The 115,343-nt window shown below is 35.4% G+C and carries 104 protein-coding genes, 4 tRNA genes, 1 pseudogene and 2 riboswitches (1 of these 111 running past the window's edge); of the genes and pseudogenes, 51 read left to right on the forward strand and 58 right to left on the reverse strand.

What is annotated here, in order from left to right:
• Positions 1-185, forward strand: the 3' end of a protein-coding gene (locus tag CLU97_RS01110) for a hypothetical protein (protein WP_121486316.1). Its footprint begins 997 nt before the window's first position; the window shows 185 of its 1,182 coding nt (coding positions 998-1,182); the start codon falls outside the window, past its left edge; its stop codon occupies positions 183-185.
• The gene (locus CLU97_RS01115) at positions 169-750 is read left to right on the forward strand and encodes a hypothetical protein (RefSeq protein ID WP_121486317.1); all 582 of its coding nucleotides are present in this window, start codon (positions 169-171) and stop codon (positions 748-750) included. Before CLU97_RS01110 ends, CLU97_RS01115 begins: the two co-directional genes overlap by 17 nt.
• On the opposite strand, the gene CLU97_RS01120 is transcribed toward CLU97_RS01115, so the two are convergent.
• A complete protein-coding gene (locus CLU97_RS01120; RefSeq protein ID WP_228437445.1) occupies positions 699-1,277 on the reverse strand; it encodes a 5-formyltetrahydrofolate cyclo-ligase in 579 nt (192 codons plus the stop codon). The genes CLU97_RS01115 and CLU97_RS01120 overlap by 52 nt on opposite strands.
• A gap of 8 nt (positions 1,278-1,285) precedes the next feature.
• Positions 1,286-2,647 carry a rhodanese-related sulfurtransferase gene (locus CLU97_RS01125; protein WP_121486318.1) on the reverse strand — a complete coding sequence of 454 codons (1,362 nt, stop codon included), beginning with the start codon at positions 2,645-2,647 and terminating at the stop codon, positions 1,286-1,288.
• Between the two features lie 338 nt (positions 2,648-2,985).
• Here CLU97_RS01125 and CLU97_RS01130 point away from each other — a divergent pair, with 338 nt between their 5' ends.
• On the forward strand, positions 2,986-4,521 hold the full coding sequence (locus CLU97_RS01130) for a trypsin-like peptidase domain-containing protein (protein ID WP_121486319.1): 1,536 nt from the start codon (positions 2,986-2,988) through the stop codon (positions 4,519-4,521).
• 72 nt (positions 4,522-4,593) lie between these two features.
• Here the strand turns inward: CLU97_RS01130 and CLU97_RS01135 are convergent, their stop codons facing one another.
• The 3 genes from CLU97_RS01135 to CLU97_RS01145 all read right to left on the reverse strand — a co-directional run bounded on the left by CLU97_RS01135 (position 4,594) and on the right by CLU97_RS01145 (position 8,143).
• Positions 4,594-5,049, reverse strand: a complete 456-nt coding sequence (locus CLU97_RS01135) for a hypothetical protein (RefSeq protein WP_121486320.1) — start codon at positions 5,047-5,049, stop codon at positions 4,594-4,596.
• Positions 5,049-5,429 carry a RidA family protein gene (locus CLU97_RS01140; RefSeq protein ID WP_034694591.1) on the reverse strand — a complete coding sequence of 127 codons (381 nt, stop codon included), beginning with the start codon at positions 5,427-5,429 and terminating at the stop codon, positions 5,049-5,051. Before CLU97_RS01140 ends, CLU97_RS01135 begins: the two co-directional genes overlap by 1 nt.
• Positions 5,430-5,557: 128 nt before the next feature.
• The gene (locus CLU97_RS01145; RefSeq protein WP_121486321.1) at positions 5,558-8,143 is read right to left on the reverse strand and encodes a putative LPS assembly protein LptD; all 2,586 of its coding nucleotides are present in this window, start codon (positions 8,141-8,143) and stop codon (positions 5,558-5,560) included.
• A 53-nt stretch (positions 8,144-8,196) separates the two neighbouring features.
• Here CLU97_RS01145 and CLU97_RS01150 point away from each other — a divergent pair, with 53 nt between their 5' ends.
• The 3 genes from CLU97_RS01150 to CLU97_RS01160 all read left to right on the forward strand — a co-directional run bounded on the left by CLU97_RS01150 (position 8,197) and on the right by CLU97_RS01160 (position 11,039).
• Entirely contained in the window at positions 8,197-9,483 is a 1,287-nt protein-coding gene (locus tag CLU97_RS01150; protein ID WP_183084490.1) for an N-acetylmuramoyl-L-alanine amidase, read from the forward strand.
• Between the two features lie 59 nt (positions 9,484-9,542).
• A tRNA-Glu gene (locus CLU97_RS01155) sits at positions 9,543-9,614 on the forward strand.
• A gap of 195 nt (positions 9,615-9,809) precedes the next feature.
• Positions 9,810-11,039: a phage integrase SAM-like domain-containing protein gene (locus CLU97_RS01160; protein ID WP_121486322.1), complete on the forward strand. Its 1,230-nt coding sequence runs from the start codon at positions 9,810-9,812 to the stop codon at positions 11,037-11,039.
• Positions 11,040-11,432: 393 nt separating this feature from the next.
• On the opposite strand, the gene CLU97_RS01165 is transcribed toward CLU97_RS01160, so the two are convergent.
• Both CLU97_RS01165 and CLU97_RS01170 read right to left on the reverse strand, forming a co-directional pair.
• Positions 11,433-12,020: a recombinase family protein gene (locus CLU97_RS01165; protein ID WP_121486323.1), complete on the reverse strand. Its 588-nt coding sequence runs from the start codon at positions 12,018-12,020 to the stop codon at positions 11,433-11,435.
• A 59-nt stretch (positions 12,021-12,079) separates the two neighbouring features.
• Positions 12,080-12,622 (reverse strand): antirestriction protein ArdA, encoded by a 543-nt coding sequence (locus tag CLU97_RS01170; RefSeq protein ID WP_121486324.1) that lies wholly within the window; start codon positions 12,620-12,622, stop codon positions 12,080-12,082.
• Positions 12,623-12,987: 365 nt separating this feature from the next.
• On the opposite strand from CLU97_RS01170, the gene CLU97_RS01175 reads away from it, so the two are divergent.
• The 5 genes from CLU97_RS01175 to CLU97_RS01200 all read left to right on the forward strand — a co-directional run bounded on the left by CLU97_RS01175 (position 12,988) and on the right by CLU97_RS01200 (position 17,133).
• Positions 12,988-13,554, forward strand: coding sequence for a hypothetical protein (locus CLU97_RS01175; RefSeq protein ID WP_121486325.1), 567 nt, complete (start codon positions 12,988-12,990; stop codon positions 13,552-13,554).
• A gap of 311 nt (positions 13,555-13,865) precedes the next feature.
• Positions 13,866-14,429, forward strand: coding sequence for a hypothetical protein (locus CLU97_RS01180; protein ID WP_121486326.1), 564 nt, complete (start codon positions 13,866-13,868; stop codon positions 14,427-14,429).
• Positions 14,430-14,443: 14 nt separating this feature from the next.
• Entirely contained in the window at positions 14,444-14,764 is a 321-nt protein-coding gene (locus tag CLU97_RS01185) for a hypothetical protein (RefSeq protein WP_121486327.1), read from the forward strand.
• 436 nt (positions 14,765-15,200) lie between these two features.
• On the forward strand, positions 15,201-16,538 hold the full coding sequence (locus tag CLU97_RS01195) for a hypothetical protein (RefSeq protein ID WP_183084491.1): 1,338 nt from the start codon (positions 15,201-15,203) through the stop codon (positions 16,536-16,538).
• Between the two features lie 19 nt (positions 16,539-16,557).
• Positions 16,558-17,133 carry a DUF6705 family protein gene (locus tag CLU97_RS01200; RefSeq protein ID WP_121486330.1) on the forward strand — a complete coding sequence of 192 codons (576 nt, stop codon included), beginning with the start codon at positions 16,558-16,560 and terminating at the stop codon, positions 17,131-17,133.
• A gap of 132 nt (positions 17,134-17,265) precedes the next feature.
• Here CLU97_RS01200 and CLU97_RS01205 read toward each other — a convergent pair whose 3' ends face one another.
• The 13 genes from CLU97_RS01205 to CLU97_RS01270 all read right to left on the reverse strand — a co-directional run bounded on the left by CLU97_RS01205 (position 17,266) and on the right by CLU97_RS01270 (position 30,926).
• Positions 17,266-18,324 carry a hypothetical protein gene (locus CLU97_RS01205; protein WP_121486331.1) on the reverse strand — a complete coding sequence of 353 codons (1,059 nt, stop codon included), beginning with the start codon at positions 18,322-18,324 and terminating at the stop codon, positions 17,266-17,268.
• Between the two features lie 347 nt (positions 18,325-18,671).
• A complete protein-coding gene (locus tag CLU97_RS01210; protein WP_121486332.1) occupies positions 18,672-18,998 on the reverse strand; it encodes a helix-turn-helix domain-containing protein in 327 nt (108 codons plus the stop codon).
• Positions 18,999-20,026: 1,028 nt separating this feature from the next.
• Complete coding sequence (locus tag CLU97_RS01220; RefSeq protein ID WP_121486334.1) at positions 20,027-20,536, reverse strand: hypothetical protein; 510 nt, start codon at positions 20,534-20,536, stop codon at positions 20,027-20,029.
• A 6-nt stretch (positions 20,537-20,542) separates the two neighbouring features.
• Positions 20,543-21,808: a hypothetical protein gene (locus tag CLU97_RS01225; RefSeq protein WP_121486335.1), complete on the reverse strand. Its 1,266-nt coding sequence runs from the start codon at positions 21,806-21,808 to the stop codon at positions 20,543-20,545.
• Between the two features lie 3 nt (positions 21,809-21,811).
• Complete coding sequence (locus CLU97_RS01230; protein ID WP_228437447.1) at positions 21,812-22,930, reverse strand: hypothetical protein; 1,119 nt, start codon at positions 22,928-22,930, stop codon at positions 21,812-21,814.
• Complete coding sequence (locus CLU97_RS01235) at positions 22,927-24,408, reverse strand: hypothetical protein (protein WP_147436406.1); 1,482 nt, start codon at positions 24,406-24,408, stop codon at positions 22,927-22,929. Before CLU97_RS01235 ends, CLU97_RS01230 begins: the two co-directional genes overlap by 4 nt.
• Positions 24,409-24,546: 138 nt before the next feature.
• Positions 24,547-24,888 carry a hypothetical protein gene (locus tag CLU97_RS01240; RefSeq protein WP_121486337.1) on the reverse strand — a complete coding sequence of 114 codons (342 nt, stop codon included), beginning with the start codon at positions 24,886-24,888 and terminating at the stop codon, positions 24,547-24,549.
• An 11-nt stretch (positions 24,889-24,899) separates the two neighbouring features.
• A complete protein-coding gene (locus CLU97_RS01245) occupies positions 24,900-25,988 on the reverse strand; it encodes a hypothetical protein (protein ID WP_121486338.1) in 1,089 nt (362 codons plus the stop codon).
• A complete protein-coding gene (locus tag CLU97_RS01250; RefSeq protein ID WP_147436408.1) occupies positions 25,985-26,806 on the reverse strand; it encodes a hypothetical protein in 822 nt (273 codons plus the stop codon). The genes CLU97_RS01245 and CLU97_RS01250 overlap by 4 nt, the downstream gene beginning before the upstream one ends.
• Positions 26,807-27,346: 540 nt before the next feature.
• Positions 27,347-28,351 carry a phage/plasmid replication protein gene (locus CLU97_RS01255; protein ID WP_121486340.1) on the reverse strand — a complete coding sequence of 335 codons (1,005 nt, stop codon included), beginning with the start codon at positions 28,349-28,351 and terminating at the stop codon, positions 27,347-27,349.
• 309 nt (positions 28,352-28,660) lie between these two features.
• Positions 28,661-28,966, reverse strand: a complete 306-nt coding sequence (locus CLU97_RS01260) for a helix-turn-helix transcriptional regulator (protein ID WP_121486341.1) — start codon at positions 28,964-28,966, stop codon at positions 28,661-28,663.
• Positions 28,944-30,068 carry a site-specific integrase gene (locus CLU97_RS01265; protein WP_121486342.1) on the reverse strand — a complete coding sequence of 375 codons (1,125 nt, stop codon included), beginning with the start codon at positions 30,066-30,068 and terminating at the stop codon, positions 28,944-28,946. Before CLU97_RS01265 ends, CLU97_RS01260 begins: the two co-directional genes overlap by 23 nt.
• A 501-nt stretch (positions 30,069-30,569) precedes the next feature.
• The gene (locus CLU97_RS01270) at positions 30,570-30,926 is read right to left on the reverse strand and encodes a winged helix-turn-helix transcriptional regulator (RefSeq protein WP_121486343.1); all 357 of its coding nucleotides are present in this window, start codon (positions 30,924-30,926) and stop codon (positions 30,570-30,572) included.
• 80 nt (positions 30,927-31,006) lie between these two features.
• Here CLU97_RS01270 and CLU97_RS01275 point away from each other — a divergent pair, with 80 nt between their 5' ends.
• The 9 genes from CLU97_RS01275 to CLU97_RS01315 all read left to right on the forward strand — a co-directional run bounded on the left by CLU97_RS01275 (position 31,007) and on the right by CLU97_RS01315 (position 35,568).
• The gene (locus CLU97_RS01275) at positions 31,007-31,606 is read left to right on the forward strand and encodes an NADPH-dependent F420 reductase (RefSeq protein ID WP_121486344.1); all 600 of its coding nucleotides are present in this window, start codon (positions 31,007-31,009) and stop codon (positions 31,604-31,606) included.
• 188 nt (positions 31,607-31,794) lie between these two features.
• On the forward strand, positions 31,795-32,007 hold the full coding sequence (locus CLU97_RS01280; protein ID WP_121486345.1) for a hypothetical protein: 213 nt from the start codon (positions 31,795-31,797) through the stop codon (positions 32,005-32,007).
• A gap of 376 nt (positions 32,008-32,383) precedes the next feature.
• Entirely contained in the window at positions 32,384-32,704 is a 321-nt protein-coding gene (locus CLU97_RS01285) for a hypothetical protein (protein ID WP_121486346.1), read from the forward strand.
• Positions 32,705-32,770: 66 nt separating this feature from the next.
• Positions 32,771-33,025 (forward strand): 30S ribosomal protein S20, encoded by a 255-nt coding sequence (gene rpsT / locus CLU97_RS01290; protein WP_002983073.1) that lies wholly within the window; start codon positions 32,771-32,773, stop codon positions 33,023-33,025.
• A gap of 10 nt (positions 33,026-33,035) precedes the next feature.
• Positions 33,036-33,107: transfer RNA gene (locus CLU97_RS01295), tRNA-Glu, on the forward strand.
• Between the two features lie 82 nt (positions 33,108-33,189).
• Positions 33,190-33,261 (forward strand) — tRNA-Glu (locus CLU97_RS01300).
• Positions 33,262-33,324: 63 nt separating this feature from the next.
• Positions 33,325-33,396: transfer RNA gene (locus CLU97_RS01305), tRNA-Glu, on the forward strand.
• 383 nt (positions 33,397-33,779) lie between these two features.
• Positions 33,780-34,553 carry a T9SS type A sorting domain-containing protein gene (locus tag CLU97_RS01310; RefSeq protein ID WP_121486347.1) on the forward strand — a complete coding sequence of 258 codons (774 nt, stop codon included), beginning with the start codon at positions 33,780-33,782 and terminating at the stop codon, positions 34,551-34,553.
• Between the two features lie 226 nt (positions 34,554-34,779).
• Positions 34,780-35,568, forward strand: coding sequence for a T9SS type A sorting domain-containing protein (locus tag CLU97_RS01315; protein ID WP_121486348.1), 789 nt, complete (start codon positions 34,780-34,782; stop codon positions 35,566-35,568).
• A gap of 166 nt (positions 35,569-35,734) precedes the next feature.
• Here CLU97_RS01315 and CLU97_RS01320 read toward each other — a convergent pair whose 3' ends face one another.
• From CLU97_RS01320 to CLU97_RS01410, 19 genes are all read right to left on the reverse strand, one after another.
• A complete protein-coding gene (locus CLU97_RS01320) occupies positions 35,735-37,993 on the reverse strand; it encodes a DUF5074 domain-containing protein (RefSeq protein WP_121486349.1) in 2,259 nt (752 codons plus the stop codon).
• Between the two features lie 27 nt (positions 37,994-38,020).
• Entirely contained in the window at positions 38,021-39,214 is a 1,194-nt protein-coding gene (locus CLU97_RS01325; protein ID WP_121486350.1) for a cell surface protein, read from the reverse strand.
• 14 nt (positions 39,215-39,228) lie between these two features.
• Positions 39,229-40,362 carry a YncE family protein gene (locus CLU97_RS01330; protein WP_121486351.1) on the reverse strand — a complete coding sequence of 378 codons (1,134 nt, stop codon included), beginning with the start codon at positions 40,360-40,362 and terminating at the stop codon, positions 39,229-39,231.
• The gene (locus tag CLU97_RS01335; protein WP_121486352.1) at positions 40,359-42,392 is read right to left on the reverse strand and encodes a TonB-dependent receptor plug domain-containing protein; all 2,034 of its coding nucleotides are present in this window, start codon (positions 42,390-42,392) and stop codon (positions 40,359-40,361) included. Before CLU97_RS01335 ends, CLU97_RS01330 begins: the two co-directional genes overlap by 4 nt.
• A 108-nt stretch (positions 42,393-42,500) precedes the next feature.
• Positions 42,501-42,686: riboswitch (cobalamin riboswitch) on the reverse strand.
• 92 nt (positions 42,687-42,778) lie between these two features.
• Entirely contained in the window at positions 42,779-43,726 is a 948-nt protein-coding gene (locus CLU97_RS01340; protein WP_121486353.1) for a transporter, read from the reverse strand.
• 12 nt (positions 43,727-43,738) lie between these two features.
• Positions 43,739-44,785 (reverse strand): cytochrome-c peroxidase, encoded by a 1,047-nt coding sequence (locus CLU97_RS01345; protein WP_121486354.1) that lies wholly within the window; start codon positions 44,783-44,785, stop codon positions 43,739-43,741.
• A complete protein-coding gene (locus CLU97_RS01350) occupies positions 44,778-45,608 on the reverse strand; it encodes an MbnP family protein (RefSeq protein WP_121489619.1) in 831 nt (276 codons plus the stop codon). The genes CLU97_RS01345 and CLU97_RS01350 overlap by 8 nt, the downstream gene beginning before the upstream one ends.
• Positions 45,609-45,793: 185 nt before the next feature.
• On the reverse strand, positions 45,794-46,162 hold the full coding sequence (locus CLU97_RS01355) for a hypothetical protein (protein ID WP_228437449.1): 369 nt from the start codon (positions 46,160-46,162) through the stop codon (positions 45,794-45,796).
• Between the two features lie 4 nt (positions 46,163-46,166).
• Positions 46,167-46,841, reverse strand: a complete 675-nt coding sequence (locus CLU97_RS01360) for a superoxide dismutase (protein WP_121486356.1) — start codon at positions 46,839-46,841, stop codon at positions 46,167-46,169.
• A 189-nt stretch (positions 46,842-47,030) separates the two neighbouring features.
• Positions 47,031-47,708 (reverse strand): SCO family protein, encoded by a 678-nt coding sequence (locus CLU97_RS01365; RefSeq protein ID WP_183084492.1) that lies wholly within the window; start codon positions 47,706-47,708, stop codon positions 47,031-47,033.
• Positions 47,695-47,970 (reverse strand): YHS domain-containing protein, encoded by a 276-nt coding sequence (locus tag CLU97_RS23515; protein ID WP_183084493.1) that lies wholly within the window; start codon positions 47,968-47,970, stop codon positions 47,695-47,697. Before CLU97_RS23515 ends, CLU97_RS01365 begins: the two co-directional genes overlap by 14 nt.
• Positions 47,971-48,111: 141 nt before the next feature.
• A complete protein-coding gene (locus CLU97_RS01375; protein WP_121486357.1) occupies positions 48,112-48,486 on the reverse strand; it encodes a hypothetical protein in 375 nt (124 codons plus the stop codon).
• Between the two features lie 811 nt (positions 48,487-49,297).
• Positions 49,298-51,280, reverse strand: coding sequence for a heavy metal translocating P-type ATPase (locus tag CLU97_RS01380; RefSeq protein ID WP_121486358.1), 1,983 nt, complete (start codon positions 51,278-51,280; stop codon positions 49,298-49,300).
• A 45-nt stretch (positions 51,281-51,325) separates the two neighbouring features.
• Positions 51,326-51,745 carry a Fur family transcriptional regulator gene (locus CLU97_RS01385; protein ID WP_121486359.1) on the reverse strand — a complete coding sequence of 140 codons (420 nt, stop codon included), beginning with the start codon at positions 51,743-51,745 and terminating at the stop codon, positions 51,326-51,328.
• 18 nt (positions 51,746-51,763) lie between these two features.
• Positions 51,764-52,660: a cation diffusion facilitator family transporter gene (locus CLU97_RS01390; protein WP_121486360.1), complete on the reverse strand. Its 897-nt coding sequence runs from the start codon at positions 52,658-52,660 to the stop codon at positions 51,764-51,766.
• A gap of 16 nt (positions 52,661-52,676) precedes the next feature.
• Positions 52,677-53,558, reverse strand: coding sequence for a bestrophin family protein (locus CLU97_RS01395; protein ID WP_121486361.1), 882 nt, complete (start codon positions 53,556-53,558; stop codon positions 52,677-52,679).
• Between the two features lie 133 nt (positions 53,559-53,691).
• Complete coding sequence (locus tag CLU97_RS01400; protein WP_121489621.1) at positions 53,692-54,921, reverse strand: efflux RND transporter periplasmic adaptor subunit; 1,230 nt, start codon at positions 54,919-54,921, stop codon at positions 53,692-53,694.
• 82 nt (positions 54,922-55,003) lie between these two features.
• The gene (locus tag CLU97_RS01405; protein ID WP_121486362.1) at positions 55,004-59,365 is read right to left on the reverse strand and encodes a CusA/CzcA family heavy metal efflux RND transporter; all 4,362 of its coding nucleotides are present in this window, start codon (positions 59,363-59,365) and stop codon (positions 55,004-55,006) included.
• A 148-nt stretch (positions 59,366-59,513) separates the two neighbouring features.
• A complete protein-coding gene (locus CLU97_RS01410; RefSeq protein WP_121486363.1) occupies positions 59,514-59,837 on the reverse strand; it encodes a DUF6660 family protein in 324 nt (107 codons plus the stop codon).
• A gap of 165 nt (positions 59,838-60,002) precedes the next feature.
• Between CLU97_RS01410 and CLU97_RS01415 the strand changes: the two genes are divergently transcribed.
• On the forward strand, positions 60,003-60,473 hold the full coding sequence (locus tag CLU97_RS01415) for a hypothetical protein (protein ID WP_121486364.1): 471 nt from the start codon (positions 60,003-60,005) through the stop codon (positions 60,471-60,473).
• Positions 60,466-60,816 (forward strand): hypothetical protein, encoded by a 351-nt coding sequence (locus CLU97_RS01420; protein WP_147436410.1) that lies wholly within the window; start codon positions 60,466-60,468, stop codon positions 60,814-60,816. Before CLU97_RS01415 ends, CLU97_RS01420 begins: the two co-directional genes overlap by 8 nt.
• 328 nt (positions 60,817-61,144) lie before the next feature.
• Here CLU97_RS01420 and CLU97_RS01425 read toward each other — a convergent pair whose 3' ends face one another.
• Positions 61,145-61,468 carry a RagB/SusD family nutrient uptake outer membrane protein gene (locus CLU97_RS01425; RefSeq protein ID WP_228437451.1) on the reverse strand — a complete coding sequence of 108 codons (324 nt, stop codon included), beginning with the start codon at positions 61,466-61,468 and terminating at the stop codon, positions 61,145-61,147.
• A gap of 104 nt (positions 61,469-61,572) precedes the next feature.
• Between CLU97_RS01425 and CLU97_RS01430 the strand changes: the two genes are divergently transcribed.
• Positions 61,573-62,919, forward strand: coding sequence for an IS5 family transposase (locus tag CLU97_RS01430; protein WP_121486246.1), 1,347 nt, complete (start codon positions 61,573-61,575; stop codon positions 62,917-62,919).
• A 7-nt stretch (positions 62,920-62,926) separates the two neighbouring features.
• On the opposite strand, the gene CLU97_RS01435 is transcribed toward CLU97_RS01430, so the two are convergent.
• Together CLU97_RS01435 and CLU97_RS01440 are read right to left on the reverse strand one after the other, a co-directional pair.
• The gene (locus CLU97_RS01435) at positions 62,927-64,108 is read right to left on the reverse strand and encodes a RagB/SusD family nutrient uptake outer membrane protein (RefSeq protein ID WP_228437453.1); all 1,182 of its coding nucleotides are present in this window, start codon (positions 64,106-64,108) and stop codon (positions 62,927-62,929) included.
• A 17-nt stretch (positions 64,109-64,125) separates the two neighbouring features.
• Complete coding sequence (locus CLU97_RS01440) at positions 64,126-67,056, reverse strand: SusC/RagA family TonB-linked outer membrane protein (RefSeq protein ID WP_121486366.1); 2,931 nt, start codon at positions 67,054-67,056, stop codon at positions 64,126-64,128.
• 83 nt (positions 67,057-67,139) lie between these two features.
• A riboswitch (SAM riboswitch) is annotated at positions 67,140-67,238 on the reverse strand.
• A 244-nt stretch (positions 67,239-67,482) separates the two neighbouring features.
• Between CLU97_RS01440 and CLU97_RS01445 the strand changes: the two genes are divergently transcribed.
• Positions 67,483-67,890: a type II 3-dehydroquinate dehydratase gene (locus CLU97_RS01445; RefSeq protein WP_121486367.1), complete on the forward strand. Its 408-nt coding sequence runs from the start codon at positions 67,483-67,485 to the stop codon at positions 67,888-67,890.
• Positions 67,891-67,960: 70 nt separating this feature from the next.
• Positions 67,961-68,398 (forward strand): hypothetical protein, encoded by a 438-nt coding sequence (locus tag CLU97_RS01450; RefSeq protein ID WP_121486368.1) that lies wholly within the window; start codon positions 67,961-67,963, stop codon positions 68,396-68,398.
• Between the two features lie 52 nt (positions 68,399-68,450).
• On the opposite strand, the gene pckA is transcribed toward CLU97_RS01450, so the two are convergent.
• The 9 genes from pckA to CLU97_RS01490 form a co-directional block, all read right to left on the reverse strand.
• Entirely contained in the window at positions 68,451-70,067 is a 1,617-nt protein-coding gene (gene pckA, locus CLU97_RS01455) for a phosphoenolpyruvate carboxykinase (ATP) (protein WP_121486369.1), read from the reverse strand.
• Positions 70,068-70,193: 126 nt separating this feature from the next.
• The gene (locus tag CLU97_RS24280; protein WP_317125970.1) at positions 70,194-70,472 is read right to left on the reverse strand and encodes a hypothetical protein; all 279 of its coding nucleotides are present in this window, start codon (positions 70,470-70,472) and stop codon (positions 70,194-70,196) included.
• Complete coding sequence (locus tag CLU97_RS01460; RefSeq protein ID WP_317125971.1) at positions 70,469-71,098, reverse strand: GYDIA family GHMP kinase; 630 nt, start codon at positions 71,096-71,098, stop codon at positions 70,469-70,471. Before CLU97_RS01460 ends, CLU97_RS24280 begins: the two co-directional genes overlap by 4 nt.
• 9 nt (positions 71,099-71,107) lie before the next feature.
• Entirely contained in the window at positions 71,108-71,983 is an 876-nt protein-coding gene (gene fabD / locus CLU97_RS01465; RefSeq protein WP_121486370.1) for an ACP S-malonyltransferase, read from the reverse strand.
• Positions 71,984-72,053: 70 nt separating this feature from the next.
• Positions 72,054-74,024: a LysM peptidoglycan-binding domain-containing protein gene (locus CLU97_RS01470; RefSeq protein ID WP_228437455.1), complete on the reverse strand. Its 1,971-nt coding sequence runs from the start codon at positions 74,022-74,024 to the stop codon at positions 72,054-72,056.
• A 38-nt stretch (positions 74,025-74,062) separates the two neighbouring features.
• Positions 74,063-75,649 carry a bacillithiol biosynthesis cysteine-adding enzyme BshC gene (bshC, locus tag CLU97_RS01475; RefSeq protein ID WP_121486372.1) on the reverse strand — a complete coding sequence of 529 codons (1,587 nt, stop codon included), beginning with the start codon at positions 75,647-75,649 and terminating at the stop codon, positions 74,063-74,065.
• A 12-nt stretch (positions 75,650-75,661) separates the two neighbouring features.
• Complete coding sequence (locus CLU97_RS01480; protein WP_121486373.1) at positions 75,662-77,605, reverse strand: putative porin; 1,944 nt, start codon at positions 77,603-77,605, stop codon at positions 75,662-75,664.
• A gap of 91 nt (positions 77,606-77,696) precedes the next feature.
• Positions 77,697-79,268, reverse strand: a complete 1,572-nt coding sequence (locus CLU97_RS01485) for a RagB/SusD family nutrient uptake outer membrane protein (RefSeq protein ID WP_183084494.1) — start codon at positions 79,266-79,268, stop codon at positions 77,697-77,699.
• 67 nt (positions 79,269-79,335) lie between these two features.
• Positions 79,336-82,200 (reverse strand): SusC/RagA family TonB-linked outer membrane protein, encoded by a 2,865-nt coding sequence (locus CLU97_RS01490; RefSeq protein WP_121486375.1) that lies wholly within the window; start codon positions 82,198-82,200, stop codon positions 79,336-79,338.
• Positions 82,201-82,633: 433 nt separating this feature from the next.
• Here CLU97_RS01490 and CLU97_RS01495 point away from each other — a divergent pair, with 433 nt between their 5' ends.
• On the forward strand, positions 82,634-83,314 hold the full coding sequence (locus CLU97_RS01495) for a hypothetical protein (RefSeq protein WP_121486376.1): 681 nt from the start codon (positions 82,634-82,636) through the stop codon (positions 83,312-83,314).
• Between the two features lie 71 nt (positions 83,315-83,385).
• Here the strand turns inward: CLU97_RS01495 and infB are convergent, their stop codons facing one another.
• The 3 genes from infB to rimP all read right to left on the reverse strand — a co-directional run bounded on the left by infB (position 83,386) and on the right by rimP (position 88,175).
• Positions 83,386-86,379 carry a translation initiation factor IF-2 gene (gene infB, locus CLU97_RS01500; RefSeq protein ID WP_121486377.1) on the reverse strand — a complete coding sequence of 998 codons (2,994 nt, stop codon included), beginning with the start codon at positions 86,377-86,379 and terminating at the stop codon, positions 83,386-83,388.
• Positions 86,380-86,455: 76 nt separating this feature from the next.
• On the reverse strand, positions 86,456-87,691 hold the full coding sequence (gene nusA, locus CLU97_RS01505; RefSeq protein ID WP_047097519.1) for a transcription termination factor NusA: 1,236 nt from the start codon (positions 87,689-87,691) through the stop codon (positions 86,456-86,458).
• Between the two features lie 16 nt (positions 87,692-87,707).
• Positions 87,708-88,175 (reverse strand): ribosome assembly cofactor RimP, encoded by a 468-nt coding sequence (gene rimP / locus CLU97_RS01510; RefSeq protein WP_089692763.1) that lies wholly within the window; start codon positions 88,173-88,175, stop codon positions 87,708-87,710.
• A 213-nt stretch (positions 88,176-88,388) separates the two neighbouring features.
• Here rimP and CLU97_RS01515 point away from each other — a divergent pair.
• The 19 genes and pseudogenes from CLU97_RS01515 to CLU97_RS01605 all read left to right on the forward strand — a co-directional run bounded on the left by CLU97_RS01515 (position 88,389) and on the right by CLU97_RS01605 (position 107,510).
• A pseudogene (locus tag CLU97_RS01515) lies at positions 88,389-89,701 on the forward strand (UDP-glucose dehydrogenase family protein).
• Positions 89,702-89,712: 11 nt separating this feature from the next.
• Positions 89,713-90,792, forward strand: coding sequence for a dTDP-glucose 4,6-dehydratase (gene rfbB, locus CLU97_RS01520; protein WP_121486378.1), 1,080 nt, complete (start codon positions 89,713-89,715; stop codon positions 90,790-90,792).
• A gap of 99 nt (positions 90,793-90,891) precedes the next feature.
• Positions 90,892-91,755 carry a glucose-1-phosphate thymidylyltransferase RfbA gene (gene rfbA, locus CLU97_RS01525; protein WP_121486379.1) on the forward strand — a complete coding sequence of 288 codons (864 nt, stop codon included), beginning with the start codon at positions 90,892-90,894 and terminating at the stop codon, positions 91,753-91,755.
• A gap of 174 nt (positions 91,756-91,929) precedes the next feature.
• Positions 91,930-92,778: an ABC transporter permease gene (locus CLU97_RS01530; RefSeq protein ID WP_121486380.1), complete on the forward strand. Its 849-nt coding sequence runs from the start codon at positions 91,930-91,932 to the stop codon at positions 92,776-92,778.
• A gap of 31 nt (positions 92,779-92,809) precedes the next feature.
• Positions 92,810-94,045 (forward strand): polysaccharide ABC transporter ATP-binding protein, encoded by a 1,236-nt coding sequence (locus CLU97_RS23520; protein WP_183084495.1) that lies wholly within the window; start codon positions 92,810-92,812, stop codon positions 94,043-94,045.
• Positions 94,046-94,049: 4 nt separating this feature from the next.
• Entirely contained in the window at positions 94,050-95,375 is a 1,326-nt protein-coding gene (locus tag CLU97_RS01540) for a glycosyltransferase (protein ID WP_121486381.1), read from the forward strand.
• Positions 95,356-97,212, forward strand: coding sequence for a DCC1-like thiol-disulfide oxidoreductase family protein (locus tag CLU97_RS01545; protein WP_183084496.1), 1,857 nt, complete (start codon positions 95,356-95,358; stop codon positions 97,210-97,212). The genes CLU97_RS01540 and CLU97_RS01545 overlap by 20 nt, the downstream gene beginning before the upstream one ends.
• A 3-nt stretch (positions 97,213-97,215) precedes the next feature.
• Entirely contained in the window at positions 97,216-98,037 is an 822-nt protein-coding gene (locus CLU97_RS01550) for an NAD-dependent epimerase/dehydratase family protein (RefSeq protein ID WP_121486383.1), read from the forward strand.
• Positions 98,016-98,996 (forward strand): ATP-grasp domain-containing protein, encoded by a 981-nt coding sequence (locus CLU97_RS01555; RefSeq protein WP_121486384.1) that lies wholly within the window; start codon positions 98,016-98,018, stop codon positions 98,994-98,996. The genes CLU97_RS01550 and CLU97_RS01555 overlap by 22 nt, the downstream gene beginning before the upstream one ends.
• A 3-nt stretch (positions 98,997-98,999) precedes the next feature.
• Positions 99,000-99,635 carry an HAD family hydrolase gene (locus CLU97_RS01560; protein ID WP_121486385.1) on the forward strand — a complete coding sequence of 212 codons (636 nt, stop codon included), beginning with the start codon at positions 99,000-99,002 and terminating at the stop codon, positions 99,633-99,635.
• Positions 99,632-100,264, forward strand: coding sequence for an acetyltransferase (locus CLU97_RS01565; RefSeq protein ID WP_121486386.1), 633 nt, complete (start codon positions 99,632-99,634; stop codon positions 100,262-100,264). The genes CLU97_RS01560 and CLU97_RS01565 overlap by 4 nt, the downstream gene beginning before the upstream one ends.
• A 148-nt stretch (positions 100,265-100,412) precedes the next feature.
• Complete coding sequence (rffA, locus tag CLU97_RS01570) at positions 100,413-101,555, forward strand: dTDP-4-amino-4,6-dideoxygalactose transaminase (RefSeq protein ID WP_121486387.1); 1,143 nt, start codon at positions 100,413-100,415, stop codon at positions 101,553-101,555.
• 33 nt (positions 101,556-101,588) lie between these two features.
• Complete coding sequence (locus tag CLU97_RS01575; RefSeq protein ID WP_105700606.1) at positions 101,589-102,203, forward strand: DapH/DapD/GlmU-related protein; 615 nt, start codon at positions 101,589-101,591, stop codon at positions 102,201-102,203.
• Positions 102,204-102,205: 2 nt separating this feature from the next.
• Positions 102,206-103,330: a glycoside hydrolase family 99-like domain-containing protein gene (locus CLU97_RS01580; protein ID WP_121486388.1), complete on the forward strand. Its 1,125-nt coding sequence runs from the start codon at positions 102,206-102,208 to the stop codon at positions 103,328-103,330.
• Complete coding sequence (locus CLU97_RS01585; protein WP_121486389.1) at positions 103,323-104,168, forward strand: glycosyltransferase family 2 protein; 846 nt, start codon at positions 103,323-103,325, stop codon at positions 104,166-104,168. Before CLU97_RS01580 ends, CLU97_RS01585 begins: the two co-directional genes overlap by 8 nt.
• A gap of 30 nt (positions 104,169-104,198) precedes the next feature.
• A complete protein-coding gene (locus CLU97_RS01590; protein ID WP_121486390.1) occupies positions 104,199-104,867 on the forward strand; it encodes an NAD-dependent epimerase/dehydratase family protein in 669 nt (222 codons plus the stop codon).
• A 17-nt stretch (positions 104,868-104,884) separates the two neighbouring features.
• Positions 104,885-105,706, forward strand: coding sequence for a glycosyltransferase family 2 protein (locus CLU97_RS01595; protein ID WP_121486391.1), 822 nt, complete (start codon positions 104,885-104,887; stop codon positions 105,704-105,706).
• Entirely contained in the window at positions 105,703-106,527 is an 825-nt protein-coding gene (locus tag CLU97_RS01600) for a glycosyltransferase (protein WP_105700601.1), read from the forward strand. Before CLU97_RS01595 ends, CLU97_RS01600 begins: the two co-directional genes overlap by 4 nt.
• A gap of 41 nt (positions 106,528-106,568) precedes the next feature.
• Positions 106,569-107,510, forward strand: a complete 942-nt coding sequence (locus CLU97_RS01605) for a glycosyltransferase family 2 protein (RefSeq protein ID WP_121486392.1) — start codon at positions 106,569-106,571, stop codon at positions 107,508-107,510.
• A gap of 72 nt (positions 107,511-107,582) precedes the next feature.
• On the opposite strand, the gene CLU97_RS01610 is transcribed toward CLU97_RS01605, so the two are convergent.
• Entirely contained in the window at positions 107,583-108,617 is a 1,035-nt protein-coding gene (locus CLU97_RS01610) for an acyltransferase family protein (RefSeq protein WP_121486393.1), read from the reverse strand.
• Between the two features lie 169 nt (positions 108,618-108,786).
• Between CLU97_RS01610 and CLU97_RS01615 the strand changes: the two genes are divergently transcribed.
• Genes CLU97_RS01615 through CLU97_RS01625 form a run of 3 tightly spaced genes read left to right on the forward strand, consistent with a single transcriptional unit; the run spans position 108,787 to position 111,322 of the window.
• Positions 108,787-109,329: an acyltransferase gene (locus tag CLU97_RS01615; protein WP_121486394.1), complete on the forward strand. Its 543-nt coding sequence runs from the start codon at positions 108,787-108,789 to the stop codon at positions 109,327-109,329.
• Positions 109,329-110,168 (forward strand): glycosyltransferase family 2 protein, encoded by an 840-nt coding sequence (locus tag CLU97_RS01620; protein WP_121486395.1) that lies wholly within the window; start codon positions 109,329-109,331, stop codon positions 110,166-110,168. The genes CLU97_RS01615 and CLU97_RS01620 overlap by 1 nt, the downstream gene beginning before the upstream one ends.
• Positions 110,168-111,322, forward strand: coding sequence for a glycosyltransferase (locus tag CLU97_RS01625; protein WP_121486396.1), 1,155 nt, complete (start codon positions 110,168-110,170; stop codon positions 111,320-111,322). Before CLU97_RS01620 ends, CLU97_RS01625 begins: the two co-directional genes overlap by 1 nt.
• 1 nt (position 111,323) lies before the next feature.
• Here the strand turns inward: CLU97_RS01625 and CLU97_RS01630 are convergent, their stop codons facing one another.
• The 3 genes from CLU97_RS01630 to CLU97_RS01645 form a co-directional block, all read right to left on the reverse strand.
• Entirely contained in the window at positions 111,324-111,467 is a 144-nt protein-coding gene (locus CLU97_RS01630; RefSeq protein ID WP_228437457.1) for an SDR family oxidoreductase, read from the reverse strand.
• Between the two features lie 73 nt (positions 111,468-111,540).
• Positions 111,541-111,774 (reverse strand): phosphopantetheine-binding protein, encoded by a 234-nt coding sequence (locus tag CLU97_RS01640; protein WP_121486398.1) that lies wholly within the window; start codon positions 111,772-111,774, stop codon positions 111,541-111,543.
• Positions 111,775-111,802: 28 nt separating this feature from the next.
• Complete coding sequence (locus tag CLU97_RS01645; RefSeq protein WP_121486399.1) at positions 111,803-112,774, reverse strand: 3-oxoacyl-ACP synthase III family protein; 972 nt, start codon at positions 112,772-112,774, stop codon at positions 111,803-111,805.
• A 53-nt stretch (positions 112,775-112,827) separates the two neighbouring features.
• On the opposite strand from CLU97_RS01645, the gene CLU97_RS01650 reads away from it, so the two are divergent.
• From CLU97_RS01650 to CLU97_RS01660, 3 genes are read left to right on the forward strand one after another with little or no spacing between them, the layout of a single operon-like run.
• Positions 112,828-113,397 carry an acyltransferase gene (locus CLU97_RS01650; protein WP_121486400.1) on the forward strand — a complete coding sequence of 190 codons (570 nt, stop codon included), beginning with the start codon at positions 112,828-112,830 and terminating at the stop codon, positions 113,395-113,397.
• Positions 113,398-113,434: 37 nt separating this feature from the next.
• Positions 113,435-114,583, forward strand: coding sequence for a glycosyltransferase (locus tag CLU97_RS01655; protein ID WP_121489622.1), 1,149 nt, complete (start codon positions 113,435-113,437; stop codon positions 114,581-114,583).
• 11 nt (positions 114,584-114,594) lie between these two features.
• Positions 114,595-115,149, forward strand: a complete 555-nt coding sequence (locus CLU97_RS01660) for a serine O-acetyltransferase (protein ID WP_121486401.1) — start codon at positions 114,595-114,597, stop codon at positions 115,147-115,149.
• The last annotated feature ends 194 nt before the right edge of the window (positions 115,150-115,343 follow it).

The following is a 115,343-nucleotide window of genomic DNA, read 5'->3' on the forward strand; positions in this document are numbered from 1 at the left end:
ACCAGGTATATGACAATAACACCTATGGCATAGAAAGACTTGATAAACAAAAATATATCACTCTGGTAACCACTCCTACGACCTCACTGAAAAACCTGAATGTAATAGAAATGAAAAAGGATATCAAAGGAAAGATTGTATCCATTAAATTTAAAATTGCTACCACAGATGAAAAGAATAAATAATTTTTTAATTTTCACCGTGCTTCTGACGTTATTTATTGCCTGTAATAATAAAACCTCAGAGGTAAGCGACCTCGATAAACTACGAAACAGCAACAATGAAAAGAGCTATCCTGCCGTACAGATGGATAGCATGCAGGCCATTAACTCCATCACAAAACAAAAAGTTCAGGAACTTCTGGACCTGTCTACCCTATACCTTAGCGGAAACAGAAACACAGAAATAGATACCGTTATTTATTCACAAATGGAGAGCTATTTTCACAAACCTGATTCTCTTACATTCAAAACATTACTGAAAGAGCTTGACAGCATGAAAGCAAAAACAGCAAAGGTAAGCAACCTGAATGTTTACAAGGAGTTTTATAAAAAAGACACGCTGGACTACGCCAAGTTTAATGTAGAATATTTTGACAATAAAAATAAATCTCTGGGAAGCTTTGAAAAGAATGCACAATATATTCTTCTTTCTACTTCCAAACTTAAAAAAGAATTTAAATTTTACTTTTTAGATTTTTATTCCAAACCGCTTAAGAAAGACAGTACTTCTGTAGGAGTAACCAAATAATCGAGGGGAATATCCTTTTCCCAGACATCATCCACAAATTCATCGGGGTCAAAATAATTGACTCCGATTTTTTTTGTTTCAACGGAAATATTTTGAAACAAACCATCATAAAAGCCCTTGCCGTACCCTACCCGGTTTCCTTTTCTGTCACAATACAATAAAGGGGTAATGACATAATCAAATGCATTTTCACCAGAATCTTCGTTGGAAACAGGTTCTGAAATCCCCCAAGTGTTGGTTTCAAAGACAGTATCTTTAAAAATTTCGATATTAATAAGTTGATTCCCTACAATTTTAGGGACATAAACACGGATATTCAGGGCTAAAAAATAATCTATGAAGATTTGGGTATTAATTTCTTTTCTTGCCGGAATCGGGATGAAAACATGCACTTTTTCCAACTCCTCAGGTTTAAAATACTTAATGAAATTTTCAAAAATTTTCTCAGATAACAAGAAAGCCTCATCAATAGACAAGGCTTTTCTTTTTTGGGTATATTTTTTTCTAAGCTCAGCTTTTAGCATCATTATTAAGATTATGCGTTTTGCACAATTCTGTACAGTTTATCAGACAAACGAACTCTGAATGGAAGTTCAAAAGTAATCTGATCTCCTGGTTTTGCAGTGTCACAAGGACCTCCGTTAGCATAGATTTCCGTAATCGTAACTTCCTGCTCTCCTGTTGTAGGACCAGAAATTAATACTTTATCTCCTACTGACAGGTCTTTGTTCTCAATTAAAAACTGTGCAATTTTTGATTTTGAATAGTAGTGTTCTGCTTTTCCAATCAATTCTTTTTTAACAGCAATCTTTTGACGGATATTTTTTGTTTCAGCTTTTGCTAAAGGTTTATCAGATAAGTCTCCGGAGCTTTTGAATTTCAAAGCATCGGATTTTCCTTTTCTGAAGACTTTATTTCCAACCTGTAATCCTTTTCTCAATTTCACCTGCTCATCCCAAGGCAAATGGATGGTGTCGAGACATTCTGTAGAACAGCAGTTTTCCATAGCGGCTTTACATTCGTCACATTGGATAAACAACAGATGACAGGCATCATTAGCACAATTCGTATGGTTATCACAAGGTTTTCCACATTGGTGGCACTGTGAAATAATATCGTCTGTAATTCTCTCTCCTAAACGGTGGTCAAATACAAAGTTTTTACCAATAAACTTACTTTCTATTCCTTCTTCTTTTATCTGGCGTGTATATTCAATGATACCGCCTTCTAATTGGTAAACATTTTTAAAGCCCTGATGTTTGAAATAAGCACTGGCTTTTTCACAACGGATTCCACCTGTACAATACATCAACAGGTTTTTATCTTCTTTAAAATCCTGTAGCTGTTCGTTGATAATCGGTAAGCTTTCTCTGAAGTTTTCCACATCCGGAGTAATAGCTCCTTCGAAATGCCCTACTTCACTTTCGTAGTGATTTCTGAAATCTACCACAATCGTATTCGGATCTTCAAGTAAATTATTGAATTCCTGAGCTTTTAAGTGAATTCCTTTATTGGTTACATCAAAAGTTTCGTCATTCAGGCCATCAGCAACAATTTTGTTTCTGACTTTTATGGTTAATTTTAAAAAAGAGTAATTGTCCTGGTCTACCGCTACATTTAAACGGATTCCTTTCATGAAGTCATAGACTTCCAGCGTATCACGAAAAGCCTCAAACTGTTCTGCAGGAACACTCATCTGAGCATTAATTCCTTCAGTGGCAACATAAATACGGCCAAGTGCATCCAGTGCATTCCAGGCTATAAATAATTCGTCGCGAAATTTTTTAGGGTCTTCGATTTTGGCATACGCATAGAAAGACAAAGTAAGACGGTCTTTACCGGCTTCATCAATAAGTTGAGCTCTTTCTTCTGCGCTTAAGGTGTTATACAGTTGCATGCTATAAACGTTTTAAGTGAGAATAAAATTTTTGCAAAGATAAGAATTTTAGAATAAAGTATATTCAGACAGCTATCACAAGTCATAAAGAATGCACGGCCAGCATTGAATTACTGTTTATTTTTTATCACAATTCTGGCCTATTTTCTTTAATTTTTTTTTAATTTTAGTTAATCCTGACATTAACAATTATGACATAAGGTATAAAATGATATAATAGCCGTTAAATTTTAGTTAAAATTGAAACATAGCATACTAATTGCTTACTTATTTAACATTAAATTTGTTTACTCAAAAACATAAAAAAGAAATTAATTAATAAACAAGAAAGATATACAATGAAGAGTACTTTAAAAAAACTATTACCATTTGCAGTAGTAGGAGTAATCTCCGGAGCTACTACCGTTGGAGCTTTACAATATTTCGGGCATAGCTCCAATAATGGAGATCAATCTTATTTCACAACAGCCGCACCTAATACTTCATTCGCAGGGATGAATACGGGAGCTGTAGGTGATGATTTTGTGAAAGCAGCTAAAACTACCGTTCCGGCTGTAGTAACCATCAAAAACTACCAAAGCAGAACAGCAAGCAGAGCTTCTGAACAAGATCTGTTCGACTTTTTCTTCGGAGATCCTTTCGGAGGCGGAGGTGGAGGCCAGCAGAGACAGAAGCAGCAACAGGCTCCTGATAATATGCCATCGGGAATGGGTTCTGGTGTAATCATCTCTCCGGACGGTTATATTATTTCCAACAACCACGTGGTAGCAGGTGCTAATAAGCTGGAAGTAGTATTAAGCAATAAGAAATCATATATCGCAACTTTAGTAGGAACTGATCCTAATACAGATATCTCCTTATTAAAGATTGAGGAAAAAGGTCTTCCTTATTTAAATTTTGCGAATTCTGACAATATTGATGTAGGACAATGGGTGCTTGCAGTAGGAAATCCACTTGGATTAAACTCTACGGTAACAGCAGGTATTGTTTCTGCGAAAGGAAGAGGTATCGGAATCTTAAGCAGCCAGGGAAAAGCAGCTAACCCTATCGAAAGCTTCATTCAAACAGATGCTGCCATCAACCCGGGTAACTCAGGGGGTGCTTTGGTGAACACGAATGGTGAGCTTATCGGTATCAACTCTGCTATCCAGTCTACTACAGGATATTATCAGGGATACGGATTTGCTGTTCCTTCTAACCTAGCAAGAAAGATTGTTGAGGATATTAAGAAATTTGGAATTGTACAGAGAGGATTCTTAGGAATTCAGTCACTGGATCTTTCTAATGATCAATTGGTGACTTCTTACAATAAACAGTTCAAAACGAATCTGAAAGTAGGTTCCGGAGTGTATGTAACCGGATTCGGAGATAACAGCGGTGCTGAGGATGCAGGTCTGAAAAAAGGAGATGTTGTTACCAAAATTGATAATTATGACATTACAGATTTTGCTGACCTTTCAATGTCTATCGGAAGCAAACGTCCGGGTGACAAAGTACAGGTAACGTATTTAAGAAACGGTAAAGAAGGTACTACTACTGTAACGCTCAGAGATCAGAAAGGAGGAACCTCTACAAGAACAAAAGCAGATCTTAGTGTAACTGAAAAGATAGGATCAGAATTCCAAAGCATTGATGACAGAACGAAAGCTTATTACGGTTTAAATAGCGGAGTTGTTGCTAAAAATGTTGTAGAAGGAAGCGAAATGGCTAAAGCAGGAATTGTAGATGGCTATATCATCACAGAAATTAATGGTAAGCCAGTAAATTCACAGAAAGATGTAGAAAACTTACTGAATAAATTCTCCGGAACCGCGCAAATAAAATATATGGACGACTACGGAAGAAACTACCAAAGAGGATTTAAAATGCCTTAATCAGAAAACTAAATTAGTTATTCATATCAACAAAAAAACGCTGCAGAAATCTGCAGCGTTTTTTTATATTTTTTATTTAGGCTTATTCATTTTTTCAGTAATTCTTTTCTTCTTGTTCCTTTCATAAATAATTTCTACAATCTTACCGCCAATCCAGGAAAACGGAAAAAAGGTAAGAAAAATAGAAATCTTATAAAACGTAGGATGATAAGGAAAAATAATCACATCCAGCATGGCGATAAAGAGCATAATAAAACCGATCAGAATAGCATAAGCTACTTTAGCATATTTTACAATGATAGCTGTAGCCACTCCTCCAATAGTTGTTCCCAATCCGGAAATAAACAGAAGGAATCCGAAAAACGCCTTATCATCTTTCATGCTGAAAAGAAACCTTTGCCAGTGCTCAAACGGAGCAAAAGCCTCAAAAGTTATCCATTGCGGAAAAGCTCTTATACCAAGAGTAATAATAAGCCCTGTAATAGCAAGGCCTACCAGAACCGCAATTGTATTTCTTATAAAATTCATTAATCCTGATGTGCGATCATAGAAATTTCGATATCCACATTTTTAGGCAGGCAAGAAACCTGTACCGTTTCACGTGCCGGGTAGCTTTCTGAATCTAAGTAAGATGCATAGATATCATTCATTACAGCAAAATCATCCATACTTTTAAGGAAGATGGTAGCTTTTACAACGTTTTTGAATGTCATGCCTGCTTCAGTAAGGATCGCTTCAAGGTTTTTCATTACCTGATGCGTTTCTTTTTCAATGCCTTCTACCAATTTACCAGTTGCAGGATCTACAGGAATCTGTCCCGAGATATACAGGACTCCATTAGCCATATTAGCTTGTGAATAAGGTCCGATAGCTGCAGGTGCATTAACTGTGTTTATTATTTGTTTCATATATGGATATTTATTTTTTCTATGGTTATAAGCAATCACCGGTTAAGATATTCTCTCTAAAAGTGATTTCCTTAGAATTTATTTTGGTTGCAAATATAAAATTTATATTCTCAAATGCCAATCTGATATTAGAAAGGTGCATTTGGTTGGGTAAAGCTTCTGTCTTTGTACTTCAATGCATCACTTAAGATATTGGCTTTGATCCCGATAAAGAAGTCATATACTTTATACTGTCCGAAAGGAACCCAGTTGAAATTGATTGTAAAGCTTCGCTGATCTCTGGAAAAACCAATTCTTGTATATGCCAATTCTTTAGTTACCATATCATAATGCGTACTTCCGTTGATATTCCAGTAAGGTGTAAGTTTAATACTACCGTCTAATCCGATGGATGCAATTTTATTCGGCAATCTACTCAATCCTTTCGAGTAAGCATAGTTGGCACTGATGTTCAAAGTCCACGCCTGATCAAAATGAGCATAATGATCATCATCAAAATAATAATTCTCATTTCGGACTTCTCCTTTCGAAGCATATTTTTTAGCATAATCTGTCTTTTCACCAAAAATTTCACTGCTTAAAGGATAGGATAGCTGCACATTGAATCCCTGCACACTGAAGTGCCCGAACTGCTCTGTTCTTACACCCGTATCCGATCCTGAAGAGAAATCAATTTTATAAGGCTCCAATGAAAGACTGGTATTTACTGTAAGTTTATTATTGAAGAAAGAAGACTGCCCGTTAATTGTGAATATAGACCAAGGGTGATCTTTCGCAGCGAAGTTATAACTTCCGGCAAGGTTCAAAGATTCAAAAATTTTGATTTTCTTTACCCCTGTAGAATCGCTTTTTGATTTCACTTTCATCTCGATATTGTTCCCGATATTGAAACCAAGAGCACCTACCATTCCGCTAGACGGGCTTCCGATGATTCCTTTTTCAAAGATAGAATAAGGAGTAAGGGCTCCGTTAGCATTGTAATAGTTTCTGTAATATCCGAAATTAGGACTTGAGAAATCCGGAGAATACGTAAACCCAATACTTGGTGTCATCATATGTCTCACCGCTTCTATTGCAGATCCTTTTTTGAATTTCATCATTCCGTAAAGGGTAGTCTGAAGACTGGCAGACGTAGAAAAGGTAGAGTATCCTGTAAAGTTTTTATTGATCTCATCTACAGTAACATTCTTTACCGGATCGTAATATCTGTTCAGTGTTTTTGTAGTCAGGGCATTGTCAATATTGGCACTTAAGCTGAAAGTGAAATATTTCGCCAATGTGGTATTGGTTGCCAATGCAATATTGTTTTTAAGCCCGGTCTGCATTTTATCCCACATTTCTTTTTTGAACAGCTCATTTTCCTGAGTATTCACGAAGTTGGTAAGATTGAAACCTGTATTTACTGTAATATTTTCAAGAAGTCCCTGCCTGATTCCCGTTCTTGATTTAAACAAATAGAACTGATTGATGGCAACATTCATCTGCGGAAGACGAAGATCTGCCAATCCTGTTGCAAAGTTCTGTGAATAAGAAGCTGTTCCGGTAATGGTCATTGGAAGTTTCAGGAATCTTTTGGTAAGGGTTACCGTAGAGTTCTGCTGCGTATTCAGTACATTCTGGTTGAAAATATAGTTGTTGTTCAGCGGGTTGTTATAAAACTTTGTACTTACTATATCAACAGAAGCACTGAATGTAAGGAAAGGATTCGCTTTAGAATCCTGAGAGTGCGTCCAGTTAATTCTATAGGTACTGTTTTTGGTATAATCATCCAACCCTTTAATCCCTCTCACCATGGTACCAATATCTGCTGTAAAGTTTCCGGAGTAGCGGTATTTCTTCTGATAATTCACCTGAGGACGTAGATTCCAGCTTCCTTTGGTATAAATATCTGCCAGAACTTTAAGGTCAAAGTGTTCTCCAATCGGCTGATAATATCCAATTCCATTAAGGAAAAAACCTACATCTTCCCTTTCACCAAAACTCGGGATCAGAATACCTGCAGCTCTTTTAGCCGAAAACGGCAAAATGGCAAACGGAAGGTAAAGAGGTGTAGGAACCTGCTCAATAAACATCTGAATAGGCCCCGTAACGATCTGGGATTTATTTTTGGTTTTAATCAGCTTAATATTATAAGCTCTCATAAAATAATCCGCAGCTGTATCTTTTTTCTTAATGAAATAATCATCCGTTGTATAATCCGCTTTTCTCATCGCGAATACGGAATCGTTATATTTTTTGGTCTTCTGCGCTATAATTACTCCTTCGCTTTCTTCTGTACGGGCATTGAAAGCAATAGCCTGTTTGGTTTTTGTATTATAGCTAAATTCGTTGGTTTCGTATTTTTTCCCGGCCTGTGTGGTAATTACAGGTTCTATGATTTTCCCTAAAGAGTCTTGTTTTCCTCTCGCATAGATTAAATTTTTATTATCATCAATAGAAATATAATCTGCATCAATCTGCATATCCTGATACTTTACCTGCGCATTTTTGTTCAGGAAAGTCATTTTTTTCGGGATGTCTCTCCTTTGGTCGTCAGCTTTTGTACGAAGAATATCATCCAGAGATTCTTTTTTTACAACTATGGTATCCTTTTTGGAAATAGTATCATTAACCGCATTTTTAGGCAATTTTTCAGGAGTTTTCTGTGCTAAAAAATTGTTAAAAATTAGGATAATTAAAATTTGTAATATATTTTTGAGGACGGTTTTGGCCAATGTTATTCTATATAATTAAGGCTCAAAATTAATATAATTTTTATAACTGTAAGATGCACAAACAAAATTTTAAAATAATTTTATCATTTCTCCTCATCCTTACCAGCAACTTTATTTTCTCTCAAAAGAAGTTTACTATCGTTCTGGATGCGGGACACGGAGGAAGTGATCATGGAGCGAACAGGACTTATTCTGACATTGGAAGAGTGGCAGAAAAAGACATTACTCTTGCCATTACGTTAAAAGTAGGGGCCATGTTAGAAAAAAACAGGGATTTCAAAGTAATATATACCCGAAAAATTGACGAGTATCCTTCTCTATCTGACAGAACCAATCTGGCGAACAGGAGTAAAGCAGACCTTTTTGTATCTATTCACTGTAATTCTTCCCAAAGACCTACAGCTTATGGTACAGAAACGTATGTACAGGGCCCTAACCAAAATAATGAGAATCTTGAGGTTGCCAAAAGAGAGAATGACGTAATTTTCCTGGATGAAAAAGATAAGCAGACCTTCGGTTCTTATAACCCCGATTCTCCGGAATCATTAATTGCTTTGAAACTTCAGCAAAGTAAGTATTTGGAATCAAGTCTTCTTTTAGGTGGATTAGTAGAGGATAATTTTGTGAATAAAGATAAAAGATCTTCAAGAGGAGTTTTCCAGAAGAATCTTCACGTTCTCCGTATGAATGCCATGCCGTCTGTATTGATAGAAACCGGGTTCATCAACCATCCGGAAGAAAGCCACTATATTGCTTCAGACAAAGGACAGACTGAGATTGCAGAAAGTATCTATAATGCAATCATTGATTATAAAAAGGCAGTCGACAGAAAATCAGGCGGTTCTTTTGCGGTAAAAAAACCGGAACCGGAAAAACCAGCAGAAGTTCCTTTGAAAAATGATTTCAGAATTCTATTAATGAGTTCACCTACGAAATACAATGAAAACGACCCTGCTTTGAAAGGCCTTAATTATATTCTTACTCTTAAAGAAAACGGTCAGTATAAATACTACTATGCTGTAACGAATATGGCTTCTGTGAAAGATATCAATCTTAAAACAGCTAAGGATGCCGGATTCAGAAATGCTTTTGCAGTAGGTTTTATGCCTAATCAAAGGATTAACATGGGCTACTATACGATAGAAGTATATTCCGGTGATAAACTGAACGGTAATTCTTACATCCTTCAGAACCTGAAAGACGTGGAAAGAGAGAAAGACAGTGGCGTGTTCTATTACACTTATGGAAAGGTTTACACGTTAGAAGATGCTGTGAAACTTCAAAAAGAACTTGAAGCTAAAGGCATCAAAAACACGGTAATACAGAAAGTCTACAAATAATTTAAAAGAATAATTTTGAGGTTAAAGAGTTAATTCCTACCTTTGCAACCTCAAAATTTGGCCTATTCGTCTAGTGGTCAGGACTCAAGATTTTCATTCTTGCAACAGGGGTTCGATTCCCCTATAGGCTACCGAAAGCTATACATAGCTTTACACAATACTAGCTAAAAACCTCTTTTAAACAATGTTTATCAGGGGTTTTTATTTTTAACAACATAAAGTAATGTAAAGTCACATAAAGCATTTTTTGTCCCTAAGATGTCCCCATTCTTTTTAAATTAATATTCTATCTCAAAATTATTTTTAACTTTAAATAAATATTTGATATGAATGTTAATTTCTATTTGAAAGAACCAAAATCTAAAGATGAAACATTAATCCACTTTAGTATAATAATTAATGGTTCAAGAGTAAAACGCTCAACAGGTGTAAAGGTCAAACCAAATCAATGGAGCGGAACTAAAGTAAAACCATTAGCACCCAATTCCGAAAACAAAAATCTGAAACTAGAAAACATTCAACATATTATTAATGAAATTGAGAGGGACTATTTAAGGGACAGGAAAGACTTAACAATAGATTTATTCAGAAATGAATTTGATAGAAAAATCAATCCTGAACACACAAATACAGATAATCGTTCTTTTTCAAACGTAATTGACGAGTTTATTAAATTAAAAACTCCTATTTCGTCCGAAAATACTATAAAGGCATATAACACTCTAAAAAAGACAATTTTAGAATTTGAAAAAGAAAAAAAATATAATGTCAATATGCAATCATTTAATTTGGTTTTTAATGACTACTTTCAAAATTATCTGATTGAAAAAGAGTTTTTGAACTCCACAATTAACAAATACTGTAAAAATCTGAAAGCTTTTCTAAATTGGACGTATAAAAGAGGTTATCATAACACTACTGATTACAAGCAATTTGATTTACCCAGCTATGAAACTGACAAAGTTGTATTAACGGCAGAAGTTATCGAAAAACTTAGAACACAAAATTTTAAGAATGAGTTAAAGAATTGCATACGAGACATTTTTATTCTAAGTTGTTATACAGGTCTCCGTTATATTGATATTTCATTAATCACTAAAAACGATTATGATGACAAATTTTTGAATTTACACATTAAGAAAACGAGGGAAAATTTAACGATCCCCTTACTTCCACAAGCAAAGGCAATTTTAGATGCTCAATTCGAGCATTTTGGTAAAATGAATGTTCCACCAAATCAAACATGTAACCGAATATTGAAAGATTTGTTTGAAGAGATAGAATTTACTCACACTGTAAAGTTTACAAAGCACTCAGGCGGTAATAACATTATTTTAGAGCAACCTGCAAATAAATTTATTACAGTTCATTATGGTAGATCATTTTTTATAACCAATTCTTTAACATTAGGAATGAATGAAGAACTCATTAGAAAAATTACAGGACATAAAGACTATAAATCCTTTAAGAAATATGTTAATTTTTCAAAAGAAATGGTAGCCGAAAATTTACATTCACATTGGAATGTCAAGAAAGATCCTGAAAAAGTGGAATAACAAAAACATTCATTTATATAAATATTTTTAAGAGCCTGATATTTGTCACCACAGAAATCAGTTTTTTTTATGAGTTGTTTATCAAACTTTTGATCGCTTTTTCAACACATACATCATTGAATAATCAATCATATATACTAGTTTAGATACTTTAAGAGCCTGACTATTGCAATTGCATGAATCAGGCTCTTTTATGGAAATTCAAAACTTTAAAAATTGCTGGATATTATTATTTTGAAAAATAAACAGGTAACTAAATTAAGTACCATATTAGCTATATAGAATAATAAAAGCACTACCATACTCCGATAGTAAAAACAGCTATCTTTACCTCCTTTCTTATCTGTCGATAGTGAAAATTACATCTTCGTTGAGTGGTCAACCCTCATCACTTCAGATATTATTTTTTACTTTCTGAACTGTTCCAATGCTGACCGAGCATATTTTTGCCGTATCTCGTATTGAGTTTCCTTTCTTTAGGCTTTTAATAACCTCTTTATACTTGAAAAGGAAATCTTCTATACTTTCTGTAGAACCTTTCTCACGTCCTTTATAAATACCCTTAGCCTTTGCAGGTGCTATTCCCTCCCGTTGACGCTCTAAAATGGTTTCCCGCTCCATTTCTGCAATGTTAGCCATAACAGAAATGATGAGCTTGAATGCCTGGTTCTCTTTTCCTTTAATCAAACTTTCTATTCCGAGGTTATCTACCTTAAGAATAACGCCCTTTTCTTTGAAAAATTCCAGAGTCGTAATGATGTCATACAGGTTTCTTCCGAGCCTGTCAATAGAACTTACAGAAACGTAACTAATCTCATTATTTTCAATCGCTTTTATAAGCTCTTTTCCCTGCGTTCTATCCTTAAAGGGAGTAGAACCGCTAACAACATCAATAAATATTCTTTCGCCCTCTGACTGTTTCTCTTCCTGTCTTGCGGTGTTCTGCCCTCCTGTGGAAACTCTAATATATCGTGCTTTCATGCTTTAAATTGTTGTAAAGCACCCTACATTTAAGCAAGGTGCAAAGATTGTTATTGTGATTAGTTTCTGAAATAATACCCGTTAGAACTCATATAATCGTACATCAAATGTCTGGCGGTTGCTTCCCAATCAATACAGATGTATGAGGGTAAGTTTTCAGGAATTGAGCCGTCCTGTTCTAAAGTACACTGCGCAAAATCCTCGTCCGAACTGTACTCACCATAATATGAATCCGAAAGGCTATCTAAAAGGTCTCCTACGTCCTCATGATAATAACTCATACACTCCGCATAGGCTTCTATAACCTCGAAATCATAATCTGAATTATTGATTTGTTCGGCTATTTCGTAAATGTTTACTGAAAGATGGCATTCGCTGATTAGCTTTTGTTTGATAAAGAACTGACTACATTCATAATCCTGAAACATATATTCGGGATCGTCTTCGTCTTGGTGTAGTTCCTGCATAGCTTCTAAAAGCTCATCATAACTTGAATAGTTTGATAATTGAAGCCATTCACCGTAAATGCTTCCTAAATTGTACTTGCCATAAGTACCGACATAGATTTGGAAGTCCTCCAAACAATTTTGTAACTTTGTCATTGTAGATAAGTTTTAATTACACGTTAAAATTTTACACATCCCCGCTCAATATTCTCAGTATTGACGGGGTTTTTTGTTGGTTTATAGTAGTCGAAAACTATGCCAAATGTTATAAAAATAGGGTGATATTCAATGAAATAGCAAAAATATTTTGAATCCGTAGAAAATCTCTCGAAACCTGTTCTAACTTTGGATTGTAGTCTAAAAATATTCAAAAAAAGTGTCAAGGTTTTTAGACTGTCCGTAAACTTTTGACCGACTTTCAACAGGTGGGGGTATTACCAAAAACTTGCCTTATGGTGGGGTACTTTTGTATAGATACCTCTTTATTGGAGATATATTAAGTATATTAGAAAAAAATTAAAATGACAAAAAATACATCAGACAACAAAGTTTTATTTAGATATTTAGGTGGATTAGATGAAAAGGAATTAAAATTCATTGAGGAACAATTTAGCAATATAGGTGTTGACTTTAAGCCAATCAGCCATAATGGACAAATTACAAATTCACTTACAGACTTTTCGCTTGAAGCCTTTTTTGTTTTGGCTTCACCCTTTTTAGGTCAAACATTACAACATATTGGAAAAAATGTTGTTTGGGAATCATTAAAAGCAATTTTCATTTATACAAAGAACAAACTTAAAAATAAGGAATACAGCCAGATAACAAAGGATGAAGTAATAAAAAAGCCTATTAAGTTTGGAATTAATGCTATTTTGGATAATAACACTACTTATAATTTTGAATTGAGTGGAGAATTAAGTGATGAACTTTTCGATAAATCACTTGATAAAATGTTAGAGTTTTTGAAAGAGCAAACACTAAATAAAAATTATGAGCATACATCATATGTAAGATTTTCTTCAAAGAATGAAGAATGGGAAGTCGAATCATTACAGGAATATATTTTGAAGAAGACTAAGAAATAATTTTAGTTCTGTAATGAGGTATCGGAATTTTTTATCATTTTTGCAATTCATGAAATTTAAAACGGTTTAATTATTGATATAGAAAAATTTATCTAAAAAGCTATCAGGCTATTTTAGAATAACATCAACGAAAATAAGTGTAAAGACTTATTGCTTTGTAGAAGAAAATTTGGCGATTTTAAAACACACTAAGCAAAAGTCAGACACCCACGATTGGCGTGGGCTGTTCTGCTTTTGTGTGTAGGTAAGCCAAATACCTCTTCTACTAAGCGTGCAGTTCCACGCTTTTGTCGTTTATAATACATTATAAAATGGGGTATCTACACAAAATCATTGAATTAGAAAAACAAAAGAACTTTCAAGAGATTGCTACAACTCTTTTCATGGAAGCCGAGATAAGCTATAACCAGACTGAATGGAGCGAGAAAAAGCCAAACATGAAATACTGGGAGTTTGTAAGCAAAACAAAACACCTTCTTAACAAGGACTTCCATAAAAACGTTATGTTTGGCGACCTAAAACCCAATCCGCATTTGATAAATGCTTACAAAATGATTGGTGGAAAAGGCGATATTGCATTTTGGAGAGAAGACAAATATCCCCTTGACGGAGCAATAGCCCGTCTCATGTTTACCCCGACAATTTACATTTACGCAAAAGAATGTTGCGAAGTATTTGAAGAAAAGATAGGGAATAAGCCATTATTTATGAGTGGTTTAAATCCTCAAGGTATTATCAACAAATACAATGCTGAAAAAAATACATTCAAATCCCCTACAACCTATACAAACAACAGCTCGCAAAGTGGATGTATGGGAGTTCTATTGCTAATAATGGGAATTATAAGCCTACTAATATTACAAATTAACTTTTAAAACAATTAAATATTATGAAAAAATTAATTTTTACTTTAATGTTCACGTTACCAGTTCTTTATTTTGCACAAGAAGAAAAGCCGAAAGAATCTCAAACCGCTAAAGAGTGTGAGTTGCCAAAGGATTTTAAAGAGCCACTTAAAAACAACCGTCTTAAAAAGTTTGTAGCTATTGACAACGGAGTTGATGAAAAAGAAGTAACCATAATCAGAGCGCAAAATGGTTTTGGAAGTGGAATTTATACAGTGTGCGTAAAACAGCAAACTATTCAGTATCAAAAAATGGGAACAGTTTTTATGCGTGAGGGGAAAAATCCTTTTAACAACGCAAAATGATACTAAAATTACAAGTGCAAACAAGTTGTTTTCCAGCAATCAAATTTAGACCATACAGTATTTGGGATGATGTATCGCTTATTATGGCACTGTTTGCGTTCCTTATTTTGTATGTAGGTAGCATTTATTACCTCATGCTAGGGGTGAAACTTACTATTAATTTGCTGAAAAAGCATTTTAAGAAAGAAAAGATAAATAATTAAAATTTATTTTAATACGTCAAGTTTTGTCGCCCCGCAGATGTAGATTTGTAAAAAAGAAAGGTATTAATTCAAAATATGGGGAAAACACTTACTCCTTGAACCAAGGATTTTTTTAAATTGCAAGCTGAAAATTCACTTCATTAATTTAAAACATAACAATATGAAAAACAATTATTAAAAATGAAAACACATTTAAGGAAAATTTATTTAATTTACAAAATCCAAAAACATCTATGAGAAAAAAAATTATCTTGAGACTATTTTTAATAATAGCATTCGCAACGTCAATGTACTCCTGTATTCATGATGATATATCTTCTGTAACCACAGAAAACCCAAATCAAGAATACACTTCTAAAAGCCTTTGGAAAGAAGATGAAAAGTATATCAAAAATGTAAAATCTGTTTTTGATGAATATGCAGATAAAAGTTACTTTACAACAAGCTTTGGGACTGTAAACTGGGATTACGCGCTCACAATGGGAACTTTCGATGAAAGTTTCTTAGAGGCTCCAGTTATTAAAGATGGCAAAGTAAGCTTTATTCTTGTAGCATATAGGGAAGGTGACAGAGTCTTTTTTAAAAGAAAAGAAGATAGAGGTTCAAACGAATTTTTCAATACTTTGGTTTTTAAAGAAAGAAATCAATTGGCTGGGAAAATTGTAGATACACCCTCTCAAAATAGTAAAGGAATTTTATGCTATACTGCTGAAATAACATGGACATGGACTAATAATGATGGAAGTGCAGGTGAAACCTTTGTTTATAACGAAACAAGATGTAAAAGTACAGGTCCTTATTTACCTTGTCAAAGTGTAGAAGTGAATGGCGATTGTGGAGGCTCTACTGGAGGAAGTGGCGGAAATCCTGGTGGAGGCGGAGGCGGAAGCGGAAGCGGTTATCCATATCCTCAGGAATCTCATAATCCTTGTGAAAGAACACAAAATATGCTTTTGAAAGCAGGAGTACAGCCGAAAATCGATGAACTAAAAGAACAAGCTCCTAAAGGAGGTGAACTAGGTGTGAAATTTAAACCTGACGGCACTCCTTCACCAACAATCAGTGGTGGAGCCCACAGTGTAAATTTCGGAGATAAAACAGGTTATGCAGGAGGTTATCACAACCATACTCCAACAGGAATACCAATGTTATCACCACCAGATATAGATCAGTTATTAGGTTTTGCAAGGGCACAGCCTACTTCTAATCCTTTAAATGTAAATAATGCATTTGTTGGAATGGTTGCTCCGAATGGCATGCATTATGTTATTTGGTTTAATGGAACTTATCAGGATGCTTTAACTAATTTTTCGCAAGACCAAATAGATGGTTATATTCTTGATTATATAAAGATTGAAAGTGATTTAACAGATAAAGCAAAAAATGGAATGACTTACATGGACAGTAATGGCTCAATCAATAATTTAGGTGTTGAAAAACTTTTTTTAGAAACATTAAAAAACATGGGACTAGAAGGAAAGGTTAATTTACAAAGAATCGAAAATGATGGTACAGTTAAAATCATAGGATTAAGCAGCAGTAACCAACCAATTTCAACAACTTGTTCATAATAAATTTAAATAATAGAATATGAAAACAATAAATATCAACACAACAATACTTTTTTGTCTTTTAATAAGCTTTTTATCTTGTAAAGCACAAACAACACTCCCTTTAAACACTTCTTTAAATGAAATTCCTGCTAATTCTTATTTAAAAGATTTAAATAATGAACTAAATTCATATACTGGAGCATTTCAAGCTAATTTTCAAGGGAAAAATATAATCCTATATATCACAAAAATTGAAAATAAAGTACAAAAAAGCTCACAAAAAACCTATTATTCAGATATTTTAGACATAAAGTATATTATTAAAAATTCTTCTGGTATTGTTTTGCAAGATACCAAGAATAATAATATTCCCTCAATAAACCTTTACAGTATAGGAACAAAACCTTATGATAATTCTGCTATATTCTTTTATAGTGGTACAAATTGTCGTGTCGGTTGGGGGAAAATAATTCTAAAAAAGATAAATTCTACACAACTTTCATGGGAATATCGACCTAACGATATAATTCTTGATAATAGTAAATGCCCACAAGGAACAGATATTAACATTTATCTTCCAGAAACAAAAGACTTGATTTTTACTAAACAATAATTACGCTTAATATTTTTAACTAAAAAATGATTGGTTCTACTTTAGACAGGTAAAGCCAATCATTTTAATTTTATGATAATACAAACGATTGGTTTTTCACTATATACATTCTTGAATAATCAATCATTTATACTATTCTATATCTTGTATATCATCATCCACCACCCCATAAAATAGCTGTTCATATTTCCTATCTAAAAGGTCTTTAAAATAGGCTTTTGTTCGCAACATATCATTATCAGCCAATAACTTTTGAAATGCTTGTTTAACCCTGTTAATATTAGGCTTACCTTTCAAATCACGCCAAAATGAGGGCTCTAAATAATTTCCAATCGCTTGTTTTACATTTTCTGCAAGACCTTCTTTTTGGTTTCTGTTATCTGTCAAAATAAAATTATCCATTTTCTCACAAAAATATGCGTACAATTTCTCTATACTCCTATCAGCAAGTAAATCATCAAACTGGGTTATTCCCAATTCTCTTAAATGATTAGACTTTAAAACAATCTCTACCCTCATAATATTAGTATGTAACTGTTTTTGTTTCTTTTTACTGTATACCTTAAATCCAAATTTACTATGTAAGAATTTTACAAAGCCTGTATTAGCATCATTATAGTTACTTGTTGGAGCTTTATAATCATACAACAGAAAATTATAGTTGATATAATGATCTGGATCATGTTCCACTTTTAAATTGAAACCGAACTCTAGCTCTGTTATGGTCGCATCATTTAAATCCAGTCCCTCAAAAAATTCCTTTAAGGTTTCCAATGCCTGTAAGATCTGCGTATGGTAAAAATCATTATAATTATTATCCTCCAAATGACTGTAATCATCATCACCCCTACTGCTTAAATCATTATGCATTAAATGATTAAAATACTTATGTATAGAACCCTCTAAAACGGCTATTTTTTCGCTTATTCTTAATTTTAGATTCTCTATATCAGCTATTATAGGATAAGTAGTAAATGAGGCTTTATTTTCCGTTGTTTTCTTTTTCTGCAAAGCTGGAATTTTATTCTTAAATACATCTAACCATTTTTCTACTAAAGTTTTTTCTTTAGATTCTGTAACATTTGTAGTGATGTGTTTTCTCTGTATTTTAGGAAATTTATCTCCATTAGCATTTAACCACTTTTCTACAACGGTTTTATCTTTGAATTGTAGTTTTATATTATCTAACATTTTAAGCAGTTTTAAGGTTATATAAAAAATTCACATCACTATTTTTAATGAAAACAGGAGCATTAGCTCCCGTTTCTTTTAATTCGTTTAAATATATATGCCTGAACATAATTGTTTAATTTTTAGGCAATAGAAACCCTATACAAAGGGATTTTCCATTGCAGATTATAGACTAACTTTAAAATTTTCGTTTTAAAGTCTGAAAGTGCCTAGAATGTTCAGACTTTTATTGATTGTAACTCTAAAACCTCATATTATATCAGGCTTAGAATAATTTGTTAAGATTTTATTCATAATATTTCATTTGATTTTGGTGTATTAATTAAAATTTGTTTGTTCAAAACATGTTAAGCGTTACAAAACTTCCCTGAATTACTAATAAAATTCAACACATCACTTTTTTTGTAAAGATAATTTCTCCCTGATTTACCAAAAGGTTTTAGAATACCCTTTTTACGCCAATCAATAATAGTAGGTCTTGACTTTCTCGTAATCTTACATACTTCATTCGTTAATAAATATTCTTCTTCCGCATTTGAAGATACTTTTTCAATACTTTCTATTTTAGAAAGAATTACATTCATTTTCTCGTCAGAAGTATTCACTGAAGAGAAAGCTGCTAAGAACTGTGTAAGCGCAGTAATAACATTTGAATTTTCAATGTTTTTGTTCATTTTTATATTATTTTATTTATTAATTATCATTACATAATAAATTTTTGGGTATAAAAAAAGACCCTCTCATTCAAAAGGTCTTTAATCTATCTTAAATTTTATATCTATTATTCTTTTTCTACTATAATTTAATTCAATTTTTACTTTAAGAACATAATTCTCTGTTAGACAATAAAACCATCAATTATCGTCTTTAAAGCAAAAAACCTATCAATGCTAATGTAACATTCATAGGTTTTTTACATTATTTTGATTTTTATTCATCAAAATAATTAATGAAAGTCAAGTTATATTATCCATTTGATAAAGAATAATTTTTAACCTTCTAATTGTCATATTATCAAAAACCATGCCAAAATTATATTATTTATGAACGCCTAGATTTTATTTTACACTTTCTTTGAAAAACATTACATTATATGAATACAACACATTTAAGTTAACTCTGCTTGTAATAATAGAAAAATTCCTTATTTTTGCAAACACATATTTCTTTAGAGAATTAAGATCAAACTAAGGCATAAGTCCCCAAAATGTCCCCAATTCATAAAAGAAAAATGTAAATTATTGAATATTAATTAAATAGGTCGTTGGGTGATATTCCCCTATAGGCTACTAAACTACACCCCTCAATCCCTGATCAATACAAGGTTCAGGGATTTTTTCACCCCAAAAGTCAACGGAATCTCCACGAAATTTTAAAAGAACTCTCATACACGCTTTGTACAAGGCGAATTTCGAAAATCTTTTTGATTTCTAAAATTTTCCTTTCCTTTTGTTACCTTTTTGTTTTTGAAATTGGTTTGGAAATATTTTCTAGCTCTCAGCCTTGAAATCCTCTGAAATTTCTTCTTTTTCAGAAAAGGAACAATCTCCATTGAAAAACAAAAAACAGGCTAAAATAAGCCTGTTTCTGTTTGTTTTTTTGAAGATTTTCTTTTTCAAACTACGGTGTTCAAAACTTTCCAACCTCCCGTTGGTGATAGTCCACCAACAAAACAGATTGAATATTGTTGTTTTTGCCTTCACTATTCAAAGTCTGGATAAACAAAATTAAATTTCCCTGTCTTTATCCTTTCAACAATAGCAAATGGTGGCATGACAATGCCGATTTCTGCTTTTCGATTTTCTCCTTCAAGTCTCCCAACAATTGTAAAATCGATATCATTGATATTCCAAACAAACCAATTTTCAGAAATTTCCAATGGTTTTTCACCAACCTTAACACCATAATCATTCGTATCCCTAAATAAAATAGCTTTTATATTAGGATAAACAATACTTTTTCCTTCTTGAATAAAAAGTTTTTGCTTCACTCCAATATTTATCATAGTATGTGCATGAAAATCAATCTCACTTGAAAGTAGCTCACTCCAATCTGGTTGTACATTACTCAAATATTCTTTTTTGAAGGAACGTATGACATCACTATTTAATTGCGTCAAATCATTTGCTATATATTGAAAATATTTCTTGTTTCCATTGTCTAATGTCACTGAGAATATATCTCCAATCTCTGTTTTTATTCTTTTTGCCATTTTATTTTAAGGTGTTGCAACACCAAAACTACTCCAATATTTTGGTGCTATTGAATTTATTTTATTTATTAATTGTCCTCCATTTTTTTGTAGACCATATTGATTAATTAAGTTTTGTTCTGCGACACGTGCTTGTTGCAATGTCATGCCAGAAGCTCCTTTTATTTGTCTAAAGAAAAGATTACCTTTTTCACCTCCTTCTGCAGCATGCTGTGCAAATCGAGTAGCAAAAGGTTGACTTGTCCTGCCAACATATTTTACTTCTCCTGCCGCATTTACTCCTTCATAGAGTCCATGCAACTTCTCTGTTGCCTCCGTTGCAAGTGTTGCCCTCCTGATTATGGCATTCAAAGCACCTCCTGTAACAGCACCCACAACAGCATCTTGTACCAACGGATTTTCAGCAACAAGTGATTGAAGTTGAGTTTTTCCTCTTGAATCAGGAATTGAACTTATTGTTGAAGCATTGGAGTCTCCAAACATTGCAATGCTTAATCCTGGTGCTGAATCACCTGCATGAATCAATGGGTCTAAGTTTGGAACTACTCCCAATCCTCCCAATAAAGAATTGTTAGTATAATCATTTGGACCGCCCGGACCTAATGCTGTTGTAGATCCATCTGCTGCTGTATATGTTCCGGATTTTCCTAAATAAGTTTCATTTGCTCCTGCTGTTGATTGACTTGTGGCATTGGGATTCCAATAAACACTGTTTGTTTCCCTGTTATGCACCCAATCAAACGCTGCTCTTCCGTCAGGGTCAATATTGCTTATTGGATTGTTGTACACAATATGATAGGGAGACCAACTCGGAAATTCTTCACTCAATGGGTCAGGACTTATCCAACGTCCTGCTGTATCCAAATACGGCTGTGCATCAGGGTCACTCAAATCAATCTCCCTAAATTCTGTGATAGCTCTTGTTTTCCTGTTGAATCGCACAGAGCCAATCTTCACAATACTATCCATGTCGTGAAATTCAAGGTACTTTCCCTTGCTAAGCGTTGCTATCTTTGGATAGTACCCATATTTAGCAAAAGGATTTCCAATGGCAATATTTTTTCTACGCCTTTCTGCTTCCTTTGGCGTCAAGGAATCCCTTGTTTTCAAAACTTCGTCCATGTAAGGACGGCTACGCTCTTCTTTGGTCAGCTTGACAGGATTTACCCATTTCTTCTCTGTTTTCTGTCTTGTTGTAGAGGTCTGTTTCTTCGTCTGCGCTTGTAAAAATCCTGCCAATATGGCAAAGATAATCAATAAACATTTTCTCATTTGTTATTTTGTAAAGTTATCTAATAATTTTTTGTCTTCAAATTTTTCTCTTTCGGTCTTCAATGAAACCAGCCAATCCAAATACATTTCCTCAGGCATTTGACGATAACCAATATCATATATATGCCCGTATTCCTTGTTCATCAGCTCAAAAAGTTCTTTGGCTTTGGGGTCTTTTTCCTGAATGATTTGCAGGTTTTGAGGATTGTTGGATTTCAGATTATAAAAATCCATCAGCTTTGTAAACTGCTCTTTGTGGGTTTCAGCCTTCAAGATAAGTGCTTTGGCAAAATTAGGATAAACACCTAATGCCCTGTTGAGTGTCTTCAAAACAAATTCTCCATCATTGCCTGGAAAACTTCGGTTGTAAGCCTGTGCCAAATCAAACAGGCATAATGCAAGACTTTCTTTATTGCTCAGGGCTTTCATAAACACACCATTTTTGATGGCATCCAAATGAATGTAACCCGAAGCTGTCAGCCAAGCATCAATCGGAAAAATTCCACTCGTAAGCTCCGTATTGTACCAACCTCCTGCTTTGATGTTGTGCTTGATGTACACATGGTTCGGTGCTAACGCCAAATTAGCATCTGCTCCGATTTCTTCTGTCAGAATCTTGTACAGATACGGCATTGAATTACAGTTCCCCTTTTTGGTTGCCAATAGTTTTGACACAAAAAGATTGGTGATATCATTATGACCGAACACATCTGTGAAATCATAAGTGAAAGGTTTGTACTGTATCACGGTATCTTTGTATTTGACAGGCAGGGTCTGACACATAATCGAATACACCGTTGCATACTTGCTCACTTTGTCTTTGTCAGATTCTTTGTAAGTCAAATCTCTGCTTTGAAGAACGGAAGTGGCAAAATGCTTTAAAAAGTTGATTTCTTCGTTCAATTTATCGAAGTCTAATTTCCCTTGATAATATGCATTTTCAACACTGAAAACGGCTTCTTTGAAGCTGTACGGCTGTTTGTCATTGAGCATATTGTCAATGGTCTGATACGAGTCATTGTAAAACTGATTGTTTTGTGCCTTGACAGTTCCTGAGACAAGCCATGCAATGAGTAAGGCTGAAAGGAACAAAGTTCTGTTTAGTAAAAATCTTTTCATCATAATTTATTAGGGTCAATCGGGAAATATTTAGGCTTTTCATCTTTTTTCTTCTGTTCCTGTGCCTTCTTCACAGCTTCCTGCTGTTGTTTTTCTTTTTGTTTTTGAAGTTGGTACAAACGCATTTTTTCTGCTAACGCATCACTCTCCTGCTTGTTCTTTTCGGTTTTAAGTCCTTTGAGCCATGATTCATAAGCATCTGAAGGCATTTCAGCATAACCCAGTTCATCAATCCTTTTGTTTTGTTCTTGGAGCTGTTGAAGCAGCTCATTGGCTTTGGGAAAATATCCTGCTCTTTCAATGTCTCTTTTATCTTGAGGATTGATGCCCAATCTTTTTAATCCTGACAAAAGTCTTACCTGCTCAACATTTGCTTTCTCTGTATTGGGAGCAATTCCGTTGGGGTACAGTTCCAGTGCCTTGTCTATGACCTTGTTTACAAACTCATCATAACCGAACTTGCGAACGTATCCTCTTGCCAAATCAAAATACGCCATTCCAAGGAGTTCCTTTTTAGTCAGGTTCTCCATATATATTTTGCTTTGTAAGGCTTCGGATTTGATATAGCCTGATTCAAGTAGTGAGGTATCTGTTGAAAACATTCCGTTGGTAAGTTCAATGTTCCTGTATTGTCCTTCATCATCCATAAAACGAACATAGGAGTGGTTCGGTGCTAATGACAGGTAAGCTTCCGTTCCCATTGCTTCTGCAAGCATCAGGTAGTATTGGGGCATTGAATGACATTGTCCTGAACCTGTTTTTAACAATTTGGAAACAAACATCTTGCTCCAATCCTTTTCACCCATGTAATCATTAAAATCATACTCAAAAGCTTTGTGAATTGTTCCTCCCAGATTCATGTCCTTAGAAAAATATTCAAACAGCATCAGGTTTTTGGAAACATGGCTCTCGGTGTCCTGTTTTCTTTCACGCATTTTTTGTAACAATTGCTTGGCTGTTTTTTGGATTCCTGATTTTAGCTTGGATATATCCTGCTTGTTGTCATAAAAAGCATTTTCTACAGTGAAATTAACATCTGTCAGGGAATAGTTGTTGGAATCCATTGCTGTGAGCTTGTTGTAGGCATCATTATATGCCTGTGTTCCTGATTTTCCTGAGAGTGAGGGCAAATCAAAAGACATTTTTCTGCCATTATCTACCCAACTACGGAATTGCATTTCCTGAACTTCTGCCATGTCCCGATCTATTTCACGCAAAAAAGCATCATTTTGTGTTCTTCTTTGTGCTTCATAGGTATTGTGTTGTCCGACTGAGTTCGAGGTTTTTTGATATGTACTCGGCATTGAGGGGGCATAATTTCTTTGGGAGTTCCTACCGTTCATGGGACTGCCGTACACAGAACTGGAATAGTTGCCCAAGCTATTTGCCTGTGGTCTGGAAACAGTTGGTAATTGAGGAATTTGCGTAAATCCAAATTGAGAAATACACAAGGAGAATGCGGTAAAATAAATTTTTCGCATGGCATTTGTTGTTTTTAATGGTTGCAATTTAGAAAAAATCATTGATTCACCGTATAGGGGCTTTTCCCATATTTTGAACCTAAATCATATCTTTGACAAATCTACAGCTGTAAAGCGTCAAAACTAGAGTGTTTTATTTTATTTTTGATCCAGCCCCACTACCTTGAACTTGAAGCCTATTAATCTGTTTGATTTGTCATAAATAAACACATTGTTTTGGTATGATATATTCATTCCTTTGTTGAATTTGAAATCATCTGAAAATAAATCATCAATTAACAATACGTTGCAGTCAAAATAAACACTGTCTAATTCCTGACCATTGTCAGAAAAGGGAGAAATTTTGCTGATTGCAAGGTTCTGAACCTCTACCTTGTTTTCAAATATACTCTTTAAATCATAGTCTACCTGTTCTATGGTTGTTCTTTTGGAGCAGGAGAGCAATAACATTGAAGCCAAAAATAAGTATGTTATTTTCATGTCAAAACGTATTAATATTGTTTTTCAAATTCCATCAATTCATTAGGGTAATTGTTGTCTTCTCCAAACAACTGAACCTCCCCATCCACTCTATATCCGACATACAGCAAGTTTTTATTCAAATCAACAACAATGATAAAATTTGTCATATCACAATTATGTTGTTCACAGCCTGAGGCATTAAACAGGTTATTTTCAACAATTATTCCTCCTTCAACTGACCAAGTTTCTTTCATAAAATGGTATCTTTCATTTCCCAACAAATTGACAAGCCTGTTCTTCAAAACAGAATTTTCCAACAATTTGACCTCATACGAATATTTCCCATCGAACTTTTTCAAAAATGCAAGAGACTTTTTCCGCTCATCAGAAAATTTATTTTGGCTTGTTGCCCCAAAAAAACTATTTGATTTGGCGTCAGGATCAAATCCTCTTTTGGAAACATTTTGTGTCATTACCAAATTATCTTTTGAACCAAACATTTTGATTTTTACCAATCCCTTGTGTTTTTGGTAGTATTCAATATCTTTCTCAAAACGTTCTGTTGAGCCATTATTGGGAAATAACTCCCTCACAACAACCAATTCTTTTTCTTTTCCTTCTTTCAAAAGCCAAAATGATGAACAGTTAAAGATTCCGTCATCTTTTGAATAACTCCATCGAAGAGTATCACTATCAGCAGGAAACTGAAAATACATTAGACTTTCATACTCTTTTGTTTGAGATGATTTGGTAGGGCTTCTTTTTGACTTCAACAAATAAACACACTTGTCTTTTTCACTTGTCCGAAACAAACATTGTTCTCCTGAAACAAACATATTATTCATAAAAACAGCTTCTATTGTCCCAAAATTTGAACTATCTGATTTGATATAGTATGCTTTTCGCTTCATTTCAAAATCAACTCCGCCTTTATCATAAAATTTGTAGTCAAACAAAAGAAAGTTATCTTTCTGAGGTAGAATCCAATCTTCAATTCTTTCAGAGTACACTTTTTCAGAGTACAATTTTTCAACATTTTGTTTTGATTGTATTTTGTTGCATGACAAAACAAGCAACAAGAACAAGCAATGAAGTATTTGATATGCTCTTTTCATCATTTAAATATTGTGCTTCGGTGTTTACTATCAAAATATTTTTGTCTGTTTATCGCTTCTGCTCGTGGAAACCAAAGCATATTGACAATTTTATGTTTCCCGATTCTGAAATCATATACCTTGACTTTTTTGATTTCCCTTTTTGGCAAATGTTTAAACATTCTTTCGTAGTCATCCCATGAACGTCCATATTGTTCCAAGTATTCAGCATTCAACATCTCCATATCTGTAAGGTTATCTTTCTTTGTTTCTGAAATATTTGATTGTTTTTTTGATTGAACGGTCTTGTTTTTTTTCTCAGAATCAGACAACGGAAAATCCTGAATATTCGTCTGAGAATCAAATCCTGATTCTTCAACAGCGTAGGACTTTGTGAATTTGCCTGTTTTTATGTTGATATTTACACGTTTTATGAGTCCCTTGTCCTTAGAATAGTATTCAACTGTTTTTTCAGGAAATTGTTGTCTTCCTGCGATCTGCCTTTCAATAACAAGAAGTTTTTCTTTTCCTGTTTTCCAATAGCATTGACCATAGTAAATAGTTCCACTATCATCTGCATAGCTCCATTTTGTGTTTCCAATTGGGGTAGGGAGCTTGAAATAAATGTTATTTCTCCCAAAATCATGTTCCTCTCCACCCATGTCCCCAAAAGCTCCGTCTTTTGTCCTAATCAATGAAATTTCATCATTCCCGATCTCAAAGAGCTTAGCACTGGGGTCTGAGTTCATGAATCCAATGTTAAGGGATGTGCCGACAAGCTTGTCTGAAATTTTGAAGTAGTTGATCCTGAAAAAGTCTTTTGAATTTGTTTTAGATTTCAAGGAAATAAAATTGTTTTTGGCTGGAAAAATCCATTGTTCCAGTTTTTCTGTTTCTTGTCCTTTCATTCCTTGACAAAAGACTGTCAAACTCAATAAAAGGAAGAAAAAACCATAATTGTTTTTCATATTGTTACTGTTTTAATCTTCAATGATGTGATGAAGTCTATCGTAAAACAGCTTTTCTGGAAAAAAGAAAAGCAAGCGGTTATCACTTGCTTTTAGTCTTGAAGGCTCTGCAAAGCCTATGTTACATAAAAACAGGATAAGCCACTTGCCCTATGGGGACAAGCGTACTCAAACTGTTTGCATTTTGTAACATTTGAGAGTTTGTTATACAATCTCTCCGAATTTTGCAGATTCTCAAGACAAAAGCAAAAGTTTTACACTTTTATTTTCCGATAAAATTTGAATTGCAAAGATAGAAAATTTTCTAATTTCTTTCTCTGTTTCGCTTCAATAAAAAGATTTTCAAGGATTTGACATTTTTTCTTTGATTCTCCTTGTCTTCTTTTAAAAAGCACAAAGTAGGTCAACAACGACCTACTTGACTAATTTTTGAGCTGTTTCTGACATTTTGAAAAGCTGATTGACAATTATATCAAACAACATCAAATTCACTTTGCGATTTAGCTCATTGGTATGCTCCTGATAAATGAAAGGTCTTTTATCAAGCATAGCACGAGTGTATTGTTTTCTCTTTTGACATTTCATTTTGGCGTCAATACTTCCCTGCTTTACCAATTGATTTAATCTGTAATCAAGGACTTCCCAACCGTGTGTTTCAATAAATTCTCTTTTTATCAGACTTTCATAATCATACAACCCTTTTGTTCCCAAAGGAAAAAGTGAAATACCTCTCTTTTGGATTCGCCTGTAGAGTCTAAGCCATTTTTTCATAAGTTCTTTGCAAAAGTCCCGAGAGAACAATTCAGAAACTTTTACAGGCTCTTCCCTTTCCAGAAACAATGGGAGTCTCTCTTCAATTTGAAGCTCTATTCTCATCAGGTTCTCAAATTCTGAAACTAATTCAATATCATCATAATTTTTCTTTTCCTTATTTCTATTCTCATTCAAAACAAGCTTTTTCTTATCGTAAAAACAAAAATTGAACTTGTGAGAATTATTCTCAAAGCGCAGGGTTGTTTTGTACTTGCGAATCCTATAATAATGATGCAAATGAATCATTTCTTCGAAATATTCAATTACATCTCTGTCAACACTGAGATTTACTCCAATATCAATTCTTCTGAGAATTCCTTCTTCAAGAGGTAAACCCATTTCCCGAGAAAGTTTATTGATTGCTGTTCTTACGTCAGTCCAAGAGAATGGCTCAATGTTGTTGCCGTTGAAATACTTCGCAAGGCTGCCCTCAATCATTAGTTTCTTATTTCGGGTTGTTACTCTCAAATTCTTGATCCAAAACAGTGGGGCATCGTTCGGGTTACCTTTCTTTATTTTCGGCAATTTTTCAATCAGTTTTCTGAGTTCTAATTTGAAATTTGCCCACTGGGGATCATATTCTATTTTTATAGTGCATATCATCATGTTGATTTAATTTTTTGTTTGATACTTGACTTTGTTTGAGTTGGGCTACTCAATTTTTTTTGTCCGTTTTGTGCCCACCTGTATACTACTGTTTGGTATTACTGATATCAGGTATTTAATACTCTTTTTATTCTAAATGGAAGGTTTTTATGGCAATATGCTTGATTGTGCAGGAGCATATCAGGTGAAATCCGTCTTTTTTCTGATTGCTGAATATTACATTCCTGATTTCGGTAACGATTCTGGACAAATAAAAACCCAGCCTCAAAATCAGAGGTTGGGTTGTCTTTTGATATTCAGAAAAGTAATTTATTTGATTTTCCCATGTTTTCTGATTTTATTGTTGTCAATAATTTGTTTGGCTTGTTCCTCTATTTGATGTCGTGTCTTTATCGGATTTCGGTTCAGCCACTCATCAATCTCTTTCTTTTGAAAGAAAACACTTTTCCCTCCGGGTTTGGAATGCGGAATTTTTCTCTCGCTTGTCAACTTATAAAGGTATGATTTTTCATAGCCTGTATACAGGGAGACATCATCGATATTCATCGTTTCCTTGTTCATCAACATTAAATTCCTGATTTCTACCAGCATGTTATAAAATTTGTTGTTTTCCATTGATTCTACGTTGTTTATTGGTTTTATTGGATTTGTTCACTAATATGTTTGGTAATTTATTGATGGCATTGGTTCTTGACAATTCAGCGGTACGGACATAAATTTGTGTTTGTTTCAGGTCTTTATGTCCTAGCAGTGATGAAACGGTATTGATTCCGACATCTTCAAAAACCAATGAGGTTGCAAAGGTATGTCTTGAGCAGTGCCAAGTGATATGCTTGTCAATTTCTGCATCAGACGTCCATTTTCTAAGAATTTTCAAACATCCTGTATGAGAAGGCAAATCAAAAACGAGGCTATCTCCTGACTTCTTCCTTTTCCCCAATAAATCAACGGCATTTGGATGAAGAGGAATCACCAGTTTTTCCTTGGTTTTGATTTGAACTATCGTCAAGACATTGTCTCTGCTTACACTACTCCAAACAAGTGCTTTCACGTCACAAAATCTAAGTCCTGTCAGACAACTGAAAAGAAAGGCTCTTTTTACATTCTCATTGGAACAGTGGGTCTCTGATAATAAAATTGTTTCTTCCAACATCAAAACATCTTTCTGAGCGGAAATTCCTTTGATGTTTTTTAAGTACTGGCAAGGGTCAGTCTTGAAATGCTTGGCAATGGTTGCCTCTTTGATGATTCTTTTCAGCTTTTTGAAGTAGTTGAACGGGGTACTACCATTTAATGTTGAGTTCAGATAATCTTTGAAGGAAATCAAATACTCTTCGGTAATTTCTGAACAAAGCAACTTCTTCCCTTTGTTGAAAGTCCTAAGCTTTTCCACCATTGCTCTAAAAGTTCGCATCTCACAATGAGGTGCTTTTCTTTCTATGAATTCTTTACAATAATCAAAGAAATCTATATTGCATTGAAAGCCCTTGTCAAGCATTGTTATGGCATAGAGCTCATCAACTTCCATTCGTGCTGCCATCCTGTCTGCCAATTGGCGTTTTTCCTTTCGCTCCTGACGTTCTGATGCTGTTCTAGGCTTTTGAACATACGTAATCTTTGGTCTGAACATTCTTCGTTTGCCGTTCAATATCAAATCGAACTCCAATGTCACTCTCACTCCGTCTTTCAATAAAATTTCTCTGTACTTTACAGACATAATTTGATTTTTTTATTTGTTACAAATATTCTTTGTAAGTTTACCCTCAGTATGTGTAACCCTTACAGTTTGTATAACTTCCCTGTTGATAGTGAATCTCTGTTTTTGAGGTTTTTCGGGGTATTTCAAATAAAATTTAACACTTGTTAACTTTTTCAGTTTTTTCGCACGAGGAAGTGTTAAAGACTTTAACAGAAATTTTTACTGCTTTTTTAACAGTTTTTTAACACTTGGAAAAACGTGTGAAAAATTTGGAAAATTTACCACCGAAAAGTTCACGGAAAATTCACGGAACATCTACGAAACTTCGACAAAACGTGTATGGGGAGAGTATCAAATAAAAGAAGTGAAAGTCAAGAAAACTTTGATTTGACTGATATTTGAGAAAAATTTATGCTTACAATTTTAAAGTATTATTTAACCTATAGGCTACAAAAATTCATTAAAAATCTCTGATCAATATGTTCAGAGATTTTTTATTAAAGAGGACTTTCCCAGATCTTATAATTTAATTTTTTTGATCATCTGTTCTCCCCATTTGTTCATTTCTTCTAAAACAGGCAAAAGCCCTTTTCCAAATTCCGTCATACTATACTCAACCCGTAATGGGATCTCATCAAAAACTTTCTTTTGAATGACTCCATCGGCCTCCAATTCAGCAACTGTATCTGAAAGCATCTTATCACTAATGTAAGGCAATTCTTTTTTCAATTGGTTAAATCTTACAAAACCATTATCAATTTTCCACAATACCGCTGGTTTCCAACGCTTGCCAATAAATCTCAATGTGGTTATAAACGGACAGTTAAATTCTAAAAACTGTTCATTTTCAAAATTTGTGGATGTTCTTTTTCTCATACTCACCTTTTTGTTAGTTGCTTACCATTTGGTTATTATTCCGCAAACATACAATTTTGTAGTACAATTAAAAAAAACATATGGATATTAGTTTTATTGGTGCAGGAAATGTAGCATCAAGCCTTGGAGAAATGTTTGTACAGGCAGGACATCACGTGAAGTATGGAACTCCTACCCCTAAAGGAGAGCAGCTTTCCGTTTCAGAAGCCTGTGATTTCGGAGACATTGTATGTTTCGCGATTCCTTATTCTGTGATGAATGAAGTATTAACAGCCAATAAAAACAGCTTAAAAGACAAAATTGTGGTAGATATTACCAATGTTATTCATCTTGAAGATTGGTCGCCTATACCTTTAGGGGAAGACAGCAGTGGGGAACAGACCTCGCGGTTGCTTCCTGAAAGCAAAGTAGTAAAAGCATTCAACACTATTTTTGCAGATGTTATGAAAGATGAAAAGCGTATAATCAACGGGCAGAAGCTAACTGTTTTTATAGCCTCTGATGATTTAGAAGCATCCGGAACAATAAAAAAGCTGTCTGACAGCATTGGTTTTGAAGGACTCATTGTTGGAGGCATTAAAAATGCAAGGTACTTAGAGGCAATAGCTCATTTGAATATCGCCATTTTATCGGCAGGCGGAACAACCGATGCCGGCTTTGCTTACCTCCAGCGAAAATAACTAATTACCACTTCCATTCTTTTTAACCGATTAATAATTTACATAATGATTCATTCTCCTACCATGCAAATATGGACAGAAACATGGCACTCAGCCAATTCAGATGCATTTAAAGGCATTTATTCTGAAAAAGCACTAATCTTCCCCCCAACAAACCCACTGTTCAAGGTAATGAAAACATTCTCGAAATGATGAAATCAGGATTGGGGAAAGTAGATGTAATTTTTGAACCTGAAGATTTGATTGTACAACACAATTTAGCATTTGAATATGGTATATTTAAAGATCAACAGATCACAGATCATAAAATTTTAGGAATAGGAAAATATTCTGTTACCTGGATTTTGGAGGATTCTATTTGGAGAATTCTATGTCATACATGGTCAATGCCTGAAAAGTAAATGTAAATAAATATTTCATCATTTTATATAAAAGCTGATGAGATGAGACTTTCTTAGCTATTATTATTTTCAGTTATTATTGATCCTTAAATTAAGCATTTAAAATCAGGACATCATATAAACATTTTTATCTAACTCATTTTCTGCATTTCATATTCGGGCGTACTATTTTCATAGCAATATAAAAAGACCGTTTCTCTCCGGAAAGTCTTAATTTTTATTTTAAAGGCTATTCTATTTCTTTATATATTACAAAAGCATTATATTTGCAAAAAATTTCTAACCATACTTGATCTCACAAATATGGTCACACAGATGAAAAAAGTTATTTATTAATCATGTTTGTAGTTGTCTACAGGCTATCAAATTTTATATCATGCCGGATTTAAAAATACAAGAAGCTCAATTGCTTTTTAAGAAAATCCACTCTAACCCAAAAAGTTATGATTTAAAAATCAATGAAGACGGGATTACAGGCAAAGATGATAAAATCAGTTTCAGGCTTTACAGGACTGGAGAAAGGGTTGCTTTTGAAGTAACAATTGACGAACTTACTTTCACCAACACGACTGGGGAATGGAACAACGCACTGATCATGCTTGGAAATACGATCAAAAAAATAGATAAAGAACAAGAAAATTTAAAAATAGAACAAGCAATAAATAAGCTTAGAAAGTACCTTTCAGAAGAAAATTAAAATTTTCGAAAATAAATTTGGTAGTTTTAAAAAAAGTTTATAGTTTTGCACTCACATTTAAACGATATGGCAAATCATAAATCAGCACTAAAAAGAATCAGACAAAACGAAACTAGAAGACTTCGTAACAGATATTACCACAAGACTGCTAGAACAGCTTTAAAAGCTTTAAGAAATGAAGAGAACAAAGCTGCTGCTACAGAACAACTGCCAAAAGTTATCGCTTTATTGGATAAATTAGCTAAGAAAAATATTATCCACAAGAACAAAGCTGCTAACTTGAAAAGCAAATTGACAAAGCACGTTAATAAATTAGCGTAACAATATAGCTGGCCCGTTCGTCTATCGGTTAGGACCTCAGATTTTCATTCTGGTAAGAGGGGTTCGATTCCCCTACGGGCTACTTACATCTTATAAGACCACTGTAATAACGGTGGTTTTATAAAGATCACAGTAGAAAAAGCTATATTCAAATAAATCTAACCGGCCCGTTCGTCTATCGGTTAGGACCTCAGATTTTCATTCTGGTAAGAGGGGTTCGATTCCCCTACGGGCTACAATAAGAGTTGATACTTATAAAAACAAAAGCTAACACATTACTTCGGTAATGGAAGATAGAGGGCCCGTTCGTCTATCGGTTAGGACCTCAGATTTTCATTCTGGTAAGAGGGGTTCGATTCCCCTACGGGCTACAAAAGGACTTTTTCGAAAGTCCTTTTTTCGTTTCTATATATCTTGTCTGGGAGATTTTCACCCAACAATTCTTATATCTTTTATCATCTATATATCTGAATCAAGACATCCAAGCTTTTCTTTTAGATACTCAGGTTAAATTACGTCTTACAATTACGATAAAAGATATTCTCTTTAAACTCTGGTTTGAACCTTCTGCTTTACAGAGATTCTACTTTACACTTAAAATAAACAACCAAGGAAAATGATAATTTCAACCCAGGTGATCACAAAGTGATATTAAATTTTCTTTAAAATATCACCAATAATGGAAATATTATTTTCTACTTCTCCTTTTAATCCTTAAATTTGGCTAAAACTATTCATCCAAAAAATATATAACATGAAAACTAATTTACTTTTGGGAAAACAATTCTCTTTTAAAGCCGGATTAATGGCTTTATTTCTATTTTCGACCGGCACTTTATCATTTGCTCAAAACAGAATTTATGCACATGCTCAAAGCTCCGGAGTATTTGGAGTGGCATGTTTGGGATGCCGTATAGACAACCCACTGAATGCTGTAGGATTTAACGAAGATGATTATTCTACAATGGTACTGGGAACAGTTTTACTAGGAGGAATACAGCAGACACTCATCTTTCCTGATTTGAGATCAGACACTAAGCTTGTTGTAGGAATCGGAACAGACAATATTCCTCTATCTGTACAGCTATTAAGCGGAGTAACTCTGGAAACCATGAATGGAGGTACGTCTAATGAAGACCGCAGAACGATAGATGTAAGCCTTCTAAAACTGGGAGCAACTCCGAACAGAGGAACTGTAGAATTCAAGCCAGCAAAACCTTATGACGGAATAAGAATTGGCTTAACCGGAGGTGTATTAAGTCTGGGCGGCGGATTCAGAATTTATTATGCTTATCAGGATCCATTGGCCAATATAATGGCTCACAGCCAGAACGGGCAGGTTACTCTTGGAGGGAATATTCCTGTAGAAGGTTCTGAGATCACTTTATTCAATACTTCCGGGAAAGAGGTTTTCCGTTCTACCGTAAAGTCTAATACATTCGAACCTAAACAGCCGGAAGGTGTTTACATTATGAATGTACAAACCAAAGAAGGCAAAACGTATTCTAAAAAAATTATCATAAAATAATTAAATAATAGATTAATTAATACGGTAGACTTATTCTAGTCTGCCGTATTTTTTTGCATTCGTTTTCAGAGAAATACAGAAAAAAATAAGCATTGAATAAAAATAAATTTACCGCTGCAAATATCAATAAATCATTAACAAATCACATAAAAATGAAATAAAATAAGCAACATAATTATTTTATTTATAAATTTACACAAAGCTAAAACCCAAAATTTTTCTACATATGAAAACTTATTTATTACTTAGCCAACGCACCATGAGGGCTGCTATTTTGGCATCATTCCTATTTTTAACAAACGCAATGTCTTCTGCACAGATTGTGAAAACCTATGCAAGCAGCCAAACCAATCAGGTACTTGGAATTTGTTTAGGCTGCGGCGTACTGAATCCTCAAAATGCTGTAGGAAGCAATGAGAGTGACTACTCTACCCTACAGGTTTCTGTGGGACTTCTTGCAAGAACAGAACAGACATTGATTTTCCCTACTACTAATACCGCGAACAATACCAATAAACTTGTTCTTGCGATTGGTTCAAACGGAACTCCTCTATCTGCTCAGGTATTAGGCGGTGTATCTATTGAAACATTTAATGGCGATGTCTCGAATAATGATTATCAAAGTCTTGCAACACAGCTTATTAAGCTTGGAGAGACGGATCCAAGTAAAGGTGAAATTGAAATGACTATGAACATTCCTTTCGACCGTATCAAAATCAATGTGAATTCAGGACTACTGAATATTGGTGGAGAGCTTAGAGTATATTATGCTTATCAGTACAAAGATCCATTCATCAATTTTATGGCTCACAGCCAGGACGGCCTGTTTACTCTTGACAAAAATGTTGCTGTAGAAGGTTCTGAGGTTACTTTAACCAATACTTCAGGAAAAGAGGTATTTCGTTCTAAACTGACATCGAATACTTTTGATACCAAACAGCCACAAGGAATATACATTATGAAGCTTCAGACAAAAGAAGGAAAAACATATTCTAAAAAAGTGATCGTAAAATAAAATATACATAACAAATTGAATCCGGCAAGCCTTTCAGGCTTGCCGGATTTTTTATAGAAATAATCTACAGGGGTTCATCATTTCAAAATAACTCTCTCAAATAATAAAAAAATCCTGACCAAAGCTGGCCAGGATTAGATTAACAAGATTACTATCTACAATAGTATTAATTTTTGATTACTTTTTGCTGATATACAGCTTTGTCTGTAACGGCTTTTAAAATATAAATACCTTTTGGCAGTGTACTTACATTGATCTGTCCGTTGTTCAGCTGTACATTAACAACTCTTCCTGAAGCGTCATACATAGACACATTCTGGATTTTCTCCTGCGTTTTAATGGTAAGGATATCAACAACCGGATTCGGATAGATACCGAATTCTAATTTTTTCACTTCAGCAGTAGCTAAAGTGGAGGCTGTACCGTTTACAGTAATTGTTTTTTCTACCAGTTTACCATTCGAATTAAATCCGATCACTATTTCAGAAGTTCCAGAATTAAGCGGCGTAAGAACCAATTCGTCGTTATTATTAATAGTAGCAGAAATTACTGTAGGATTGCTGTTTGATTTTATAGATTTCACTACAGATAGTGACATGTTATCGGCATCCGAAACTATTGATTTCAGGTCAATGGATGTAGTACTGCCAGCCGATACCTGTGAAGGTAAAGTATTGCTTACTACCGGAACTGAATTATTGGTAAATACTGTCAATGAAGGGAACCAATAATAATCATTCAGCGTTTTTGTATTGATAAGAGCTCCGGTCATATCATAAGTATGAATCCAGTTTTTCTGATAGTGTGCTCCGTATCCGCTTTCCGTAGTATTCAGAACCAATTCTCCGGTGATTGGGTTTACACGAAGTGCAGCACCGTAAGGAATCTGCTTAAACTGTCCTGTCTGTCCCGGGATGGCAGCGAAGTTTTCATTAAATGTTTTTGTGGTTACATCAAATCTTACAATTTGTGATCCTGAGCTAAAGCTGCTTAATGAGTTAATCCAGTATAAAGCATTTTCTTTGTTGCTTGCTGAAAATTTACCTGCGTTCCATGCTCCCCAATCTCCGATATATTTTGTTGTTGGAATATTGTAAACCTGTGTAGCAAAAGTGGTAGGATTAATGCTGATCAGCTTTTGATCCTGAATTCCCCATACACTTCCATCTTTAGCCTGAGCCACGGAATAGAAACCTCCTGCGATAGTACTCACTACTGTATCTGTATTAGGATCAATCACTAAGATTCCTGTTCCCTGCTTCACAGCAAATACATATTGTGAAGTACGGATCATGTTTCCGATCTGTCCGGTTCCACCTGTTCCTGCAATCAGGGTTCCTACCTGTAAATTATCAATATTGAAAAGAACAATTCCTGTAGAAGTTCCAATATATCCTTTGTGCTCGTTTACTCCTACAAAAGATCTTCCGTCACCGCCCCCAATATTATTAAATCCAGCAATTTTCTGCATGGTCTGTGCATTAGCCACAACAAGTCTTCCGCCTGGAGTATACTGAGTATCCCCTCCATCAGCAGCCTGCTTTGAAACAAAATAGAATTTATCTCCATAGATTGTCCCATATTGTGTAGTGGCACCGAAAGCCTGGTTATTGTTGGCATTACTGTATACACGATAATTGATCTGACCATTATTATCAATGAAATTCACAGAACCGTTGGTATGACCGAACCATTCTTCATTTACCATGAAATATCCATTCGTAAAGTTAGTGGAAGCTACATATGGAGAAACCGGAGTAAGGGTAGAAGAAATAGGAGTTTGACTAAATCCTACATTAAAGTTCCAGACATCCCATGAACCGTTTTCTAACACACGTGAAGAAGCTCCAACACTAGAATATCCAAAGTCAGCATCAGCAGGATTCTTTACCCAATACGCCCAATATCCGTTCACCGTCCAGCCGGATTGCCAGTGATCGTTGGCAGCATCTACAATGGTATAGCTGTCAAAATCATAAGCAGTTGTATTGACAAAACCATTTACAGGATATAAAGGATACGTGGTGTTTCCGCTTTTGATCAGGGCATTGGTATTTTGTCCGTTAAGGTCAAAACCAATTCCTCCAACCGCTGATCCAAACTGAGTTCCCTGGTACAGCAAAGTGTATAATCTGTGGTCTGCTTTGGCAATAGCTTTCAGCATGTCTTCTCCTGTGGCGTTTCCGTCCCATTTGAATCCCCAAACCATTGCATCAGGGTTTTTACTGTCATTCCACTGTACTACAAAAGCAGCCTGATTGGCCCCTGATCCTACCCAATACTGAATATCAGAAAAACTGATGGCAGTGGTATTAAGATTGCTGATCCCCGAAATATCATTTCTGGGTACACCCTGAACTTTTATCTGTGCATTTGATACGCATGCAAACAGAAAAAGCATCATAAAAAGATAAAACTTTTTCATTTTTATTAATTTAAATAGATTGTATTATTATTTGAAATGTAAATCGTAAGCTCCTGCCACTTCCGTAGAAACTTCCCCCAGCCAGCCCGCTTCCTGATTGACTCCTGTATATATTTTCATAAAATCAACTCCAGGAAGTTTCACATATTTCCCGTTTCTGTCTACGGCCCATGAAATATCAATATTGGAGGCTTCATCTGTATTCGGAGCATTATCTGCATACCCGAACTCATAGGATTTACCTACCCAATAAGATCCGTCCCCGCTCTGATCGAAGAAATTATTCGCCAGCCTGGTTCCTGAAAAACTGTAAGAAGGATCTGTAAACCATAAAGGATAATAGCTTTGTACATGGAAAGTATTTTTTGTTTTGAATCCCTGATTTCCCAGATTGTCATTCCACTTGATATATTCTACATCAGTCTGCCAGAATTCGGTTCCGGGCACAGGTGTTTTATTTTCATCAGGTTTATGATAGGTTATGCTGTAATCTTTTACTGTAGTGTTTTTGAAGTATTCGCTGCCTGCGATTTCGTACCATTCGTCATTATCCGGTTTTCCGTTTTTGTTTCGGTCGTAGGCTACCATAATAATTCCCGGCTCGCAAGATCCTGAACGCTCATCTGCGGCATCATTTCCAAAGAATGCATTTCCCAGCACTTTAAAATCACGTCCATTCAGATTCGGAATGGTATGATCAAAACCGAAAACAACATATCCGCCATATCCACCAAGACTGATCATGGTAGAATTGCCCCCGACTAATGATTCGTTGGCTTTCTGAAGCATGTTTGCAGCTGTATTTCCGGGTAAGTATTCCGGAATTTCATTCATGAACTGTCCTACAGCAGGACGAAACTCCAGTACTTTAGAAATATATTTACTGTAAGGCGTTTTTTCCTTGGTAACAATTATTTTGGAATGAAAAACCTGCTCGTTTCCTTTATTATTAATCTTTAAAGTCAAAGGATAAGCATCGGCAGTCGGGCTGATAAATTCAAGTTCTGAATTTTGAGAAATAATGGAATCATTAATACTCCACACAACTGATCCAGAAGCATGAGTAGGAATACTCAACACTTTTAAACGTTCAATGGTATAGGAATCATCAAGGCCGTTAAATGTAAATTCATCTTCATCATCATGTTTACAGGCTATCACAGCTGCAAGGAAAAAGGATAAAAATCCGATTTTTAAATAAGTAAAGCTATTTCTGTTCATTTCTTAAAGTTTGGTTATTTGTATAAAAAAGCGAAGTGGGCAGGGATATTTCCGCCTTCCGTTTTCCATTTAAAGTGTCCGTTTTTATCAAAGCAATACACAAATCCCATGGAGACGTAATTTCTGGCATCAGTCATGTAGATATCTTCTGTAATGGGATTTACTGTAATTCCGTAAGGTGTTTTGATGGCATCTTCATACTCTTTGTCAAAAATCCTGTTGGCTATGATTTGCTCTGTTTTCACATCAATAATTCCAAAACTCTTTTTATAGCTATGGGTATTGTAATTGAATTCATTTCCGTAGAAATAGAGTTTATCATTCACAATGGTCATTTCGCTCACGGAGAGATTGAAATTTTTCTTCACGGTTCCCGTAGCTGCATCTATTAAATAAAGACTGGAAGGAACATTATAATAATCTCCTCTTGAGGTTACATACAGATCCCCGTAATTGTCTTTTTTAAGATGGTGGAGATTGATGGCAACCTCTATTTTTTTGATTTCTGTAAAAGTGTTCAGGTCTATGACAGAAACAGTATTGTCATAATCGGGAGCTTTGTATCCTCCGGAATTGGCCACAAACAATTTATTTCCAACAATTTCCATTTCTTCCGGCTGATATCCCACAACCACTTCACGCTGAATGGAAAGAGAAGTAGTATCAATTTCCACTACTTTTCCTTTAGGTGCTTTTGGGTTAATAGCTACAGGGCCGGCATAGCTGCTGGCATACGCTTTCCCGTCTTTGAAGGCAAGATATCTGCAATTTTGTAAGGGAATAGAGGTAATACGTTTAGCTGTTTTGGCATCCAGCACTTCAATTTTATTGGAAACATTGACAACAATGTAAAGTTTGCTGCCATAGACTTTGATATCATTTCCTACATCTCCCAGTTCTTTTACCACATTAGGGTTGATCTCTGCATAGATATTCCGGTAATAGGTTCCTTTGGTATAATCAAAAAAATCCAGGGTACATTTATTGCTCCCCATATTCCCTTCATTGAGCATATAAAAGCCTTTTATAGCCGTATTTTCTGAGGGAAGTCCTTCTACCACTTCCTGACGGACGATAATATCATCTGTACGGCATGAAGTAAGAAAAGCTAATACAAGAAATAAAAAATAAAAGTTTAGTTTTCTCATAGGGTGAAGTTTAGAATAAGTTTAAAGTTTCTTCCTGGCATCGGATAATTAATCACAACATCATAGTATTGATTGAAAATATTATTCATCTCAAGGCTTACTTTAAATTGATGATTTGCCCAGTTGAATTTTTTCTGAACAGACAGATCGTGGGTATACCAGGGCTGCACATAATTGTATTGAATATTATCCTGATTCACATCATATCTTTCTCCTACGTACATCGCACTGTAATTGAAACTCCAGTCTTTATAATCTGCCATCAGACTGAATGATCCGCTATGCCATGGTGTATAAGGAATCTGATTCCGGTAAAAAGTATCTTCAGGATCACTCATATCTCTTGCACTTTGATATGTGTAGGAAAGCAATGGTCTAAGGGTTACTTTTCCCAGCTGAAATTCAGTCTGAAGATTTACATCAGCTCCTATGATTTCAACCATCCCCAGGTTCATCATCAGCCATCGGAACATACTTCCGTTGGGTGCGGCTACAATTTTATCCTGAACCTTGTTATAGTAACCGTCTACTTTAGCATAAAAGGTTTTAAAGAAACGATCAGTATAATTCTTTTGATAGGTAAATCCCACATCATACTGATTGGTAAATTCCGGCTTCAGGTAAGTGTTTCCGATATTGGTATAGTACAAATCATTAAAAGTGGGAAGTCGGAAAATTCTTTTATAAAATGCCCTAAGGGTAAGATCCGGGATTATCTCTGGCTGATAGCTCATAAAAACAGCTGGAGTCCATTCTCTGGCATCTCCCGGTCTTTTATTTTTTCTTACTTCCTCAAATGTAAAGGTTCCTAAAAGGCTTGCCAGAATTTTGAATCTGTTCCATTGATAGGTTGTTGCCAATGCAACCAATGTGGTATAACGGGTAGGATAAGAAAAGTTATCCAGATTGGCGTCCAGATTATTGTACTGAAAATCTCCACTCAGATTGACATCCCAATTGGGCGTGATTGAATAGATATTGGATGAAGAAAGGTAAAGCTCTCTTTGAATATAAGTGTTATCGGTATGAATAATAGATTGTGAACGAACCGTATCCATGAAATGGGTATAATCGTAAGCGAATTTTGCTTTCAGCTGTGTTTCAAATTTTGGAAACAGTTTCTTTCTCAGGTTAGCCTGTACAAAATAATTTTCATCGGAAAGTCTCGCTCCTCTACCTCCGAAACGTCCATTTACAATAGGAGCAGGCATTCCACGGTCTGAAATATATCCGTATCCTCTGATATTCCAGCTTCCGTTATTTAAAGTTCCATTTAAAGAAGTTTCAAAACGCTTTGCTTTAATATCTGAATCCTGCCTTTTTGCAATCGTATCATAAGCCTGCTGACCGTCTGGATATTTCTTTGCATATCGAAATCTGTAGATTCCGTCACTCTGCATAAATTCTCCGCTGAAGCTGGCAGAAACCCTGTCTGAAATCTTCTGTTCCAATCGGAATGAAGGATTAAAAAGATCAATAGAAGCACTTTTTGCTCTTATAATGAGATTAGTTTTTCTGTTTCCTTTAAATACGGGAGTTTTAGGCTGTAAATAAATAGATCCCGAAGAACCGAAGTCTTTTGCCGGCTGAAAAATCTCACTTTTCTGTCCGTTATATAATGATATTTCTTCCAGATCATCCAAAGAATATCTTCCCAGATCTACCAGTCCGTTTTGAGCATTTCCTAATTGAATTCCATCATAGAAAACACCTACGTGCTGACTTCCCATACTTCGGATATTAATGGTTTTCAAACCACCCAAACCTCCATAGTCTTTGATCTGAACACCGGAAAAATACCGCAAAGCATCTGCAACAGATTGACTGTTCAGTCTTTCCAGCTGCTCGCCCTGTAAGGTCTGTGCAGGAAGGATTTCTTTAAAATTCTTTTTATAAAGATTGATTCCTTTAATGGTCTCTTCCTGTAAACTGTCTTTTTTCTTAGTTTGAGAAGACAAAAGTTGGGATGTTATCACCAGTATGATGAAAACAGCTTTTTGAATTGCCGAAGTAGTTAGTTTTGCCGCCATTAGCTCATTTAGTATCATGAAGACGCTAATGGATGTAAGAATACAACGACAAAGCACAGCTGTCACTGCACAGAATCATTGATGTCCTAAGCTTTATTCCACGAAAGCGTCAAACGATTATTTTCTGGCAGGTCTTCTGACTTACTCCATTTTTGAAATCCTTCCCATTAAAAAACAGTGGATATATTCTTCAAAAACTTTGGTGTGGAGCTTACAGCAGCGGGTCTGTTCCGGATTCTCACCGGATTCCCTTTTAAGAGCTTTTTAGGGCTCACCAAATTCCCGCAAAGATAAATAATTATTCCTAATCCCCAATTAAAATCATGATTCATAAACAATTAAAGCTCCCGAAGGAGCTTTAACGTGGTTTTTTCAGGGGTTTGTCTTTAAATTCCAATATTCAGAAAAATACTGAACCTTGATTTTGCTTCAATATCGCCACCTGCCAAATGAGTATACATGGGAAGCATCACTTCACTTCCTAAACTCAGCTTTTTATAAGAAGCTTCAAATCCCAGTTTTCCGTATAAAGCACTTCCAGCCGTATTGGGCAATGCTTCATCAAACTGTTTGTTCTGAGCATACACTTCTCCCTGAACACCCGTCTTTACAGAAAAAATAGATTTTTCATTTCCCGCAACCTGATAAAAACCCGTCGCTGCATAATTCCACTGATTTCCAAAGCGGTAATTTTTCTTATTCTCTGTTTTGATAGTATAATCTGTATTGACCAATACGGCCACTTTATCTTTTTGAAACTTATAATTCAAAGCGGCCTGATAATCCCAACTTCCGGTTCCCAGCTGAAAACTCGGATTGACTCCGGATGCTCCTTTTTCATCAAATTTTCCAAGCGGAATTTTCACTCCCAAGCCTCCACTCAGGTGATGAAAATTATTTTTAGAGCTCATCAGCTGGTAAATTCCCATCAGATTCAAATCCCCAATTCCATTAATTTTAATATCTCCCTGCATGGTTTTCTTTTCATGGAAATGGAATGGAAGGCTTGCGTAAACACTCAGTTTTTTAGTCAATGGAATTTTTCCCCAAAGCTGTAACGTATTAAAATACTGATCCTGCGTAAGATCTTTTACAAATAAGTTTTCTTTTGCTTTATAATGCTGGGCAAAGTATTTGATTCCTACAAACTGCGGATTCAATAAAGATTCAAAGCCGGAAGAACCATTTCCTGCCGCACAGCCACAGGCATCACAATCCTCATCAAAATCGAATCTGCTAAAGCTATTTGGAGCGATATAAGCACTGTCTTTAATAGTCTTTGCCTGATTCAGGTTACATAGGATCAAACTTAGTATTACTATAATCTTCTTCATGTCTTCTATAAATTATTCTGCAAATTTTGGATTGGATATAAAACTTTTATCCGATAATGTTTTCAGGAATGCAATGATCGACTGTTTTTCCTGGCTGTTCATGGCAATACCTATATGACCATTCTGTTTCAGCTGAGGATCAAGATTGGCATTATCTTCTACCTGATCTGAATAAAAATTGAGCACTGCATCTAAGGTGTAAAATCTTCCGTCATGCATATAAGGTGCTGTATATTCTACATTTCTCAAACTTGGAACACGAAATTTCATCCAATCCACCTGATTAAGGGAAACTCTGTAACGCCCTGCATCCTTGAATTCTGTATTGTAATACATTCCCGTGTTTCTGAAACTCTCATCGGTAAACAGTTCTCCGCTATGACAGGAAGCACACTTCTGCCCGAACAAAACCATTCCCTGAGATTCTGCTGAAGTCAGTTGTTCTTTTCCCTGCTTGAATCTGTCGTATTTTGAATCTGCAGAAATCAACGAAGCCATAAACTGCGACAATGCTTTCAGAATTCTTTCTCCGGTAATGGTTTCGTCTCCGTAGGCTTCCCTAAACAGTTTTTTATACTTCTGATCATCTTTTATTTTCGAAATCGCTTCCGGTATGGAACTGTCCATTTCATTAACATCTGTAATCGGGCTGATCGGCTGTTCATTCAGATTATGAATTACACCGTCCCACATATATCTTTTCAAAAAAGCCATATTCTGAATAGGTGGTGCATTCCTGATTCCGATTCTATCGTCAACTCCATGACTTACTGTGTGACCGTGATGGGTAAAAGCATTTTCCTGAATATGACAGAAACCGCATGAAATGGTATTATTTCGGGACAATCTGCCTTCATAGAATAATTTTCTTCCCAGCTCTACTCCATTTTTAGTCACCGGATTAATTGATTCGTCAAATGTCATTTCCGGAAAATAAGATGGAAACTGCAGGTTATACGCTTCATCTTTTTCCAATGGCTGTATCACCTCATCTGTACAGGAAATACAGCTTAAAATAAATACAAGAACCAGTATTGTTTTTACAAAAAAATTAATCATTATGAACGTGATCTACTTTAAACATTTTTGTAAGGTTATTGGTAACATCTACCAGGTGTTGGTTTGAACCCATCAGCATATCATTACCAGTGGCAAGAATAAGCGCCTTATCTCCGCTCAGAAACTGGTTCAGGTCTGCCAGAATATGAACAGAAGGGCGAATCTGACCTGTTACTCTTGCTGTTGTAGGAAGATTCAATGTGATTTCGCGGTATAAATCAACCTGTTGATTAGCCGTTACATTTCCCATATTTCCGGTATGATTCATGAATTCCTTTGAAGGAGCATCATTTCCATATTTCCCTTCCAGTTTTACAAAAATATAACCGGCAGCCCATGACCATGTCATTCCCTTCTGTTTGGCTTTTGTCCAGAATTCAGCCTGCCCGTCTTGTCCTAACAAGTATGCTTTCTGGCTGACACCTAATCCGAATTTTATTTTCTTATAATTATTTTTCGGAACACCATCCAGATTAAGGTATATAATTCCGGCTACAGCATCTGCCTGATCTACGATAAAAGCTCCTTTATCAGGGTTGTTTTCATTGTATTTGAATTCATTTCCATTCTCGTCTATCAGTGAGATGTTACTGATTACATATTTCAAAGCAGAAAAGTTATGTTTCTGTCCGTTAGAAGATGTCTGAGTTGTTTGATTCAAGACAATATCCCCAACATTATTAAATCCGTTTTCAAATTTGATCTGGAGTTTTCCGGGGGTTGTATCCTGTGGATTTTCGTCATCTCTGCTGCTTTCGCAGGCTACAAAAGAGAATAAAGTAAAGGCAATTAAGAATAGTGATAAATATTTAGAAATTTTCATTGTTGATTTTTTAAGTTGAATTATAATTTTTGAATGCAGAAACATTTTTTTTTCCACAAAAGGCATGAAAGGTTCTTACACTTAAATTATTTTTAAGTGACGGATTTTATGCATGATAAAAACACTCAAGCTTTTAATTTATCTAAGCTTAAGTAACTTTTGTGGTTGAATAGTGATAGGTATACTTAAAAAACCGGTGGTTTGAAAATGTGGGTAAGAAACAGAAAAGAATAAGCTGTTTCGTAGGTGAAGTTGAAATTGAAAAACGACTGTTTTTCAGTAGTATTGATCTCTGTAGTCTCCGGCAGAATATAGGTATCAAGGATTTTCTGTCCTGAGTTTTTGAGTTTCTGAAAGGGTGAAGATTCCGAATCATTGGTTTTGGCCAGCTCTTTACTCAGGTAACATTTTCCGTTACAGTGAATCTCCGGCCTGGATTTATTAATACAGAGAACTTTAACAATATAATCATAATTTACAGCATACTCTACCACGAGCACTAAAGGTCGTAGCACCATATAAAAGGTAAAAAGTATGCTGTAAAATAATTTCATCAGACTATTTCTTGCTTATCGCTTCGTCATATCTTCTGCTGATTTCTTTCCAGTTGGTAACGTTCCAGATCGCAGTCAGATAATCTGCTCTTTTATTCTGATATTTCAAATAATAAGCATGTTCCCATACATCAATTCCGAAGATAGGAGTTCCTTTCTCTTCCACTACATCCATCAAAGGATTGTCCTGGTTAGGAGTAGAAGAAACGAATAGTTTTCCATTTTTATCCACAGAAAGCCATGCCCATCCCGATCCGAAACGGTCTGCTCCGGCTTTAGCCATTTTTTCTTTAAAAGCATCTATACTTCCGAAAGTTTCAGTGATGGCTTTTGCCAATTTTGCTGAAGGTTGTGTATTTTTCTGAGGCGTAAGAACGGTCCAGAACAATTCATGGTTGTAATGTCCGCCTGCATTATTTCTTACTGCAGCCGGCAGTTTGGAAACATTGGAAAGAATCTGGAACAAAGTTTCTTTTTCCTGTGGAGTCCCCGTAATCGCTTTATTCAGGTTCGCTACATAGGCTGCAGCATGCTTTGAATAATGAATTTCCATCGTTTGGGCATCAATATTCCCTTCCAAAGCATTATAAGCATATGGCAGAGGTGTCTGCTTAAACTGAGCCAGTGTAAACTGAGCCGCAAAAACTGCACTTAAAGCAGCTATTTTCAAAATCTTCATAACGTTTTTGTTTATGGTTTAACAATGTTTTTTATTAAGCGGGAAGATGGGAGATGGAGGCTGGAAGCAATTTATTTTTAAAGAATAACTTCTTCAACTTCTATTTTGCTTTTACAGCTATCTTAAAAATCGCCAGAGCTTCATCGTCTGGAATAACTTCCAGCTTCAAACATCCGGCTTCCCTCCTCTCTATTTCAATAATTTCTTAATATCCTCAATCAGAATTTCTCTATCGGGGTGGTATTTTCCTGTCAGCATTGGTGTTTTACCTTCCGGATCTCCGTAATTCAATCCTGAATAATACAGAATGGGCATATTTTCTTTGTTATATCTGCATCGGATATTTCCGTCCTGATCTACCAGTGCAATCATTCCGCTGTGGTTCAGGCTTTCTCCTTCATCTTCTTTATCACCTACGTAAATATTAAATTTATCTGCAAGATTCCCGATATAAGTGCGGTCTCCGGTCAGGAAATGCCAGTTCGGAGATGTTGCTCCTATTCTTTGGGCATGTTCTTTCAGTGCTGATGGAGTATCGTTTTCCGGATCAATGCTGATGGAAATAATACCGAAGTTCGGATCATTAATCTGATTCTGAATAGCCTTCATATTGGTATTCATCACAGGGCATATTGTAGGACATTTGCTGAAAAAAAATTCTACGAGATATACTTTACCCAGCATATCTTTATTGGTAATTTTTTTACTGCTCTGATCTGTGAGTTCAAAATCAGGAACTTTCATCACGGTGTAAAGGTTCTTTTTAAAATACCCCATTCCTACCCCTATTCCCAGGAAAAGCAACGCAAATACCGCAATGGGTATGATCACTTTACTCTTATTATTGTTCTTTTTATTTTTGGGCATATTTCTCAGGGCTTTTTTTGAATTCAAGTTTGCAGGATACACTGCAAAAACCGTACGTTTTATTTTTATATACAGCAGTATCTTTAATAGATCCGGCTGTTTTCATGTGGCAAATCGGATCTTCTTCATTCACCACCTGTACATTTTCTACATGCTTTCCTGAAGAGTCCATATGGCTCGCATGCTTTACCTGAGGCGTTTCCTTGGTACACGACAGTAATGATATCGACAGCAGTGCGGTCAAAATAATAGGAGATTTCATTTTAATGTTAAATTGAAATTAATAATATTAAATAAAGTGATGATACAATGCACAAGTCTGAGAAAACACGGAATTCCTCAATGTATTTTAAATGCATAGTGTATCTTTAATGACTTTCATTTCATAAACTAAAAATATAGTTTACAATAAGAATGAAGCCAACGGAGGATGGAATATCCTTGAAAAGTATTCTGAAGAGTGAGAATTAAAATAACTGGAGTCTGGAATTTCAGAAAGTGATTCTGAGCTCACATGAGATGAGAAAGAAAGGATATCATGAGAAATAAAAACATCTAAGCCTGCAATCTTTATGGTTTGGGAGCTATTGGACTGTTTTTCTGTTTTTGCCAGTTCTTTTTCTACATAGCATTTCCCTTTACAGGTTGATTGTGGTACGTTTCTGTTCTCACAAAGGTTTTTCACAATATAATCATAGTTCACGGCATAGTTTACCAATGGCAAAACGGGACGTATTGCAACAGTAAAAATGATGAATATGGAAATGAATACCTTCAACGATTTTGTTCTCTGTTACAAATATACTACTTCAAAACTGTTTTACAGATGATTTATGATGAATGTCATTGTGATTGTATACTGTTACCCACAAAAATTACAAAACTGTGCCTATCAAAGGAATCATTTTATCCCGAACTTTGATTCAAACTTTAGACCTAACCAAAACTTAGTTCTTTATATAAAAAGTTTAATCTTGTTAATAAAAGCTTTGCTGATGTCTTTGGCAGAGCTTTTTTGTTTTTTAAAATGTCTTGTTTTGTTGGATAAACGCAAAGACGCAAGTTATTTTTTAATGCTTACTGCTTTAAGGCGCAAGGATTTTATCTCCGATAAAATTTAATATTACTAATAATGAGACTGAATGAAGCTGATCATTAAAAAGTAATCTTGCTGAAAATCTTTGATTTTCTTGCGTCTAAAAAAAACAGCACAATTTTTATCTTCTTTAAGCCTCTGCGATTTCCAACAAAAAATCTGTTATTTTTTTTAAATTAAGTTTTGATACGTGCACGATGTTGGAAACGCAAAGACGCAAGTTTTTTTAATGCTTACTGTTTTAAGGCGCAAAAATTTTATCTCCGATAAAATTTAATATTGCTAATAATAAGACTGAATGAAGCTGATCATTAAAAAGTAATCTTGCTGAAAATCTTTGATTTTCTTGCGTCTTAAAAAATACCACAATTTTCATCTTCTTTGCACCTTTGCGATTTCCAACAAAAAAACTGTTATTTTTTTAAAAAAAGCCCCGCTGAAATTCAGCAGAGCTTTTATTGAATATAATTGAGTTGTGTTTATTATATTCTTCTTAAAATTTCATTCTCTGAATTCTTACAGCATTTAAAATAGCCAATAATGCTACTCCTACATCGGCAAATACTGCTTCCCACATGGTTGCCAGTCCTCCCGCTCCCAAGACCAGAACAACAGCTTTTACCGCAAAAGCAAGAATGATATTCTGCCAAACTATCTTTTTCGTTTGCTTTCCGATATTGATAGCCATTGGTATTTTACTTGGTTTGTCATCCTGAATCACCACATCTGCTGTTTCAATAGTTGCATCACTTCCTAAACCTCCCATTGCAATTCCTACATCGCTTAAAGCCACTACAGGGGCATCGTTTACTCCGTCTCCTACGAAAGCTACGGTTTGATTTCTGGCTTTAATTTCTTTAACCTTGTTTACTTTATCTTCAGGCAAAAGGTCTCCGAACGCATTGTCGATTCCCAACTGATCTGCTACATATTTCACAACAGTACTTTTATCACCGCTCAGCATTGTAGCTTTTACATTCATTTTATGAAGGTTGTCTACGGTTTGTTTGGCATCTTCTTTTATGCTGTCTGCAATAGTAATATATCCTGCGAATTTTTTATCATAAGCGACTGCAATTACCGTATATACAATATTAGTAGGGTTAAGATCATAACTGATGTTGAATTTATCCATCAGTTTAAAGTTTCCTACCAGAAGCTCTTTTCCGTTAATAGTCGCTTTCAATCCGTGACCTGCTATCTCTTCTACATTTTCTAATGGAATAGCGTGATTGATATCTCCTACATAATTGTGAATAGCCGTTGCCACCGGATGGGTACTTTTGCTTTCGAGAACATTAACCATCTGAAGGACTTCTTCTTTATTAAATTCAGCGCTCATGCTTACTTCCTGTACTTTGAATACACCTTCCGTCATGGTTCCGGTTTTATCCATCACTACGTTCTGAATTTCTGCAATGCTGTCCAGGAAATTACTTCCTTTGAATAATATCCCGTTTCGGCTTGCAGCTCCTATTCCTCCGAAATATCCCAGCGGAATTGAGATCACAAGGGCACAAGGACAGGAAATCACAAGGAAAATCAATGCTCTGTACAGCCAGTCTCTGAACTGATAATCACTAACAAAGAAATAAGGCAGTAAACAGATTCCTATGGCAAGAAATACTACGATAGGGGTATATACTTTTGCAAATTTTCTAATGAACAGTTCTGTAGGAGCTTTCTGTGCTGTAGCATTCTGAACGAGTTCCAGAATTTTACTCAGTTTACTGTCTTCATAGGCAGTATTTACTTTAACCAAAGCAATACTGTTCATATTGATCATTCCCGCAAGAACAACCTCGCCTTTATTTTTGGTATCAGGTTTACTTTCTCCCGTTAAAGCTGCGGTGTTGAATGATGCTGAATCTGAAAGTAGCTCGCCATCCAGTGCCAGTTTTTCACCGGGTTTCAGTTGAATAATATCTCCAATTTTAGCTTCTTTGGCTTTCATGGTCCTGGGCTGATTATTTTCCATCACCGTTACCTCATCAGGGCGCTGATCCAATAATGCTTTTATATTTCCTTTGGCTCTCGTAACTGCCATAGACTGGAATACTTCTCCTACGGCGTAAAAAAGCATTACTGCTACTCCTTCAGGATATTCTCCGATGGCAAAAGCACCAATGGTTGCAATGCTCATCAGAAAGAATTCCGAAAACACATCTCCCTTGATGATACTTTTATAGGCATCTTTCAATACCGGGAATCCTACAGGAATATAAGCTGCCAGGAACCATACTAAACGTACCCAGCCTATAAACCATGCGGGTTTTATATAGTTGTCAAAAGCAATTCCTAATAATAAGATGATAAAGGATATAATGGCGGGAAGAAACATCTGAAAGACCGTCTGATCTCCGGAGTCATGAGAATGATCATGCCCGTCATGGTCATGTCCCTCTCCTTCTGCGTGATTATGTTTGTGTCCTTTTGTATCGGGTTTTTCCGGGGTTGTACTACAGCATTTTTCCATAACTGAATATTTTTATACAAATGTAAAGATGAGACTGATGCAATGCTATTGCAAATTTTCAAGACAGTTTTCGCAGATTCCTTTGGCAAACAATCGTATTTCATCAATCCTGAAATTGGTCTGAATGTTTTCCGGGAAAGAAATATCTTCTTTACAGGTTGTTTGTTTGCATATTTTACAGTAGAAATGCAGATGCCAGTCTTTATGTGTTTTTTCATCACAATCGTCTTCGCATAGTTTGTATTTCGTAGTTGTATTTTCCTGAATGCTGTGAACAATTCCTTTTTCTTCAAAGGTTTTCAATGTTCTGTAGATGGTGATTCTGTCAGCATTGTCAAAATGGTTTTCTATTTCAGAAAGAGATAAAGCCGCTTCCTGAGAACTTAGGAAATCATATACCAAAATCCTCATACTGGTAGGTTTGGTATTTTTATCAATGAGTTTGTGTTCTATATCTTTTTTCATTGTACGCTTTTAAATTTTTTACAGATGGACTTCATTTTCTTCATAACCTTCCTCTTCTATCTGAAAAGTTGTATGACTGATTTTAAAGTTATTCACAGTAGTATCTGTCAATGTTTTTAATAATTGATTCTGAGAATATGTGGCTTCTTTTACCACATGGGCACTCATAGCATTAACGCTTGATGTTAATGACCATACGTGAAGATCATGAATATTTTTCACTCCGGGAGTTTTCTCTAATGATTGGCGAAGTTCATGAATATCTACGTCTTTAGGTGTTCCTTCCAGCAAAACATTAATGGCTTCTTTCAACAGTTTCCATGTTCTCGGAAAAATCAAAAGTCCGATTGCAGCTGAAATCAATGGATCTGCATAGTACCAGCCTGTCGTCAGCATAATTACTCCTGCAATCATCACTCCTACTGAAGTAAGCATATCTGAAAGCACTTCAAAATAGGCTCCTTTCATATTGAGACTGCCTTCTGAGTCTTTTCTGAGAATCATCATTCCGACAATATTGACGATCAATCCGATTCCTGCTACAATCAGCATTGATTTACTTTGTACTTCGGGCGGGTTTTGAAAACGCTGATAGGCTTCAAACAAAACATAGATCGAAATAGCTAATAAAACCACCGCATTGATGACAGCTGCTAATATTTCTATTCGATAATAACCATATGTTCTGGAAGGATCTGCTTTTCTTTCTCCTATCTTGATGGCGATAAATGCCAGTAACAGTCCTACAACGTCTGTCAGCATATGGGCTGCATCTGCCAATAACGCAAGACTGTTCGTTATTATTCCTCCTATTACCTCAGCAATGAGATAGGTTCCGCTAAGGCAGAGTACGATCAGGAGGTTCTTTTTATGTCTGCTTCCTGCAGAAACGGGTTGTGTTGGTGTACTTTCCATATTGTGTATGGTTTATTTACATTTCATAATACGATGTATTTTCTTTTTTAAGGGGAACATTCTGCTCACCAATCATCTGTCTTATATTAATCTCTATGGTCTGTGCCAGAGAAGTCATTGGGGTATCTACAGGGACATTTTCAAACGGATCCTGCATGATGATGGATGTTTTTTCAATGGCGATGAATGTCACCGGAACCAGGAAAGTAATGGCAATTTCTACCAACAGCTGTGAATCATCAAGTCCAAATGGAAGAATGGCTGCAAAAACATAGATCAAAATATGAACTAAAACACTGTAAGAACGTGGAAAAACCGTATTCTTAAGCCTTTCACATTTCCCCATGCTGTCACACAATCTTGTGATGATATCATTCAGCTGCATCTGCTGAAAATCGGTCAGTCCTTTGGAAGCGGCAATTTCTTTCAGTTGTCTGGAGTGTTCATCCAGAATTGCATTGGGAATATTGGCTCCTTTGATGTGATGCTGATCCAGATATTGCTGAACTTTTTCAGAGAACGGCAGTTTTCTCAAAGATTCTCCAAGTGCATAGGTCCAGATGATCTGTCTTTCGGCAAAATCTTTTATTGTTTTGTCATTTCCCACCGGCATAAACTGAATAATCAACCTTACAAAAGTCCGGGAATCGTTTACAATAGCCCCCCAAACGGTTCTGGCTTCCCACCATCTTTCGTAGGACTGGGAGGTACGGAATGCCAGCAGCAATGATACTGCTGTTCCCAACAATGCCGGAATATTCAAAGGCAGCGAGATCTTGCGAAACCACGGTAATTCATCCAAAAGACCAATAGCGATGGCAAAGGTTCCGATGAACAGAATTTGGGTTTTTATTTCACGGATGAAATACCAGACTGATATTTTTTTGTTTAATAACATAATTGGGTTATTTATTAAAATTCGGTGAGGTTATCTTTAGTTTCTTCCAACCGTTTTTATTCAATAAAAAATTACGTAAACAGCTCTAATTTAAGGATAAAAATCGACATTTTACTAGTTCCAATGGCTTTCATTAATGTTCATGTTCCCCGGAATTCACCAGTTTTGCATTCACGAAAAATGCTCCTTTCACTACTATTTTTGCATTGTCAGGAATATTTCCTACCGGAGTTACCGCAGTATATCCCATATCAGATGTTCCTTTCACTATTTCTATTTTCTCAAAGTTTAAGGTTTTCGGATGTGGTTTTCCTTTTTCTTCATGTTCTTCTTCCGCTTTTTTATCGGTCTGAACAAATACAAAATATTTCCCGTCTGCTTCAACAATAGCTTCTGTAGGAACTGCCGGAGTTGTACTTTTATCAAGGCTTACAATTCCGGTGATATTCATTCCGTCAATCAGTCCGGATTTGTTTCCGATCACTTCGCAGTGCATAGAGATGGTTTTGCTTTCGTTTTCAAAAGAAGATCCTATGCTGTAAATTCTTGCATCATATTCGGTTTCCGGATTGTTGGTCAGTTTAAAATGAACAATCTGCCCTACTCTCATTTTAGGAAGATCTTTTTCAAATACCTGAAGATCGAGATGAATGGAACCGTTATCAATCACCGTTGCAACGGGAGAGGAAATATCTACATAACTTCCGATCTGCGCAGTAATACTGCTGATTGTCCCGCTGATTGGTGCGGTGATCACCAAACCGGATTTCATATTTCCATTGCTTACTTTTCCCGGGCTTATTCCCATCATCTGAAGCTGTTTTAAAAGGGATGCTCTTTTTGTTCTTAAGGTTTTCAGCTCAGCATCGGCACTTTGAAGGTTTTTCTTCGCTCCTGCATCATTATCAAAAAGCTCTCTCTGTCTTCTGTATTCCTGTTCTGCATAGGTTATTCTGCTATTGGCAGTCAGATAATCTTCCTGAAGCTGAATATATTCCGGATTGGCAATAGTGGCAATCACCTGTCCTTTTTTCACGATACTTCCTACCTGAATATTGATGGTTTTGATGATTCCTCCATACAGGGAAGTAATTGTGGCTTTGTTACTGTTAGGTACACTCAGTAAACCATTGGCTTTTATAGTAGATGTCAACTCTTTCATTTCTACGGTTCCCAAAGCAACGCCTACAGACTTCATCTGCTCTTCTGTGAGTGAAGCTATCGTTTGTGGAGCTTCTTCATGTGCCTGCTCTTTCTGTTCTGTTTTTTCAGGAGCTTTTTCTTCAGAAGCTTCTTTTTTTCCACAACTTGTTAGTAAGACTGACATCAGGATAAGAGGGATGATATTATATTTGAGTTTCATAAGTAAAAATGTATTTTGTCTGATGCTGTATGCCTTCGTTTTCATAGGTCTGGCAGAAAGTTTTATTAACAGCGGTTTCATATTATTTATTTATAATTGAGTTAATAGTAACCACAGATTGGTTCACCTGCTGGATAGATTCCAGATATTTTAACTGGATATTCGTTGCAGTCTGCAGGGCAAAAAGATATTCCACATAGGAAATTTCTCCTGTTTTGTATCCTAACTGAGCTGCTTTTACAATTTTCTCTGCGTTCGGCAGTGCCTGACTTGTATAGTAATCATATTGCTGCAAATCCTGCTGATACTGGCTGAACGCATTTTCTAACTGAGCAGTAAGTTGTTTCTTCTGCATGTTGGCATTGGTTTCAGCAACCTGTTTTTCATACTCCAGCGCCTGGATTCTTGCTTTCGTGGCACCAAATGTCAATGGAATAGCCACTCCTACTGTTGCTGACTGAAAACGTTTTCCTGAGTTATAAAAATTCTCCTGTCCATTGATGGTATGAAGACCAATCAAAGACTGGTTGGTATATCCTAAGCTGAAATCAGGCAGACCGAGTGATTTTTCAACTTTTTTATTTTTCTCAGCAATTTCCATTTCCTGGTAAAAAGCTTTTACAGATGGGTTGTTGGCAACCACAGCACTATCGAGTACACTTTCTGCTTTTAAAGGCGCATAATCTTTATTAAACGGAACTTCAAGATTTTCTGAAGTGTTCATCAGGGTCTTTAAATTCTTATAAGCATTATTCAGAAAGACTTCATTTTGTCTGAGCAGCAGATCAATTTCTCCTTTCTGAGTTTCTGCCGTACTGATTTCTATTTTCTTGATATCACCTGCTTTAAATCTTACGGTTGCAATCCTGATGAATTCTTCATAATATTTATCCAAACTGGTCAGCTGAGCTTTATTATACTGAAGATATTCAATCTGATAATAATAGGTACGAACCTGTTTTATCAGTTCATTAGCTGTAATTTCCTTATCAATCTGTCTGCTTTTGATATTCTCATTGATTAAATCTTTTCTCGCTTTAAAAAGGGTTGGAAAAGGAATACTTTGTGAGATCGCAAACGACTGGTCAAACTTTGGACTGTTGTATTGTCCAAGCTGTGCTGTAACACCGAGCTTAGGAAGTTCTTTTGCAGTTGCCCTTAATGCTTCAGCAGATTTAATGCTTAAGTCTTTTGACTGTAAGGTTAAATTATTATTCATTGCCTGTTCTACTGCCTGTTCTACAGAAATCGGTCTCGTCTGTGCCTTAAAAGTCTGCCCCAGGATCATGAATCCCAAAATAAGAACCATCGTAAATGTTCCCGGATTATTACTTTTTCTTTTCAAAATCTTCGTGTTAAAAATGATGTACAGCATCGGTAAAACGAATAACGTAAGGAAAGTAGCTGTTACCAGTCCCCCAATCACTACTGTAGCCAAAGGTTTCTGTACTTCTGCTCCCGCTCCGGTGGAAATAGCCATTGGCAAAAATCCTAATGAAGCTACTGTAGCAGTCATTAATACAGGTCTTAATCTGGTTTTTGTTCCTTCAAATACTCTTTTCAGAATATCTGTTTCACCATCTTTTTCTAACTGGTTGAATGTTCCTATCAAAACAATTCCGTTCAGTACTGCCACACCAAAAAGGGCAATAAATCCGATCCCGGCACTGATACTGAATGGCATATCTCTTATTAAAAGCGCAAATACACCACCAATAGCACTCATAGGAATTGCTGTAAAAATCAGTGCAGCCTGTTTGAATGAACGGAAAGTAAAATACAAGAGCATAAAAATAAGCAGTAATGATACCGGAACTGCAATCATCAGACGTTTGCTGGCTTCCTGAAGATTTTCAAACTGCCCTCCATAGGTAAAATAGTATCCGGAAGGAAGTTTCACTTTATCCAGTTTTGCCTGAATATCTTTCACCACGCTTTCTACATCACGGTCTTTTACATTAAATCCAATAACAATCCTACGTTTTCCCTGCTCACGGCTGATCTGTGCAGGTCCTAATTTGTAGCTTATATTTGCTACCTGTGACAATGGAATCTGCGCTCCGGTAGCAGAAGTAATCATCAGGTTATTCACATCCGAAATATCAGTTCTGTGAAGACTGTCTAAACGAACCACCAGATCAAAACGTCTTTCATTTTCAAAAACCTGTCCGGCTGCTTTTCCTGCGAAAGCTGTACTTACTGCATTGTTGACATCTTCTATATTCAATCCATAATTGGCAATTCTCGTTCTGTCATACTGAACATTGATCTGTGGAAGGCCACTCACTCTTTCAATCTGAGGGGCTGTGGCTCCATCTACCGTCTGAATGATTTTTCCCACCTTATCTGCATATATAGCAAGAGAATCCAGGTTTTCTCCGAAAATCTTTACTGCTACATCTTGTCTGATCCCAGTCATCAGCTCATTGAAACGCATCTGAATAGGTTGGTTTTTCTCAAAAAACACTCCTGGAATTGTTTCTAATTTTTCGCTAATCTCATCGGCTAATTCATTGTAGGATTTTTTTGTTTTCCATTCACTTTGTGGCTTTAATACAACGATCATATCGGTGGCTTCGGGAGGCATAGGATCTGTAGGAACTTCAGCAGAACCGGTTTTCCCAACGACCATTTTCACTTCATCAAACTGTTTGATTAATCTTGATGCCTGCATAGAAGTTTCTATACTCTGGCTGAGTGAACTTCCCTGCGGTAAAATACAGTGGAATGCAAAGTCTCCTTCCTGTAGCTGCGGAATAAATTCACCACCCATATTTTTGAAAATAAAAGCAGAAATAAGAAAAACAACAGCCGTCGCTGAAACAATGATATATTTTACTTTGATTGCTTTCTGTAATAATGGCTGATAAACCTTTTGAAGACGATTCATCATTTTATCAGAGAAGGTTTCTTTGTGGGATATTTTCTTAGATAAAAACAAAGCACTCATCATTGGAATATAGGTAAGAGATAAAATCAGAGCTCCCAGAATGGCGAATCCTACTGTTTTTGCCATTGGGGTAAACATTTTCCCTTCTACACCTGCCAACGTAAGAATCGGGATGTATACGATAAGGATGATGATTTCTCCGAAAGCTGCACTGCTTCTGATCTTTGATGCAGAAAGAAATACCTCTTCATCCATTTCCGACTGTGTCAATGCACGGACAGATTTCCTTACGCCTAAATGATGTAACGTTGCTTCTACAATAATTACGGCACCATCTACAATCAACCCGAAGTCTATGGCTCCAAGGCTCATCAGGTTGGCACTTACTCCGAAAACATTCATCATTCCTAATGCAAACAATAAGGAAAGCGGAATGGCAGAAGCAACAATAAGTCCGGCTCTCAGATTTCCAAGGAAAACCACAAGAACGAAAATAACGATCAACGCTCCTTCGATGAGGTTTTTCTGTACAGTATTGATGGCTCTGTCTACAAGATCTGTTCTGTCCAGAAACGGTTCTATAATAACATCATTGGGAAGAGACTTTTGAATGGTAGGAATTTTTGCTTTGATATTGTTTACAACTTCATTACTATTGGCTCCTTTCAGCATCATCACTACTCCGCCAACAGCATCTACTTTTCCGTCATAGGTTAATGCTCCGTAACGAACAGCACTTCCTAAACGAACATCAGCAACGTCTTTTATAAAAATCGGAACGCTTCCGGTTTCGTTTTTAACAGCAATGTTTTTAATATCTTCCAAAGAGGTAACCAAACCAATTCCACGGATAAAATAGGCGTTGGGCTTTTTATCAATATAGGCTCCTCCTGTATTCTGATTATTTTTTTCAAGGGCAGTAAATATTTCAGTGATGCTTGTTCCCATTGCTTTTAACCGATTGGGATCAATGGCCACTTCATATTGCTTTAATTCTCCTCCAAAACTGTTGATTTCTGCAACTCCAGGTGTTCCGTTCAGTTGTCTTCGAACGATCCAGTCCTGCATGGTGCGCAGTTCTTTAGCATTGTATTTCTTTTCGCTTCCTTTTTTAGGGTGAAGAATATACTGATATACTTCTCCAAGACCTGTACTTACAGGAGCCAGCTCAGGAGTTCCCACTCCTTTTGGAATTTCTTCCACAGCATTTTTCAGTTGTTCATTAATGAGCTGTCTCGCAAAGTAAACATCTACATTTTCTTTGAACACTACTGTAATTACAGAAAGTCCGAATCTTGAAATACTTCTTGTTTCCTGAATATCGGGAACATTGGCAATGCTCTGTTCAATGGGAAAGGTAACCAGCTGTTCCACTTCCTGTCCCGCCAATGTAGGACATACAGTAATGATCTGCACCTGATTGTTGGTGATATCCGGCACAGCATCGATAGGTAATCTGGTGGCACTCCACGTTCCCCAGATGATCAGCACCAGGGTCATCAAACCAATGATCACCTTGTTTTTGATACTGAATTTTATGATTTTATCTAACACGATTGATATTTAATTTTTATTGAAAATAAATGCTCACAGCATTACAATGCTGCAGCAAAAATATCCTGAAAACCTCTGCAATGGTATTGCAAAGTTTCAAGCACAGTTTATAATCAGAAAGCATAGGCTTTCTAAAAGTCAATAAAAATTAAATTTTAGGAGGCTGCCAGATAGGATCGTAAATCTGGTAAGCGAAGTCGTTTTTGTGGAATAAGATCTTCTTTGAAAAATAAGCAGGAATTTGCTCCGGTATTTCTAATAAAGGATCCATTTTAAATGCTGAAACCGTTATCTGACAACAGCTGCAAGCACATAGCGGAGAACAGATATCTCCTTTTTCTTTTGAATGATTTTCCTGAACACTTAAGAAGATCATCTTATTCCCCGAATTCTGCGGATGAGACACGTCAGCGCATGGCATCAATGATAGCGCCATGAAATAAATTGCCAATATCCATCTTAAAAGGTTCATTGTTACAAAGGTAGAGATTTTTTATAAACTGAATTATTCATATTAAGTATTTAACTAACATTTTTATGTAAAAACCTATTCGCAAATATGTATCAAGGTCTTTATGATAAAAATAAAATTCATATCATTGAAAATAAAAATAACTCAATATGAAAAAGGGTACATATGAAAAATAATCACTTTTTTATCACCTTTTATTTGCTGATTATCATTAGTCTGATATCATGTAATAAGCAAAATACAATAAACCAGAATTCATCATTCATTTATAAAGATTTGACTGATACCTACGATTCAAAAACAGGTTTGTTTACACGAAACTATGATTCCGATTCAACTACGATAAAGGTCAATTTAACCAGAGAAGAAGAAGAAAAAATTCTGAAAACTTTTTCAGAAAACAGCTTTGAAAGTCTTCCTTCTACAATTGATTGTTCTATATGGGGATATAATCCTAAGATTTATAACAGATTGATTCTGAACAATATTAATGTAGAGTATATTCACAATACTGAAGAAGGATGGTTCTGCTATAATGGAAAAAAATTCGACAAAATTAACAAAACTATACAGGATATTATCTTCAACAAAAATGAAGTGAAACAACTAGAGCCTTCCACTATAGCATATGAATAAAAAGTATCTGATTGTGGTTAAATATATTTTTTCAATATTCTGCATGATAGGATTTCTAAGCAGTTACGGACAAAAACTATATAAAATAGAAAAAGATCAATATGGTGAACCTTTATTAAATGATAAGACACAATATTCATTTAAAGAAAAACCAAGCGAAAAAGATCTAAAGACAATAGATACTACGGCATATTATGTTCAGGTATTTGAAGGAAGACCTTATAATGAAGAAGAAATGAAGAATCCAAGGATAATCATTTTTCATAAGAATGTTTTTTTTAAGAATGAATCACTTATGTATTTTGGAAAATTTGAGATACATGGAGGAAAATATAGAATATAGAATAATAATATTCAACTTGAACAATTTGGAAATTCTCCAGATTCAAAAAATTGGTATACAAGATATATAACTAAAGGTAAAATAGAAAATAATAAAATTATTTTTAATGAAGGTTTAGTTTCTGTTTTTGAGAAAAGAAAAAATTTATCCATAAAATAGCGAAATCTTTAATTTTGGAAACAATAAGTAAAGCAGGTCAACAAGCCGCAAATTGGAATAATTGGTTTTGGAAAGGATATTTTTCAATGACTTATGAAAATAACTTTAAAAACAAAAACCACCGCAAAAGCAGTGGCTAAAAATCAAATCTAATTATAAGTATGTCCTCTTATAAGTTCGGGTTGTTTTCAGATTCTCTTTGTGGAATACTGAATAAATAATAATTACTGTTGGGTGTAAAAGCAGATTTATCAGGGAAATCAAGAACAGAATGTCCTTTACCGTCTACGGTTTTCACAGTTCCGTCCGGTGTAGTTATTTGTACTTTTATCGGTTTTCCATCTGCATCTACAAATGGTTTTCTTATCACCGTTCCTTGCGTTCTGATAATATCTGAAAGCGAAAATCCTTCTCCGAACAATTCTTTTCTTCTTTCAATCAAAATGGCATCTATTACAGCATTCTGTGACAATGAGCCACTATAAATAGTCACTCCTTAAAATACATTTAAAACATTGGATATTAGTATTCTAAATATTGATTCATTTGTTTTTTCTTGCAGGTTTTTGTATTTTAGAGCTTTAAAACCTTGCAAATATGTTGGGAAAAAATCCAGAAAAACTGCCAGAATTATTTCGCCCGATGTTGGTGGATTTTATTGATGAGAAGCACGAACTTGTATTGCTTTCAGAAAAAATTGATTGGAATTATTTCGAGAAAGAATTTTCTCCATTGTATTCTAAAGTAGGCAATCCAAGTCATCCGATTCGGTTTATGGTGGGCTGCCTTCTTTTGAAGCACCTGTACAATTTGGGCGATGAAACCCTTGCCTCAGCGTGGATTATGAATCCTTACATGCAGTATTTTTGCGGAAGAGTTTTCTTTGAACATGAATTCCCGTGTGACCCAAGTAATTTTGTGCATTTCCGAAAAAGAATTGGCGAAAACGGTATTGAAAAAATCTTTGCCTACAGTGTAAGGATGCATGATGCAAAGGTCAATACTTCACATTTTGTTTTGTCAGATACCACGGTTCAAGAGAATAACACTACTTTTCCTACGGATGCGAAATTGTGTAAAAAAGTAATTGATTATTGCAACAAAATAGCCGAAAAAGAAGGCCTAAAGCAGAGACAGCGCTACACGAAAGTCAGCAAACGACTGGTTCGCAACACCTACAACGGCAAACATCCTAAGCGAGCTAAAATGGCAAGAAAGTCACAAAGACAATTAAAAACCATCGCCATGAGGCTGATACGAGAACTGGAACGCAATTTTACGGCAGAACAGAAAGAGTTTTACAAAAATACACTGACACTTTACGCCAAAGCGGTTACTCAAAAAAGAAACGATACCGATAAAATTTACAGCATTCACAAACCATTTACCCGATGTATTGCGAAAGGAAAAGCTCATAAACAGTATGAATTTGGAAATAAGGTGGGCTTGATAACGACCTCGGGCAAAGGCAAAAAAATCATTCTTGGGATTAAGGCATTTTTACAAACACCATACGATGGTCACACCATTGAGCCGCTTCTGGAGCAAATGGAAAACAGTGGTCAGCAACTTCCAAAAGAACTCGTTTACGATCGAGGTGGCAGAGGAAAATCGGAGATCAAAGGCGTAAAAATCTCTATTCCAAGCACTCCAAGAAAAACAGACACCGCTTATCAAAAACAAATAAAACGCAAGAAATTCAGAACTAGAGCAGCGATCGAACCTATCATCGGACACTTAAAGACGGATTTTAGGCTGGCTCAAAATTATTTCATGGGAGAAATGGGGCCACAAATCAATGCATTATTATCAGCAACCGCCTGGAATATGAAGAAAATGATGGAAATACTGAAAAAAGAATTGAGTTTATTTTTTTATCAAATACAAATTATCCTATTTTCTAATTCTATGTTTAAAAATAAATTAGAAAATAGCATTTCTTAAGGAATGACTAAATATTAGCATTTCTCGCTGATTTCAATTGATTCAATACTGCGACTGCCTGAGAAACATTTCCCGTTCTGGCTTCAGCCTCAGCTTCAATCAGATACATTTCCGCAGCTCTCATGTAGACAATATCTGCAATAAGGGTTGGTTTAAACTTAAACTTAGCATACCTCAGCAATCCTTCTCTTCCTTTCTGTCCGTCCCATGAAAACAATTGGGATCTGATATCATTGGCATCGAAAAGATCTTTAAAATAAGGGTCAGCCATAAAACTGTAGTAAAAACTTCCTGATGAAGACACATCCAGATAATGGAAGGCATAACTCGCATCCGACTGTTCCTGTGTCTGTGCATGTCCCCAGATCCATTCCGCATTGTTGATGTCATTAAAACCATCCTTATATTTTTCCGGAGCCATCAGTGGGAATCCTTCTCTTGCAATTTTGGCTGATGCTGAAGCTTTGCTCCATTCACCGGTATTCAGATAGGTTCTTGCTAAAAGGCCGTTTACAACAGCACGGTTAATCTTATCTTTATTATTTCTTGTATAACTTTTCAACAGATTATCTGCATCGGTCAGATCACTTTTAATCAAAGTATAGATTTCTTCAAGGCTCGCTCTCTTCTTCCCTACAGTGCCTGTAGTGGAAGGCTCAGTATAGATAGGAGCTGTAAGCGCGGATTTGTCTTTCAGATAGCTGAACTGGTAAAAACTGGCCAGATTCAGATAACAGAAAGCACGTAATGCTTTTGCCTGCCCTTTCACCTGATTCTTTTTCTCCTGACTACCTTCTGTTCCATCAATTCTTGTAATCACATTATTCATATTATTGATGGTAGAATATAACATGGTCCAGATAAACAGCGGGCGGCTTGCTGTACTGTTCACCATTTCCGTAAAGGCATAGGTAGAAGCAAAACCATACTTATTAGTCAATACTGCTACATCACTTCCCATCGCATCACTGGCTCTTAAGACAGTAGAATAACCAATATTGGCATAGGTAGTCCCATCATTATTGAATTTTGCCCAGGTTCCGTTTACTACGGTTTCTGCACTTTCAGCTGTTTTGAAAACTTCCACACTGTTGGCCTGATCAGTTGGAGCAGTATCAAGATCACTTTCACAGCTTATCAATGTCAAAAATCCGATAAGCGTAAATGATAGATATTTTAATTTTTTCATTGTTTCAATTTTAAAGATTAAAGTGTTGCCTGAAGACCAAATGTGATCGTTCTCATTGCAGGATATCTGTAATACGTTGTTCCATCCAAAGCCTGCTCAGGATCCATCCCTTTATGTTTATAGAAGGTCAGAAGGTTTTCTGCCTGGATATAAATTCTGAATTTTTTAAGTCCTATTTTCTCAAAATAAGATTCAGGAAGAGTGTATCCTAAGCTTACATTTTTAAGTCTTGCATACGTTCCTGAGTATAAGAATCTGGAAGATGTGGATGTCCAGTTGTTTGTTGTAGTACTCAAACCAGGAACATCTGTATTAGGATTATCTGGCGTCCATCTGTTCAGCATTTCAGCACTCCATGCACGTCCTCCGGCACTTCCGTTATGCATGATGGAAGTATAGTCATTATCCAGAATTTTACCCCCTATTTTGAATGTCAGTAATCCTGAAAAGTCGAAATTCTTATAATTGATACTTGTACTGATTCCTCCTGTCAGTTTAGGCAATGCAGAACCCTGCAACAGTTTTGTAGCTTTGGAATATTCTGAAGTAGTTCCCTCTACTGAGTTTCCGCTGGCATCTGTAGTCACGGTTTTCCACAATGGCTTTCCATTGCCCGGATCTACTCCTACCCATTCCGGAATGAAGAAATCGTATACAGAACCTCCCACTGTCAATAATTTAGTTCCTACCACAAGAGAACCTCCGGGCAGTTTGGTTACTTTATTGTTTAAAGTACTCATGTTAACATCCACATTCCATTGGAAATCATCAGTTTTAACAGGTGTTGTAAATAATGAAAATTCAAATCCTGTATTCTGAATGGTTCCGATATTCGCAGGATAATCACTGATTCCCAATGATGGTGCAACTGGCATATTAAACAGAAGATCCTGGCTTTGTCTTTTGAAATATTCGATATTTCCTTTAATTCTGTTATTCAGAATGGCAAATTCCAATCCTACGTTTAAATTAAGGTTGGTTTCCCATTTCACATTATTGGTAGACGTTTTTTCCAGTGTAGTTCCCGGCTCTCCCCCAAGGCTGATAAACTTGTATAGTTCCTGATATGCATAATAAAGCGGCTGCCCGTTCGGTCTAAGTAACTTATCATTCCCCTGACCACCATAGCTGGCACGCAATGTCAACTGATTGAAAACATTCAGGCTTTTAATAAATTCTTCGTTTGAAATCTTCCATGAACCTCCTACAGACCAGAATCTCCCCCATCTGTTATCCTTTTCAAATCTTGAAGAACTGTCTGCTCTTCCTGAAGCTGATAGAAAATAAGTATTGTTATAATCATACTCTACTTTTCCAAGGAAACTTAATAGGCTTAATTTATTACTGTTTCCACTGAAACTGCCTAATAAAGAAGCTGCATCCGGCTCATAGTAATAAGGCAGTGAGAACTGGCTTCTTGTTCCGGAAATTGTCTGATAATCGTATTTGTAGAATTCATGTCCTGCCAAAGCATTGATATGATGTTTTCCAAATTTCTTATCATACGTAAGAATATTACTGGTGGTATAAGAAAGTGTTCTGGTATTTGTTTTCGTCACCGAGCCTCCCGTTTCTGCACCTTGTCCCAGTAATGGATTTGAATAATAATGTCCATTATAATTCACCAAATCAACAGAGAAACTTGTCTTGAATTTTAATTCCGGCAAGAAAGTAAATTCCATGAATCCTTTTCCTGAGAAATTATCTTCTTTATTATCGTTTTTGTCTAAAGGCAGTGTTGCAGCAGCATTCTGATTCTGAAGAGCATTCGTAGGTCTGTATTTTCCAAAATCATAAATTGGATTTCCATCAGCACCTAAAATATAAGTTCCGTCCGGATTTCTTTCATAATAAGGATAAAATGAAGGTATAAATCTTGCTGCATTGATGATATTACTCGCCTTCGAATCGGAAGAAGTCGGAGCCTGCTGAATGCTGTTTGTATAGTTTAAATTCACTCCTACATTCAGCCATTTTTTTACCTCAGAATTGATTTTCAATCGGGTATTATATCTTTTATATCCTGATTCAATTGCCATTCCTTTATCATCAAGATAGCCCAGAGAAAAGAAATAATTGCTTTTCTCACTTCCTCCGCTGATATCAAGATCTACCTGATTTCTTGAAGCTACTCTCTGTAAAATATCCCTCCAGTCATCATTCCAAAGTGCTGATGCCCCTGGCAACAATTTCCCATCTGTCCCTACGGGTTTTGGATAAGCAGTTCCATATGGGTTGATCCCTAATGTAGAAACAAGATTATCCGTTGCCATCTGAGCAGCCTGTTGAGAAGAAACTTTTCCAGACTGATATCCATTCCTCAACGCTTCCCAATACAATTGAAAATACTGATCTGTATTAACCTGTTCATAATCTTTAACTGCTCTTCCGGAGAATCCCTGGCTGATATTAAAATTGACTTTAGCCTCACCTTTTTTACCTGATTTTGTGGTGATGATGATAATTCCGTTAGCTCCTCTTGAACCATACAAAGCACTTGCTGTAGCATCTTTCAGAACACTGATGGATTCAATATCGCTTGGGCTGATAGCGTTCAGGTTTCCGTCAAAAGGAATTCCATCCACCACATATAACGGATCACTGGAAGCACTGATGGAACCAATCCCTCTGATTCGGATGGTAGAAACAGCTCCCGGCTGTCCAGATGCACTGGTCGTTTGAATCCCTGCAACCTGCCCTTCCAAAGCTTTGGTAATATTGGTGACAGGTCTGTTATTAATCTTATCACTTGAAATGGTGGCTACAGAACCTGTATAGCTGTTTCTTTTTGCCTTTCCGTAGGCTACTACCACAACTTCATCAAGTTCTTTTTCGTGGAGGCTATCTTTCGGCTTGGTATTTTGTGCATTGACACTGGTTATTCCTAGAAAAAATGCAGCTACCGGAGGTATCCAAACTTTAGAAGTGAATAAATTCTTGCTAATCATAATCAATTTTATTTATCATATATTAAAATTTAGCCCTTTGCAGAAATATCAGCAAAGGGCATCGATAAATACGATAAACCAAATGCTTATTTTTCCTAAAAAGGCTGAATGTAACACCTTGCCCCACGGGTAGGTTGTTAAGATTTCATAGGGTCAGTTCCCTCCATCTTTCTTTATAAGCCGATCGAAATATGGTTGCAAAGCTAAAAACTTTTAGTCTACAAAACAAGTAGACTTATTTATTTTTCATGATAAATTTTCAAAAATTAACGTAATTTTTTAATAAAACCCCTTACAACAAAGAGTTACACCTATTATCATTTTATCACACATGATAAATATCATTATTAATATCCTAATTAAATAAAAGTCAATCAATGGAGAAATTTTTAGCTGTTAATTAAAAAAAGTTTTTAATTTTATAGTATGAAAGTTTTGATCATCAATGGCCCTAACCTTAACCTTTTAGGTACCAGAGAACCGGAAATCTATGGAAATGTTTCCATGGAAAGTTATTTGGAAAATTTAAAATCTGAGTTTCAGGCTCATAAATTAAAATATTATCAGTCTAATATTGAAGGGGAGCTTATCAACAGACTTCAGGAGGATGATTTTGATGCAGTAGTGATTAATCCGGGAGCTTTTACCCATTATTCTTATGCTATCGCTGATTGTTTGAAAAATATCCGAAAGCCCAAAGTAGAAGTTCACATCAGCAATATTTACAAAAGGGAAGAATTTCGACAGAAATCTGTAACGGCAGCTAATACGGATGCAGTTTTATCTGGCTTTGGAATGGATGGATACAGATTGGCTATATTGAGTTTAAAATAATTCTGTTGCTTATTTTCCCACAGATTGCACAGATTTTCACAGATACCTATGGATAATTAGAAAATGATTCATGAAAATAAAGGACAGGATTTACTGTAATGACATTGGAGCTTATCCTAAGCAATTAACAAAGAGAAAATCTTATATCATTGAGGAAATAGAATCTGAAAATATAAGAATCTGTAATGATGAGGGAAAACTTAAGTGGTATTCAAAATTTTATTTCCAGGCATATAAAGAACCTGAAATAATTTCAATTCATATAGATGATAAAATAGAAAATTCAGAATCTGATGTGATAGAAGTAACCATCGAATTTTCCAACAAAGAAAAATATTGGCTAACCTTCACTACTCCAAAATATTTAGATAACATACTGGACGAAGAATCTTACTTTTCTTCAAGAGATTTTATAATAATAAAAAGTTTAAGTGAAGAATCAATCAAATCAACCATCCAAAAATTGGACGAAAAGAATGAATTGATTCAAAACTGTAAAAAAATATGAATAAAAAAGCCTCATCAATGAATGAGGCTTTTTGTATGTTGATGAGTAACTATTAGATAGTCTGTTCCTGCAATTGAGGTCCTGAAGCTACTAATTTCTTACCTTCTTCAGTATCACAGTACTGCTCAAAGTTTTTGATATATCTTGAAGCAAGATCTTTTGCTTTTTCTTCCCATTCTGAAGCATTTTCATACGTATCTCTAGGATCTAAAATACCTGTAGAAACATTTGGTAATTCAGTAGGAATCTCAAGATTCATGATAGGAACCTGAGTTTTTGGAGCATTATCGATAGATCCATCAATGATAGCATCAATAATTGCTCTTGTATCTTTCAGAGAGATTCTGTTTCCGGTACCATTCCAACCCGTATTTACTAAATAGGCTTTAGCTCCGTGCTCCTGCATTTTACCGATCAGTGTTTTAGAATACATTGTTGGGTGTAATGTAAGGAACGCTTCACCGAATGCAGGTGAGAAAGATGGCTGAGGCTCTGTAATTCCTCTTTCAGTTCCGGCTAATTTCGATGTATAACCGCAAAGGAAGTGATATTGAGCCTGATCTTCGTTCAGAATGGAAACCGGAGGAAGTACCCCGAATGCATCTGCCGAAAGATATACAATCTTCTTAGCATGACCTGCTTTAGAAGGCAATACAATTTTGTTGATATGATAAATTGGATAAGAAACTCTTGTATTTTCTGTGATAGATCCGTCAGTATAATCTGCTACTCCATTGTTCACTACAACGTTTTCAAGAAGTGCATCTCTTTTGATTGCTCTGAAAATATCCGGTTCTTTTTCTTCTGATAAATCAATTACTTTAGCGTAGCATCCTCCTTCATAGTTGAATACTCCATTGTTATCCCATCCGTGCTCATCGTCACCGATAAGGTATCTTTTAGGATCTGCTGACAAAGTAGTTTTACCCGTTCCCGAAAGACCAAAGAATAAAGCAACATCTCCTTTTTCACCTACGTTTGCAGAACAGTGCATAGAAGCCATACCTTTCAATGGAAGGTAATAGTTCATCATGGCAAACATTCCTTTCTTCATCTCACCTCCGTACCAGGTACCTCCGATGATCTGTAGTTTTTCAGTAAGGTTGAACATAATGAAGTTTTCAGAGTTTAATCCCTGAGCTTCCCAGTTCGGGTTGGTAGTTTTTGATCCGTTGATTACTGTGAAATCCGGCTCACCAAAGTTCTCCAGTTCGTAGTGAGAAGGACGAATAAACATGTTAGTCACGAAATGCGCCTGCCATGCCACTTCAACGATAAATCTTACTTTAAGTCTTGTATCTGCATTTGTACCACAGAATGCATCTACTACATAGATTTTTTTAGCTTCAGAAAGCTGGTTCATCACTAGTTCTTTACAAGAACCGAAAATTTCTGCAGTTGTAGGTAAATTTACTTTACCATCCCAGAAAATTGTATCCCTTGTAACATCATCCTGAACAATATATCTGTCTTTAGGTGAACGACCTGTGAAAATTCCTGTTTTTACTGATACTGCGCCAGACTCTGTAAGCTCAGCTTGCTCAAACCCCTGATTTTCAGGAGAAACTTCAGCCTGATATAATTCTTCATAAGAAGGATTATACACTACTTCATAGTTTCCTTTAATCCCTAATTTCTCTAAATCCTGGATGATTTTAGTGTGTTTCATTTTACTTATATTTTCTATTTCTTTATTGACTTCAACAAAAATAATATTAATTATTTGTTAAAGGTGGTTTAAATATACTGATATAAGTCAGAATGACAAATAAAAAACAGGACTATAAACAATTGATTATAAATCAATTATATTTTGCCATTCAAAAACGGTTGTAAAACCTTTCTCCCAAAAATAGTTCTTATAGTCCCCAAATTTGGCACTCATTACAAAATCTCCACCCCATGCGCCTAAACTTTTGACAAAAGAAGGGCAATCTGAGAAGAATTTTTCTTTAACTGTCGATATTTCAAGAAAATCCGCAATTTTATGCTCATGAATCATCATTAATTCGGAAAAATTTTCCAATTCATTGCATAACAATATTTTTTTTGTGAGATCTGAAAATTCATTCACCAGTTCCGGAGACTTTTTTTGGACTTGTAAAAACTGATACCTTCTCTACTATCCTGCTTCTGATTTAAGTGTATAAAAATCAGTTCATTTTTAAAAGAAGGATTGAAATTCACCTTCTCATATTTGATCTCAGGCTTACTTTGAAAAAGGACGGCAGATTTTTCCTTTGCCACTGCGATATCATATCCACTGCCTCCCAAACTGATTGTATTGAGATAAAAAGGATCTATTTCCGCCCATTCCGCAAGATTGTTCATCAGGGTAGAACTGCTCCCAAGTCCGTAATTTGCAGGAAACTGAAGGTTTGTTTTTAAATGATAAGTAAGATCAGTCTTGAATTTACTGTTAGAAAGCTGCTGAACATTCTTTAAGGTTTTGGTAATAAATTCAGCGCTTGATGGACGGTTGGTCTCTAAGATCTGCCAGTTTTTATAATCAATGACAGCCCTTAACCATAATGTATTCTGATGATAGGCTTCCCAAAGAATAAGCGACTTACCATCTTTTATTTCTTCAAAAAAAAACTCTTGTCCCAGCTTGGTAGGTACCGCTAAGACAAGAGCTCCATCTATTGCGAAATATTCTGAAGTAAGCATAAGCTTGCCCGGTGAAAATATCGCGTTCATATTTTTTTGTTAGATTGCAGAAGCAGCTTCTACGGATCCGTCAATTTTCTTGATCAATCCCTGAAGGGTTTTTCCTGGCCCTACTTCTACGAAGTTAGAGGCACCGTCTTTGATCATATTCTGAACAGACTGAGTCCATTTTACAGGACCGGTAAGCTGAGCGATCAGATTTTGCTTGATCTCATCAGGATTGGTAACCGCTGTTGTAGTGATATTCTGATATACAGGAATAGTTGCTTTTCTGAATTTTGTATTTTCAATAGCTGCTGCCAGTCTTTCCTGTGCAGGCTGCATCAATGGGGAGTGGAAAGCTCCGTTTACCGGTAACAGTAATGCTCTCTTCGCTCCTGCTTCTTTCAGCTTTATGCAAGCTTCTTCTACTGAAGGTGTTTCTCCTGAGATTACCAATTGCCCCGGACAGTTATAGTTTGCCGGAACAACAATTCCGCTGATCTGTGCACAGATTTCTTCAACCTTGGCATCATCTAAACCTAAGATAGCTGCCATAGAGCTTGGATTGGCATCACAAGCTTCCTGCATCGCTTTTGCTCTTTCGGAAACTAATTTCAAACCATCATCAAAGGATAAAACTCCGTTGGCAACCAAAGCTGAAAATTCTCCTAAAGAGTGTCCTGCTACCATTTCAGCACCAAGACCATTTACGGCTTTTAATGCTGCTACTGAATGTATAAATATTGAAGGCTGGGTAACCTCTGTTTTTTTAAGATCCGCATCCGTCCCGTTGAACATAATGGAAAGAATGTCGAAACCTAAAATTTCATTGGCAGATTCCATCAGATCTTTAATATCTTTTCTAGAATCATACAATTCTTTTCCCATTCCTACGAACTGAGAACCCTGCCCTGGAAATACAAGTGCTTTCATGTATTGAATTAAATATTATGCAAATATAACTATAATGTTAACAATATCCTTTTAAATGGCTATAAATCATTTAAGGCACTAACCTGATTACTCTATAACCAGTATTTACATAAGCACCATTAGCTTTAGATTTTACAAACTCAAATTTTGTAGCAAGCTGAGTCTGAACTTTATTCATCTGCTTAAAGATTTCTCCTTTTTTATTTTCTCTGGTCAGCATGTCATTCACAACATCAAAACCTACAATTGCATATTTCGGTGGAGTTTTACAATATTTACTTTTATAAGCGGCCAGAATTTCTTTTTCAAAACTTCCGTCTGTATTGATCTTTCTATCCATCAGATACACAAGACTTGCCTGGCTCAATTCGTCTACTTTCTTTTCAAAAGTTGGAGAATAGAACATACTGAATGCTTTCATCCCCTGTACTTCTTTAGACACAGCAGCAATTCTGTTGGCAAAAGCATCTCCTGCAGCGTTATCATCATTCGCTAAAATGGCAATAACCGGTGCAGACTGTCCTGTCATCATGTTCTGATCCGGCTGAATATCTGCCGGAGAGTTAACAATAATAATATTTGGATTTTTTACTGCTTTTTCAAGCCCTGCTTTAATATAGTTAGCATTCTCTTTTTTAGCATCTGCTACAATATATATTTTCTGATCGGAATAAATTCCTTTTACTTCTTCTACAATCTTATCAGCATACGTTTGATTGTTAGTCTCAACGATAATAAGATTACTGTAATTGTACAATTCCGGAGAGTTGGCAAATGGAGCTACAATCGGGATTTTCTGATTTTTGGTAAAATCAAGAACGTCAATTACATTAGATTTAAAGAAAGGCCCGATAATAAGATCTGTATTCTCAGGATTGATCTGCGTTAAAGAGTTTTTGAACGAAGCTTCGTTTCCTGAATCTACTACTTTAATGTCCAGTTTTTGTCCTCCTCTTGCATTTCTTTCAATAGCAAGTTTAGCTCCTGTCAAAAAGTCAAGTGCCATCCCTCTGTACTGGGTTTCGTTGGTACTGTAACCAAATGGAAGCATCAGGATAACACTAAGAGCGTCTCCGTTTTTCTTTATATAAGCAGCATCCTGTTTTTTGATTTTTAAAACCATTCCGGTTTTCAAACCATGAGAAAGATCCGGGTTAAGTGCTATAAGCTCATCTATAGAAACCCCGAATTTATTCACAATAGAGAATACCGTATCTCCCTGCTGAACTGTGTAAGTTACGTAATCATCACCTACGGCAACATTGGAAGAGGTAGTTGATTTCTCGTTCCCTGAATCCATTTTTGCTTTTGGATTAGGTGTTTCTGCAACGATATCAGTGTTGGTAGAAGTATTGGATCTTTTTATTTTAATAGTATCACCAGGCTTAAGTCCTTTTTCTTCCAATCCCGGATTTAAAGCATAAAGATCCTGCTGGCTGATGCCAAACTGTTTTGTAATTCTGTAGTAATTATCTTTAGACTGAATCACATAAGATTCTCCTTCTACAGCAGTGGTTACAGGTGTAGATGTAGCAGGAACATTTGTTTTTTCTGCTATGGCTTCAACATGTTTTTCTGCAGTAGTCACAGCCTGTTGGGCACCACCATATTTTTTGATACTGGCAAGAGGCAGTGTAATTTCATCTCCGATTTTCATATGTGAATCCAGTTCAGGATTCAGTTTTCTCAAATCGGTTTCAGAAATTCTGTATTGTTTTGTAATGCCATAAACAGTCTGTTTTGGCTGCAAAACAATTTTCCCCAAAGAAGAAGTACTTGTACTCACAGTTGCTTTTTGCACTGGAGTTGATTTGGTAACAGCTGCCGCAGCTGTTTTCTCTGATTTAACAGTTAAAACATCTCCAATAGCTAGCTTGCCATCTTTATGTTTTGGGTTTAGCTTTAGCAATTCATCTACAGTTATTCCATACTTTTTTGCAATGTTGTAAGGATTGTCACCTTGCACAACGGTATGTGATTTCTGGGCTGAAACTCCCAAAACCATACATAAACTGGATAGAATAAAAAACCTTTTTATCATATTAGATAATTATAATTTACAAAAATACTTCTTTAAAATTAAATGGCAACAATTATTAATTTTGATTCTTGAACCACCATCTCTTCCAAACAATTTTCAAGCCACGAATAGCCATAATCTGAAAAGAATACACTAAAATTATAGACTCTTTCCTGCCATGTTTTTGCAGGATGAACATCTAAAAACAAATTCTCAAGTCTTTCCAGCAGTTCATTTTGTTTTATTTTTTCAGCATGAAGAAGACGTTTTTTCATTCTTTTGAATGACTTCAATTGTCTTATTTCTTCTGCCTTCACCATATTTCCGAAAGATTTTTCAGTAGTTTCTGCCGAAGCTCTTAATGCTGAGAAATTATTGATCAGTAATTCTTCTTTTTCTTCAAGCAATTGTAAAATCGGATTATCTTTTAAAATTTTCTGATTGGTAAGGACTGTAAAATTATGGAAGAAATCTTCTATTTTAAGATCCAGTTTCTCAATTTTTCCTAGAAGTTTTTCTTTCAGGAAAAGCATTGAGTTTCTCGGAATCAGAATAGGGAAAGGAATATTAATTTTTGAAAAGTAATCTTTCAGTTCCAACCAGTACATGATCTCTGCATTTCCTCCGATATATGCCAGATTGGGAAGTACATTTTCCTGGTACACCGGGCGCATTAAAGCATTTGGACTGAATCTTTCAGGATGATTTTCCAACTCGTTCAGAATTTCTTCTTCCGTAAACTGAATATTTTTATCTACAATACTGTATTTCTGTCCATTAAACTCAATTCTGTCTCTGGTTTCAGAAAGGTAGAACAGGTTTATTTCACGGGGATTTACCTGAACCTTTCCATATTTGTCAGTCAGAAATTTCACTTTATCTTCAGAAGTTTTCTGTAAACTGAAATGAAGAAGCTCATCTTTAAAAATCTCCTTCATCTGGTTTTTAAGATCTTTAGAATCTCCATCTAAAATCAAAAGTCCGAATTCTGAAAAAAGACGGTTTACAAGTATCTTAATAGCTTCCGTTAAAGTATTTCCTGCTTTATAAGCTTCCTTCATCATCAGGATAAGCTCTGTCCCGAAAATAGAATCTTTGAATTCTTTTTCAAATTCAGAAATAAAATAGGTATCACTGATCTCAATTCTGCCTACCGGACCTCCGGATTTCTCATTGGTTTCGTAATAATTATTTTCGGTCTTAAAATGGTTGATCTCTGCAAAATCATGATCTTCTGAAGCCATCCAATAGATTGGAACAAAATTAAAATCGGGAAAATTTTCTTTCAGATAGGTGCATGTCTTGATGGTCTGAAGAATTTTATACACAAAAAACACAGGTCCCGAAAACAGATTCAGCTGATGTCCTGTGGTAATTGTAAATGTATTGGGAAGTTTAAGATCCTCAAGATTTTCTCTTTGCTTTGAAGAAAGAATGAGATCTGAAAGCTGGCCTTCGAACACATCAGATAAAATGATCCTTTTTTCTGATGAGAACGCGTCTTTTTTAAGATGAATCTGCTCTCTGAAATGATCTAAAGAAAATGTATTATTTTCAAATCCCTCAATTTTTTGATTTAAAAAATCTTTTACGAGCTGAGGAATGCTTTCTATATCGTTAAATGATATTTTATTAATTGTTTTCAACCTGTACAGTTTTTAGTTGAACAAATACCACACAATCCCGATGTTCAGTCTGAAATCATATACCGGATAATGTGGAAATGCGTATGCTTTGTTATTGGAAATAACAGTTCCTATCTGCTGTCCTTCAATGAAGAAGAACATCTTTTTAACCTTCATATTGATATAGATATCTGCGATAGGCTGTCCTCCAATTGAGAATGAATCCGCTCTCGGAAGAATATACTCGTTAAGAACAGGGAAATATTCTCTTGAAGCAAATTTTGAGAAATAATATACTTTAACCCCGGCCTGAATTTCTGCCGCTTTTTTGAATGCCTGTGTCTGGTAGAAGAAGTTAGCTCTACCGATGAAACCTGGTAAAGGAAGTAATTCTTTGTTGGTCAATGTATTTTGGAAATGCAGTCTTGTATTCAAATGGAACTTTCTGAAGCTGAATGTAGCTTCACCTCCAATCTGAGAGATATTTACAGAATTATTACTTTGCTTTGGACTCATAGTGCTGTCAAAGTACGTATAGTTATCTATCCTGAAATAATTAGCAAAGATTTCGGTTTTAAACCATTTAAGATTGATGCTTCCTCCCAATTCCATTACAGACTGATTTTTTGCATTTTCCAAGTAATAGTTGAAATTATTGTACACAGAAGTATTCATTAAATAATTGAATGAAGGATATGCACTTTGGAAATTTACCTTAGCATTAACAAAATAATCTTTGATGGGTTCAAACTTCAGATTATTGGTTGTTTTAAGATAGCTTTTAAACTGGCTTCCGTTTGAAAATTCAAGGAATGAATTCAATTGAATTTTATTCCATAGTTTTACCTGTAGATTTCCCACAGCTCCAATTCTGTTTTCTTTAAGTTCATTCGGAAAAGGAAATGCATTATTAATAGACGCAATATCTGTTACTCCAAATTTAATGATCTGATAACGTACACCGGCATCCAGCTTGAATTTTTCATTATTAAAGATCAAGCTTACTGTATTGCTGAAGTTTTCGGAATATTTTTTTGTGGTCAGCGGAAAACCATTTACTAAATCCGTTGGAGCATCATACCAATAGGTTTCCGGAGTTGTTTGATTATAATAATATTTATTTCCCTGATGAGAAAGAATATGTCTTATACTAAATGGAAATTTCTCAGAATTAAATGGCTTAAACTCTTGGCTCAAATAGTATCTTCTGTAAGAAAACTGTGAGCTTGAAGAGGCCAAACTTACCTGTGCATTCAGTCTGTTGCTATAATTGCTGTCGCCATTCATAAACAGATTATCTTCAGTAATACCCCCACTTTCCTGGTTGTTTACATTCTGGTGAAGATAGTGGGCAAAAAGCTCATAGTTTCCGCTTTTTGAAACATAGTGTCCAGAGAAAATAGTATTGTTATTGGCTGCTAAAGAGTTTCTGTAAAGTCCCTGCGAACGTAATCCCATATATTCAAGTGCAAAATTGAATCTTTTTCCGATATTCTGAGTATAAGTAGATCTCAGAGCGGCTCCGTTTCGCATTGCATTGTGATACACAAATGTGGCTGTGGGTGTTTTTACATCATAATATTTCACATCATTTGCTCCAATGATCATATATGATTTATTGGTAGGCAATAAGGAAAGATTTTCCTCAGCATTAACTTCGAATACAAGGGGATTGAATCCTGAACCGATGTTCGCAGGCTGTATCCTTCCAAAATTATCTTTATTATTTTGCTGCGAAAAGATATAGGTTTTATCAAAAGTCATTACGGTATCAAAAACTTTCTTTTCAGAAAACTGAGTCTGATACAGGTAATCATTAATAGTAGGTTTGAAAATTTTCAGGGAATCTTTCTTCCCGGAGTCTATTACCAATGTGTCTTCTGCTTTTTTGGATTGAGGCTTGGTTTCGGCTTTATTCACGACCTGAGCCCTGGCTGCAAAACTTAAAGACAAGAGTATGAAAAGGATGTACTTCATTATTCATTATTGTACAGCAAAAATAAGAAATAAAAGGACATAAAAACCCCCGCTTTAAGCAGGGGTTCTATATCAAATGATTATTGTATGATTAATAACCAGGATTTTGCTGTACACTTGCGTTACCAGCAACTTCACTACTTGGAATTGGTAATGTATATCTGTAATCACCATTCGTAAGATTGGACACATCAACGATGTCATCTGTTGGATTTCTATCCATTGAAACTCCAGCTTTAACAGCAAGTCTTTTCAAGTCTATATACCTGTGTCCTTCAAAACTAAGTTCGATTCTTCTTTCATTTAGAATGCCTTTAAAAGCAGCCGCTGCATCAGCATAAACGGGAGCAGTTGTAGCTGTTCCCTGCGTATTTCTCGCATCTCTAATTGCTTTAATATAGTTTGCGGCTCCTGTAAAGTCTCCTGCATTAGCAGCAACTTCACTTAAAATGAAATACATTTCTGAAAGACGTAAAGATTTAATATCATTTCTGGTATTACTACCTGTTTTTCCTGGATATTTATCTACTATCAGTTTATCTAATCTAGTATTAACACCAGGGTTAAGATAGTTAGGATTTGGAGTACTTGAAGGATCAATAAATGCATATCTTCTAACATCGTTTTGTAAACCTGTTAAAATATTATACAGATTACGCCCTACAAACCACCATGGTGTACCAGTAACACTTGAGTTATTCAAATTATATCTTGACCCTAAAGCAATTCCATTAGCTCCAGTAGCCTGTCTCCCTAAAGAAAAGATTACCTCACCTCTGAAAGCATCTTTATCATCCCATAAATTTCTGTATGGATTAAATGAATTTGATGTACTATAGAATGCACTATTCCAAGTTGAATTACCAATTGTAGGTGCAGCTGTGGTTGTAATTGGAGTACCGGCAGTTAAAGCAAAAGAAGCACCACTAACACCTGTTGTTGCATCAAGTACAGCCTGGGCATCTATTTTTGCTTGTGCAAAATTTCCTCTATATAGATTAAATCTTGCGCTTACAGCATTAACAAAGCTTTTTCCTACGTAATATTTATTTGCATCAGATTTTGCTGCAGCACTAGCAGAAGCATCAAGTTGAGCAAATGTAGTTCTTGCAAACTGGAGATCACTGTTTATAAGTGTATAAATATCCTTATTGCTGACTCTAGGTCTTTGAACAAAATTTCCTTCATCTACCTTATCACTTAAAATAACTCCTAAGGCATTTTCATCTGCCATATTAGTAGAGAAATAAGTTTCTAATTCAAGATAACAGAAAGCTCTGATAGCTCTAGCCTGTGCAACAATTTTGTTATAATTAGTGGTTTCTACTGCACCGTTAGGTGTAATTTTGCTTGCACCGTCTAATAACCTATTGATTCTGTTAATTGTTCTGTAGTGTGATTGCCATATTAACTCAGGATATGTTCCAACCCCACCGCTTACAATAAAACGGTGTAACTGAAATTCCTGTCCACCACTACCATCACCAGGTTTAACTTCATCAGTAATAACAGATGATAAATACACTTCGTTAGCAGTTTCTAAGGTACCATACACACTTCCGATAAGGAAAGACTGCATACCGTCAATACTAGCAACAGCTTGAGAATCATCCAACTGCCCTGGCTGAACTGCATCTATCGCATCACTGCAACTATTAACCACAGGTAATGCTGTGAATACTCCTGCGACGAATAATAATTTTATTATATTTCTTTTCATTTTTTAATTTTTAAAATTCTACGTTGAAACCGATAGAGAATGTTTTAGGATTAGGATAAACACTTAATGAATAATCAGTAACAGGCTCTGGATCAAGACCTTTCCAACTACTCCAAGTAACCAAATTCTCACCTTGAACAAATAGCTTTAAGCCTTTAATAGGTAATTTTTCTAAAGCAGCTTTAGGAAAAGAATATCCGATTGAGATAGTTTTCAATCTGATAAAATCTGTTTTATATAAATATCTATCAGAACTTCCATCAGCTCCGGTGTTACTTGCTGTAATAGATGGAAGGCTAGCATTTTTATTATCAGGAGTCCAAGAATCAAATAGATCTGCACTTACATTATTACCTGTACCAATACTGTTTGGATCAACTAACCATGTGTATAAATTGTCAAACTGCCATCCACCTGCTTGCCATGAGAATAAAACATCAGCAAAGACACCTTTGAATGAGCCATTTAAACCAAAACCACCTTGGTATTTAGGATAGAATGATTTTCCAGTTAATACTCTATCACTATCATTAGGGTTTTCCGTAATATTACCATTTTTGTCTAAAAACTGCATTTCTCCAGTTTCTTTATTCACACCTGCATAGCGCACAAGATTCCACTGAAATGCTAATGATCCAGCTGCATTTACGTTATCTGTCGGAGAATATCCATATGGTAATTCAATAATCTTATTTTTATTAAATGATCCATTAGCAAAAACAGATAATCTAAAGTCTCCTTTGTTAAAAATATTATATCTTAAACTACCTTCAACACCATTATTTCTCATACTACCATTATTACCGTCAATGGTAAATACTCCATTAGATGCAGCTGAAATGTTCAATTTATTAAATAAATTGTTAGTAGTTTTGATATAGTAGTCAAAGTTACCTTCTAATTTTCTATCAAATGCAATAAAGTCTAAACCTACGTTAAACATTTTTTGAGTCTCCCAACGAACATCTGGGTTTCCAAGAACAGTCATGGATAAACCTTGTTGATTCAGATATGCTGTTGATGTTTGATAAACGTTTCTAAACAGCGTAGTTGTATTAGGGTTTACAAGAGGATTTAAGTTATTTACAGTAATTCCTAAGTTTTGGTTACCTTGAGTACCATAAGAAGATCTTAGCTTTAACATATCAAATACGGATCCATCCATAAATGCTTCTTTATCGATATTCCATCTGCCTGAAACAGCCCAGAAAGTATTCCATCTATTCTCTTTTGAGAATCTATATGCACCATCTCTTCTTACCATACCAGTAAAACCATATTTACCAGCGTAATCGTAGTCTGCCGTAGCAAAATAAGCTAGAGCTCCTGCATTAACGTTCTGTGCTGTAACATTTGGAACATATAAGGTCGGCGTTGTAGTACTATAAGGAACATATCCAGTACCAGCCCCTAATACCCATGTTAATGGATTTAAGCCGTTCTGCTGATATTGCTTAGTTCTGTAATGAGCCTTAATATAATCTAAATAAGCTCCAACTTCTAATGTATGATCTCCCCAAGACTTATTAAATGTTAAATTTGTAATACTGTTTATATTAAAATCTTTAACATTATTCAAGACTTCAAGACCTCCATATGGATCATTACCAGCTTTAGCAACCAAAGCCAAATATCCATAAGGTGCACGTGCAAAAGCTCTGTCTGATTCTTTGAAATCAATACCAGATTTATGACCTACTGTTAAATAATCAGTTAGTTTATATGCAAAGTTAACGTTTGCTAAAACACTCGTTTCAGTATATACGTTTTGTATACCTCCATTGATAATATCTTGAGTAACCCATGGAATTCTATCACTATATGCTGCACCAATTGCCTTATACATATCAGATCCTCTTGTATACGGATTAGGCTCCAAGTCTGGTCTAGCCAAAATTGAACTAAAAAGCGGATTCTGAAGTGGGTTGGCAACTAAACCTGCTACGTTCGTTTCTTGATCTAGCTGATGTCTTTTTGAATATCCAACTGCTAACTGGCTTCCGTATGTAAACCTTCCATCATTTGATTTACCATTAATATTATTTCTAAAACTAAACCTTTTAAAATCTGTTGACTTTACGATCCCAGTCATATCAAAGTATCCTAATGATGAGTAAACTGAGACGTTTTTTCCACCAAAGGTCAAACCTAGGTTATGCTGCTGAGTCATACCAGTCTGGAAATATTGTTTTTTCCAATCTGTATTAGGTGCATTTTGGACTTCTTCAGGCGAATACTGTTCATCTGGACCAAAGACAAATTCATTTTGTAAACTTCTGTACTGACTTCCATTTACTAAATTATACTTATGATTAGGATAAGCAGAAAAACCAATTGTAGAACCGTATGAAAGTTTCATTCCGCTATTATATGTACCATTTTTTGTGGTAATAATAACAACTCCATTCGCCGCTCTGTTACCATAAATTGACGTTGCGGCTGCATCTCTAAGAACAGAAATAGTCGCAATATCATCAGGATTTAGATTTCTAAACTGTGTTCCGTTTGTACTCATACCATCGATTACATATAAAGGATCCATGGTTGAGTTAAGAGAACCAATACCTCTTACTCTAACATCAATTCTACCTGATCCAGGTGAACCTGAACTGGAGTTAATGGTAATACCGGGAGCTGCTCCTTGTAATGAGTTTAGAAAAGACGCATTTGGACGATCTTCTAAAACTTTTTCAGATATGGTGGTTGATGCTGCAGTCGACTTAGCTTTTGTAGCAGTTTTACTATATCCAAGCACAACGACCTCATCGATTTGCTTTGTTTTAGATGTAGTATCTTTTTTAGCCGTTTGCGCAAACGCTACCTGTCCTAAAAAAAACAAAGCTCCAGCGCTTAATACACGTAATTTAACATTCATATTAACAAATTTTAATATATTTAATGGGCAAATATGTTAATAAATATTAACACATGCAAATTTTAATTTACGCATCTATGCCGTTCACACTGTGATACATTCTTATTCTTAAATACCCATAATAAAGATTCACAATATTCAATGAATTCAATAACTCAAAATTTAAAACAAAAGCAACAAAGCTGTAATTTTAACAAAAAAAAAATAATGATTAAAATATTATTTATAATAAATCTAAATTAAATATTTCTTTGAAAATATTTAATCAAAACATTTAATTCAGTGAATTTTTTAAAAAATAAAATATTTTATAATTTAAGCTACTTAATACCATAGACTTATATTTGTAAAAAAAAAAAACAAAGTATCATACATAATAATATATTTTATACATTTGAAATTAATAACAATTAAACAAATAATTCATTACACCATGAAAAAAATTACCATATCCATATTCTTACTAGCTAATGTTTTCTGCTTTTCACAGCAACAAATTGTTTCCCAAAATTATAGTACTGGTATCCAGCCAATATATTATACTCTACAGTCATCATCTGGAAAAACTTTAAATTATGATGACATTCTAGGAACACCCTATCCAGATAAAGACTTTACGAAAGCAAAAATTTCAGGAACAACTGATGAACAAGTATCTATAAGATATAATAGTTACAATGATGAGATTGAATTTAAAAAAGAAGATAAGGTTTTAGCACTTCCAAAGAAAATCGAATATGGGCGAATAGAAGTCATTTCACCTAAAAAAACACTTGTATTATTAGATACCTCAGATGAATTAAGTGGATATTTTTATGAGCTCGTTAATGGAAAGAACAGTCTATACAAAAAGATTAAAACAAAATTTACAGACTTTATTCCAGCGCCTAATGGTTACTCAAGTGACAAACCCGCTAACTTTAAAGCACTTGATCCATTATACTACATTAAAACTGAAAAAGGTTTTATAAAAAAACCTAAAAATCAAAAAGATATTATTGAGCAGTTTCCTGATAAAAAAGATAGTTTAAACAGCTTCTTTAAATCCAATAAAATAAAATTTGACAAGGAAGAAGACCTGATAAAGCTTGTTACTTTTTTGAATCAGAATTAAAAAAATGTTGTTTACAAAATATTATAATAAAAAAGCAGATATCTGAGATATCTGCTTTTTATTTTAAATTATTATTTTAGTTTTTTCTTAACAGCTACTTCTTCGTAGACTTCAAGAATATCTCCGGTTTCGATATCGTTATAACCTTTCAGGTTCAGACCACATTCGTAACCTTTTGTAACTTCTTTCACATCGTCTTTGAAACGTTTCAAGCTTTCAAGCTCTCCGTCGAATTTCACAATACCGTCTCTTAATAAACGTACTTTAGACTGTCTTGTTACTTTTCCGGTAAGAACCATACAACCTGCAATTGTTCCTACTTTAGAAATCTTGAATACTTCACGGATCTCTACATTACCAATTACCTGCTCCTGAATTTCCGGAGAAAGCATTCCCTCCATCGCTTCTTTTACTTCATCAATGGCTTTGTAGATTACAGAATAGGTTCTGATTTCAATTTCTTCACGATCTGCCAGATCTTTTGCATTAGCACCAGCTCTAACGTTAAATCCGATAATAATTGCATCTGATGCAGCCGCTAGGTTAATATCAGATTCCGTGATCTGTCCAACACCTGAGTGAAGGATTTTCACACTGATTTCTTCTGTTGATAATCTCTGTAACTGATCAGAAAGTGCTTCAACAGAACCATCCACGTCACCTTTAAGGATAATATTCAATTCTTTGAATTCTCCTAAAGCAATACGTCTACCTAATTCTTCAAGTGTTGTATGTTTCTTAGTTCTGATTGATAATTCTCTCTGTAATTGCTCTCTCTTATTTGCGATAGCTTTACCTTCACTTTCATCAGCATATACTCTAAATTTATCCCCAGCAGTAGGCGCTCCGTCCAAACCTAAGATCGTTGCAGGAATTGATGGACCCGCTTCTTTAAGATTTTTCCCTCTTTCATCAAGCAAAGCTTTTACTTTACCATGATTTTTACCTGCTACTACATAATCTCCTACTCTTAAAGTTCCTGTCTGCACTAACATTGTTGCTACATAACCTCTTCCTTTATCTAAGGATGCTTCAATAACAACTCCGTTTGCTGCACGCTCCGGGTTCGCTTTTAATTCAAGCATTTCAGCCTGTAATAGAACTTTTTCAAGCAATACATCTACATTATTACCGAATTTAGCCGAGATCTCTTGCGCCTGAACATTTCCACCCCACTCTTCTACTAAAACCGGAGGGTTCAAGCCTGAAAGTTGTTGACGGATGTTATCTGGGTTCGCATTAGGCTTATCAACCTTATTGATTGCAATAATCATAGGAACCTGCGCAGCCTGAGCGTGAGCAATAGCTTCTTTTGTCTGTGGCATCACATCATCATCGGCAGCAATTACAATAATTGCAATATCTGTAATCTGAGCACCTCTGGCCCTCATTGCTGTAAAGGCTTCGTGACCTGGTGTATCTAAGAACGTAATTCTTTGTCCGTTTTCAAGTTTCACATTATAGGCACCAATGTGCTGTGTGATACCTCCTGATTCACCAGCAATAACGTTTGTTTTTCTAACGTAGTCCAATAATGAAGTTTTACCGTGGTCAACGTGTCCCATTACAGTAACTACAGGAGCTCTTTGTAATAGACTTTCTTCAGTATCTACTTCTTCTTCGGAATCTGTATCTTCAAGATCGGCATCTGAGAATTCAATTTTATAACCAAACTCGTCTGCTACTAATAATAAGGTATCAGCTTCAAGTCTTTGGTTCATGGTCACCATTACACCTAGCGAGAAACAAGCAGAAATTACTTCAGTTGGAGAAACGTTCATTAAACTTGCCAATTCACCTACAGTGATGAATTCTGTAACTTTAAGAGTTCTGTCTTGTGCTTCAAGCTCTTGCTGACGCTCATCCTGCTCTCTACGGAAAGTTCTTTTGTCTTTTCTGTGTTTTGCAGATTTAGATTTCCCTCCTTTGTTAGTAAGTTTTTCTAATGTTTCTTTGATCTGGTTTTTAACTTGTTCGTCAGTCAGTTCAACTGGCATCACTCTCTGTCCAGGTCTGTTGTTCTGACCTCCTTTTTTGAAGCCACCGCCACCTTGACCTTGCGGACGGTTTCCACCACCCTGGTTGTTTCCAAAACGGTTTCCACCTTGGCCACCTTGACCTTGCGGACGGTTTCCTTGACCACCTTGACCCTGACGGTTTCCACCTTGGCCACCCTGGCCTCCATTGTTATTATGTGGACGGTTTCCTCCTTGGCCTTGGCCAGCTTGGTTATTGTTATTATTTCCTGAGTTTTGATTATTCCCCTGACCTTGTTGGTTATTCTGGCCACCAGGCTTTTCAATTCTCTTTCTTTTCTTTTTTGCGCCAGAACCTGGTTTTGGTGCAAACTGAGTAAGATCTATCTTTTCTCCAACGATCTTAGGACCGTCTAGTTTCTGATATACTGTCTCAATTTTCTGAGGTTCCTGAGATTCAGGTTCTGCCTCAACTTTTGGAGTTTCTATTTTTTTCTCCTCAACAACAGCAGGTTTTGGAGTTTCTTTTACTGTTTCCACAGGTTTCACTTCTTCTTTTTTCTCCTCCATTTTTGGCTTGTCTTTTTTCACAGGTCTGTTTCTAGATTCTATTTGAGACAAATCAATTTTATCCAAAACTTTGAATTCCTGTTTTTCAGGAGCTGCTTTCACTTCCGGCTGTTCTTCTTTCACGATTTCTTCTTTCTTTTCTTCAACCGGTTTCGCAACAGGAGCTGCTGCAGGAGCCGCAGGAGTTTCTTCAACTTCAGGCTTATTAGATTCCAGATCTATTTTACCTAAAATTCTAGTTTCTGGTTTATTTGCTTTAGCTCTTATCACTTCAGGGGTTTTCTTTTCTTCAATTTCCAGTTTTTCTTCCGGAACTTTAGTGATCACCACCTCATGGGAAGCTTTTCTTTGTTCGCCGTCTTTAGCAAACTCAGCCTCCAATGCAGAATATGCCGCTTCTTCCAATTGAGCGTTAGGATTGCTTTCAACCTCGATACCCTTAGCTTGTAAAAACTCTACTAATCTGGACATCGAAATATTGAATTCCTTAACCGCTTTATTTAATCTAATTTTTGGCATCTATATTATTTACTGTTTTTAATTTTTAAAATTAAAGTATTTCTTTTTTACTGTTTATTAAAATTTATTTAAAATCTTAATCTTCAAATTCTTCTCTCAGAATACGTTTAACCTCTTCGATTGTTTCTTCTTCAAGGTCTACCATATTTAAAAGACTTTCAGTTTCTTTATCTAATACTGATTTTGCAGTTGTAAGTCCTACTTTCTTAAACTCATCCAAAATCCACTGCTCGATATCATCGTTAAATTCTCTTAATTCAACATCGTCATCCTCGCTGGACTCTCTGTATACATCAATTTCATATCCTGACAACCAAGAAGCCAGTCTGATATTCTGTCCTTGTTTTCCAATTACTTTAGAAATCTCTTCAACAGGAGTATACACTAATGCATAGTTTTGATCCTCGTTGATGTCAATTTTATTGACTGTCACATTTCCTAATGCTCTCTTCACCAAAATTTCAGGGTTTTTAGACCACTGAATAACATCGATGTTTTCATTTCTCAACTCTCTTACAACACCATGAATTCTGGATCCTTTTACACCAACACATGCCCCTACCGGATCAATTCTGTCATCATAAGCATCTACTGCAATCTTCGCCTTTTCACCAGGAATTCTCACTACTTTTTTCAGCATAATTGTTCCGTCCTGGATCTCAGGAATTTCCAGCTCTAATAATTTCTCAAGGAATTTAGGTGCAGTTCTGGAAATAATAATCTGTGGTTTAGAACCTTTGAAATCTACTGTCTCAACAATAGCTCTGATATTCTCACCCTTTTTAAAGAAATCGGATGGGATCTGGTTTTCTTTTGGTAAAATAAATTCATTTCCTTCATCATCCAGCAAGATTACGTGCTTGTGACGGATATGGTGGATTTCTCCAACAACTATTTCTCCAATTTTATCTCTAAACTGCTCGTACAGCATTGCATTATTGTGCTCCTGAAGTTTTGTAGCCAGAATTTGCTTAAGGGTAAGGATATTTCTTCTCCCTAATTGCGCAACAGGAATTTCCATTGTAAAGTCTTCACCTACTTCGAAGGTAGGGTCAATCTTCTTAGCTTCAGAAATTTCAATTTCCAAATCATCATCTTCAGACATTTCGTCCTCTACAATTGTTTTATTTAAAAATATCTGAAAATCTCCTTTATCCGGGTTTACAATCACATCAAAATGATCATCTGAGTCAAATCTTTTTCTCAAAAGAGTTTTCAGTGAATCTTCAATAATTGCCATAAGATCAATTTTACTGATCCCCTTTTCGTCTTTAAAATCACCAAAGGATTCAATCAACGCTATATTATCCATCTATTCTTTTTTCTTTTTAAAATTTAATTACTACTAATGCTTTTTTGATCTCGGAGTAAGCAATCTCTTTCTCCTCTTCTACATCAACTTTTCCTTTCCCGATATCTTTCGGTTTGCGGTAACGTAAAGTAAGTGTGATCTTCTCTTCATCTACTTTTGACAATTCTCCTTCAATTTTAGAAGAATCCTCCAGCATTACCTCAATTTCTCTTCCAATATTTTTACCGAACTGTCTTGGTGTGGATAATGGTTCGCTTAATCCGGCAGACATCACCTGCAGGCTGAAGTCATGCTCTTCACGATCCATATTGAATTCTATTGCACGGCTTGCATCAAGGCAATCCTGCAGAGAAACTCCATTATCACCATCTAAAATCACTGTAATATCATCCCCTGCAGAAATTTTAAGATCAATAAGAAACAGATCTTTTCTGGTCTCAAGGAATTCATTTAATAATTCTTCAATTCTTTTTCTAAACTCCATATATATTTATCTTGATTTACAGTACGAAAAAAGGCTTTCTTCCGAAGCCTTCCCATTTTTTCCGTAAATCCATGGCAAATATACGATATTTTTCTAAAAATGCAAAATTATCTTAAGTATCAAGTAAATAGCGCCAGACTCATTTACAATAAATTAAAAGAATATGTCACAGTATTTTTATATTTTTGCCACTAGAATTTAAAAACAGACATTTTGAATATAACGATTGTAGGAACAGGTTATGTAGGGCTGGTTACAGGAACAACCCTTGCAGAACTTGGCAATTCAGTATACTGTGTTGATATTGATGAAAAAAAGTAGAAGGTATGAAAAACGGCGTAGTTCCCATCTATGAGCCGAACCTTGAAGAAATGTTTTTAAGAAACATTCAATCTGAAAGATTATTTTTCACAACCAATCTTAAAGAAGCTTTAGACAAAAGCGAAGTAATTTATCTTGCACTGCCTACCCCTCCTGGTGAAGACGGCTCTGCAGATTTATCTTATGTACTTCATGTAGCCAATAATATTGGTGAAATGATGACAGAATACAAAGTAATTGTTAATAAGAGTACCGTTCCTGTAGGAACTGCAGACAGGGTAAGAGAAACAATCTCTACCAAAACACAAATCCCTTTTGATGTAGTTTCCAATCCTGAATTTCTAAGAGAAGGCTTTGCCGTTGAAGACTCTATGAATCCCTCCAGAGTAGTTGTAGGCGCAAGCTCCGAAAGAGCAAAAGACATCATGTCTAAAATATACCAGCCTTTTACCAATACAGGAATTCCTATTATCTTTATGGATGAGAAATCATCCGAACTTACAAAATATGCAGCAAACTCATTTTTAGCGGTAAAAATTACCTTCATGAATGAAATTGCAAATTATTGTGAAAAAGTAGGTGCAGATGTAGATAAGGTGAGACTGGGAATGGGTAGTGATGACAGAATAGGCCACAGATTCTTATTCCCGGGAATCGGATATGGCGGAAGCTGCTTCCCGAAAGATGTAAAAGCACTTATAAAATCCGGAAAACAGGAAGATTTTAACTTCCAGATTCTTGAAGCTACTGAAAATGTAAATACCTCCCAGAAAGTTATTTTGGTATCTGAAATTGAAAAATATTTCGGTGGAAATATTCAAGGAAAAAAAATTGCCATGTGGGGACTTGCCTTTAAAGCAAATACCGATGACATCCGAGAAGCTTCATCTCTAGACAATATTGCCCTTTTATTAGAAAAAGGAGCAGAAGTTATAGCCTACGATGCGGTTGCAGAAAGTAATGTTCAGAAACTTCTTGGTGACAAAATACAATATGCCAAAGGAATGTATGATGCTCTGGAAAACGTTGATGCATTATTTATAGCTACAGAATGGCCGGAGTTTAAAAATCCAAATTTCGAGCTGATGGCCAGAAAAATGAAAAATAAAGTTATTTTTGACGGCAGAAATATGTATCCATTGGAAATCCCTGAGCAAAACGGATTTCACTATAAAAGTATAGGAAGAAAGACCATCTCAAAATAAGAATAAAGAAAATGAAAAATATTATAATTACAGGAGGTGCCGGATTCATCGGTTCCCATGTTGTAAGAGAATTTGTAAAAAATAATCCAAATACTACCATCATCAATCTTGATGCTCTTACGTATGCCGGAAACTTAGAAAACTTGAAGGACATTGAAAATGAACCTAATTATGTTTTCGAAAAAGCAGATATTACAAAACCTGAAGAGTTAAGAAAGGTTTTTGAAAAATACAATCCTGACGCTGTAGTACATTTAGCCGCAGAAAGTCATGTAGACAGAAGTATTACAGATCCAATGGCATTCATCAATACGAATGTAAACGGAACTGCCAACCTTCTGAATCTTTGTAAAGAGTTCTGGACATTAAACCCAGATCATACCCACGGAAGATTTCCGGATGAAAAAAGAAACAACCTTTTCTATCATATTTCCACAGATGAAGTATACGGAAGTTTAGGTGAAACAGGATTCTTTTTAGAAACTACTTCATACGATCCTCAATCTCCATATTCTGCTTCAAAAGCTGCTTCTGACCATTTGGTAAGAGCTTACGGAAACACTTACGGAATGCCGTTTATCGTATCTAACTGTTCTAACAATTACGGTCCGAATCATTTCCCTGAAAAACTGATTCCTCTTTGTATTTCTAATATCATTAATGAAAGATCACTTCCAATTTATGGTGACGGAAAATATACAAGAGACTGGTTATTTGTCATTGATCACGCGAAAGCAATTCATCAGATCTTTAATGAAGCTAAAACAGGTGAGACTTATAACATCGGCGGTTTCAATGAGTGGCAGAATATTGATCTTGTAAAAGAACTGATTAAACAAATGGATGCTAAGCTTGGAAAGCCGGAAGGTTATTCTGAAAAACTGATTACTTTCGTAAAAGACAGACCTGGTCATGATAAGCGTTACGCCATTGATGCAACAAAATTAAACAAAGACTTAGGCTGGAAACCATCCGTAACTTTCGAAGAAGGTTTAGGAAAGACAATCGACTGGTATCTTGAAAATAAAGAATGGCTGGAGAATGTAACTTCAGGAAATTATCAGGATTATTACAGTAAGCAATACAACTAGGAAGTTTTCTGTTGAAACAATAAAGGGGAAGTAGAATTTCTTTATGCTCGAAAGAAATTCTACTTATACCAAAAAAACAAGAATAATACGCACCAATACATGAAAGGAATAATATTAGCCGGAGGATCCGGAACCAGACTTTACCCTCTAACTATTGCCGTAAGCAAGCAACTGATGCCCGTTTATGACAAACCCATGATTTATTATCCGCTTTCCACACTTCTTTTAGCTGGAATTAAGGATATTCTAATCATTACTACACCGCATGACCAGGAAGGTTTTATCAAGCTTTTGGGTGATGGTTCTCAAATTGGATGTAACATAGAATATGTTGTACAGCCAAGCCCGGATGGATTAGCGCAAGCTTTTATTCTGGGGGAACAATTTATAGGAAATGATCCTGCTGCACTGGTACTGGGAGATAATATTTTCTATGGGTCCGAAATGGGAACTCTGTTAAAAAATAAAACTAATCCTGAAGGCGGCGTTGTTTTCGCTTACCACGTTGCTGATCCTGAAAGATATGGGGTTGTAGAGTTTGACAAAGACCTGAAAGCTGTTTCTATTGAAGAGAAACCTTTAAAACCTAAGTCAAATTATGCTGTTCCCGGACTTTATTTCTACGATAATAATGTAGTAGAAATTGCTAAAAACATCAAACCTTCTCCAAGAGGTGAGCTTGAAATCACTGACGTCAACAATGTTTATCTAAATAGCGGGAAGCTGGAAGTTGCCGTTCTTGACAGAGGCACCGCATGGCTGGATACAGGAACTTTCGACTCTCTTCACGATGCTTCAGAATTTGTAAGCGTTATTGAAAAGAGACAGGGGTTCAAAATTGGCTGTATTGAAGAGATTGCATTCAGGAACAAATTCATCAATGAAGATAAACTTCTAGAAACGGCTGCTAAATATGGCAAAAGCGGCTATGGAGAGTATTTGAAGCAACTTATCGTAAAATAACAAAACATAATTTATAAAATTCTCAAAACTATTGGCTTAAAGCCAATAGTTTTTGTTTATACCAGCAAATATCAATATATTAGTTGTTAATTTTTAATTTTATTAAAATGAAAAATTTAAAATTAAATAACAGGGTAATAAATAATTATTATAAATTTGCAAAAAATTACACAAATGAATGAACCACAACAGACGTGGACAGAAACGATTGATGCAGATCATTCGTTATTTGACTTGAAGCTAAAGGAAGTCTGGAGATACAAAGATCTTGTTTATATGTTTGTAAAAAGAGATTTTGTATCCAGTTTTAAGCAGACTGTTTTAGGACCAATCTGGTTTTTTATAAATCCCATTCTTACAACCATCGTTTATTTGGTTATTTTCGGAAGAATTGCCAAGCTCCCTACAGATGATGCACCGCCACTTCTTTTTTATCTGGCAGGGGTAACACTATGGAATTATTTTTCCACTTCATTGCTAGCTACATCTACTACTTTTGCAGGCAATGCAGGGATATTCGGAAAAGTATATTTCCCGAGGCTGGTTACGCCGTTATCTATTGTTATTTCTAACCTGATGCGACTTGGGGTACAGTTCCTTCTGTTCATTCTTGTATGGGCGTATTATTTGAGTAAAGGGCAGGTAAACCCCAATTGGTGGGTCTTAGCAACTCCGTTTCTTATTTTACTGATGGCATTTTTCTCTTTGGGACTGGGAATGATATTTTCTGCTCTTACTACAAAATACAAAGACCTTAGTATGCTTTTAGGATTCGGTGTTAGTTTATTTATGTATGCTACGCCGGTTATTTATCCTACTTCTGCCCTTAGAGGGGCTTTCAAAGAACTTGCGCTATATAATCCTCTGACAGGTATTTTTGAATGTTTTAAATATGCCTGGTTAGGTGTTGGTGATTTCTCTCCTACAATGCTGGGTATAAGCTCTTTAATAATTGTTATTATTATGGCTATAGGAGTTGTAATTTTCAATAAAGTTGAAAAAACTTTTATGGATACCGTGTAATTATTCCTTTAAAAATTTAAATTAAAAAAACATGCTAGCTTTAAAAGCAGAAAATATATCTAAGCAATACCGCCTTGGGCAGGTCGGAACAGGAACCCTATCTCATGACTTGAACAGATTCTGGTACAAAGTAAGAGGAAAAGAAGATCCTTATTTGAAAATTGGTGAAGCCAATGACAGAGCAACAAAAGGAGATTCCGAATATGTATGGTCTCTTCGTGATATCGATTTTGAAATTGAAAAAGGAGATGCAGTAGGGATCATTGGAAGAAATGGAGCAGGGAAATCTACTTTGCTGAAATTATTGAGTAAAGTAACAAAACCCACTACAGGAAAAATATATACAAATGGCAGAATTGCTTCTTTATTAGAGGTAGGCACAGGCTTCCATCCGGAAATGACCGGGCGGGAAAATGTCTTTCTAAATGGAGCTATTCTTGGGATGACCCGTAAAGAAATTAAACGAAAATTTGATGAAATTGTAGCTTTTTCCGGAGTAGAAAGATATATAGATACCCCTGTAAAAAGATATTCATCAGGAATGTATGTTCGTCTGGCTTTTGCCGTGGCTGCGCATTTGGAATCTGAAATCCTTATTGTAGACGAAGTTTTAGCAGTAGGAGACGCCGAATTTCAAAAAAAATGCCTTGGAAAAATGAATGACGTTACAAAAGGAGAAGGAAGAACAATCCTTTTTGTAAGTCATAATATGGCAGCTGTTAAGCAGCTTTGCACATCCGGTATTTTATTAAAAAACGGACAGGTTGCCCATCAGGGAGATATCAACAGTGTACTTGAGAACTATATCATTAATGAGCTTTCTCCTAATATTGCATTCAGCTACATTGAGGACCTAAGTAAAAAAGCTCAGATTCAAAAGGTTCGAATTTATAATAATAAATCTGCCGAGACTACAGAATTTGGTCATAGTGAAAACATCAATATAGATATAAGCTTCATTAATAGAAACGTAACCTCTGGGATAAGAGTAAACATTGCCGTTTTAGATAAATTTGAAAATGTAATTTTTATCGCCAGAAAAGTATTTGACGAGAAAAATGAAAATAATTTTACAATACAAATAGAAGGAGGAAAGCTAATTCCTAATACTTATGTACTTTCAGTGGCCATAGACACTCCATCAGTAGAATTATATGATATTATAAATGGAGGGATACAAATTAATATCATTGAAACAGGACATGAAAATTTTCTTACTGGAGACACGGATAACGGAATTATTACCCCTCCTGTAATATGGATGTAAAATAATGGGTAAAAAAATACTAATTCTTTCTACAGGTGATGTAAATGGTGCATACGAAGCCATGTACAAAATAGCTCATATTATGAAAAATATGGGACATGAAGTTGTGATGTGTGTAAAACAAAAAACAAAAAATGAAGATTTCATTAAAGTTTATAAACATACTACTTCTTCTGCAGCACAGCCTGGATTATTAACAAGAGCTGTCAATAAATTAAAGAATAAAATTAAGCCCTTACAGATAAAAGCACCGCTGAGTACAGACGGCAAATATGCTTTTTTAAGTAAAGATGAGTTGTCGGAAAATATTAATGTTCAAAGTATGCTGAAAACGGTGGGCTTCACCCCTGATTTTATTTTTACAGGAATGACCATTGACTTTCTAAACACTACAGATCTCCTGAATATATACAATGCTACAAAAGCAAAAATATATAATATTACGGTAGACATGAATCATTTCACCGGAGGATGCCATTTTTCATGGGGATGTGAAGGTTATATCAGGGGATGTGATGAACATTGTCCCGCTATTACAAAAGACAATGAAAAGGTAGTGGCAAAGAATAATTTTGACAGAAAATACGAAAATGCCCAAAAAGCTAATTTTCAAATCATTGCTGGTTCAGGATTAACACTAACACAATCTCAAAATTCAAAGATTTATAAAAATCAGAAAACGATTTATAATATCAACAGCTTAATTGATACTAACTTACTCAATGACAAGAATAAATCAATAGCCAAAAGGATTTTTTCATTGTCTGATGAGCGTTTCTATATTTTGACAGGAGCACAGAATATGGATGATCCCAGAAAAGGATTCACATATCTGATAGAAGCTCTTAAAATACTGGATCAGGAATTACCTCAGCATCTAAAAGATAAGATCGTTCTGCTGGTAGTTTCCAATAGCGTGAATGAAGAGTTTGACAAGGTTACCTTTACCAAACAGAAAATAGATTATATAAAAGACTACAGGCTGCTGGCATTACTGTATCAGGCTGCCGATCTTTTTGTGAACTCCTCTATTGAAGATTCGGGACCTATGATGGTTTCTGAAGCTTTAGCCTGCGGAACCCCGGTTGTAGGTTTTGATACAGGTGTACTTACCAATATGGTAATAGATAACTATAATGGTTATAAAGCACCGCTAAAAGACAGCAAAAAATTAGCCGAGGGAATTAAAAATATATTTGAACTCAGTAAAGACTCTTACAGTACATTTTCTAAAAACGCAGTTCATCAGGTAGAGGAATTCTCATCCTATGAATATGCTGAAGAAATTTTCACTAAAATTTTGGAACAGGATGATCAAAAGACTTTATAACGAAAAAATTTCCGGTCTCGGCCTTTCTATTTTCAGAATTGCCTATACAATGGTATTACTTTGTGAAGTAGTTCAGCTCAATTATTTCAGACACCTGATCTTTGATAAGATTCCATTTATAAGACCCGCTGAAATTGACTTTGGTATTCCTCTGAGGATATGGATGATTGCCATCATTTTTATTATGTTTGGGCTTTTCACAAGACTGGCAACAATCATTAATTATTTAATGACTGTTATTCTGGTAGGCAGCATAACGACCTATGAATATCACATGTTTTATGCTTATCTGGGAATCAACTTTCTTTTAATGTTTTTGCCCATATCCAGCAATTTATCTCTGGACAGGCTTCTGTTGAAGTATAAATATTCCAACACCAGATTCCAATACAATCCGCCTGAAAAGATCAGTGCTTTATGTTATCTGGTTCCTATATTCGTTGGGCTGGCTTTTGTTTATTTTGATTCCATATTCTATAAATTTACCTCATCTTACTGGACTGTAGGATTAGGAATGTGGTATCCAAGCAGTCTTCCCTTTACCAATTATATTTCCATTCCTTATATACTGGATCAAAAGTACCTGATGCTGTTTTTGGGATATTTAACCCTTGTTTTTGAATTTATTTTCATTTTTACTTTTTTCCTGAAAAAATGGAGAATTCCATTGCTAATTATTGGGCTGGGATTACATGTAGGCATTTTGATATGCTACCCTATTCCTTGGTTTGGATTAGGAATGTGTACCATTTATCTGCTAATGGTTCCTGTTTCATGGTGGGAAAAATTATTTAAAAGTGCTCAAAAACCAGCGCTCCTTACTTTTTATTATGATGGAGAATGTCCGCTGTGTAACCGAACTAAGATTACCATACAGCATTTTGATATTGCCAAAAGGGTTGATTTCAAAACCGTACAGTATTATGCTGAGCAAAATGAATTATTAAAAGATATTCCTACAGATGAACTCCTGAATGATATTCATTCTGTAAGAAACGGAAAAGTTTATAAAGGACTGGATACTTATATTCAGGTTTTCAATGCCATTACTTACTTAAAGCCACTAAGCTGGATTTTACGTATTCCCGGGATTTATCACATGGGAAAAGCAGTTTACCAGTATGTAGCCAAGAACAGAAATACAGAGCGCTGTACAGAAGAAAATTGTGGCTATACCCCACCGGCAATTCCTATTGACGAAGATAAAGTAAAGATCCTTCAGAATTATACTGTTAAGGATTTTAAGATCTCCCTTATCAAAGGAGGCCTGTGTCTAGTTATACTATTTCAAATAATTGTTTCTTACAATTCTATAAAGAACAAAGGAGGATTTGAAAACACTTCAGCAGGAAAAGAAATGAGTAAAATCTCAGATGCGGTAGAAAAGCCTACGAAAACTTATCTTGGGATTACCCATCATGCTGTTTTTATGGATTATCATTTTAATCAATACAACCATATTATTTCTGTTATTTATGTTGATAAAAAAGGCCAGCAGGTATGGCTGCCTATTATTAATAATGATGGTACAGCAGGAAGCTATCTTCATGGCCCCACATGGATCAAATGGACGTTCCGTACTACAGATAATATCATTAATCAGGACAATTTAAAAAGAGGAATCAGGGACTTTAGTGCATTTTGGGCAAGGATGAATGGTGTATGCCTGAAAGATGCTAAATTTATCATCAAAGTAAAGAAAATTGATACACTACCCAATCACTGGGAAGAAGGTTTTTTAAAAAGACAAATGGAGAAACCATGGATGGATGTGGGAGTTGCTACATGGCACGATAAGAAGTATTCTATAGACATTAAAGACATTGAAAGTTTATAATTTATGAAAGTACTTATTACAGGAGCAAACAGTATTTTATCAAAGAGATTGGTTCTTGAACATCCCAATGATGAAGTGCACGTTTTGTATTACAGCCAGCCATCTAATCAGAAGGCTGAATATTTTCCTGTATCCCATATAGCTCAATTAAATACTGATTATAACATTGTTTATATCGTAAGTGCAGTAATTACGAATGATGCGAATAAAAATGATGAAATTTATGAGGTGAATATTAAATGGGTTCAATCAATTTGCAACCGTTTCACGCACTCTAAGGTTATTTTCTTTTCATCCGTTGCTGTTTATGACAATATAGATTCAGGAGTTATTGATGAGAAAACCCTTCCTTCCCCTAAATCAATATATGGGATTAGTAAGCTTTGGGGAGAAAAAATAGTGGAGCAGCATCCTCAATATGGAATTATAAGAATTTCTTCCATGTATGATGAAGAAATGAAGCAAACTACCTTCCTACCTAAAATTATTGAATCTGCCATAAAAGATAACCATATAACCCTTTTAGGAGATGGCAGCAGAATTCAAAATTATATCCATGCAAAAGATGTGGCCTTTCTCGCTAAAAGAGTTGCTATGTATAATAACAATGTGATCTTATTAGGGGTTTCACCGGAAAACCACACCAATAAAGAAGTAGCACAAATAATAAAAAAAACAATAAACTGTACCATTGATTTTAAAGGAGAAGATCTTTCAAGATCAGTAGACTATAAACCATCCAATCATGCTTTATATCAACAGCCCTTTACCACTTTGGAACAAGGAGTAAAAGAATTAATACAATGGAAAATAAAACAGTATTAGTCACAGGAATCGGAGGTAATGTGGGTCAGGGTATTTTAAGAAATATTGCTAAAACCCAATTCCCTGTTCGTCTCGTTGGTTGCAATGTAACAGATTTTTCTGCCGGCAATCATTTGTGTGACTCATTTTATAAGGTTCCCTATGCAATGGCAGACAATTATATTGATGTCATTAACTCTATTGTTGAAAAAGAGAAAATAGATTTAATTATTCCATCTACCGATTACGAAGTATATTATCTGGCTCTGCATAAGGATAAACTGAAAGCGAATGCCGTAGTAAGCAAAGTAAGTACATCAAAAAAATATTTAGATAAGTATCTGTCTTATACATATCATAACGAACATGAACTTCCTTTTGCAGAAGCTTATCTACCGAAAAACTATATTCCCGGTACTTTCACAGACTATATTGTAAAGCCGAGAGAAGGAAGAGGATCCAGAGGACTGCATATTAACCCAGAGGATTTATCAATATTTGATGATACCTACATGGTACAGAAACTGATCAAAGGAAAAGAGATTACCACCGCTTTCTATGTCAATAAAAATAATGAGCTTCATGGTTTTATAAATCTCGAACGCACTTTGGAAAATGGGGCTACCAATGAGTGTATTGTAAACAGATCTTTTGATAAGGAACTGGAAATAATACTTAAAAAACTTGTTTCTAAAAATGATTTTATAGGAAGTGCAAACCTTCAGTCTATTGTAGATGAAGAGGGAAATATTATTCCGTTTGAGATAAATTGCAGGATTTCAGGAACCAATTCTATCCGTTCCAATTTCGGTTTTGAAGATGTTAAATATACTTTAGAAGAGTATTTATACAACATGTCTCCAAGCAAAACAAATATTACCGAAGGAGTTGCAGTGAGAATCTTAATGGATGTCATTTATCCCGGACAGCCCAATATTGATCTTTTGAAAGATAATTCATCACCTCATTATATTTTTTAAAATATGGAAATTTTACTATTAGACGCCGCAAATACGCTCATTCACAAACCTTCCTTATGGAATAAACTGATGAATGTGCTTCAAAGTAATGGTTATTCTGTAGATAAAGATTCTTTATTTCTGAGACATAAAATACTCTCTGAAATCATCAATTTTCCAGATAGAACCTCTAAAGATTTTTACTCAGAATTTAATAGTGAATTGTTACTAACCCTAGGAATTATTCCAACAGAAAAAATATTAGATGAAATGTTTTCTGCCTGTTCATATCTTCCCTGGGTAGCATTTGATGACTGCCATATATTAAAAGAACTGAAGATAAAAAAAGCAGTTCTATCCAACTTCAATTCAACATTGAAAGACCTTACGGATCAGCTAATAGGAGAAAATATATTTGATGAAATTATTATTTCTGAAAATGAAAACTGTAGAAAACCTTCAATAGAATTTTATCAACTGGCCATTGAAAAGCTAAATACTGATCCTGGAAAAATTCTATACATTGGTGATTCATTAAAACTTGACGTTATTCCTGCTCAGAAATCAGGAATGAATACCTTACTGATTGACAGAGAAAATATATTTCCTCATGCTAAGAACAGAATTTCAAGTTTCAACGAAATAATACAATATATATGAAACGCATTGCCATAATTGGATCCGGCCACCTTGGGCAACAGATTCTGTATCATATTCAAACAGATACTAATGATAAGGTTGTTGGTTTTTTTGATGATTTTCAGGAAAAAGGAAATCTGGTAAAAAATACTCCTGTATTAGGTGGTAAGGAAGATATTGCAGAGTATTTTCAGCAAGATTCTTTTGATGAATTAGTAGTAGCTATTGGCTATAAGCATTTGACGTTCAAAAAACAGGTATTTGAAAGCTTTAAAGGTAAAATTCCTTTCTATACCTTTATTCATTCCACAAGCATTGTTGACCCTTCAGCCAAAATAGGACATGGAACCATTATTTATCCTAATTGTATGATTGATCAGGATGTAGAAATTGGAGATAATGTAATGATGAATATTTCCTGCTCCATTGCGCATGATTCAGTAATAGGAAATCATTGTTTCCTATCTCCTTCTGTGGCTATGGCAGGTTTTGTAAAAGTTTCAGAATTATGTATTCTTGGGATCAACAGTACGATTATTGACAATATCCATATCACGGAAGAAGTACAGCTGGGAGGAGGTTCAGTGGTGATTAAAAATATTTCCAACCCTGGCCTGTATGTAGGAAATCCTGTAAGATTTATACGTTAACTCAGTGATTACATTTTATAATAATATATTTGTATTTAATATTGGTGTATTTACGTTCGTAACAGGCTTGACTATTTTATTCAGTTATAGCTCTTTAGATATATAGAAAAAAGTTTATACACATCAAAGATTCAAAATTTAAAACACTATGATCCCATTTAACAAACCATTTATTATTGGTAAAGAACTTATATACATTGAAGAAGCCGTAAAAAGCGGTAAAATTTCAGGAGATGGAATGTTTACAAAAAAATGCCAGCATTTTTTTGAAGAGAACTACAATTTTCCAAAAGTTCTGATGACCACATCATGTACGGATGCACTGGAAATGGCAGCCATTTTATGTAATTTAGAACCTGGTGACGAGGTAATTGTTCCTAGCTATACTTTTGTTTCTTCTGCCAATGCTTTCGCTTTACGCGGTGCAAAAATTGTTTTTGTAGATTCTTACCCGGATAATCCCAATATTGATCCAGCCGAGATAGAAAAACATATCACTGAAAAAACAAAAGTAATTGTCCCGGTACATTATGCTGGGGTAGCCTGTGATATGGAGAGAATTATGCAACTGGCTCACAAACATAATTTATTTGTAGTGGAAGATGCGGCGCAGGCAATCGACAGTTATTATACATTCTCAGATGGAACTAAAAAAGCATTGGGATCTATAGGACATTTCGCTGCCTTCTCTTTCCACGAAACCAAAAATATTATTGCAGGAGAAGGAGGAATGCTGGTCATTAATGATCCTAAATATTTTGACCGTGCTGAAGTAATCCGCGAAAAAGGAACCAACAGAAGTGCTTTCTTCAGAGGAGAAGTTAATAAATACGGCTGGGTAGATCTTGGCTCTTCATTCTTACCGTCAGAGATTATATCCGCTTTCTTGTACGCTCAGTTAGAAAATCTGGAAATCATCCAGAAAAAAAGATTAGAAATCTGGAACAATTACCAGAGCGGACTTTCGGAATTAGAGGAAAAAGGGTTCATTACTTTACCTGATATGCCTTCTTATGCAACAAACAATGCTCACATGTACTATATTGTTTGCAGAAGTTATGAAGAAAGAACCAATTTGATTCAGCATTTAAAAACTCAGGATATTCACCCTGTTTTCCATTATTTAAGCTTGAATAAAAGTGATTTTTTCCTGGCTAACAATCCTAAAATAGATATTCCAAATTCTGATCATTTCACAGACTGCCTGCTAAGGCTGCCATTCTATTATGAATTATCTAAAACCGAACAGAATAAAATCATAGAGCTCATTAACATTTTTTTTGCTAAATAATACAACAGCATTGTCACTTCTGAATAATAAAAGATGAATTTTCTAAAAAAATATATTGTCAATTTTTTGTTCGATGTTCTGAATTCGAATGCTTATAAAACCCATCAACAAAACAAATTAAATACATGGGCACAGAAAAGCTTCAAAAAATTCGGAACGAATTCGGCATTGCCAGAAGAGCATTGGATAAAAAATCCTAAGTATATATCGATAGGTAATAATTTCAGCTCTTTATTCCACCTAAGGCTAGAGGCCTGGGATCGTTTTCAGAGTGAGATATTTCACCCGGAAATAATAATTGGCGATAATGTAGTTTGTAATTCCGATGTTCATATTGGAGCAATCAATAAAATTGTCATAGGAAATAATGTATTAATGGCCAGCAGAATATATATTTCTGATCATGCTCATGGCAATATAACGAGTAATGATTTAGAAAATATCCCTGCTGAAAGGCCCTTGTACTCCAAAGGTCCCGTTATTATTGAAGATAATGTATGGATAGGTGAAGGCGTATGTATTCTTCCTGGAGTTACTATTGGTGAAAACTGTATTATTGGAGCAAACTCTGTAGTAAATAGGAGTTTTCCAAAAAACTCAGTGATTGCAGGAGTTCCCGCCAGATTAATAAAAACATTAGAAAACTGATTATGAAAAAAATAAAACCACTTGCATTTTATCTCCCTCAATATCATCCCGTCCCGGAAAATGATGAATGGTGGGGAAAGGGATTTACAGAATGGACTAATGTAGGCAAAGCAAAACCTTTATTTGAAGGACACGACCAGCCTATATACCCGGCAGATCTCGGATATTATGATCTTCGGGTTCCCGAAATAAGGGAAGCGCAGGCACAAATGGCCAAAAATTACGGCGTACATGGGTTTATCTATTATCATTATTGGTTTGGAAATGGCAAACAATTGTTGGAACGTATTGCAAATGATGTACTGAAAAGCGGAAAACCGGATTTTCCCTTCTGCTTTTGCTGGGCTAATGAAACATGGTCAGGAATATGGCACGGCTTGTCTGAAAAAATATTGGTAGAGCAAGTCTACCCAAGCGAACAGGATTTAATCGATCACTTTGAATATTTATTGCCATTCTTCAAAGACAACAGATACATCAAGGTGGATAATAAGCCTCTTTTTATCATTTATGATCCTAATCATTTAAATCAAGAAGCTCCGCAATACATTGAAAAATTCAGAGAGCTTGCAAAAGAAAACGGATTTGATGATTTGTATATCATGGCATCCAATAAACTGAGTGATGATCTTGATTTCAAATCGATGGGATATGATAGTAAGATTTCCAATGCATTTCATAAAGCATGGAATCCTCATATTCAGAAGAAAGAACATATTTCCCATTCTCAATATTATAAAAAAAGGATAAAGGGATTAATAGGATTACAAAAAAAGGAACAGCCGAAAGTAAGAACTCAGGACGCTGGTACCGTTGTAAACGATCTTCAGTATGAAGAAAGCAATGTGACCACTTACCCATGCGTTTTGCCTAACTGGGACAACACCCCAAGAAGTGGCTACAGAGGAATCATTCTTACGGATAATTCTCCGGAATTATTTGAACAGCAGCTAGAAAAAGCTGCAAAATATCTTGAAGATAAAAAAGATTATCCTGAACAGTTTCTCATTGTAAAATCATGGAACGAGTGGGCAGAAGGAAATATTCTGGAACCGGATAGAAAATATGGTTTCGGATATTTGAATGCATTAAAAAAAATATTGAATAAACACAATCAACATGAGTAAATTCAGTGTACTTATCGCCAACTACAATAACGGACATTTTTTCGAGGAATGTTATCAAAGCTTAATTGCTCAGACTGAAACAGACTGGGAAACCGTAATTTTAGATGATGGATCTACCGATAATTCTCTCGAGATTATAAAAAAAATCGTAGAAGGCGATCCTCGTTTTAAAATTCATCAAAACGGAGAAAATAAAGGAATCGGATATACAAAGAAAAAACTGATTTCTCTCGCAGCATCTGAAATATGCGGATTTCTTGATCCTGATGATGCATTGGTTCTTCATGCCTTAGAAATTGTTTTAAAAACCCATTCAGAAAATAAGGAAGTGGGGTTGGTATATTCTAACCTTATATTTTGTGATGAGAATCTTAACCCTCAAGCGGTTCACAAAGCCAAACAAATTACTGAATTAGACCAGTCTTATTACAATTTTAAAGGAGAAATATCAAGCTTTGCTGCTTTAAAAAAGAGCATATATGAAAAAACGGCGGGGATAGATCCCTTTTTGAAAATTGCAGAAGACAAAGACTGGTACATGAAAATGTGCGAAGCTGCTCCCGTAAAATACATTGATGAAGACCTGTATTTATATAGAATTCACAATAACGGAATCTCTACTACAAAAAACACGGAAAAAGCTCTTTACTGGCATTGGGTAGCCCTTATAAAAATGGCAGAAAGAAGAAATATTAATATTGAAGACCTGTTTGTACAAAATTATGTTCCAAGAAACAAATATCAATATTCCCTTGATAAACTTGAACGTGTAAAGAATTCAAGATGGGCACAATTAGGAAACAAACTCGGGTTATTTAAAATTTTTAAATACCTGTAAAATCTTTTCAAAACACTTAGATAAAAAAATATGATTATTGGTAATGGAATTCTGGCAAACGCCGTAAGACCCTATGACAGAGAAGATGTAATATTTTTTGCATCCGGAGTTTCCAATTCTCTGGAAAAAAATCCTGCAGCATTTGACAGGGAAATCAGGCTCTTACAATCAATTTTAGAAGAATTTCCGGATAGAAAACTGATTTATTTCTCAACCTGCAGTATTTATGATCCCACAAAAAAAGACAGCCCATATGTTATTCATAAACTTAATGCTGAAAAACTGATTGCCGATACATGTAAGAATTTCATTATTTTCAGAATCGGGAATGCAGTAGGACGTGGAGGAAACCCCAATACGCTGATCAACTTCCTTAAAGACGCTATACTGTCTGAAAATAAATTTATCTTACATAATAATGCAAAAAGAATTCTTATTGGAACAGACGATATTGCTTTATTTATAAAACAGTATATTGATGAATTTAATAATGAGATTATCAATCTTACCTATCCTTACCAGTATTCTCTTCCTGAGATCCTTTCTCAATTGGAAGAACATTTAGATAAAAAAGCAGTCTACGAAAATGTGGATGAGGGTTCTTATTATACAATAGAATTCGACCCCACTACAGAAACTTTTTTTACAGGAATTTCTTCTGAAGATTATTTACGAAGATTATTCTTAGCTTATTTATAAAGTAAAAAATTTATTTGATGAAACATAAAATTTCCATTATAGTTCCCTGTTTTAATCATGCTAAATTTCTGGAAGAGTGTATACAGTCTATTAAAGACCAATCTTACACCAACTGGGAATGTATTATTGTAGATGATGGTTCTACTGACGATACAGCAATTGTGGGCAAGAAACTTGAAAATGATAAAATACGTTACGTTTATCAGGAAAACCGGGGACTTTCCGGTGCACGAAATACAGGAATCAGAAATGCTGCAGGAGATTATATTCTTCCTTTAGATTCTGATGATACTCTTAATCCGCTGGCTTTAGAAAAAATGATTGCGGTTTTTGATCAGAATCCGGATACATTAATTGTATTTTCAGACACTGTTACCTTTGGTCATACCAGTAAAAAATCTAATCTTCAGGAAAAATTCACTCTCAAAGAACTACTTTTGGGAAATAAATTATACTGTACATCCATGTTTGCCAAGAAATATTTTGATGAAGGCATTACATATGATGAGAAATTAAGACACGGTTTTGAAGACTGGGAATTCTGGATACAGCTTATATCTGCACATAGAGAGCAACCTATAACAAAAATTGATTATGTTGTTTTCAATTACAGATCTCATCCGGAAACCTCAATGATCAAAGAAATCATTGGCAACAATGATAAGAAGGAATTTATTTACCATGCTGTATACGAAAAACATAAAGCCCTCTTTCATGAGTTTTTCCCAAGCTATATTGCTCTTCTGAACAGAAAGACGTTTTATGAAACAAAGCTGGAAAATATATACAGCAGTAAACCATACAGAATCTATAACTTTATAAAAAATTTATTTAAATGAGTCAGTTTGTACATGTGATAATGACAAGATTCAATGTTCCTACAAAAGGCTGGGACGAAACCCGTTCAGGCTTTAAACCCCTTACAGAAGAATGGCTGGACGATCGTTTTAAATTGTTCAGAAAATATGTTCTTCCTTCCTATAAAGACCAAACCAACCAGAACTATATCTGGCTTACCTTTTTTGATGTTAAAACTTCAGAAAAATTCAGGAATATTATCAAAGAAATAGAAGCAGAATACCCTGTATTCAAAGCTGTTTTTGTAGAAGATTTTGATGTAATGAAAACCAAAGCTGTAGAAATTATTCCGCAGTTCTTCAATTCTGATACAAAATTTGTAATTACCAGCGAACTGGATAATGATGATATGCTTCACAAAGATTACGTAAAAACGGTACAGGAACACTTCAAACCAGTTCATGACCTTGTTATTGATTTAAGAAGAGGATTCCAGCTTACTATGCTGCCGGGTCGTAAAGCCGTAGTAACAGTATATAATGCTGTTGCCAATCCGTTTGTAAGTCTGGCAGAAAGTGTAGACAATTTTAAGACTGTCCTGAAAGAACGGGCACACAACTGTTATCGTGATTATAAAGATTTTTCTATAGAAGACACAAAGGAAATGTATATACAGATCATCCATCAGTTTAACATGATGAATGCCACCTTCAAACATAAAGCCGTTCCTGAAGTGAATTTTTCTGAATTTGGAATGACAAAAGATACAGATTTTACGATAGACAGCTTCAAAACAATGAAGCATAATATTTCCAGAATTCCATATGTGATGAAGCTTATTCTGAAAAAATTTATAAAGTAATAAAAGCTTAGCTTTTATCTTACAAAACATAATTTGATACAATGAAAATTTCTGTAATTATTCCCGTTTACAACGCTGAAAAATATGTTTCCCAGGCTGTGGAATCTGCTCTTCAGTTCGATGTTGTACATGAGGTGGTATTAGTGGAAGATAAATCTCCGGATAATGCCCTGCAGGTATGTCAGGAACTTGCCGGGAAATATGACAGAGTAAAACTCTACCAACATCCGGACAAAGAAAATCACGGAGCCGGCGCCAGCAGAAACCTTGGAATGGAAAAATCGGAGGGAGACTTTATTGCGTTCCTTGATGCTGATGATTATTACATGCCCAACCGTTTTGATGCAGAAAGAGAGCTTTTCCCCAATAAAGAGGTAGACGGCGTATATGGCGCTATAGGAGTACATTATTATTCTGAAAAAGCAAAAGAACAATATTATAAAGTCTTTGGCGACCGCCTCACTACCGTTTATAAAAAACATGACCCAAAAGATGTATTTCCGGGACAGCTTAATATGAGAGGAACTTTCGGGCTTTTCAGCATTGATGCTTTAACGATCCGAAAAAGCTCTTTGAAAAGTATGGAATATTTCTTTAAAACCCATTTGAGACTTCATCAGGACACAGAGTTCCTTTTCAGACTCTCCTACTATCTTAATTTATATCCGGGAATTCTCGACAAAGCAGTAGCCATAAGAGGAGTTCATGAGAATAACAGAATTACCAAAATAGATGCAAGAGAAGTAAAACCTGCGTCAACAAGAGTTGTATTGTGGAAAGAGGTCAATCATTGGGCAGAAAATGAAACCACCATTCCTGACGATGTTAAGCTTCACATTAAAAGAGTATACCGAAGCTTCCAGATTGCGAATGCTCCCCTATTGAAAAAATGGGGCATGATCACAAAATATCTGATTACAGATTATAAAAGCATACGTTCCGGATTGTACAATATCAATTTCAGGAAAGACTTATTCTCCTAATCAAATTCTAAAGATTAATATCTCGTCCGTCTATAAAACTAAACATTTAGTTTTATAGACGGACGTTAATTTTTAACGCTTTACAAAATGAATTTTTCTTAAAAGGTCACGCATCGGTTTTTCAATAAACTGGTAGAAAATTGCTGAACTGAACAGCATTATAATAATGTAAATTATAAATACAATATCAATATTGAAGGTATACTGTTGCCACTTTAAAAATTCTCTTACCAGATAAAGAACCGGAATATGAGTGATGTAGATCCCGTAACTTATTTCTCCCAGATATTCCAGCGGTTTTAGTGAAAAGAATTTACTTACTCTTCCATTATTAGCCGAAATCATCATAATAGCAGGAACAAAAAGCAGAGCCATCAAACCATTATGGTAGAAAAGTGGAACAAACATCAGTGATACAAGAATCAGGAAAAAAAGAAAAATAACCTGACGGTCGTAATTCTTCTGTCTGTAGTTTCTAACGAAAAATATCCCTGCCAGATTCCCGATCATAAATTCATTAAGATGCCAGAAAGGAAAATAATACAAAAACTCATGGCTTTTCGTGTGTGGCCCTTCATAAGCACCATATACAGGATATAAGTTCGAAAATACCTGAGTAATCAGCCAAAGACCAATGGCAAATACCCAAATCGTTTTATTTTTCTTAGCATAAAAATAATTATACAGTAATGGAAAAAGCAGATAGAAGAAAAATTCTACAGAAATAGACCACCCCGGAAAATTCAGAATCATGGCTTCTCCCGGTATCCAGCTTTGAATTCCCAACCCGTATAAAACCAGTTTATACCAATCGAACATCTCATACCTCGTCATGAAGTACAGCAGAAGCCCCAGTATATAAAGCGGATAAATCCTGGCAAATCTGTTTTTATAAAACTCCAGATAATCTATTTTATCTTTTTTGTGGTATGCAATAATCATAATAAATCCCGAAAGAATAAAGAAATAGCTTACCCCTACATTCGCCCTCAGAAACAGATTGGAAATATAATCTATCTTATATAAAAACAGATCTTTGTTGAAATGGGAAATTACAATTGCCATGGCGGCAACAAACCGGGTAAATGTAATCTGACTTATTTTCACAGAATTGCAAAATGCTTTACTTTATTAAAACATGGCCATATCAATGCTAAAAGCCTGTTTTATTTCATATAAAGTGTTAATTTTAAGGCACAAAAATAAGATTTATTATTATAATTTATGCAAAACGAAGTATCTTTGTCAACTACAAATGTGAAAAATAAATTTAGGTATGCTTGATGAAATTTTAGCAAAAATTCAACGTAGGAGCCAGATTTCTCGTCTCAAAAAACACCCTCATGTTTCTTTTAAGGGGATAAGGCTTGGGATAAGTGATCATTTTGCTCTGCATGAAAATCTAAAAAAAGTTACAATTGGTAGTTCTGTAAGCTTCAGAAACTATGTACACATTCTTGTGGAGAAAAATGCCACATTAGAAATCGGGAATAACTTTTTTATGAATAACTTCTGTTCCATCAACTGTCTGGACAGCATTTCTATAGGTGACAATACTTTATTCGGGGAAAATGTAAAGCTGTATGACCACAACCACGCCTACCAGTCTCACCCGGAATTTAAACTGTTTTCCTCTGAATTTACTACCGCTCCTATCAAAATCGGAAGCAATTGCTGGCTGGGAAGTAATGTAACGGTCTTAAAAGGAGTTACCATAGGAGATAACTGCATTATTGGTGCAGGATGTACCATTCATAAAGATATTCCGGCTAATACAACTGTAATCAATCGTCAAGATCTAATATTCAAGGAACATTAATGAAGTTTTCTATTCTTATTGCCCATTATAACAACGCCCTTTTTTTCAAAGAATGTTTTGAAAGTATCCTTCAGCAAACCTATACAAATTGGGAAGCTATCATTTTAGACGATGCTTCATCTGAAAGCGAAAAGAAAATGGTCCAGGAAATCATTTCAAATGATAAAAGGTTTAAATTTTTTGAAAATGAAAAGAATTCCGGTGTAGGAGTTACAAAAAGCAAACTGATCGAACTGGCAGAAGGAGACATTTGTGGGTTCCTGGATCCCGATGATGCCATCAACCCTACAGCCATTCAAAAATGTATGGAAATCTTTCAGGCTAAAAAAGATACCGTTCTTACTTATTCCCGGTTTATGACATGTGATCAGAACCTGAAGCCTATTGCCCCGTTCAGATCTGCTATGCAGGTACCGAATGGTGATCCATATTTTTTTAATTTCCCGATTCAGATTGCTCATTTCGTGAGTTTCCGAAAAGCAGTTTATGAGCAGACCGAAAAAATGAATCCCGATTTAAAAATCGGGGAAGATCAGGATTTATATCTTAAAATGTATGAGAAAGGGAAAGTTCAGTTTATTAATGATACCAATTATCTTTACAGAACACATCAGGGAGGGATTTCCCAGAATGATAATAAAAAGAAATCGCATGACTATTTTGCTCAGGTGATTTTCAACACAATGAAGCGAAGAGGTCTCACCACCATCAACGGTCAAAAAGTTCCTGCTCATTATACAGGAGCGGATGAGATCTTTGAACTGCTGCAATATCAGCATCAGCTGCCTTTCCGTATTATGAAAAAAATTAAAATTACTTTACAATCAATCTTCGGATAATGTTAGAAAAAAAAATAAAAATCTTATTCAGACATCGTTCCATGGAAATGGGAGGGGTAGAAAAAGTATTGTTGAGCCTTCTTAACAACCTCAACCCTGACAAATTTGAAATAACGGTGTGTCTTACCCTCAACCAAGGAAAATTACGTGACGAACTTCCGAAACACATCAGAAAAATATATCTTACGGATGGAAAAGAAGATTTTTCCACTAATTCTATTTTACAGAAACTCCAGCTCGTTAAAAGAAGATTGAAGCTGAGAAAACTGAAAAATAACCCGGCCATTGCAGACCGACTTATCAATGATACTTTTGATATAGAAATCGGGATGGATTACAGGGATTATGATGCGATCCTGAATTCCACTCATACCCATTCAAAAAAAATCGGATGGTTTCACTCTGAGATCAATGTTCCTCAGTTCCAGCCTTTGGTTCCGAATATCTTAAAGAGTTTTCCTCAGTTTGATCATATGGTGTATTGCTCTCATAAGATTAAAGATATGATGCATGAATATTATCCGGATCTGAATTATCCGGCTGAAAGCGTGATCATCAATCCAATTCCTATTGAAGAAATTAAGCGTAAGGCAGAAGAAAAGCTTGACAATTTCCCTGAAGGACCTGTTTTTGTTTCCATTGGAAGACTTCATTCCAGAAAAGGATATCATAAACTTATTGAAGCGCATACAAGGCTTATCAATGATGGCTTCCACCACAGCATTGTTGTGATAGGTGATGGCGGTGAAATGAAAAACCTTAAGGAACAGGCTGCTGCCAATAATGTAGATAAGACATTTATCCTGGTAGGAAATCAGATGAACCCTTATCCTTATATCAAAAAAGCGGATTATTTTGTTCTTCCGTCAGAATCTGAAGCATGGCCATTGGTGATTGCCGAAGCATTGATTCTCCAGAAGCCTATTGTTGCTACCAATGTAGGTGATGTGGGATTGATGATCAAAGACAAAGAAACAGGATACCTCATCAGTTATGATGTAGATGAGATGTATAAAGGAATAAAAGCATTCCTTACAGATCCTGCTCTTGTTCTTCATATCAGAGAAAATCTCAAAAATATTGAAAGTCAGTTTGACAATAAGAAAATATTTGACAGTGTAGAAAATATTATAGAAACACTGCACAAACAATAAGCTATTGGGCGGAATACCCTCCGTCAATCATAACATTGGTTCCCGTAACCCATCTTGAAGCATCAGACAGTAAAAAAACACAAGCATTCGCGACATCTTTAGGATCACCTATTCCCAGCGGATGCTTTTTTATGATTTCTGACAAAAAAAGCTTCTCCCGATTCCGGAAGAAGCCCCTGTAATGAGAATAATTTTATTTTTTAATGAGAAAGCATCCATTAATCTTCAAAATTTTCTTTTCCTATAACATTCATTAGGTCTGAAACAGTTTCAATATCTTTAAAATGCTTTGTATCAATTTTTTTGCTAAAATTTTCGTCTACAAATGCAATAACAGAAAGCAGGCTGATAGAATCATAGCTTTCCAGAGATTTTAAATTCGTATCAGTAGTTAATGTATCGTCTTCCTCCAGCTCTTCTTGTAGTTTTTCTAAAAAAACGGATGTTTTCATATTGTATAATTTTATAATGTTTGTTATTTTAAATTTCCATAATGGTAGCTCCCCATGAGTATCCTACTCCAAAACCAGCCATTAAAACCTTGTCTCCTTCTTTCAACATTCCTTTATCCATCATATTTTTAAGAGCAATAGGAATGGTTGCAGAAACGGTATTACCCGTCTTTTCCATATCAATATAGAACTTTTCTGCCGGAATTTTTGTTTTCTTTCTTAAATAATTCAGCATAAAAGAATTAGCCTGGTGAAAGACAAAATGGTCAATATCATCCATCGTCATTCCGTTTACTTCCAGTGTTTCTTTTACTAATCCCGGGATATTTTCAATGGTAAAATTAAAAATCTCGGGACCATTCATATAAATATTTTCAGGACTGAATTCATGTTCCGGATTCAGCTCAAAATCTTTTTTAAAGGCACCTTCCTTTACAATAAGATTTTCTGCACCACTGCCGTCTGTTCCGAGGCAAAACTGATAATCATTGCCATCAGCTTTTTCAATAATTGCAGAAGCAGAAGCATCCCCGAATATGCTTCGGTTTCCTTTATCATCAGGATGAATATGTTTGCTATAGGTTTCTGAAGTCACCAGGAGAATACTCTTTGCAATGCCTGCAGAAATCAATCCTTTTGCAAAAGCCAGTCCATATACAAATCCTGAACAGCCAAGATTAAAATCTATAGCTCCGATATTTTTTCTAAGCCCCAGTCGATCCTGCAAAATACAGGCCGTTGTAGGCAGAAAATATTCAGGGCTTTGAGTACAGAACAAAATAAAATCAATTTTATTCCGGTCATAGTTTTCAAAAATTCTTTCCGAAGATTGTACAGCCATATCCAATACCGTTTCATTATCCGACGATATATGACGCTGGGAAATACCTACTTTTTCCTGGATCCGTTCGGAACTCCATTCCGGGAACAGTTTTTCAAGATCCTCATTAGTCAGTACTTGCTGCGGAAGGTAATATTCTATTTTTGAAATTTTCATCATATTAATAAATTCATTTTCTTTGCAAAAATAACGAAAACAAAGATACACCTGTGATGATTTTTATATTTAGAATTTTCTTAAAAATACACTCTCTCTATCATTCTTTTTTAAATAAAGGCAGCCTTGAAGTGGCAAAATACAGAGGGATGAAGGTCGGGAAGAATTTCAATATGCCCGATAAAATATACTTTGGCACCGAACCCTATCTCATAGAAATTGGTGATAACGTGAATATTGCCGGGGATGTAAGGTTTGTGAATCATGGGGGAACTACTACTCTTCTTAGAAAACTTCCCGGATATGAAGACGCAAGAATTCTTGGAAGAATAAAAATAGGGAACAACTGCACCATTGGTCTTAACGCTGTTATTATGCAGGATGTACAAATTGGCGACAACTGTATTTTAGGAGCCAATTCTGTATTGTCACAATCTATGCCTCCCAATACCGTGTTTATCGGAAATCCGGCTCAATTTTTGTGTACTATTGAGGATTACGGAGATATTGTATTAAAAAATAATCCGGAATATCCTCGCGAACTTGAGAAAGACAGAAAGAAACTCGATGCCTATATCAAAGAAAATCTACCTCATAAGTACAAGAAAGCGAGAAAAATTAAATAAATTTGCCTTTGTAAGTATAACACAGAAAAAAACAAATTTGAAAAAGAAAAAACTCCTCATTCGCATAGGCTCATTACGTCACGGTGGTGCCGAAAAGGTATTAGTCAACTTTCTGAAACATCTTCCTTCTGACAAATATGAGGTCGACCTGCTGGTCAATCTTTATTCCGGACTTTATATAAAAGAGGTTCCGTCATGGGTTACTTTATATTACCTAACGAAGGGAGAAATGATAACCACCAACAGGCCTCAGGATATTCCTGTAAAAGCTTACAGGGTTCTTTATCAGAAAATGTTTCTTTGGTTCCCTTCCCTGCTTTACAAATTTGTTTTAAAAAATAAAAAATATGATGTAGAGATTGCAGCCATCCATGCAATGCATCAGGAAATACTATCCAGCCCGCAAAAAGATTCTAAAAAAATCATTTGGGTACAGAATGATATTTTCAATTTGAAAGAATATACTCCCGAAGTCATTCGACAGTTTTTTAAGTTTGACAAAATTCTTGTGATCTCTAATAAATTACAGGAAGGAATGTACAAACTCGCAAAAAACGAAGCGGAGAAAGCTTCCGTCATTAAAATTTTCAATCCGATTGATAAGAATGATACGCTAAGAAAGGCAGATATTGAAATCAATGATTATCCTTTCAAAAGTGATCTTCCTACTTTTGTAACGGTAGGAACTGTATATCCCCAAAAAGGCTACGACAGATTACTGAATGTTCATAAAAAGCTTATTGATGAAGGATTAAAACATCAGCTCCTGATCATTGGTGACGGCTATGACTTTGATAACATTCAGAACCAGCTTAATACACTTGGGCTTCAGGATACCGCAAAGATGCTTGGTTTCAGCAGCAATCCTTACCCATATATGAAAAAGGCAGATTTCTATATTATGTCTTCAAGGCATGAAGGATTTCCTACCATCATAGCCGAAGCACTTATTCTGAACAAGCCTATTTCTGCTACAGATATTTCTGGTATCAAAGATCTTCTCCAGAATGGAAAACTGGGAAATATTACCGAGAATTCCGAAGAAGGGATATATGAAGGAATGAAAAAGTTTCTTACGGATAAAAATATTACCGAAGAATACAAAAAACAGATCTCGCAAACAGAACTTCCGTTTGTATTGGAGAAATCTGTGGAGCACCTTCAGAAAATAATTGATGAAGTATAAAAACATAGACCATGGCTGATTATTCTATCATTCAAAAAGATTTTTACAGGGAAAGCGGAAAATGGCTTTCCACATTTCAGATCTGGAAAAAATGCATCAATCCTAATCTTCATTTTGTCTATGTACTGAGGATGGCTCAGAAATACCAGAAAACACCTGCCCTGAATACTTTCTGGAGGATTGTACTGAGACATTATCAGATCAAATACGGATTTCAGATTTATCCGGAAACCCAAATTGGGGCAGGCTTTTACCTGGGACACTGGGGAAGCCTTGTTATCAACCCCAAAACCATCATTGGCAAGAACTGCAATATTGCACAGGGAGTGACCATCGGACAACAAAACCGTGGAAAAAATGAAGGTTCTCCGGTTATTGGTGATGAAGTATGGATAGGCACCAATGCCGTTATTGTAGGGTCTATCACAATTGGAAACAATGTATTGATTGTTCCTAATTCTTATGTCAACTTTGATGTTCCCGCCAATTCTGTTGTCATAGGAAATCCTGCCAAAATCATCCCTACAGACAATGCCACAATGGACTATATTAACCGTAAAGTGTAGTAAATCTATTACTTATAGTAATAATTCTACTTGCACGCATCGGTTATTTCATGTAAATTTGCAAACAATGTATTGTTTGATTGCAAAATAATAACACAATCTTCCTTTTTTGTAAAAAATTTTATATTTTTACAATACGGACAGCATCAATCCTTCAATGCAGCTTGTTCTGAAAAAAATCACATAATCTTAAA

This window comes from Chryseobacterium sp. 7, from assembly GCF_003663845.1.
Taxonomy (GTDB): Bacteria; Bacteroidota; Bacteroidia; order Flavobacteriales; family Weeksellaceae; genus Chryseobacterium.

Coding starts and splice junctions, on each gene's coding strand:
- CLU97_RS01115 (WP_121486317.1), top strand. CDS start 169: ATGAAAAGAATAAATAATTTTTTAATTTTCACCGTGCTTCTGACGTTA.
- CLU97_RS01120 (WP_228437445.1), bottom strand. CDS start 1,277: ATGATGCTAAAAGCTGAGCTTAGAAAAAAATATACCCAAAAAAGAAAA.
- CLU97_RS01125 (WP_121486318.1), bottom strand. CDS start 2,647: ATGCAACTGTATAACACCTTAAGCGCAGAAGAAAGAGCTCAACTTATT.
- CLU97_RS01130 (WP_121486319.1), top strand. CDS start 2,986: ATGAAGAGTACTTTAAAAAAACTATTACCATTTGCAGTAGTAGGAGTA.
- CLU97_RS01135 (WP_121486320.1), bottom strand. CDS start 5,049: ATGAATTTTATAAGAAATACAATTGCGGTTCTGGTAGGCCTTGCTATT.
- CLU97_RS01140 (WP_034694591.1), bottom strand. CDS start 5,429: ATGAAACAAATAATAAACACAGTTAATGCACCTGCAGCTATCGGACCT.
- CLU97_RS01150 (WP_183084490.1), top strand. CDS start 8,197: ATGCACAAACAAAATTTTAAAATAATTTTATCATTTCTCCTCATCCTT.
- CLU97_RS01160 (WP_121486322.1), top strand. CDS start 9,810: ATGAATGTTAATTTCTATTTGAAAGAACCAAAATCTAAAGATGAAACA.
- CLU97_RS01165 (WP_121486323.1), bottom strand. CDS start 12,020: ATGAAAGCACGATATATTAGAGTTTCCACAGGAGGGCAGAACACCGCA.
- CLU97_RS01170 (WP_121486324.1), bottom strand. CDS start 12,622: ATGACAAAGTTACAAAATTGTTTGGAGGACTTCCAAATCTATGTCGGT.
- CLU97_RS01175 (WP_121486325.1), top strand. CDS start 12,988: ATGACAAAAAATACATCAGACAACAAAGTTTTATTTAGATATTTAGGT.
- CLU97_RS01180 (WP_121486326.1), top strand. CDS start 13,866: ATGGGGTATCTACACAAAATCATTGAATTAGAAAAACAAAAGAACTTT.
- CLU97_RS01185 (WP_121486327.1), top strand. CDS start 14,444: ATGAAAAAATTAATTTTTACTTTAATGTTCACGTTACCAGTTCTTTAT.
- CLU97_RS01195 (WP_183084491.1), top strand. CDS start 15,201: ATGAGAAAAAAAATTATCTTGAGACTATTTTTAATAATAGCATTCGCA.
- CLU97_RS01200 (WP_121486330.1), top strand. CDS start 16,558: ATGAAAACAATAAATATCAACACAACAATACTTTTTTGTCTTTTAATA.
- CLU97_RS01205 (WP_121486331.1), bottom strand. CDS start 18,324: ATGTTAGATAATATAAAACTACAATTCAAAGATAAAACCGTTGTAGAA.
- CLU97_RS01210 (WP_121486332.1), bottom strand. CDS start 18,998: ATGAACAAAAACATTGAAAATTCAAATGTTATTACTGCGCTTACACAG.
- CLU97_RS01220 (WP_121486334.1), bottom strand. CDS start 20,536: ATGGCAAAAAGAATAAAAACAGAGATTGGAGATATATTCTCAGTGACA.
- CLU97_RS01225 (WP_121486335.1), bottom strand. CDS start 21,808: ATGAGAAAATGTTTATTGATTATCTTTGCCATATTGGCAGGATTTTTA.
- CLU97_RS01230 (WP_228437447.1), bottom strand. CDS start 22,930: ATGATGAAAAGATTTTTACTAAACAGAACTTTGTTCCTTTCAGCCTTA.
- CLU97_RS01235 (WP_147436406.1), bottom strand. CDS start 24,408: ATGCGAAAAATTTATTTTACCGCATTCTCCTTGTGTATTTCTCAATTT.
- CLU97_RS01240 (WP_121486337.1), bottom strand. CDS start 24,888: ATGAAAATAACATACTTATTTTTGGCTTCAATGTTATTGCTCTCCTGC.
- CLU97_RS01245 (WP_121486338.1), bottom strand. CDS start 25,988: ATGATGAAAAGAGCATATCAAATACTTCATTGCTTGTTCTTGTTGCTT.
- CLU97_RS01255 (WP_121486340.1), bottom strand. CDS start 28,351: ATGATGATATGCACTATAAAAATAGAATATGATCCCCAGTGGGCAAAT.
- CLU97_RS01260 (WP_121486341.1), bottom strand. CDS start 28,966: ATGGAAAACAACAAATTTTATAACATGCTGGTAGAAATCAGGAATTTA.
- CLU97_RS01265 (WP_121486342.1), bottom strand. CDS start 30,068: ATGTCTGTAAAGTACAGAGAAATTTTATTGAAAGACGGAGTGAGAGTG.
- CLU97_RS01270 (WP_121486343.1), bottom strand. CDS start 30,926: ATGAGAAAAAGAACATCCACAAATTTTGAAAATGAACAGTTTTTAGAA.
- CLU97_RS01275 (WP_121486344.1), top strand. CDS start 31,007: ATGGATATTAGTTTTATTGGTGCAGGAAATGTAGCATCAAGCCTTGGA.
- CLU97_RS01280 (WP_121486345.1), top strand. CDS start 31,795: ATGATGAAATCAGGATTGGGGAAAGTAGATGTAATTTTTGAACCTGAA.
- CLU97_RS01285 (WP_121486346.1), top strand. CDS start 32,384: ATGCCGGATTTAAAAATACAAGAAGCTCAATTGCTTTTTAAGAAAATC.
- rpsT (WP_002983073.1), top strand. CDS start 32,771: ATGGCAAATCATAAATCAGCACTAAAAAGAATCAGACAAAACGAAACT.
- CLU97_RS01310 (WP_121486347.1), top strand. CDS start 33,780: ATGAAAACTAATTTACTTTTGGGAAAACAATTCTCTTTTAAAGCCGGA.
- CLU97_RS01315 (WP_121486348.1), top strand. CDS start 34,780: ATGAAAACTTATTTATTACTTAGCCAACGCACCATGAGGGCTGCTATT.
- CLU97_RS01320 (WP_121486349.1), bottom strand. CDS start 37,993: ATGAAAAAGTTTTATCTTTTTATGATGCTTTTTCTGTTTGCATGCGTA.
- CLU97_RS01325 (WP_121486350.1), bottom strand. CDS start 39,214: ATGAACAGAAATAGCTTTACTTATTTAAAAATCGGATTTTTATCCTTT.
- CLU97_RS01330 (WP_121486351.1), bottom strand. CDS start 40,362: ATGAGAAAACTAAACTTTTATTTTTTATTTCTTGTATTAGCTTTTCTT.
- CLU97_RS01335 (WP_121486352.1), bottom strand. CDS start 42,392: ATGGCGGCAAAACTAACTACTTCGGCAATTCAAAAAGCTGTTTTCATC.
- CLU97_RS01340 (WP_121486353.1), bottom strand. CDS start 43,726: ATGAAGAAGATTATAGTAATACTAAGTTTGATCCTATGTAACCTGAAT.
- CLU97_RS01345 (WP_121486354.1), bottom strand. CDS start 44,785: ATGATTAATTTTTTTGTAAAAACAATACTGGTTCTTGTATTTATTTTA.
- CLU97_RS01350 (WP_121489619.1), bottom strand. CDS start 45,608: ATGAAAATTTCTAAATATTTATCACTATTCTTAATTGCCTTTACTTTA.
- CLU97_RS01355 (WP_228437449.1), bottom strand. CDS start 46,162: ATGAAATTATTTTACAGCATACTTTTTACCTTTTATATGGTGCTACGA.
- CLU97_RS01360 (WP_121486356.1), bottom strand. CDS start 46,841: ATGAAGATTTTGAAAATAGCTGCTTTAAGTGCAGTTTTTGCGGCTCAG.
- CLU97_RS01365 (WP_183084492.1), bottom strand. CDS start 47,708: ATGCCCAAAAATAAAAAGAACAATAATAAGAGTAAAGTGATCATACCC.
- CLU97_RS23515 (WP_183084493.1), bottom strand. CDS start 47,970: ATGAAATCTCCTATTATTTTGACCGCACTGCTGTCGATATCATTACTG.
- CLU97_RS01380 (WP_121486358.1), bottom strand. CDS start 51,280: ATGGAAAAATGCTGTAGTACAACCCCGGAAAAACCCGATACAAAAGGA.
- CLU97_RS01385 (WP_121486359.1), bottom strand. CDS start 51,745: ATGAAAAAAGATATAGAACACAAACTCATTGATAAAAATACCAAACCT.
- CLU97_RS01390 (WP_121486360.1), bottom strand. CDS start 52,660: ATGGAAAGTACACCAACACAACCCGTTTCTGCAGGAAGCAGACATAAA.
- CLU97_RS01395 (WP_121486361.1), bottom strand. CDS start 53,558: ATGTTATTAAACAAAAAAATATCAGTCTGGTATTTCATCCGTGAAATA.
- CLU97_RS01400 (WP_121489621.1), bottom strand. CDS start 54,921: ATGAAACTCAAATATAATATCATCCCTCTTATCCTGATGTCAGTCTTA.
- CLU97_RS01410 (WP_121486363.1), bottom strand. CDS start 59,837: ATGAACCTTTTAAGATGGATATTGGCAATTTATTTCATGGCGCTATCA.
- CLU97_RS01415 (WP_121486364.1), top strand. CDS start 60,003: ATGAAAAATAATCACTTTTTTATCACCTTTTATTTGCTGATTATCATT.
- CLU97_RS01420 (WP_147436410.1), top strand. CDS start 60,466: ATGAATAAAAAGTATCTGATTGTGGTTAAATATATTTTTTCAATATTC.
- CLU97_RS01430 (WP_121486246.1), top strand. CDS start 61,573: ATGTTGGGAAAAAATCCAGAAAAACTGCCAGAATTATTTCGCCCGATG.
- CLU97_RS01435 (WP_228437453.1), bottom strand. CDS start 64,108: ATGAAAAAATTAAAATATCTATCATTTACGCTTATCGGATTTTTGACA.
- CLU97_RS01440 (WP_121486366.1), bottom strand. CDS start 67,056: ATGATTAGCAAGAATTTATTCACTTCTAAAGTTTGGATACCTCCGGTA.
- CLU97_RS01445 (WP_121486367.1), top strand. CDS start 67,483: ATGAAAGTTTTGATCATCAATGGCCCTAACCTTAACCTTTTAGGTACC.
- CLU97_RS01450 (WP_121486368.1), top strand. CDS start 67,961: ATGAAAATAAAGGACAGGATTTACTGTAATGACATTGGAGCTTATCCT.
- pckA (WP_121486369.1), bottom strand. CDS start 70,067: ATGAAACACACTAAAATCATCCAGGATTTAGAGAAATTAGGGATTAAA.
- CLU97_RS01460 (WP_317125971.1), bottom strand. CDS start 71,098: ATGAACGCGATATTTTCACCGGGCAAGCTTATGCTTACTTCAGAATAT.
- fabD (WP_121486370.1), bottom strand. CDS start 71,983: ATGAAAGCACTTGTATTTCCAGGGCAGGGTTCTCAGTTCGTAGGAATG.
- CLU97_RS01470 (WP_228437455.1), bottom strand. CDS start 74,024: ATGATAAAAAGGTTTTTTATTCTATCCAGTTTATGTATGGTTTTGGGA.
- CLU97_RS01480 (WP_121486373.1), bottom strand. CDS start 77,605: ATGAAGTACATCCTTTTCATACTCTTGTCTTTAAGTTTTGCAGCCAGG.
- CLU97_RS01490 (WP_121486375.1), bottom strand. CDS start 82,200: ATGAATGTTAAATTACGTGTATTAAGCGCTGGAGCTTTGTTTTTTTTA.
- CLU97_RS01495 (WP_121486376.1), top strand. CDS start 82,634: ATGAAAAAAATTACCATATCCATATTCTTACTAGCTAATGTTTTCTGC.
- infB (WP_121486377.1), bottom strand. CDS start 86,379: ATGCCAAAAATTAGATTAAATAAAGCGGTTAAGGAATTCAATATTTCG.
- nusA (WP_047097519.1), bottom strand. CDS start 87,691: ATGGATAATATAGCGTTGATTGAATCCTTTGGTGATTTTAAAGACGAA.
- rimP (WP_089692763.1), bottom strand. CDS start 88,175: ATGGAGTTTAGAAAAAGAATTGAAGAATTATTAAATGAATTCCTTGAG.
- rfbB (WP_121486378.1), top strand. CDS start 89,713: ATGAAAAATATTATAATTACAGGAGGTGCCGGATTCATCGGTTCCCAT.
- rfbA (WP_121486379.1), top strand. CDS start 90,892: ATGAAAGGAATAATATTAGCCGGAGGATCCGGAACCAGACTTTACCCT.
- CLU97_RS01530 (WP_121486380.1), top strand. CDS start 91,930: ATGAATGAACCACAACAGACGTGGACAGAAACGATTGATGCAGATCAT.
- CLU97_RS23520 (WP_183084495.1), top strand. CDS start 92,810: ATGCTAGCTTTAAAAGCAGAAAATATATCTAAGCAATACCGCCTTGGG.
- CLU97_RS01540 (WP_121486381.1), top strand. CDS start 94,050: ATGGGTAAAAAAATACTAATTCTTTCTACAGGTGATGTAAATGGTGCA.
- CLU97_RS01545 (WP_183084496.1), top strand. CDS start 95,356: ATGATCAAAAGACTTTATAACGAAAAAATTTCCGGTCTCGGCCTTTCT.
- CLU97_RS01550 (WP_121486383.1), top strand. CDS start 97,216: ATGAAAGTACTTATTACAGGAGCAAACAGTATTTTATCAAAGAGATTG.
- CLU97_RS01555 (WP_121486384.1), top strand. CDS start 98,016: ATGGAAAATAAAACAGTATTAGTCACAGGAATCGGAGGTAATGTGGGT.
- CLU97_RS01560 (WP_121486385.1), top strand. CDS start 99,000: ATGGAAATTTTACTATTAGACGCCGCAAATACGCTCATTCACAAACCT.
- CLU97_RS01565 (WP_121486386.1), top strand. CDS start 99,632: ATGAAACGCATTGCCATAATTGGATCCGGCCACCTTGGGCAACAGATT.
- rffA (WP_121486387.1), top strand. CDS start 100,413: ATGATCCCATTTAACAAACCATTTATTATTGGTAAAGAACTTATATAC.
- CLU97_RS01575 (WP_105700606.1), top strand. CDS start 101,589: ATGAATTTTCTAAAAAAATATATTGTCAATTTTTTGTTCGATGTTCTG.
- CLU97_RS01580 (WP_121486388.1), top strand. CDS start 102,206: ATGAAAAAAATAAAACCACTTGCATTTTATCTCCCTCAATATCATCCC.
- CLU97_RS01585 (WP_121486389.1), top strand. CDS start 103,323: ATGAGTAAATTCAGTGTACTTATCGCCAACTACAATAACGGACATTTT.
- CLU97_RS01590 (WP_121486390.1), top strand. CDS start 104,199: ATGATTATTGGTAATGGAATTCTGGCAAACGCCGTAAGACCCTATGAC.
- CLU97_RS01595 (WP_121486391.1), top strand. CDS start 104,885: ATGAAACATAAAATTTCCATTATAGTTCCCTGTTTTAATCATGCTAAA.
- CLU97_RS01600 (WP_105700601.1), top strand. CDS start 105,703: ATGAGTCAGTTTGTACATGTGATAATGACAAGATTCAATGTTCCTACA.
- CLU97_RS01605 (WP_121486392.1), top strand. CDS start 106,569: ATGAAAATTTCTGTAATTATTCCCGTTTACAACGCTGAAAAATATGTT.
- CLU97_RS01615 (WP_121486394.1), top strand. CDS start 108,787: ATGCTTGATGAAATTTTAGCAAAAATTCAACGTAGGAGCCAGATTTCT.
- CLU97_RS01620 (WP_121486395.1), top strand. CDS start 109,329: ATGAAGTTTTCTATTCTTATTGCCCATTATAACAACGCCCTTTTTTTC.
- CLU97_RS01625 (WP_121486396.1), top strand. CDS start 110,168: ATGTTAGAAAAAAAAATAAAAATCTTATTCAGACATCGTTCCATGGAA.
- CLU97_RS01640 (WP_121486398.1), bottom strand. CDS start 111,774: ATGAAAACATCCGTTTTTTTAGAAAAACTACAAGAAGAGCTGGAGGAA.
- CLU97_RS01645 (WP_121486399.1), bottom strand. CDS start 112,774: ATGATGAAAATTTCAAAAATAGAATATTACCTTCCGCAGCAAGTACTG.
- CLU97_RS01650 (WP_121486400.1), top strand. CDS start 112,828: ATGATTTTTATATTTAGAATTTTCTTAAAAATACACTCTCTCTATCAT.
- CLU97_RS01660 (WP_121486401.1), top strand. CDS start 114,595: ATGGCTGATTATTCTATCATTCAAAAAGATTTTTACAGGGAAAGCGGA.